The sequence below is a fragment of the Bradyrhizobium sp. UFLA05-125 genome, assembly GCF_059803515.1.
Map to the genome: position 1 here is coordinate 1 of NZ_JBANBJ010000017.1, position 115343 is coordinate 115343.

Sequence of the window (115343 nt, forward strand, 5' to 3'; positions counted from 1 at the left end):
GTCTTAGCCCTTAACGCAAGCAATCAGCGCTCCAGTTCCTCAATCCGAAATTGGCTTGCGAAGAGCCGGGCGTTCTTTGAAGTTGCGGGAACGGCGTCCGCACCATAGCGAACGGGATCTTCCGAGTTCGCAGCGCGACTGCGATAGCCTCTGAGCTATGGCGCCAAGCCTCACGTCTAAGACAGCCAAGTGGATCCCCGCTGAGGAGGCGCGCGTCAAGCCAGTCTTTAGATCGCCAGCCTCGCCAGCTACCTCGTGACCCAGCTCGACCAACATGTCGGCGATCATCAGTTTCATCTTCGACTAAAAGAACAGAAGCCGTGAGCCAACCTCGCTAGTCCTCCTAAACCCGTGTCCTTCGTCTTCCTTCCGGCTGTGGAACCAATGATGATCCCCCGCGTTCCAGTGCCAAGGTAAGGCAGCACCTATTTTGCAGTAGCGTAGGAGGATGCAATGGGTGAACGGCGGCACGTCAAACATACGAAGACATTCAACGAACGTCTCGCTGATGCAATTACGCAATTTCGAGAAGCAGCAGAACGACTTCCACCCGGCACTGAGCGCGAGCTTATGATGAACCGAGCGCAACGAGCTGAGAAAGCAGCGCAGATCAGCGAGTGGTTGAGCCAGCCAAAGCTAAGCCCGGCACCTTCGCCCCCAGGTCTCCTGAAAACCTCTTAGTCGTGCGATCTGCCCAAGTTGGCTCCCGCCCGGCGGTGGCTGAGAGACGCCTTACGCTCGCGCCTGCACAAACAGACAGTGGATAGAACGGAGGCGGCACATCTGGGACCGTTCCCTGGAACTTGCTTAGGGCTACCCTGACCTCTTCCTCGGGCGTCGGACGCATGACCCGCTTTCGTCAGAGAGTTAAAGCAGCTCAGTCGGAAGCTTCACCAAGCCTTTGTCGATCTGCTCAATCGTGTTGATGATGATCTCGCGGTGGTCTTGGAGTATCTTCAGAACCTTCTCGAAATCACGAAGTTGCTTGTGGGATTCTTTGGTGTCGTGCCCATCTCTCTCAAGCTGAGAAATAACCGCAAGCTGCGAAGCGGTGTATTCGCTGAATTAACCTATCCCCACCTTATCGGCTTCGGGATATGTACGGCATCACGAAGTGGCGACCTTGCACACCGGATGATCCCGGTGTGGAAGCGCTCACCCGCGCAGAACGTCGGGGCAATCCATGGCGAACCAAGGGCAGAGCACCAATCAGGGTCTAGAGCGATGAGTTTCTGGTGCGGGTTCGCCGCAGGTGTACTGATCGGCGGTGTTCTCGGCGCCATTGTCATGGCCGTCATCCAGATGGCGTTGCGGGGCAACCCTTACGACAACGGATGACAGATGCCCGGCATGCAGCGTGGGAAGTGGATCTGGAGTCGGCTGCGCGACACCGCCAGGGAGCGCGAGCTTGTTCAGGCGCAAGACCTGGAGCGCGAGCAGTGGGAGGCCCGCGATGCCGGATAGCGAGAAGTTGGTGCTCGCAATCTTTTTGGTGCTGGCGGTCGTGATTACGGTTGCGTTCGCCCCTCGATGCACAAAGGCCCGGCGTGAGCACCGCAGGGCCTTTGGTATTTTCGGTTCAACGCTCTTTTGGTACGACGACGTCAGCGCTAATCAGGCGGCGCGTTCCTTATCTGACTGTTGCTTGACGCCGGTCGCGGCTTCTTGCACCCGCTTTTCGTAATTGCCCACGAGCCGCTCAATACTATCGGCCCACATCCTCAGCACTGAGACGTGAAAGTGAATCATTGGGTTGAGGGCATTCATGCCGACTGCCGTCGCTGCGGCAATTCGCTTTTGTGGGTCGCCGGTGGCGGTCTTCTCTGTCATGCTGTTCGCTCCTTTCCTCCGGTGTTACTGGCCAAAAGCTAGTTGTCGGCTTTCGTACCTTGTGATTCTAAACACTCGGCCAACACTTGATCTGCCGCGCGTCTCGCAGCTCGTTCGTCGTGCAGTTCAGCCAGCCGTTTCAAGTAAGCGACTGCCGCTATTTGCAACAGATCGAAATCATGTCGGCCGTTACCACCAAGATTGGTGACATAGCGATAGAGGGCCGAACGCCTTATGTCGTTCTCGCTGACACCGCTGTGGAGCAGCAAGTAGTTGCGCCAAGCGAATGCACACGCACCTTCTATGGCCTGAGACGTCATGGGCACCTCTCAAACCCAGAGAAAGACTGACGACCCTTTTCGTTCCGCCAAGCTCTCAGATGTAACGTTGTTCCTTAGCTGCGCTGCAAGGTACGCCATGGGGCCCTCACCCTGCCTCTGATTTGAAGCACAGACCGGAAGACATTTGCTCGATCTAATTCTTGCCGCTCGTGCCCCTGAAATTTCTTCAATTGGGTCCCTGCGGAGAGCCCACAAAGGTGATAAGCTTTGATCCTACAATCGTAGTTTGTGGAAGGAGGGGCACATGCGACGCCGGGACCTTCTTACTGGGTTGTTGGCCACCACAGCGGCAAATGCCTTGCATGCGGCCGAACCAAATAAGATCCACCGCTTGGCGGTTTGCAGCCAGTTTGGAATGGACAGCTTCGCAACGACCTACTGGGCGCTTCTCTTCGATCGGCTGCCTCAGATGGGTTTCACGGAGGGCAAGAACCTGATCGTGGATCGATATGCCACCGAGGGTCGGCCCGAACGCAATGAAGAGATCGCGCGCAAGGTGGTGCGAGCAAAGCCCGACGTGATAGCGCTTGGGTTCGATCATCAGCTCATCTTGCAGGTCGCAAAAGAGACAACCACAATTCCCATAGTTGCAACTTTTGGCGATCCGGTCGCTGCTGGACTTGTAAAGAATATGGCAAGGCCAGAACATAACATCACCGGCATTTCCTTGGACGCCGGGATCGCGATGCAAGGAAAGCACCTTGAAATTCTTTTGCAGGCGGTCCCTTCTGCAACGCGCATTGCCTATCTCTCAAACCGCGCAGAATGGGACGGGGCTTGGGGACAGGCTGTCAAAGAAGCTGGCCATCGGTTGGGAGTTTCAATCATCGGCATATCGATGGAAACGTCGGCAGGAGAAACGGAGTACCGGCAAGCCTTCGAGACCATGGCACAGCAATCGGTTCAGGCACTCATGGCCAACGGGCTTCCTCCCAATTCCGAGCACCGCGAGCTGATACTCCAACTGGCAGTGAAATATCGCCTGCCATCCATCACTTGGTGGACGGACATTGCGGAAAGCGGACAAGTATGTTTGGCCTATGCGCCAGACTGGCCTTATATTTTCGGTCTATGGGTGGTTGAGATCGGCCAAGCTCTCAACGGCGTTGCGACAGCCGATATTCCTATTCAACAGCCGACCAAACTCACACTCGCGCTCAACCTGAAAACCGCCAAGGCGATTGGCCTCGATGTACCTGCGAGTTTGATACTTAGGGCCGACAAGGTGATCGAATGAGCTAGCTATTTGTGCGTTGCTGGAGTCTGGAACTGGTCGATTCTGTTGAAAAAGGCCTTTGTCGCGAGCATGCCCATTTTCTGAAGACTTCTGATGCCTTTGACGCAGCGGGACGTGGGGGATCGCGTCAACATAATCAGGATCGCTCGGTGATCTTCCTAGCTTTACTACGAAGGCTTTTCTTGCCGGAGCTCGCTTTAAGTTAATTTCAGCGATGTTTTTGTTTCGGCAGCGTTACTGCGACTTGCCAGCGTCAGCCCATGATGACAACCGCTGCGATGTACCCGAACAACGATACCCCCACGCGGCTCAGGCTGTATGTCGAACGGAACTTCCATGATGCTTGAAGAAGAGATCAAGCTTCACAGGTTCGCCGGTATCTCGCCAGAACAGTTTTTTACCCATGCTGCCCGCCACGGCGAGGCGATGGTGGCCACCGATTAGAATAAGATCATCCGTTGCTAGGGCGATGATCTCGCCGGTTTCATCAACGATGACTTTCATGCGCCGCCTCCAATGCAACGCGTCGGTAAGCGCAGCCGCGATGGCACGCAATCTGCCTAACTTCGTGCCGGGCCCCGGGTTCCAACCCATGAAGATCACAGCTTCCGTATTGAGCGCCCCATCTCGCGACGCTTTGTGTGCGAGTGGGTACAAAATTAAATGCGATATGCAGAATGGCAGATATCTTCGCACCGGGCCGTCCGCGTACCCGCCTTTCCTAGGTGGCCAAGAGGACCCGGACGACCGATTGCGGAAGGTCGTCCTTCCCGGAGTTTCGCGCATCAATGAGGCCGCCTACGCAGCTCGGCAACGTGGGCCACGACGTTCTCAAGCTCAAAAGGCCGGTCTGAAATTAGGACGGGCTTCTTAGTTGAAGGAGCTTTTGGCAGCGCGATGGACTAACGGGCCGCAGCTTGTGTAGATGATCTTGCCAGAGGCGCCGAAGCGAAAGTAAAGCCGGACCGGCTTGCCTTCATAGCTTTGATAGTCGATCTGAACCCCGTGGTCAGTCAGGGCCACATCGTCAAGGTTGAAGGCGGGTCCTCGCTTGCTTTCGAGCTTCGGTGCCCAGTAAGCCGCGATCGAATTTCGCCCCGTTAAGCTCACGTCCTCGCAGTCGCATTCCAAGACCGCTTGCTCGTCATACAGACTGAGCAGCGCATTGAGGTCTCCCCGTCGGCAGGCATCGAGCCAGTCTACGACAGCGGCCAAAGGATCGAAGTCGCCCCGTGAAATCGACATAAGGTTCCATCATAAGGCAGTCGCCGCTCCTGGAGCGCGACTTAGATGGATCATGATGAATGTGGCTTGAACGTCGTCCCGCAAATTTGGAGAGAGAACCGTAGCCACCCGGCGATGGACCGAGCGCTCGGGCGGCACGTCGTCACGGTTAGCGTTCGGGTGCACTGCCACTCAGCGCCCAAGGTGGGTTCGGAAACCCTCTGCGGGTATCCTGCTGCAACTGGCACCGGCTAAGAGCAATGAAGCGGCTGCCAGCGCGAACACAGGGAGCTTCTTCCAGGCCGGTTGCATGACTGCGGCTAGCTCGGTTACGATTGCAGCATATTACTCAGCAGTTGCTTCCGATCGATGTCGCCAAGCGCCGAAATCGGTTTCAGAACCGTTTTCCGTCTGCGCCCTCTTCAGTTGCCCGCGAGGACGGTCCTGTCACAAACCTGTGGCATGACCATTGCATAGTCAAAATCAACTGGGATTTCAGCGCCCAGTTAGAAAATACGGCGCTGCCGGGATCTGTATTTCCAGCCCGACAGCGCCTTTTTCAGGAAGTGTATTTTCGGAGCACCCATGCCATTGAACACCATTGAATTGATCGTTTCCGCTTATGTACGTTTGAAGAATCGCCGAGCATTGGAGGACATGCGTGAACTTCGGCGCCAGTTGCTCGGAGGCTTACAAGCCGCGTCCGGCATCAATCCGGGTCCGGCCCTGAAGCATGTTCAGGAGGACCTACGAGTAATCGAGCGAGGGCTAGAGCAGCTCCGAGTGCCACAAGTGACGATGCCGCAGGAGGAGTGGCGCTGAAGGTAGAAGACATCGTTTGAAATTCATCGGTGGTGAAGCAACAATGAGCCTCGCAAAGCCTTTCCATCGAAATTATCGAACGATCAAACCCGGCCCCAATTCCGGTTACAGCGGCCGAGCTTACATCCATGATCGCAACTACGCCAAAAATGCAGAGCACTACGTGCGCGCTCTAATTTTAATTCAGGATGATCTCAAATCGATTTTCGAGTATCTGGAGCCAAGCGATGAATGCCTGTCCGCGTTCTCATATCGAATGCACGCGTTGTTCATGCGCGCCTGTATTGAAGTAGAGGCCAATTTCAAAGCAATCCTAGAAGAGAACGTCTTCACGCAACCCGCAAATCGGTCACTGAATATGACCGACTACAGAAAGGTAGACGCTACGCACCACCTATCATCTTACGAGGTGATGCTACCTATCTGGAATGGCGCGCCCAAGATCTTCAAGCCGTTCGACCAATGGAGGTCGGCACGTGGATTGCCAAATCCAGGTGGGCTAGGTCTCCCTTGGTATCAAGCCTACAACGCAAGCAAACATAACCGACACGACGAGTTTAAGAAGGCAAATTTCGAAAATCTCGTAACAGCCGTCGCTGGGCTCCTCGTGCTTGTTTCATCCCAATTTTTGGACCAGGATTTTGGTGCTGGACCGGTCAGCATTGTGGCTGAGGGCCATGACTACCACGCGATGGAAGCGTCCACGGGCTCGTTGTTTAGGATCAAATATCCGAACGATTGGCCCGATGCAGAATGTTATGATTTCGATTGGACGGCTCTCGAAACTCAGGCGAACCGCTTCGATAAGATCAACTACGATGCGATCCCATCCTAGTAGCCGTGTCAGATAGGAACAGTTGGCGTGCTACGCGCTCGCAGCGTGGGCATCGAGCGTAGACAACTTTGGATCGTTGCCTGGTCGTTGGCGAAGGCCTATCTCCCTCTTCCCTGCGGCCGTCTTGTTATCCAACTCTACGATCTGGTTGCTAGAAATCGTCAGGCTGTACTGCCCTCGCAGCGATCCGAACGCTCCAAAGCGGCTGCTCTAGCCCCTTTCAATAATTTTAGACAACGCTTCACATGTGACCTCGCCAGGATCAGCTGTATGCGCAGCGCGAGCACATCATTCTGCGTTCTCAGAGTACAGCGGCTCGCCGTTATCGTCGACAATGACGAGGGGCTTCGTACTCGCTGGCAATGCGCGAAGCTTGTTGTAGTACTCGGCCAGTTCGTCCGGCGTCATCGCGGTCTCGGGCTTGGCCTTGATGGTTTGGTCGATGTTGCCATTGACTGCGACCTTGGCCTGCAGCGGGATCATGCGGCCGAGCAAGCTGGCGTAGGTCTCGGGGCGGTTGTCGGCGAGCCATGTGACATAACCCACCAGGTCGTGCGTCTTGGAGAGCTTGCTCTGTTCCGCGGCGAGCAAAATTGCCTCCATTAGCTCGCGTGTGACCTTATTTCTTGTGCCCTTCTGACGGCCCCCAAAACGTTGGCCCTTCTTAGGGATCTTTAAGCTGGTTATATGGCCGCGGGGCATCGTGTACCGCATTGCGGTAGCCTGATCCATTGCGACTGCCATGGCTCACTGGGCGCTACCGTGGCAGGCGCGGCACGAGCGAAGACACCCCTGCTGTGAGCTTGGCAGCAGCCACCTCCTTTACTCGAGCCCCTTCGCGAGCCTTCGCGGGACCACCGGAAAATCGTCAACGGGATGTCGGCTCAGGTCGCGAGTTAGGAGGCGCAGGCGCGCTCGCCCGTCTTTGCTGCGTGATCACCCCTTCGCCGTCCGCGCCGCGCTGAGGTCAGGGGTCCTCTCGAATGCCCCTGAAAAACGGATGGCGAACCTTGCCCTGAGCAGACTTGGCACGATACTCGACCTCCGCGAGAAGCTCGGGCTCAACCCAGATGCCCTTTCGAGCGATGCGCTTGGTGTAGGGCTGCGTCTTGCGGATCAGCGGCGTCAACCGCTGGCGCAGATCGGCGGCGGATGCCTTATCGAAGCCATGATCGACCTTGCCTGCATATATCAGGTCCTCGCCCTGGCGGCGGCCGACATAGATGCCGTCCCATTTGTTGCCGTCGAGAGCGAAGCCCGCGATCACCAACGTCTCCCTCTGCAAGCAGGTTTTTTTCACCCAGTTATTGCCTCGACCGGACGTGTAGGCGCTATCGCGAACTTTCGACACCACGCCTTCGAGCCCAACCTTGCAGGCGTGCTCGTACATCTCCTTGCCATCGACCTCGAAGCTGTCGCTGTATTGCACATCGGTGCCGTCGATTACCTTCCTCAGGTGCAACTTGCGCTCGGTCAGCGGCAGCTTCCGCAGATCGCGGCCATTGAGATACAGCAGATCGAACGCGACCAGGACGATCTTGGTCGATTTGCCCTTCAGCTCGGTTTGCAGCACGGAGAAGTCGGTGGTGCCATCCTTTGATGGCACGACGACCTCACCGTCGATGATCACTGAACCGGCGCCGATGTGCCATGCGTCGTGTGCGATCTTCTGGAAGCGTTTGGTCCAGTCGTTGCCGCGCCGGGTGTAGACCTTCACCGCCTCGTTGGCGATGTGCACTTGCACGCGGTAGCCGTCGAACTTGATCTCGTGTATCCAGCGAGCGCCGCTCGGGACCTTCTCGACGGCGGTTGCGAGCGCGGGTTCGATGAAGCCGGGAAACGGAGCCTTGATGCCGATGGCTGCCGGTCTTTTCCGCTGGAAGGCCACACCAAACCCCCTGCTATTAGGATCAGGCTTCGACGGCAGGCGCGGTGCGATGAAGCCGGAGGGTCGCCGCCGCTGGATCGTGATGCCGCAGGATAGAGCGGCAGGTGGCCGGTTCAATCTGCGAGAAAGTGCGGTCGCGTTAGCATTAGGCGGCAGGCGATAACCGGGCCGCGCGATGCGGCGAGTAGCCTAAGCGGCTTCCTCATCGGCGTCGGCTATGCCGCTAAGGTATTTGTCATAAGTCTGCTTGAGGTATTTCAGGGAACGGTCGGGATCGACGTTGGCTTGCAGATGTTCTTGTACGAACCGCATTCGCCCTTTGCCGTCGGTTAGTATCTCTGCCCACGTCTTGACCCAGACCTTCACCCGGCCGTCATCGGCATCTGAAACAAGTCCGCGCGGGCGGTCCTTCTGTCGCGTTTTCACTTGCGCGAAAGGATCAAGGTCATTGGAGACGACCCAAAAATTCCAGCTTGTCTTAACATGTCGGAACCGCTCGTCGTTCGCTACCGTGTAGGCGTACTTCTCGGTCTGGCTGATTTCGTCAGCCCCCACCTTAACGCTCGGGCGCTTCAATTCGACGACGAGATGTTCAAACTCATCCGCACGGCTTTGAGGCACGGAGCGGGAGAGCATCAAGTCCACGATCCCAACCTTGCCGTCAATCCGCTTAACAGGACCATCGATAACGACGTCGTCGCCCAACAGCTTTCGGTGCTTCCGCAAGACCTCTGTCAGCGACTGGTCATCGACCGTCAAGCTGAATTCCTCGCCAAACACCCACGTATTGTCTGCGATGATGCGATGAAGTTGACTTCTCTCCTTCAAATGCGATTTTGTCTCAGCGCTGAACAGCAACGCTTCGAGCCCGTGCAAGAACTTCAGTCTGTCAGCAACCATCTTGGATGCGCTAATAATGTTCGCGAGATCAGCCTCTTCCAACAGCTTTGCGAGTTCTTGGAGCTTTCGCTCGGGCAATTCGAGCACCTCGCGCAAGATCAACTGCAACTCGTCCGGACCTCTCTCAATTGCCTGCCTAAGCATGCGCAACTGAAAGGCCTTCGTCTGCTTCGGGGCTGTCGCAAACTCGGGCAGATGCTTGTTGACGTTCAAAGCAACGATCTCGAAAACCTGCCGCTCTGCGGTCTCAACAGCGGTTTTTGGCTCGTCGCGATAGGGATAGACGTTCTCCGCTTTCCATTCATCAATCTCCGACCGGGCAGCTTCGGCGCTGCGGTCGCGGAAGTAGTTCTTTATCTTCGTCGAAGCTTCCTCGTATGCCTTTTCGACCGCCGCGTTCATTTCCGCGAGGTCGAGCGTGCCTTTCATTAGGAGGTCCGAGATCAATGGCGACTTGATGTAGGCCGAGAACTGCGCACCGGGCGTGTGAAACGATGGCACTATCCGGTGCAGCGGAAACCCTTCATCACCACAGAGAAAGACGGATCGCTCCTGCGCTGCGATCCATTCGATCAATTCAAGCCTCGCGGGGTACGCCTTTCCATCATCGAAAACTGGCTCAAGGTCGAAAGTTTCTCGGCTACGAATTAATTCCGAAGGATCGAGCTTCTGATGGTCAACGTAAATGGCGACCGTAGGGTAGTCCGTCAGGTACAGAGCAAAAATCTCGGAAAGGGGCTGGACGGCCTGATCCGGCAACAGCGACCGAAAAGTTCGATCTAACTCGGTGATCCTTACCTCGACCCCTGTCGATAGCGTGGGCGCTACCTCAACGGGGCGGCTGACGCGGACATCTACGAGGTCGTCTCGGATGAGGGTAATTGTGTATTGCAGGAGCTTTCCGCCGTCGCGGAAGGTAACGATCCAATCGGCTACTCGTCCAAGGGCAAGTGCCTTGAAGCGGCCCTTTCCCTCTTTGCCGTGCAGAAAGCGCGCCTGTCCCTTAGACCGGGCAAGCCCCTTCCACGATCCGCCAAGTTTGCCGAACAGAGAGCCAGCTTCATTGTATGGGATGCCGTGTCCGTTGTCGCGGATCACCACCGCGGTCATCGCAATGTCGTTGCCTTCGACCTCGACATCGACACGGGTGGCGTCTGCGTCCACGGCGTTCCAGACAAGCTCAGCGACCGCCGCAATCGGGCGGCCGGTAGTAAGCTTTCTAATGTGGTCGCTATCAACCTGAACTTTGTAATGCGCGTCAGTTTCAGCCGCCATTGCCCGGTCCCCCCGACCAAGAGATTAGCATTGTCGTGTTGATCGGTAAACTTCATGCAGCGGCGGCCTTATCTTCTTTGTCGGCTCCTCGCATGACAATCCCGAGCGCGTCATCCGGCAACGGCCGTTGCAACGCCCTGGCCTCATCCCATGGCGCCCGCATCCAGACATCATCGTTCGTCAGAACTACGGGCATGGCCTTCGACTGGATCGGCTCGACGATCGCGTTCGGCGCGGTCGTCAATAAAAATCGTCTTCGCTCTCGTCAGCCTCCTCGACCTCCGCATCAAAGTCGTCGAACTCCTCCGCCAGGTCCTCTTCCACCGCAGCTTGTTGGATTTGTTGCCGCGCCCGCTCTAGCCGTAGCCGTGCGAGCAATGCATTGCGGTTCATATGGGATGAGCCGGACCTGTAGAACTCGATGTCGAGTGCTAGCATGGGCCCAAAATACGGATCAGCTGTAACATGAGCCTTCGATCCGCTGGAGTTTAGGTTCTTCAGGGCGCTTTCATAAGAATAGAGCCACATTGAACTCCGGAGGCCATCCGCCGTTAGGCTGCGGTCCCACAATGATTGGTCGATGCCCCCCTGAATGAGGCCAAGACGCTTGGCGTCGCTAATCAGGATGGCAATCGCACTGTCTTCCACATCAAACAGCTCCGAGATTGCCGCCGCCCGAATGGGCGCCTTTAGGCAGATACAAAGAAATAGGAGCCAGCAGATTTCGCCACGCTTCTGCAAACGTGTGAGCGTCGGAATTCGCGCTGCCACGAAAGCTCCGACGCGCTCAACACCGACATCTTTCCTATCAAGATCTCGAAAAATTAGGACTTCGAGCATGATAGAAAGAACAGTAGAGTTCTGCCGGTAGCTGGAGAGCAGATAATCTTCAATAAGCCGCCATTCTCCGCATTCCAAGAAAAGGCGACGGGCGTTCTGAATAGCGAATTTCTGGACGTTGGCTTCCGGGTGGGCCCGAACCGCCACCTCTATGCCGTAGAAATACTGAAGAAGGCTGCCTCTATCAGCATTGGAGCCCGGGAGAAGGCTTCTGACGTGTTCTTTCCATGCCGCCGGGAAGAAAGGCCCAGTTGGTGAAATGCTTGTCTTGTTGTTGTTCAACTCCAGCTCAAATTCGTTCACGCAACGACGGACAGCTGCGACAACGATCTCAGCCTCCTGCCGCGAGGTGCAGCCGAAGGTATAGTCGTCTACAAAGCGCATTCCCCCGCGTTGTTTTGCGCTCCAGTTTCGCTTGCCCTTGAGCGCAGTCTGCAGCGCTTGATCAACAGCGGTGCCAATAATTTCCGCCAGCAATCTGGATGTATCGGGACCGACAGGCAATCCGATAGTCTGCCCGTCCTGAGCGTTCCGCACGAGAAGATCGAGAAGATTCCCGTACATGGTCATGTCCTGCTTTTTCTTCTTAGCGAGGACTTTGCCATGAATCGCCCACGGAATAGTGTGCGTGTAAACCGAATGAAAGAAAGCCGTGATATCGGCCTCTGCCAGTAGCTCGTAGCCTGCGTTTAGGGTTACCCTCTGTGCATCCCGAGCGTCGAAGGCGGGCCTGATCAGCGCTCGTTCACCGGCCCAGTCAAATATTGCGGGCGCGATAGAAATCTTTGAACGCCGATTGAGCTTCCGGATACCGACATAATTCTCGGCTAGGACCTTTGACAAATAAAAGTACGAGATGGGATTGATGTATGCGTGTCTACGGTCCTCGCGGCCGAAGCGAGGAAAGTGAAAAACGGCACGCTCGCCCTTGAATAGATGAAAGTGCGGAGGCCCCTTTTTCTTCGACGGGATTGCGCTAAATGCCTTTAGAACCGCCTCGCGGCTAGCGCCGAATCGCTCGCTGTAGAAACAAGAAGGCATTTCCGGGGGGAAAAACCCATTTGAGAGAAGGCGGGCGTGTCGCGCCTTAGGCGTTTTAGCGCTCATGGCGATATGTCTGTATTCTCTTTCGTGGTGAGCGGTTGGCCGAATGCCAAGGATATCGACGAAAACTGATTCTTAGGATAACTTGCAATACAGGCGAGATACTACTTAAAAGATACTTTCATACAAGAGGCTGGGCTAACTGATCCAGGGTGACCGGCCGCTAGGTAGCTTATGTCGCACGGATTGCGGTAGGCGTACGGTGATTCCGGTTTGAATAGGGCGCCGCGAGAGACCTGCCGCGACGCCGCACCGAAATTGGCGAGGTACTTTGCCACTCCCTCGGACTTACCCAAAGGGGAAATCTCCTAATGACTGATGGCGTCAAGCAGCGTGCCCTAGCGTATGCTGAATATCTGTCCAAGCTGTCGCCTGAGGAACAGGCGCGCCTCAACGAGGAGGCGCGCAAACAGGGCGAGGACGAACACAAGGCATTTCAGAAGAAATTTCGAGCGGGGCAATGTTGGGTCTGCGGCGACGCGCTGACTGCGTTTGATTCGACCAAACCATGCTCCCATTGGCTTCTAAAACCCGATGGCTTCGGCAAAGAGCATTTCGACCTGATCACGCAGAAGTATGGGCTCATCAAGCTTGAACATTACTTGCGTTGGGTCGCGAACGAGGAGGCATTCGCGAAAAACATCAACGACCTCGCTGATGAGGGCAGTGGCAAGCTTGTCGAGCTCACGATCAAGTACAAAAACCTGCAATGGTCATTCTCTTGCAGCGCAAGCGATCTCAGCGGCCACGACGGTGGCGGCGAACACTCCAAACGACCCCATTGGCATTTTCAAATGTATGTCGATGACAAGCCGTTCATCCCGATACAACGATTTCCACGCGGCACTTTCCGAGCAGGACATTGGTCTCCTCGAATATATGCGTAAGAACCCGGGAAAGGTGCGGAAACGATTCGCGGGCGGTGCCGGGATGGGAGATGTGCTTCACGAATCCACGCTTGAGCAAGTCGTCACCATGGGTCGGTCTGCTGCCGCAGAAGACGAGGCCAACGCCGCGCCTATCGAACTCAACACCATCGTTATTGCGGAGCCCGGAAAAAGCATAAAGGGCGAGGACATTTATAATCTCATTCAGGCCGCGAAGGCTGAGAACGTCACCGTCACGAGCAAGCTTCGTGGCCTTCAAGGCGCGAACATTACCACAACGGTATCTCCGGGACCCGGAGTCGTCGCTCAGGCCGTTCGTTCCGGTGGTAGAAAGCGGAAGCGCCGGGACCCGCTGCTGGTTCGGCAGGATCGCCAATGGCGCGAGCGCCTAAAGCGGCCAACTGATCCGCCCGAATAGCCCTCGTCCATGGAGCCGATCCCGGGCGTTAGACGGACAAGCCAAGATTGGAAGGCTACTCCTGACACTCGGCGGATACTGACCCGCCGAGCCTTTGATCTCTCAATGTTTTTCGCGTCGATACTTCTCCCGCAAGGGGAGAAGGTGGCTCCAGCGCAGGGCTAGGCAACAGACACCATAAGGACCCAGCTGCTCACCAAAGCGCGCAGGTCTTGGGGCCCGTACGCTTGTGGATTGGCGTTCATTCTGCTCGTAGCGCTGCCCTTGCCTTTCCAAGAGGCCGAACGTTTGTCATGGGTTGAGCGTCGTGAAGGCAAGGCAGTGTCCCTACTGCGCAGCGTCCATCAGACGCGAGGCGATCGTTTGTAAGCACTGTGGGCGCGATCTTCCTTTGTCCCAACTTGCCGCCGACAATCCCTGCGATCCCAACACGTCCCAAGGCAAAGCTTGGGCGAGGGGCCTGGCAGATAGGGCGGCCCGCGACGCCTCCTTGAGATGGGTTGAGCCGAAAAGTCGAACGCTCATCGCCAACTTGGGGCACTTGGAGCGACAGTTGGGTTTGGGCGGCGTCGGCAAGCCACTGAGTAGCTGGTGGGCCTACGTGCGTTATTGGCTGCAAGGTGGCCTTCCAAAAGCCAAAGCAGTGGTCCTAAGCGCGCCACCGTTGGCCACGGCCCGCGAACTGGCGTTCTGGGAGCCGTACCGCCCCATTTGTACCGGACCGGGCGTTCGTCGCACCACCGGGCCGGAATGGGGGCTGGCGGGGCCTCTGGCGCAGGTGGTTTTGGCACCTGGGCTAGGCGCCTTTTGCGGCTTGGGGGGCGTGCTGGGCAGACCGGGTCCGGACGTCAGCACCCGGCAGGGCGCTTGATGACCGGGGAGCCGCACGGAAGCCGCTCGGGTGCGCGCGGCACCACAATATTTGCCGATAAACAGGGCATGGATTTCGGCGCGCCACGGGTATCGAGTTTGGCTTGTCGCAGCGCAGTTAGCCAACATATTTCGATTCGTTAGGCAGATTTTTCGAGTTGCAGGGGGGCCTAGACAACGTCGCCGTCGAGCGAGAACGTTCGGGGTAGCACCGGTAGCACTCCGGCCTCGCTACTATATTTTTCAAACCGTTTTGCCAGTCGTTCGTAGGTCCGCCAGCGCATCCACTTTGGCTTGGGCGGCACAATCCACTCGTCCGCCTCCAGTCCTGCGATGCGTTCGCAAAGCTTTTCTTTCATGTAATGCGCCCGAGCCGCTGGTGAGTAGTACTGTGACGTATATGCCACCTGTTTGCCCAATGACTTTCGTCCAACGAAAAACCTTGCGCCGGGCAGAGACCACAGTACGGAAACGTGCCGGCCTTGAGCGGGACAAATAAAATAAAGTTGCACTCCACCGAAATGACGCGGGCAGCCGACCAGCCGGATGCTCTGATCGATCCAGTTGGCATGAATCCGCATCGTGCCGTACGTCACATTGTCGGCCGAGGGACTTGTGAGGTCAGCTTCGATGCGTGCGGAGGCCAGCTCGTTGCCGTCTCCATCAAACCAACGAAAGCGTGACAGCTGAGTCACTTTTCCAGGTTGAATGAAGCCGTCGCGGCTCAATAAATTGATATTCAGCTGAAGCCCAAGCTCAAGTGGTATCCGTCGCATACGTTTCACCCATTCTGTTACTGAACTCGATGCGTTTTCATCTGCAAATGATCGATTCTGTCAGTTTGCCTGTTTAACGCTGGGCTGCTGGAAGCAGCGCCATCACCCCCACCACAATTGTCGGTCGGCCTCCCGAACCAGCAGCAGGCTAAGCCGCCGTACTGCTCGCCCCAAACCTCGGCTCGTTGCGGCGGGTGGCATGGGCAGGGCCACGCTCCGAGGCTCATGGCCGGGCCCCAAGGAGCACTTGCGGGCGTTGCTGGTGCGACGAACTGCCAGGGGTGCCCCTTGGGGCCATAGCCATGCGAAATCGCACAGGTACGCACCGTTGCAGGCTATGGCCTTTTTGGGTATTGCGCTGCCATCTGAGTGCTGGGTCCCCTCGGCACGACGCGGGGCGGGCCGCATAAATGGCGGCAGGTTGGCTTCCGCCGCAAACCGTCGGCACACCTCTGGCTGCGTCTGTCTGTAGGCCCGGCCTTGACGGCCTACAGACTGCGCTGCTGGGGTGCCCGCCCGGGTGCTGCGCAGTCCCGCAGTCTGTATATAGGGTTTCAGACTGCGCGCGGCCCTTGCGCAGTGTGCGCAGACGGTCTGCGTGCATACTGCGGGGACCGCGCATTTTGGACCTATAGGAGCTCATCGTCGGCCTGCACTGGTGCGCCCTTGAGGACCTCGTAGGCCTTAACCATCTTCTTGCCCTTGGTGCTGTGCTTCTCGACAATGCGGATAATTCCGGCCCTGATCAGTTGGTCTAATGCCCCCTTGCTCTGGTTCCTGGAGAGTTTGAACTCAACCTGCAACAACGCGTCGGCGCGACTAGATTTCGGGCCGTCGGTCGCTGCGGTGAAGGCTTCGCCATCGCCTCGACCCTGCTTCAGCCGGTCTAGAAACCGCGGAAGCCATTCCGCCGACAGTATGTCGTTGCTTGTTTTCCATGGCTCCAGAACAAAACGATAATCGTCGGTGTCGTCTTCCAGAGTGACGGGCAGTTTGATTGTCTTCTTGCGAAACCATTGCGAGCCCGAGTTGAGGGTGTAGGACTGCTTCGGATCACCGAGGCGGCAATAACGCATGTAGGTCGCCTGCTCGGCCTCGGGCAAAATGTCCTCGGCTTGCTTCTCCGTCATGTTTGCCATTATGATTACGACGCGCGCGGCGTCGGTCATGGCGCTAGTGCCACGCGCCGCGTTCTGATCGTCCACGGTCCCCCTAGACATCTTGTTGGTATGAGAAACCAACACCACACCACAGTTACCGCGCGTTGCGATGTCGTCGGCAGCGTTGTGAAGCTCCTGCATCTCGGCAGAATTCTCATCGAGACCAGTGTGCAAGCGGATGAGCGGATCCAAAATAACAAGATCAATACCTAGATCGATGATCTCCTCGCACAGTTCCTCGTGAAACGACGTTCGTTGAGCAACTTCATTCTTTGTGGTGCCCTTCGTGACCAAGGCGACGTTCTTTCCTTGGCAAATGAACAATCTGCCCTTCAGACGCTCCTTGATCTTCTCGATGTCTGCGGCCTTGTAACCGACCCTAGCAACCTCAATCGCCGCGATGCGCCGCCAAATCTCATCGAGCGGCTCCTCGCCGGATACGAATGCTATCTTCAGGTCCTGACGCATCGGGTGAAAGCCCGCGAAGTCTTCGCCCAACGAGAACGCGATCGCCGCCTGAAGCGTGAACTGGGTCTTCCCCGTGCCACCGGTCGCCGAGATGATGGTCACGGCCCCGCGCAGTGCGAAGCCCACCGCAACCCACGGCGTACCGGTCAGTTGCGAGTGCTTGAAGTCTAATGGCACCAATATGGGGGAACGCTTGGCCTTGACCTCCGCCTCGGCCTTCTGTTCGAGTTTGGATTTAGTGTTCACGAGTTCACCCCCGCATCCAGCATCCTGCGGTACAAATGCCACCACGTCGGGTCGTGCTTGTCGGCGAGGCGATATATGTTGTCGCCGCAATGTCCGGGGCCATCGATGCACCGATCCCAATTGCTGCCGCCCCAATCCGCGAACAGATCAAACCCAGCATCGCCCAGCTCGGCTCGGATTGAGGAGCCAACGGCAAACTGATACTTCTCATCGAACGGCAGGCGAGCGAGCGCGGCCCATATCTTGAGATGCGGTTTGCACCGCTCCCACTCTGGATCAGCCAGCTTGGCGAGAACCACGAGCTTCGCCATGCCGTTGAATTTCGTCGGTGGCCACCTGGTGATGGTGGCCCAGCGATCGTCGGTCTCCGCTGCGTCGTATTTGGTGCTCTTGCGCGACCAGGTATGCAGTATCGTAAGACCCTCCGCGCTGCCGCCGGTCGCGTGCCATATCGCCATTGTGACGGTGTTCCAGTCGTCCCATCCGAGATCTCGGTTCGGAACGGCCCGGCACGCCAGCGTGATCCTCTCGATACTGGGAAGGTCGTTGTCCTCCGGCAGCAGCGAAACACCGCCGCCGCTGTCTGCCCGCATCATCGCCGCCAGCACCGGATCCAAGATGCTCGCGACCTTCGGCTTGGCGGGCACACGCGTACGCGCGACACCAGACCTCTGCCGCACGTCATCTGACTTTGGCACTTTGTCGATCAGCCACGAAGGCGCGTCAGCTATTTCGACATTGTTGAGCCACCGATACTCGCCGCCGCGCGGATGTTTTGACGGCGGAGCAATCACCATGCCACCTTCGCCTCGAACGTCGATGCCGAGCGCGCGGGTGTTGCCGTCAATTACGATCTCGGACGCGCTATTCTTAATCCGCAGGCCCGGCGGCAATCGGAAGTAATAGTGAATAGATCCCGTGGGCGATTGCGCCATCAGGGTTTCTGACAGCCGTCCGTACCTCTCCTCTAAAGCGCGGAGGGCTGCGAAGCCGTCATACTTGTGGCCATCGACGGTGATAGTGTCGATATCGAGGACGAAGATACGATTTACCGATCCCGTCGGGATGCCGAGCGGATCGTCGGGGTACTTGCCCCAGAGTTTTTGAATCTCAGCCGGATCCTTGGTCATGCCCCAATTGCGACCGTTCGTTTTCTTGCCGGACCAACGACCTTGCTTGCTCCACTTGCCATTTTTCGACCGCTTGTACCGGGCCTCGAACACGAACAAGTCACACGCGGCGTAGGCCAGCCCGGCGTCGATGAGGCCGCCCTTCATAACTGACACCCCTCATCGTGAAGCCATTGCTGAAGCAACGAAACGGCCTCACACTTCGGGGAACCTGACGCGCGGATGTTTCCGTTCGGTGTGGTGTACAGTCCAAGTTCGGCCCCGCAGCCGGGGCACGGGTTCACCCAGCGACCATTTGCGTTTTTCGCAAAGCCGAGACGGAATGCCACAGACTGTAATTTTGCGTCCACCCGCGCCTTGCGCGACGACTCGGCATCCTGCGCCTTGCGACAAGCGTCCCATATGGCCTCGATGTCAGGCCCCTTCTTTTGGTGGCAAGTCACACCGCTTACCGCAGACGTATCCTTACCAGTCCGGCGTGGCGTGCCAGCGCTGACCGGAGTTTTCTTTTGGGACATGTCACTGGTCCTTCTTGGCTTCGCCGCGCACGGCAACATTGGCGTTGCGCGCGGCAATTCGCGCATTTTGCCAAGCGAGAAGATCGGCTTCGAGCCACGCGACCGCTCGGCCGGTGTCACTGAGCGGAATTGGTTTCGGAAATTCACCGGTTTTCATCAATTCGCTGATCTGCGTGCGACGGAGGCCGACAACCTCCGGAAGGTCGCGTGAGCGAAAGAGCCGGTTGAGCTGATGTGATCTGAGTCCGCCAGAGCCAACATCATCCGTTGGGTCCATTGGCCTAACGAGCGGCGAGGCCGGATCTAATTTGGTTTTCGTAGGCATGTTTTGCGCTCCGTTATTACCCAGCGGCACTTGCCGGTGGAGCATTAAGTTATGGGCGAGTGCAGCTGGGCCGCTACCGCCCTTAACTACTGGGTAGTTAAGGGCGGGCACCGGCGTGACCATGACAGCGGCAAAACCGATCATCCGTTGATCGAATGGAGCCCATTTGAGATCAGCAGGGGCTGCTTCGGACGCAGCTCTGATCCAGCGCACGCACGGCAAAACGTCAGTGTCGCCGAACCATCACAGAGACCAATACGTTCAAGCGCAACAGCGGCGAGGGTGACAGCACCGTCCTGTCGACCAAACGCGTGTGGGGGGTTCGTTGTCCGAGGCCCGGTGAACCGTGAACGCCATAGCGCCAGCGGAGCTGGCAACGGCTTTTGGTTCGCGAAGGGATCACAAGCTAAGACTTTGGGCGACGCTTCTTCATGCGACGGGTCGACCCGCGCTTACCCGCAATCTGTGCCGCGAGCAAAGAAGCGTCGAGCGGATCGGGGGCAACCTTGTCAACCGCCGGATCGCGTTTCATGGGTGCTCCACCAACCTTGCCCCCATTCTTCTGAAACCGACGAACTCGCAATGCATCCAATTCTAGTTGTGCCTCCGCCTCTGTTCGGTCATAGGCGGGCGTGAGGGGTCGGTGCGCTGGCCGTTTAAGTTCTCGTATCTGTAGCAGATCAGCCAGCTCTGCGCGCTGAGCAGCCGTTAATTCACTGTCCGCGCGCAGCAAGGCCAAGGCCGTTGTACACAAATCACTAGCTGGGAAATTGAACTGATAGCGATCCAATAGTTCGATCAAATAGTCGCGCTCCATTCGAGTAATTCGAGTTTCAGATCGCAGCAACTTTATCAATGGCTGCTTGTTCTTGCCCTTGGTTTTATCAATGGAAGCTAAGGCTCCGATCCAAGGGCGAGTGAACAGATCGTCGGGGAGCCACCACGCGATATCTTCGAACTCTTGGCTCGTGCCTTTACCCGCGTTTTCCTCCATTAACCTCTTAAGCTCGGGAGATATTGGTCGCTGTTTGGCTGAGCGGCCGTTGCCCAACTTTCTCCTTTTGTATTTTATCTTGCTCATGACGCACGCATGGGCGTGACGTTATCGTGAGCTCCGGGCGCCAACGTCGTTGTGCAATAGCGCGCCCAATCTGCCATCAGCTTTTGACGCTTTTGGAATAGGTCACCGCGTCGATAGGCGGCCTCCACCTTGTTGCCAATTACGTGGGCGAGCGCCATCTCGATGACGTGATTAGGGTAGCTGGTTCGCTCCGCCGCCCAATCCCGAAACGTAGACCGAAAGCCGTGGACCGTGATGTCGAGCCGACCCATACGCTTCACCACCTCAGCCATGGCCATGTTTGAGATCGGAACGCCCTTGCGGCCGCCGGGGAACACAAAATCCCCTTCACGCGGCAGCGTCTTGAGAATCTCAAGAGAACGGCCGGTCAGCGGCACGCGATGTTCTTTCTTGGCCTTCATTCGCCCGGCCGGGATGGTCCACAGCTTCGCGTCCAAATCGATCTCCGACCACCGAGTACCGATGATTTCACCAGTGCGGCTGGCATTGAGGATAGTGAACTCCAAGGCCCTCGCGGCGATGCCCTCGCGAGTTGCCAGCTGAGCCATAAAGCCGGGTACCTCAGCAAAGGACAGCGCCGCGTGATGCTCGACCTTGGCAATTGTGTTGCGGGCGGGCAGGGCATGGACCAAGTTGCCGTCCCACGTAGCTGGATTTTCTCCGGTCCGATAACCGCGTGTCTTCGCGAAATCGAGAACCGCTTCGATCCGGCCACGCACTCGGCTCGCTGTCTCGGTCTTGGAGTACCAGATCGGCTCGATTGCCTTTAGGACGAGCGCCTTGTCTATCGCCGCAACCGGGATGTTTCCCAGCGCCGGGTAAGCGTACATCTTCATCGTCGAGAGAAATTGCGCGGCGTGCTTGGCATTATTCCATTTGCGTGAGTGAAACTTGAAATATTGCTCCGAGCACTCCTGAAAGGTGACGTTCGCGGCCGCAGCTAGGGCGCGCTCCGTCGCCTGTCTGGCGCGCTCCTCATTGCGGGCATCAATTGGATCGATCCTATCCTTGAGCAGCTGCCGCGCTTTGCGGGCGCGCTCGCGGGCCTCGTCCAACGTGAAGTCATCGACTGGTCCCAGGCCCATCGCCCGCTCGCGTCCGCCGCGCTCATAGCGTAGCAGCCATGAGCGGGCACCGGTCGGCGTTACCTGCAGATAGAGGCCCTTCACCTCCCCATCTCGGTAGCGACCTGGCTCAGTCAGTTTGGCGATTTGCCTCGTTGTCAGTGCCATCGCAATCGCCCTTCTCCCCTAGCTGCCTAGCCCCCGGATTGACCCCCGGAACGGCTCTACCGGTGCTTACCGACCAATATCGGGTGAAAACGGGCAAGAACAAGTGGTGAAAATCCCTGCGATGCAAGGCTTTTCAAGCTCTAGCCACCGGGCCATTTTGGGCCTCTTTGGGGCTTACCAAACGCTGCAAAGGCGGCCACTCTCTCCGCCATTTCTACGCCACAGCTCTCCCTGTGTATCCGATTGTTCGCATCTACCGCAAGGCGACCGAAGAATTCCGCGATCTTGCGCTAATTCCTCGCGCAAGCTGTAGGTTTTTCGCCGTGGGTTCGGAGGATGGTTCTTTCCGCCACCACACAGTTTTCCTTTGTATCCGATTGTTCGAATCGACAGCGGAAACAACGAGTAGCGCGACTAAGGCTGTTGCGGCTAGTTCCGGAATCTTACCCTACTCACCACGCAAACCGTAGGTTCTGATCGTGGGTTCGGAGGACGGATTTCGCGAGGCAGAACACATGTCCGGCAAGCTCAAGCCCCGCTCGACTCGAAGGCGACGGCCGGTCACCCAACGCATTGATCCGTCATGGCGTTTTCAGAAACGGCGAGACCCTGTTCATTTTCGACGAGCCAGTTCTGCGGAGCTGAGGCACCCTCCCGGCCGGATTTGTTGAATAGCGGGAATCTAGAGATGCGTCGTCCCCCGTTCATTGCCGATCAGGCCCGGAATGCGCGCGGTCTCTTGGGCCGGCTCATCGCCTTCATCATGGCTCGTGAAACCTGGCGCGAGAATCTGCGCGTGATGGATAAGCTCGGTATCGAGCAGGGCGATCATGTGCTCGACGTCGGATGCGGTCATGGCCGCAGCCTGATGGAATTGGCCGCGCGGGCTCCTCGAGGACGCGTCGTCGGGGTGGACCCCTCTGAGCTGATGGTCGAGATCGCGGCGCAACGAAACCGCTCCCTTATCGAAGCCGCTCGCGTGGATGTCGTGCTTTCGGGTGTGGAATCGCTGCCGTTCCCCGATGACGTGTTCGATAAGGCGCAGTGCGTTCACGTGCTCTATTTCTGGAAAGATATCGAAATGTCGCTGCGCGAGATCGCGCGCGTACTGAAGCCGGGTGGCCGTCTGGGATTGCTGTTCCGGACAAACGCTGACCGCAAGGTCATCGCATCGTTCCCATCGGAAATTTATCGCTTTCCGGCGCTGACCGACGTAGCGGCAGCGCTCCAACGAGCCGGCATGAACGTCGATACTGCGTGGGATGACTCGAACGAACCTGCTCTAGTGTTGGCGACGAAGCGGCGCGTCTTGAACTGAAGCGGTCAGACGTCGGCAGTCGTGGACAGACGTTCGACCACATCGTCGATCTCGTCGGCTGTGGTGTGCCTGCCCAGGCTGAAGCGGATCGCTCCCATTCCGATTCTCTCGGGCACGCGCATGGCTGCGAGAACGGGCGAGAGCTCGATTTGGCCGGAATGGCACGCCGAACCCGTCGATGCCGCGACGTCGTGCAATTGGCTCAGGATATCCGCGCCTATCCTGCCGACGAACGACACGTTGAGGGTGTTGGGCAGGCGACGGGTGGGATGGCCGTTGAGTGCGACGCCTTCGCCGAAACTATCTTGCAGCGCCTGCCATAAACGATCGCGCAAGGCTTCAATGCGGTTCATCGGCGCGAGGTCTGCGGCCAGTGCACAGGCCGTCCCAAGCCCAACTGCGAGCAGGGCGCTCTCGGTTCCGGCGCGTCGGCCCGATTCATGACCGGCGCCGTGAATCAACGGTTCAAGCGTGAGTCCTCGCCTGACATACAGCGCGCCGATGCCCTTAGGGGCGTAGAGCTTGTGGCCGGCGATCGTCAGCATATCGACACCAAGCTCGTCCACCTTGGTCGGAATCTTTCCAACCGATTGAGCCGCATCGGTGTGGAAGCGGATTCCGTGCTCTCGCGCGATCACGCCGATTTCGGCTATCGGCTCGATCGTACCGACTTCGTTGTTGGCGTGCATGATGCTGATCAACAGCGTCTGCGGAGTAATGGCGCGGCGGACGTGCTCTGGATCGATCAAGCCTGTCCGGTCCACCGGAAGGTATGTGACCGAACCGCCGTGCTGTTCGAGAAACCGGCAGGGGGCAAGAACGGCAGGATGTTCGATTACCGAGGTGATGATGTGCGCCCCTTGGCGATTGAGCGCGAAGAACGTGCCTTTGATTGCGAGATTGTTCGCTTCGCTGCCACCGCTAGTAAACACAATCTCCTCGGGTGCAGCGCCGAGCAGTGAAGCCACTTGACTACGAGCTTGCTCCAGAGCGGCTTTTGCAGCCGCGCTCGCCCAATGGCCGCTGGAGGGGTTGCCGAAGGCGTCGCTCAGCAATGGCCGCATGGCTTCCGCCACGGCTGAATCAATCGGTGTGCTCGCATTGCAATCGAGGTAGATCGGCCGCATCGTCGCAGTCATGTACCTTGCTAGGTGTGATTAAGTTGGAGCCAGGGCAGTTGCTCATTGGCGAAAAAATGTTTGCTCGGTTGCAGCTCCGCCGCCCGATCGAAGGCGCCGACGTGATAATGCGTCTCCGTCGGGAAATGCACGGTAGCGCAAGTCAGCGTCGAGCCGCAGCGGGCGCAGAAGCCACGCGTGGTTCCTGGGCTTGATTTGAACGTGGTGATGGTGCCCTCGATCGTCGTGACAGCGTCGTTCTCGAACCCGACGAACACGCTGACGGGGGCGCCGGAATGGCGGCGGCAGCTTTCGCAGTGACACCAGAAGACTCCCTTCGGCCGACCTCGCGCCTCGAAGCGCACCGCCCCACAAAGGCAGCGTCCTGAAAAGGTCTCGTTCATTGTCGTGCTCCGGGCCGGCCTTCCATGGCGACGAACACTATCGCCCCCGAGAGGAAAGTGAGCGCGCCGATCGCTCCGATCGCCCAGGTCATGCCGAACAGGTCGGCGATGATGCCGGCCGACAGCGCCCCGATCGCGTAACCGAGATCGCGCCAGAAGCGGTAGACGCTGAGGGAACGTGCGCGCCAGCTTGGATGCGAAGCATCGGACACGGCGGCGATCAGGCTCGGGTACACCATGGCCGTGCCAAGTCCGAGCAAGAGGCTGCCGACCAGCCACCATTCGAAATGGCTTGTTGCGGCGGTCAGGAATAAACCCGCCGCCTGCACCCACATGCCGGCCACGATCAAGCCCTTGCGGCCCCAACGGTCGGAAAGAGGGCCCGTGGCTATCTGCAGGATGCCCCAGGTCGCGGGATAGACGGCCTTCAGTATGCCGATCCGGTCGACTTGGAGGCCAAACGAGGCGAAGAACAGGGGAAAGATTCCCCAGCTCATCCCATCATTGAGATTGTTGACGAGCCCGGCCTGCGACGCGGCGAACAGATTGCGGTCCGCGAACGACGTGAGGACGAAGATCTCCTGGAAGGTGAGCGGAGACGCTTGACGCGCGTGCGCCGCAGTCTCCAACCGGACGTGCTCCCGGGTGTCGTGTACAAGCAGAATCGACAGAGCGGCGCCGAAGACGGCGTAGGCTACGCCGAGGTAGATCGGTGCCGGCCGCAGTCCGTACTTCGAGGCAATATATCCGGTGAGGAAGGCGGTCACTCCAACCGCGAGATAGCCGGCGAACTCGTTCAAGCCGACCGCAAGCCCGCGCGACTTCGGGCCGACGAGATCGATTTTCATGATTACCGTCATCGACCAGGCAAGACCCTGGTTGATGCCGAGAAGGGCGTTTGCTGCGATGACCCATCCCCAACTCGGCGCCCACATGATCATGAACGGCACCGGCAGCCCGACGATCCAGCCGAGAATCAGAACGCGTTTGCGTCCCCAAGCGTCGGCGAGTTGGCCCGAGACCAAGTTGGCGCACGCCTTCACGACGCCGAAGCTGACGATGAACGAAACGACGAGGGTCGTCGAACTGATCTTGAACTCTTCGGAGCCGATCAGCGGCACGACCGTTCGCTCGATTCCGACCATTCCGCCGACGAACGCGTTGATCAGGACGAGCAAGGCAAACTGCGGCCAGTTCTCTTTCAGCCCCAGTCGGACGGATGGGACAGTCTGTGGTCCGGTTACAGCCTCGGTCATGAGATCAGGCCGCGGCCGCCGCCGTGCCTGAGTTTGCCGCCCTGATCTTCGCGGCTTCCGGTGGCGCCGGCGGAATCTCGGCGACCATGAACCGGACAAACTCGGCTTCGTTCTCGATCGTGAACGCCTGATTGTGCCGCTTCTCGAAGCCGATTGCGGACGATGGCTTGCCGCTCAGGCGGCGACCGCAGACCGAGCCCGCATAAGCGCCCGGCAGCACCTCGACGTAGTCTGGAAGCTCCTTCAGCCTACTCACGCTTCGGAACAGTTGCCTGGCGCCTTCCTCCGCGCTCACGGCAAGTTCGGTGCGGCCGAGATCGCCGACCATGAGCGTGTGTCCGGTGAAGACGAACCACGGTTCGTTGGCGCGCGTCCGGTCCGTCACAAGGACGCAGATGTGCTCGGGCGTGTGGCCGGGCGTGTGCAGCACGGTGGCGGAGACGTTGCCGAGCGGAAGTACATCGCCGTCGCGCACGCCTTTGTAGGGAAACGATACGCCAGCCTCCGTCGAGAGCACGTACTCGGCTCCCGCTGCGGCCGCGAGTGCCCGGCCCGCCGACAGGTGATCGGCATGGACGTGGGTGTCGATGACGTAGTGTATCCGCATGCTGGCATTGTCGGCGGCCTGCAGGTAGGGCTGAATATCGCCGACCGGATCGACGACCGCACCAGCGGCCTTGCCGCCGCAGCCGAAAAGGTAGGAGATACCGACTGGATCGCTATGCAAGAACTGGCGGAGAATCATGGACTTGCACTCCCTCGTGAGAAACGCTAGATACATTCAATCGATCTGCTGAATGATATATTGAAGGAGCGCCGTGTCAAGCGCGGGACCCAAACAGGCGATCTATGAAAACCTTGCCCAGGTGGCGCAGGCGCTCGGCCACGCTCACCGGCTTGAGCTTCTGGAGCACCTTGCGCAGGGGATACGCACGGTCGAGGAGCTGTCGGCTCGGGCACATCTGACGTTCGCCAATACGTCGCGGCACCTGCAGATCCTCAGGCGGGCGCGTCTCGTCGAGACCGAGCGTCGCGGCAAACACATCCTCTATCGTCTCGCCGGAGATGCCGAAGTGGTCACGCTGATCAAAGCGCTGGGGCGCGTCGGTGAACGGAATGTCGCCGAGATCGGTCGTGTTGTGACCGATTACTTCCAGGCACGTGATGCGCTTGAGCCCGTCTCGCGTGACGATCTGGTCGCGCGATTGCGGGACGACCTCGTTACGTTGCTCGACGTGCGGCCCGAGGATGAGTTCGCGCTTGGCCATCTACCGGGGGCGCTCAACATTCCACTGGCCGAACTGGAAAGACGTTTGGGCGAGTTGCCGAAAGGTCGTGAAGTGATCGCCTACTGTCGTGGGCCCTATTGCGTGCTTTCGTTCAAGGCCGTGGCGGCGCTGAGGGCCCGCGGTTATCGCATTCGCCGTCTTGAGGACGGTTACCCGGAGTGGAAGGCCGCAGGCCTGCCGACCGAATCCGCGGCTTGAGACAACTCGTCAGGTGCATCATGGATGATAAGCCTCATCGCGCGGAACCCGCGTGGCCGATCGTTGGCGTTAAGGATCACGCGGCGCCCTCGGTGTTCCGACCTGAATCCCTGTTGAGGGAGGCGCGCCGGCAGAGGCGGTTGCCGCTCGTCGCTGTGCCCGAAATCTGCGTGCTCGATCCGGACGGTGACGTCGTCCGCCACCTTAAGCGGACCGGCGCCGGCCGGATGCACGAAGGCTGGGCCTGCTACCACACCGAACTCCTTGCCTTCGATCTCGACGGCGTCGGCGAGGTCGGAATTGTCGGCTGCGCGGTCGGCGCCCCCTTCGCCGTCCTGGTCGCCGAGCAGCTGTTTGCGTCGGGCTGCCGGCTGCTGGTCAGCGTCACCTCGGCTGGCCAGATCAATGCCATAGGACCGACTCCCTATTTCGTGCTGATCGACCGCGCGCTGCGCGACGAGGGGACGAGTTATCACTACCTGCCTGGCTCGGCTTTCGCCGCGGCACCCGACGTGTCCCTTCTGGATCGCGTCGAGCGGGCGGGCCGTTCGCTGCCGGAGAAACTGCATCGCGGCTCGACCTGGACGACGGATGCTCCCTATCGCGAGACCGAAGCGGCGATCTCGCGAGCGCGCGATCTTGGGACTCTCGCCGTGGAGATGGAGGCCGCAGCGCTCTACGCTTTCGGCACGACGAGCGGCAACTCGATCGTCTGCTTCGCTCACGTCACGAACTCGATGGCGCAGACCGAAGGCGACTTCGAGAAGGGCGAGGCGGACGGCGCCAAGGCCACGCTCGCCGTCGTTGCCGCTGCGGCGCGGGGGTGGCGAAGTTCCGGGTCATGACCTGCCTTCGGTATGCGAAAGCTTGGCTACATCTCCATTTGACGCAATCATCAGTCTACGCTAATCATTAGTGATGACTAATGATCTGACGTCGGCCAGCCATGCCTAAAGACAGCGTTCAATTGGCCGCTCTCGGCGATCCCACTCGCAGACGAATTTTCGAACTGGTGGGCACGCGGCCTCGGACTGTCGTTGAGCTCACTCGAGAACTGACGGTCTCGCAGTCAGCCGTCTCCCAGCATCTGAAGGTGCTGCGCGAATCTCGTTTGGTTCGTGCCGAGCCAAAGGGAGCCAGCAACATTTATCACATCGATCCAGCGGGGCTCGGCCAGATGCGCGCCTGGCTTGACCGGTTCTGGAGCAGCACACTGGCGGCCTACAAAGTGGCCGTCGAAAAATCAGTGGAGGACCAGCAATGAATAAACGTGTATCGGCCGCGCCCATCAAACAATCTATCGTGGTCGAGGCGCCTATCGAGCGCGCGTTCAAGGTCTTCACTGAAGATTTCGGGAGCTTCAAGCCTCGCGAGCACAATCTGCTCTCCGTCCCCATCGCAGAGACTGTATTCGAACCCCGGGTTGGGGGACACGTTTATGATCGAGGTATCGATGGCAGCGAATGCCGCTGGGCGCGTGTGTTGGCTTTTGATCCGCCAGATCGCGTGGTTCTAAGCTGGGACATCAGCCCGCGCTGGCAAATCGAAACCGATCCCGACAAGACCAGTGAGTGGGAGGTGCGGTTCATCGCCGAGACGCCGAGCCGGACGCGATTGGAACTGGAGCACCGTCACCTCGAACGTCATGGCCAAGGTTGGGAAGGCGTGCGCGACGGCGTTGAGGGTGATCAGGGTTGGCCGCTCTATCTGAAGCGGTACGCCGAGCGTATTGCCCGCGAGGCATGATGCTCGCGTGTCCCATGCGACGTGATCGGAATTTGCGGAGTTCTGTATGGCAGCCTACTCGTTTAGCATTGTCGGAGTGCTCTTCCTTTGCCTCCTTTCAATTGGGCTGGCGGTCTATTCAGGATCGTCCAAAGGCAGGGCCGGGGCACTCTCCGGGCCCGTCCTGCCGTTGGATGACGACAACTTGCTGTACCGGATAGATCGCGTTCACATGAACACGGTGGAGGCGCTGACGCCTTTTGTGGTTCCGGCTGTATTAGCTATGATGGTGGGGGTAGGACCCGCCACGCTTGCAACCCTCGTTTGGATCTATATCGCAATTCGTCTAATCCACGTTGCGGTCTATTTACGCGGCGGCAACGCCGCCAAAGGCGGCAGCATCAGAACCATTCTCTATGTTTCAGGTGCGCTCGTTACCATCATTCTCATTGCCGTATCTATCGTGGCTGCCATCCGCTAGGATATCGACACTGGGCCGCCTGACCACGGCGTTAATTTCGGTTCTGGACCTAGGCGCCGGTTACTCGGAAGAGCGAACATGGGGAAGACGCTACGGGCCAGCGCTGTCATACTTGTTGCAGCGCTGATCGCCGGTCACGCCGGCGCGGCCGATATCAGTTATCTGGCGCCGCCCGGCCTCCCGGCTGCGGAATTTCCCGCACCGCAACGTCCCGTCGCGCCGATCGTCAGTCCCACCCGCGAAGTGCGCCGGGACTCTCTCGATGAAAGCGGTCAAATCGCCCGCATCCTTGAACTTAAGCCCGGTATGACAGTCGGTGATATCGGCGCCGGCAGCGGTTACCATACCCTTCGTCTCTCTCCACTCGTTGGCCCCACAGGCTCGGTGATCGCGGAAGATGTTACGCGCGACTATTTGGTCGAGCTTGGCGAGCACGTCGCGCAGCTGAAGCTGTCAAATGTGAAGTTGGCGCTGGGTGAACCACACGATCCGCGGCTGCCTGCCGCTTCGCTTGATGCGGCCATTCTGGTGCACATGTACCACGAGATCGCCCAGCCCTATGCCTTCCTCTACAATCTCGCACCTGCCCTGAAATCTGGCGCCAGGATCGGGATTGTCGACCTTGAGCGTCCGACGGAACGGCATGGCACGCCGATCGAACTGCTGCGCTGCGAACTCTCCGCGGTAGGCTATCGCGAGATCGTCACGCATCAACTCGCGGGCGACAGCGGATATCTGGCGGTGTTTTCACCGCCGCAAGATGCAAGCCGCAAGTCGCCTCATGAAATTGTTGCTTGCGCGGCTCACTGACCGCCAACTGCCGCTATGCGCCTTCTTACGCCGCACTACGTTGCCGAGCGAAATCGAGTTGGAGACGGCGTTGTTATCGATGAGCGACCATTGGTGGATAGGCTTTGTCGGAGGCAAATTGCGTTTTATGCGTAGCTCAAACGGTAGGTTTTGCTCTGGGAAACTCGAAAATGCTATAATTTCCAATGAGGATTGACTGACACTCTCTCCGCCACCCAGCCGAAGCCATTTCGTACTTCGACGGGGAGAAAGGCCGATAATCCGGCCGTTTCCCTGCATTTTTCTCGCCAGAGAAATCCCGTTGCCGATCTAATTAAGCATTCGATAGACCCGGAGAACCGAAGATTTCCGCCACCAACTGCGAGGTCAAGGCCTATTGGGTCACAGTGGACTTGTGTCATGACCGACAAAACCAATGATCTTTCCATTCTCGACTGTGACCACATGAGCCCACCGATTTTCGTATCGTTGGCCAGATTTTCGAGCGATGGCATCCGTGCGTCCGAACACGACAACATTGCTGCGCTCGGTGATGTACTCGGAAGGTTCAAAGGTTTTTATGTCCAATGAGTCTCCCAGGATTTGGAAAAACGCGCCGACCTGTTCAAGTCCCTTTCGTTCACCGGCCCAGGGCACGGGGCCGTAGTACTTCCAATCGACACCAGGGCTGAGGGCATTGAGAACAGATTGAATGTCGCCTCGCTGGAATGCGTTATAGACAGAACGTACAAGGTTGGTGTTGTCAGTCATCTTGGCCTCCCGTGATCGTGTTCTCGCCAGATGGAAAAATGCGATTCAATGTTACCGCGCAATTTGTGCACTCGGCGCATATCGAACCTACTGCTCAAGCTGTGATCGTTGTCTTCAGAGTAGGCCTAACGCGACGAGTGACGGTCATACGATGAAATCGCTCGTGTGCAGCAGCAACGGCTTCCCACTCAGCATTACGACAGCATCGTTGTTCGCATCGTACCCGGGCTGGTTGTCATTGATGATGACGTAAGTGCCGGCATCCGTTCCGCTTTTGATGGTGACTTCGGCGGCTCCATTCGCCTTCAGATTGGTCATCGTGAGAACGCTCGCGAGATCTGCGGCAAGACTACCAGTGCCAACCGACTTCACGATGCCGGTGCTCAGATCAATAACATTATGCCCGATCTGAAAGTTATCGACACCGGGAGTGAAATCGGTGATCGTATCGAACGCCGCAGCCTGCGAGTTTGCCAGGGTCTTGAATACGAACGTGTCGTTTCCGCTGCCACCCGTTAGCGTATCCGCTCCTAAGCCGCCGTCGATCACGTTGCTGGCCGCGTTTCCTATGAGCCTGTCATTTCCGGACCCGCCGGTCACGTTCTCCACGCCCGAGATCGAGCTGAAACCTGTTGCGATCGAGTTTGGCAGATTGACCGTCACGCTTGAGGTGGTTCCGGTGTAGCTCAGAGTGTCGGTACCGGCACCAAGATCCAAATTAGTCTCCTCGACGTTCGTAACTGTGCCACCCTCCAGTATCAAACCGGCTGCCGACACAGTGACGTGGATCGTCTCGTTAGCGGTCGTGCCCTTAATGTTAAGAGTGTCTTTTCCGCTGCCACCATCGATCGTGTCCGTACCGTCGCCAACTGCATAGATAAAATTGTCCTTGCCGTCACCACCAAAGAGCTGGTCGTTTCCGGGTCCGCCAATCAGCGTGTTACTGCCCGAACCACCAGTGAGCACGTCCTCCTCATTCGTGCCGGTGATCGTCGCCGCATTAGAGGTCAGAGATACGCCAGCGACATTGGTTACTGTCACCGAAATCGCCTGCGTGTCGAACCCTCCGTTGCCATCGGAGACTTGAACCGTCACATCGTACACGTTGTTGCCCCCGGCGTCGGTCGGATTCTCATAATTGGGAGCATTGACAAACGCGAGCGCGCCGGTTGTCTCGTTAATCGTGAATAGCGTATGGTCCGGGCCACCGGCGATCGAATAGCTTAGTGTTTGGCCAGCGTCCGGATCGGTTGCCGTCACCGTCATCACCGCCGTGGCGTTCTCCTCAATCGAAACCGCCGCCGTCGCGGTCGCCGCTGGCGTCCCCGCGCCATCCTGATAGCCTTGTTGGACCTCGGCTTGCGACAATGCGCGGTGATAGATTGCCACACCGTCAAGCTGACCGTCGAAATAAACTCCCTCCGCCCGCCCGATTGACAGCGGCGCGGCAACATCCGGAATGGCTATTGCTTCGTCTGCCGAGCCGACAAGTTGCCCATCGACATAAAACTGGTAAGACGATCCTGTCCTGGTGATATCGAACGAGTACCACTGTCCAAGGGTCGGCTCAAATGGTGCGGCAATAAAGAGGTACTCTCCAATGTCTGTGTTGACGTGGAAGCCAATGCTCCCGGTAAAGAATTCAACGAACCATTTATTCCGTGCACCAGCGCCTTCATCTTGCCCTATCGCAAGATCCCCGGCGGCATTGGGGGTGGAGTTAAAATTGGCCCAGAACTCGATTGTGAAGTCGCCGCTTCCCAAATTCCATTCGGATGAATCGGGCACGCTGACATAATCCGAGGATCCGTTGAACTGCAGGGCATTGCCGGTCTCTCCGGGCACGTAAGTGGCGCCAATAATCGTCCCGTCGTGACCGCCTTGCTGATCGTGCGCGATCGGACCGCTGGTCTCATCGAAGGAGTAGAAGGCAACCAACGCAGTGTCGCCCGATGTAATGCTTGGAGGCTGATTGGGAAGTGTCATGGACATTTCTCCATCGGCAAGGTCAAGCCAGCCATCACCGTTGAGCTCTCAGATGGCGGCTCCATAGGGCTGTGACGATCGAGCTAAGGCTGGGACGAGCGAGCTAATATGTTCTAGTAAAGCCGAGTGTTGTAATATCTTTCTCCTTCTCCTGCCGCGCAGCGGAGCGAAAGCAATACTTCCATGAAGTTAAATACGACGGCTCTCATCGCCGCCTGGAGAGGATGGCAACCGTGTTCAAATACTTATTCAGAAAGACGGAAGTTCAAGGGCCTGCCGATGGCACCAGCGCTGCCACTTTGAAGAAACGGAGAGTTCGGTACATCGCCGTTTAACGGACAGCAGATGGCAAGCAACGCTTGCCTTCGCCTATGCTCTCGGTTTTTGGGAAAGACAAAATTGGGCATATTGTCGCATGTAGCCACTGCAACAGGGGAATGTTCTCTAGTCAGAGGTGCTGAGGAGGTCAGCAACCCCTTCGTTGCCATGCAGGCCGCCATGCTTGCGTCCATGCGTCTCGCTCCAAACTGAGATTCAAAGAAGTAACCAAATGATGGCTGGCTTTCCCCGTCGCGACACATTGGGCGAAGCGGAATTTTTGTCGTGACCGAAGCAGCTAGTCATTCCAAAGAGCCCATCCTCAATCAGATGATGGCGGGCGATTTCGGCTCCAGGTTGCATTTCGCGTAACAGGAACGGCGTTGTCGGCATCATGTCAGGAGCAGACCAGCTTCCTCGCTAGGCCTTTGCACTAAACACCTAGCCAGTCACGAGGCACGTGGCCGCCCATCGGGTGGGTTCCAGTGTCGCGCGGCTAGGCGACTGCACGCGGAGAGGCCGAGAAATCCCGTCCCTCTCGCCTACCGAGAGCACCTGAGCCGCAGCGGTCGAGCAACTTTTTTTACAGATTCTCTCCCTCCGCCGGCATGAAGATGTAGGACATGCTCATTCCCGTGATGTGCAGCCTCACCCAGTTTGGTCGCGCCTTCCGCCATAGGGGGTCGATCCCTCCAGCCGCTGTTGGGCGTACCGCCAGATTTAACGCATGGGCGCGCCGGCGCTTGCTGGGCTATTCCGCAAGATGGGATCCGGAGCATACATGAAAAAACAAAGGTCCGGCGCGCACACCGGGCCTTTGTCGTTCAGGACTTGCCGTAGATCGACCTGCCGTTGGCGTCCTTGACGATCTCGCCCTTGCTCAGAGCCGCACCCACCCAACACCCCCCACACCGGGGTGCGCTGCGTTGACGCCTTCGCCCGGATGGACGGCTTCGACGACGCGCTCCACATGGGGCGGTTCTTTATAAAGCTTCACGGCACCGAGCCCTTCCGGGGCGTATTGATGCGCTGGTAGAGCGTCGTCAGTTTTTCCACCCCGGCACCCAAGCAACACCCACCCACACCAGGGGACCTTGTGCGATGGGCGTACGCTTCTCGGGACCGGCTGCGATGGGTGTACGGTCGGCGCCCCCGACGACTTTCTGTAGTTGCGTGTCGTCCAGCTCCGGCCTGAATGACGGTGTCACGTGTGCCTGTATCTTGGTCATGCTTCTCTCCTGTCTCGCGCCTTGCACGGCCTAAGTTTCTCGAGCGTCTTAGCTGGTCACATCGTCAAGGACCGTGACCTCCGTCGCCACTCGAGGGCGACGGTCACGGCAGCCAGCAGCAAAAAGACCGGCAGCGAGATTTGGTTCTTTTGTCTCTCGGACAGCGGAGGCCGCGGCGGTGATGCCGAGTGTCGGTTTAGCCACACACACGCAACCACCATGCCGATGAAGACGCACAGGATGCTGGTGCTGAGCGCGGTTGACTGATCTTGGATCCGCATACCGAAAAACAGATAAACCACTCGATTCCATATATTTTCCTGAAGGAAAGTAATCAGCCTGAGTTGAACGCGTCTTTCGGACGAGGAGCGCTTGGCAACCCGCCGCGGGTCTATCGGAGATGCGGCCGCAGCGGATTGCGCGTCAGTCTGTCGGCGGGCCGCTAGTTTGCCGAAACACGCGACGTCAACTCGCCCGCCCTCATTCCGCAGCTATCGAGTCCCGGCTGGTCGGAAGCGGGATGGCGGAACGGAAGACGTTGTCGGGGTCGTAAAACCGTTTGACCCTGGCCAGCCGTTCGGCGTTGGGGCCAAAGCTTCCTGCCGCACGGTCAGCGCCGTCTGGTCCAAGCAAATTCGGATACCCGCCTGGAAGCGCGATCGTGTCGAAAGCGTGCCGCGTGTCGCGAACCCACTGTTGATGCCGGCGCTCTTCCGATCTGTCCGCCCGATCGGGACACGAAGCGATAAATTCGATCATCACATGATCGCGGCGAAGGCCGAACGCCGTTGCTTCCACCGGTACGCGCAAAGCCGCGCCTCTGAACTCGTGACTCACGATCGCGCATCCGGACGAGACGGCCTTGGCCATGGACTCGACAAGAAGGTCGACGCTGACGCTGTCGAGCGCTGGTAGCGAGCACGTTTCCATGAAAACCCGCCGCCCGTTCACGATATGCGGGTCGAACACCGACAACGACGTCCCGTAGCGAACCGCATCCAGGGAGTTGACGAGCAGCGTTCCGAGTTCAAGCAGTGGTGCGATATGCTCATCGCCCTGGCCCTGCCTGCCACTCCATGTCGGCACCAGCATGATGACCGGCACGCCGTCAGGGCCGGCAACTGCACCGACCTGAACGGTCAACTCGTCGGGCATGGCGGAGACAGTGTCGGCAAAGCGCCGCAAGACCGTTCTGGCCTCCGAAAACGGATAGATCAGCATGCCGGACACGACGTTGGGCAGCTCGTGCAGACGAATGCGCATCATGGTTACGACGCCAAAATTTCCGCCGCCGCCGCGCAGTGCCCAGAACAAATCCTCGTCGCGGCCATGTTCGGCAGTAACGATGCGTCCATCCGCCAGGACAATTTCAGCGGCAAGCAGATTGTCGAGCGCCAGCCCAAATCGGCCGATCAGCGGGCCATAACCGCCGCCTAGGGTGAGCCCCGCCATACCGACAGGACTGCACGAGCCCGTCACGGCCGCTAGGCCGAGCGGATCGGTTACCGCGAGAACGTCCGAGGTGCGTGCGCCTCCCGCAACCTGAGCGATAGGCCCGACGGAGTTGACGGTCGCGCCGTTCATGCCGCTGACGTCAATGACCAGCCCTTCGCATAACGCGCGGCCGGCCCAATCATGGCCTCCGCCACGGACTGACAACGGGAGCTCGCAGTCGCGGGCGGTTAGAATTGCTGCCCGCACATCTTCGGGTGTCCGGCAGTGAGCCACCGCGCGTGGCATGCGGCCGTCCGGTTTGGCCCAGATCGCCGTTGCTGCGGCGTACGGCTGTTGGCCGGGCCTCGACAATCGGCCCGACATTTTTCCGGCCAGGCGATAAAGTTTGCTTTCGATCAGATCCTTCATTGCTCTTTCTCCTCGTGGCGGCGCGAACGCGCATGCGCCGTGCGCGGTGATTTGGAGAGAGCGGGGCAAATCGTCTTGAAGGAAGCTGCTCTTCGAGGGCCTGGCCAGCGACTGTTGAATTGCCTGGAGATTGGTTGCCTACGCTTTGGCGTTGGCGCGGAGGTGCTCCGTCGCCCGCACCATCACATCATGCAACCAGTCTTGCGAGGCGTCGCCTTCGTGGCGCTCATGCCAGAGCAGGCAGACTTCCAACCGGGTGGTGGGATAGGGAAGCTCGTGGATCGCAATCGGGATGTTGCGGGCGAAGGCATCGGCGAGCGGACGCGGAATGATTGCCGATATCCCTGGACCGTCCAGAAAGCCCGGAAGCGCGAGAAAGTGGGGCAGAGAGATGGCGATCCTCGGCGCCTGCTTCGAAGCGGACATTGCGCGTTCGAACGAGGCGCGGTCGAACATTTCGGATCGCCGTGCCAGCCCGCGTTCGGAGATGAAACCCTCGACAGCGCCCTCTTGTTCATCTGCGAATGAAACGACGATGATGGGAATCTTGGAAAGGATCTCGGTTGTGACCACGCCGAGTCGCTGCGACGTATGCGTGATGAGAACATCGTCGTAGTCGAATAGAAAATCGGATTTGAATCGTGCAGGCGTTCCCCGGAAGGTGCCGATGGCAGCGTCGATTCTGCCGAGATCGATCTGTTCCGCAAGGTCGATCCGGGTGACGGGCTTGATCGCGAGGTCGACGTAGGGAGCTTCCGTTCTCAGCACACTCAGCAGGCGCGACGCGAGGACCATCGTCGTAAAATCATTCGCTGCGATCGTGAATCTCCTGCTGGAGGTCGCGGGTTCGAACCGCGGCAACTCGATTGCAGCCTCGAGGGATTTGAGGGCCTCCCTGACCATCCCTGCCATAGCCAAGGCTCGCGCGGTGGGTTGCATTCCCGTAGTGGTTCGAATGAACAATTCGTCGTCGAGCATCTCCCTCAGGCGCGCCAGCGAGTGACTGACCGCCGATTGGCTGAGGTTAATCTTTTGGCTGGCTCGGAGGACACTGCGCTCCTCCATGACTGCGTCAAAGACGCGCAGCAGGTTGAGATCGAGCGTGTTGAACGAAGCGGTCATCTTGGATCCGAGTTTAGCGGCATCAATAGATCGCCGATCTCCAGCAGCAACGGTTCCTTATGGTCGATTTCCTTCGACATATTAGAGATCTAGGCCAAAATTTCGATCCCCTTCGGCTCAGCGCCTTTGGCCGGTATTGCCCGCCGTCGGAAGGGCAGCGGGCCAATCGAACTGCACAGCGCGCATTTTCATCCTGAAATCGTTTCACTTCCGCAGTGCCTCATTCCCATGAATATCGCGCCGCCGGCAGCGGTCGGAGCGAATGATGCTTGGCGGCCTCCTCCGAGGACAAGCGCCCGGTTCGGTCCATCTTCAGTGTGCTGACGCTTCGTGCCGCCGGTTGCCCACTCATCCGAAGGTTACCATCCATGATTGCAGATATTGGAGAAGTGTTCTCTGCGCAGAAAGACGGCTCTCCGCCGACGATATTGGCAAGTGGCTGCGCGCCCGGCGAAAGCGGTGTCTCCGTCGTGAGCTTGCGCTACAAGGGCGGCGCGCATTTCAGCGCCTGTCTGCGGCAGCATCTGATCGCCTTTGTTTCGAGGAGCCGGATTGCGTGCCGCCTTGCGGGTAGCGCGCTGTATCACAAGGCGCACGACGGATCGCTCGCGATCTGTCCAGCCGGACTTGATACCTGCGCCGACACCGTCCAGGACCTGGATGCGCTTCTTGTTGCGGTGCGGCCGGACAAGTTTGCGCTCGCGGCCGCCGAAGACGGAGCGGTTGAAGCCGAGTTGAGCAGTCGTCTCTGCGGCCACGACCAGACGCTTTTTGATCTGGCCGGCGTGCTGGCGCGCGAAAGCAAGGAAGGCTACCCGCGCGGGACACTGTTCTGGAACGAAATCGCGGGCCGATTCGTCGACATCCTTGCCGCACGTTACGCGATGCGGACCAGGGCGAAGCGGAACGCTCCGCTGACCGCCGACATGCTCAAGCGGTTGAAGGAGTTCGTCGTCGAGCATCTGAACGAACCGCTTGACGTCGCGACGCTTGCGAGAATGACGCACCGCAGCCAGTTTCATTTTTCCCGCGCCTTCACCCGGTCCGTCGGCGTCAGTCCACATCGCTACGTCGTTCATCTGCGATTGCAACGGGCGGTCGAGATGATTCGAGACGGAACATTTGGTCTCGCCCAAATTGCTGCCAAAACGGGTTTTGCGGACCAAAGCCATCTGACGCGCTGGGTTCGCCGCGTCCATGGCGTGTCACCCACGCAGATCATCGCTCGACGCTGAATCGGATCGCAGGAATCTTCAAGATCGGCCCCGATCATCATCCCAGATAGAGGCCACGCCAACCACCAGCGATCATGACCTGGCGCTGGTTTGGCGCATGACGTCACGCCCCAACAGGTCCTTTCGGTCTCGAAGAAGACCATGGAGAGATTCAATGGAAATGCATTCGCGAAAATCGCTCAACGAAATCCATGGCATCCGCGCTTTGCCGCGGCGCCGGCCGCGATGGCGCTCGCTCATGCGTCTCGGCATCGCACGTGTCCGGGCGGTCCTGAAAGGAATAACGAAGGCGATCGAGGCCGAACTAGCGGCTCGTCACGCCATCGCTGAACTCGTCAGCATGGATGATCACATGCTGCGCGATCTCGGATTAACCCGAGGCGAAATTGAAAACGTGATACGCCGGCCGCAAGGAAATGTCAGAGCGGATGATGTGCCGGTCCTCTCAAGCGATGCCGGTCGCCACCGACCGGCTTTGCCGCCGATCAGCTCTTTCGACCTTTCACCCGAAGCGCGGCCCGCAGCAACCTGCAGCGACTGTGCTCGTCGTGATCAGTTGGAACCTGAAGGGCTCGTCAACGCGGATCTACATGCAAAGGCCCGGTCGCTGGTCTGAACGCGCGCGATGTCGTGTTCGCAATACCTCCGACATGGAGAGATCAATACCATGGCATCCAGTGAAGAGAGTTTCGCCGCGCGCGTTCGTGCGAACCAGTGCTCCCTGACTTCCGAAATCGGTACGAAGTTCGACTACATCGTCTGCGGTGCCGGCACCTCCGGTTCGGTCGTCGCCGCAAGGCTCGCAGCAAATCCGAACGTGCGCGTGCTTTTGCTGGAAGCCGGCGGCAGCGAAGAGGCGGACGTGATTGCCGATCCGAACCGCTGGCCGATGACGCTTGGCAGCGAACTGGATTGGGGTTTTGTCGCCGAACCGAATCCACATTTGAACGGTCGCGCGATTCCTTACTCGATGGGTAAGGTCCTGGGTGGCGGTTCCAGCATCAATGTCTCGACATGGTCGCGCGGACATCAGGCCGATTGGGATTTCTACGCCGCCGAATCGGGCGATGCTTCGTGGGGTTATGAAGCCGTTCTCGACCTGTATCGGCATCGAATCGAGGCGTGGACCGGAAGCGCCGATCCGGACTATCGCGGCAAGGATGGAGCGGTGCACGTACAGCCCGCGGCCGCGCCTCATGCGTTTTCGTTCGCGTTGCTCGAAGGCGCCGGGTCAGCAGGCCTGCCGCGTTTTCCGAATGCGAACGGCCGAATGATGGAGTCGCCGGGCGGGTGTGCGTTTGTCGATGAGACGGTCTGCGAGGGAAGAAGGCGGTCGATCTTCCGCTCCTATCTGTATCCGCGGATGGCCGAGCCGAACATCACGGTTGTAACGGGCGCGTTGGTGGCGCGCATTCTGTTCGAGCGTCGCCGCGCCACCGGCGTCGAGTTCCGCTGCAAGGGAAGAATCCTGCGTGCCACGGCCGGTTGCGAAGTCATTCTCTGCCTTGGCGCGATCCAGACACCGAAGCTGCTGATGCAGTCCGGCATTGGCGACGAGGACGAGTTGCGCCGCGCCGGCGTGCCGCTGCTGCAGAAGCTGCCGGCGGTCGGCCGCAATCTTCATGACCACGTCGCGTTCGGATGCGTCTGGGAAAGTACAGATATCGAGCTCCCCCGCGTGCCCAGAAGTCAGACTGCATGTTTCTGGAAGACGAATGCAGCGCTCGACGCGCCCAATTTCTACAGCTATGCGCATCGCGGGCCAGACGTCACGCCCGAGAATGCGGCGTTGCTCAAGTTACCGGCTGACTCCTGGTCCCTGGTCGTCGGAATGCGTCCCAGGAGCCGTGGCGCCGTTCATCTGACCGGGCCGGATGCAGATGATCCCGTCAGAGTTGATGCGAATTACCTTGGCGATGTCCAGGATCTGAAGGATCTTGTGGACGGCCTGGATGTCGCACGTCAGATCGGAAACTCCGCCGCGCTGCGACCTTTTACGGTTCGGGAGATCACACCGGCCACCCGCAATCCCCGAGAGCTTGAACGCTTCTTCCGCAACGGGCTTGGCACCTTCTGGCATCAATGCGGGACCGCGAGAATGGGCCGCGATGCAATGTCGGTGGTGGATGGCCGATTGAAAGTTCACGGCATTGACGGGGTGCGGGTCGCGGATGCGTCCGTGCTCCCGCGCGTGACGACGGGCAATACCATGGCGCCTTGCGTTGTCATCGGCGAGCAGGCTGCTGCCTTCGTACACGTAACAAGTTCGTAACCGGGCGATGAGCGGCGCGAACCGCAGGAATTTTCAAGATTGCGTTTTGCGAAATTCCTAAGTCGGGACCAGCGGTGCCAAGGGGCGGCAGGTTCGAAATAAAGATGGACAAGGAAAAATGTGTCAATCGGCATCTTCAAATTCTCTCCCGGATCGCAACAAGCCGGCCGAATGGCTGCAAACGAGACCTGGCGAACGTTCCCTGATACGCGTGCCGGCGGCCGATACAAACGGTGCATACTCGCTCGTCGAGATTGTCTCGGACCCCGGCGACGGCACCCCGCTGCACGTCCATCAGAATGAGGACGAATACCTCGTTGTGCTGGAAGGAAGAGCGCGCTTCGCGCTCGGCGACAAGGTGTTCGATGCGGAAGCTGGAACGATGGTCACGCTTCCCAGGAACATTCCGCATGCCTGGGGCAACCGCTCGGATTTGCAGCTGCGGATCGCGGTGGTTTGTTATCCCGGCGGGGTCGAGGAAGCCCTCCGCATCATTGCCGGTGGCGGCTTGATCGACATTCCCGCGCTGGCCTCGAGGTTCGGTGTCATCGCCCTCGGTCCTGCGCCGTTCTGAGCAGTGACGTCTCCGTCACGCATGCAATCACAACATCGTTCAAGAAATCTCCTCATGATTGTACTCAACATCAACCAGCTAGTCGCGAATTGGATCAGGTCCACTACCGAACGATTGATTGCGGCCAACTCGAATTATCATGTGTTTCACGCCGCAAATTCGCCGCCCAATCGGCCGTCGGACCGACAAGGCAGCACGCGCTTCTGATGGCGAAAGCCATTTTACACTCACCCACAAATCCGGAGATATCGAGATGCTACTTTTCATCATTCTTGCTCTGTTGGTCATTCTGGCCAAATCGCTGATGCCGCTTGCTGCTGCTGATGCCGACGTCACGTTTGATGCGGCGGTCGCAATTGCTGGGCTGCTTAGCTACGTCGCGATGTTCGGCTACATTTTTTGGCCGCCGAAAACGAACGGCAAGAGTCTCGATCGTTCTCGGCGAGATGCTTCGGTCGCCGAAGGGCATTTCGAAATGCTCGATCATTTGCAGCAAGACATCGCCGTACGCCCCGCAGGACGCGCAGTCGCGGGATCGGGCCTGGTACGGAGGCTTGTTCGGGCGAAAGACGATCCGGCAAAGCAGCGTATCCGGGCGCAGCTCAGCGAGATCGATGATGAGCGGCTCCTTCGCCTTGGCCTCACATCCGAAGACATTGCCGCGCTCCGCGGCACGGCGAGCCCGCAGGTCGAGGCGACTATTGCCCAAGCACTCGATGCGCCGTCAGAAGACGGTTGCACCTACCAGCACTCGCCTTCGATCGCAGGTGTTTCGGATGCAACGGACCATGCGCTGCACCATGAGAGCGATACGTCGCGGCGTGAACGCGTATCCGACTGCTGAGTGCCCAATTTCGGTAGCAAGCCAGGCTCTGGGTTCAATGATCCCGGCAACAATTCAAGCCCGAGGTGTCAAGCAATGATCGATCTACATGAATTATCTACCTCGCACGGCTCGATCGTCGTGGAGGAGACCGGAGACGGTGACCTGCCGGTCCTGCTGATCCATGGAAATTCGCTTTCGCGCGAGGTCTTTCGCAAGCAGCTTGGCGGCGCGCTCTCCAGAAAGTATCGCCTTGTGGCATTCGATCTGCCCGGTCACGGGGAATCCGGCGACGCCCTCGACCCGTCCCGCACATATACTCGTCCGGGTCTGGCGAGTGCGGTGATAGAGATGCTCAGTCTGCTCGGAATTAGCGAAGTTGCGGTGGTCGGCTGGTCGCTGGGTGGTCACATCGCACTGGAAATGGCGTCGAAATATTTCGGCATCAAGGGATTGTTCATCAGTGGGGCTCCACCGGTAAGCCGGCACAACATGGCCGAAGGGTTTATTCCGACATCGCACATGAGGCTGGCAGGACAACTGCATCTTCGGCCGGAGGATATCCATAAGTTCGGCGAGGCGATCTTCGGTGCGCCGGTCCCCACCGAATTTCGTCGCGCAATCGCACGCGCCGACGGTCTGGCGCGTAAGACGATCTTTGAAGCGGCGCGTTCCGGTGTCGGGATCGATCAGCGCGTGCTGGTCGAAAATCTTGCCGTCCCGCTGGCCGTGGTGAACGGCTCCCAGGATCCATTCGTCAATCTCGATTATCTCGAGGTTCCGAAATATGCGAATCTGTGGGGAGGACGGTGCCATCGCCTGCCGGGATTGAGGCACGCGCCGTTCTGGGAAGCGCCGGACGTTTTTGACGAGCTTCTTGGAAGATTCATCGACGATATCGCTTCGCGATGAGTTGAGGCGATCGTCGACCGATCGCAGCCGGCATTCACAAGGCGTCAGCTCCGACACCAACCCATCGCAGCGACGACGCGCAGGGACCTGTTTGGACCGGGCGACAAGGCGCTCGTGCCCCGAATGATGGCGGTCTTTCCGGCCGACAACGACCAGCGCTATCGCTGAAACTCTTGAGAGGACTGGTACGATGAGTAATTCAAAATATCTCGCTGCGGTTAGCTTCATGTGGCTGTTGTCCGGCGTGCCCGGACACGGCGCGTCGGCCGCCGCCGAGCCGGCGCCGTCGCAGTACACCGATGTCGTCAACGCCCTGCAAACCACAAGGCCGGTCAGGCTGCTGACCGATTTTGGCCAATGCGTAAATGAGAGTGCGGGGCAACCCAGCATCTCCTTGCAGGGCGGACTGTCCATCAACGCGTTCGTCGTGTTGCCGGGCCGTGGACTGTTTTTTTCCGACGTGCATCAGACCCTGGACGAGGAGAATCAGCCGGTCACCGAATACATTCGCTACAATTTGACGACTGACGACCGGTTGAAGGTTTCGTTGACGCGCATCGTGAATTCGGCGATGGCGAAGCAGGACAGCTTGGTCTGTCAGATTCCGCTCGGTGCCCGGTTCGTTTGGTAACCGCGCTACTCAATGCGTTCGCAATAGCCGCTGCAGCGGCGATCGAGAAGGGCGCCGGCGTGCCGGGCTGCTTAGCTTCATCGGGATGTTTGGCTACATTTTTTAGCCGCAGAGAACGAGCGGCAAAGTCTCGATCGTTCTCGGCGAGGTGCTTCGGCTGCTGAGCAGCATCTCGAAATGACCGATCGTTTGCGGCAAGACATCGCGATACGCCCCGCAGGACGCGCAATCGCAGGATCGGGTCTGGTACGGAGGCTCGTTCGGGCGAAAGACGACCCGGCGAAGCAGCGTATCCGGACGCAGTTCAGTAAGATCGATGACGAACAGCTCCTTGGCCTTGGCCTTACATCCGAAGACATTGCCGCGCTGCGTGGTGCGGCGAGCCCGCCGGCCAACACGGCCCAAGGCATCGATGCGTCGTCAGAAGACGGTTGCGCTTACCAGATCTCGCCACCGATTGCAGGCGTTTTGGATTAGGCGGGACTATCAAAGGTATCGCTGACAAATACGTTCCATAGGCATAAACTTACAGGTGCGAGCTTGGTCGCGCATGACGCCTACACTGGCTCGTACCATTACTCGCGCGACGCGCGGAAGCTACGCGACGATCGACTGGATCAACTGACCGGCGGCGGAAATACTACGCAATTCCCGCAGGTCATCGCCGCCTATCGCAGGACGAAGGCGTAGAGCTGCAGGGCGTTGAAATCTGAGATAGCATCGACGCCGAGCGCGACCCCTTTCGCCGTCCAGCACGAATTGCCTCTGGCGGAGCTTGCGCGCGGCCTCCACGATCGACCGATAGTATCTGCCGCGCATGATCAGGCATGCTTCAGGATGCCAGTAACCCGCATCGTCTCCAGTGCATCCTCCCTATTTTGGTCACCTTTTGATCGCGATGTGAGCAGTCCAGATTGCGCGCAGCTAAGGTGTCAGTGATTTCAACAGCGAAGCGGATTGCAGGATGCGATGGAAAAGCGCTGCATTACTTGCCGTCGGATTGTTATTTGTCAGTTTTTGGCTGCAGGGCGGCGCTCGATGTCAAACCTCGCTGGCCCCGCCGCCCTTGGTGAGCGACCAAGGCTCGCCACCAGCGGCTAGGTGTCACTGGGGCGGTCTCAGTCTGTGCAGCAACCCTGCGACAGCCAAAGGTTCGTCGCCTCCGCCGGCAATGGCGCCAGAAGTCCCGATGGATCCGCCGCCCGTTATCCTTGCCTCGCCGCCATCGGCGACCGCCAAAGGTTCGCCGCCACGGGCCAGCAAAAACGTTTCTCCACCCATGGCGACCGACGACGCTCCAGCGCGAACAGCGACCGCCAAAGGTTCGCCACGATCCGCAGCCGCCAAGAACTCGCGACCGCCTCCCAATGACAAAGACGCGCCGGCACCGGCCATCGACAACATTTTGCCCACGCCGACCATCGACAATAATCGGCCCAGGTCGCGCATCGGCAAGCTGTCTCCGTCACAGGAGCCCGGTCCTGATGGCTTTACCGTAGGTGTCGACGATGGCGAGGAGACAGGCGAGCCGCTGCCCATTAAACCTCGCTCAAAACAGTCCAAGGCCAGGCAAAAGGCCGACGTTGCCGAGAGACCATCCGCGACACAGTCGCTGGACGATCAAGCAGAAATTGAGAAACTGAAGCCAAATCTCTCGATTTGCCGAGGCTGCTAAAGGGTAAGGTGCCTTCCGGCGTGCGCTATTGCGTCAGGTGCGCCGAGGAGATGGCCTTCTGAAACAGCGCGGTCAGCGCGTCGCTGATACTGCTGTCGCTCGACACCTCGTAGTAATAGCCGGAGGTCGCGCAGGCCTTCATCTGGGTCGCGATCGAGCTGCGCCAGGGCGCGATGTAGGTGGTGTACCAGGTGTTGTTGGTGATCGCGAGATACGTGGTGTAGAGGATCGCGATGTTGATGCCACGATTCTTGATCGTATCGCAGATCGTGGTGGTGAGCGGCTCCTGGCATCGGCCCGACGAAGCGATGACGGTCTCGGAGCAACTCGACGGGTAGTAGTAGTCGGCCACTCCGTCCGAGATGAAGAACAGCCACTTTTGCGGCGAGGATGCAGTACCGGTGCCGGGCGTCGGAATCGTGCTGTTCATCGAGGACAGAATGCCGTCGAAGTCGGTGCACATATCGTTGTTGTAGTTGGTGTAGGGAATGGTCATCAGGTCGACCGAAGAAACAGCCGTCTTGACTGACGAGAGGCTCGAGGTGAGCGATGAGATCGTCGTCAGGCCGATGGAACTGCAATCGCTTCCCATGGTGTAGACCGCCATGCGGTACTGGTTGCTGACGAGCTCGCTCGACGTCGCCGTATCCGTCAACGACTGCGTCGCGGTCCGCACCAGGTCGATCCGCATCGTGATGCCGAGCTTCTTCGCGATCGAATAGTAACTGCTGGTTTGCTTGGTCTTCTTGGAGCTTGAAGTATAGGTGTCATGGCAAGCGAAGGCGCAACTGTCGGAGGTTGCGGCCTGCAAGGCGGTCATATCAGCGGTGGTCGCTCCGAGCCCCTGTGACGGCGAGTTGTCGAGCAGCACGTAGAAGTCGATATAGCTGGGCAGCGAGGCCGCCGCTGACGAGCTCGCCGACACCGTCATGGTCTTGTAGCCCAGCAGCCCCATGAAATAATTCGAAACGGTCAGTGTTGCAGTGCCGGTAGCCGTCCGGGTGGTCACGGTGTCCGTCACGGTGATGGTCACTGAGCTCGTTGTCATGCCGTATGCGGACATCTGTGCGGTGTACGTGTTCAGTGCATCGCTCTGTGCCGCAGTTGCGGTGTTCGTGATCTCGCTCTTGGCGGTGGCGACCAGCACCGCGGTGTCGAGTGCCGCCATCAGCTTGGCTCGGGCCCGCGTTGCGAGGGAGTAATCGACCGCAGCGCCAACGGTGGCGAGGACGGGCAGTAGAGCAATGGCAAAGGTCACAACGATATTTCCGCCGCGATCGGAGCGGAAACGCGAGAGCAGGCGACCAAAACGCGTGGCAGCAAACGTCAACTTGGCGTCCCCTTAAGCGAAGAATTGAACGCTTCAACCTAGCGCCGAGATGCTTAGGGGGTGGTTGCTTAACGCGTGAGGAGACGTTTCCAGCGCGTTGCTGACCGTGTCGCGCACTCGCGGCAAAATCGTATCGAATCATCGACATGAAAAAGCGGGTGTCGATCAGTCTGTGGTACCGCGCAGATCGTGGCGGTCCTGAAGCGTCGCTCTCTCATCTGAGCGCGCAGATGCGACCTCTCATGCGGCGCCATGGCCGAAGCTTCCCTTAGGTGTCGACCGAGGATGGCCGATGGAGGCGACCGATGCCACCTTGTCGCCCAACGCGAACGGCAGAAAGCTTACCCTCTTGCGCTCAGCACTGCTCGGGCCGCCGTCACATACTCCCGCCAATTCCTTTCCGCGTAGCGCTCGGCCTGTCGAGCGCAGGTGACGTCGGGCGCGTGCGCGGCTGCGATCATCCTGGCGAAGCGTTCTTCGGCGACCGTCGTGTCCGCCGCATCGGTGGTCGAAGCGAAGGTGCTGCTTGCGGCCTGCGGTGCGGCGACGAGTCCCACCATTCCGGTCAGCAAAACACGGCGTGATGTCGTCTTCATTGCGTCATCCTCTCTGGTTCTGGTCGCGCGAGCGTGGCAGGCGAGTGTGTCGTTGCAATCACGACAGAGTAAAGGCCCTCGCCCGGACAGTCCACCAGTCGCGAATACGACCTGACGCCGCGAATGGTCGCGGTCCACCCGGCGAAGGCTTTGCGCAAAACGCCAAACTTCGGACGCTGCGATGGCGAACGCAACGTCGGGCATGGCCGCTCCAGCATCGATGCGCAATGCGGTGCTTGGCTGCGTCGCCTGCATGTGCGATCCGGACCGGCGCTCGCCGCCGAGAGCGACGCGGAGGATGAGGCAATGCCGCCCGTCCCCAACATCTATCTCGACCTCAGGACGACCCACGCGACCATTCCCGCGGGCTCGCTCGGCCTCGGTTTCGGCGACTCGTCGCTGTCGATCGCGCTCGAAGCCCTGGCCACGCTGAAGCGTAGTTCGTTTCCCCACGGCCCAGTCGATTGCGGTCAATCTGCCGCTCACCGACGACGTCAGTGATCGGGTGTTGCTTTATGCCGCGTGCAACTGACTTCCTGCGTGGTGGATTTTCGGTAAAGCAAACGCACCGTAATTGTTCGGATGACGATGCTGCGCGTTCTCTCGCGCCCACTGATGGACAAGGCTTTTTTCATGCGCGCGATCTTCGCGCGGCAGCTTTACCCGTCAACAGATCGTTAGCCTTCCTGCGAAATCGCCAACTGCGTTATCCTGCCGCAAGGGGGCATTGCGGCAGACTGGAACCGGTTTCGCCTGGGAGGTCGTGATGCCCCGCTTGACGCCGGAACGAACGTTCCTGGCCGGGAAGATTATCTTCAACTTTGGGCAATCGTCGCTCGATTGCGTGGTGCGCCGCATGTCGGAGGAGGGCGCCACGCTCCAACTCGAGACCGGCCTTGGCGTACCCGACCAATTCCAGTTGAAGCTTGCGGACGACGAGTTGCTGGCGTGCCGCGTGGTCTGGCGCTCCGACCGCGAGATCGGTGTCGCTCTCGGCAGGGCCAGTGGCGAGGCGAGGAGCGAGGAGGCGCCGGTCCGGCGCGGCGACGCCTTGATGCGCAGCCAGATGCTGGCGCTGCGCGCCGCGCTCGATCACGTGCCGACCGGCATCGTGCTGCTCGACCCGCAACTCAGGGCGCGCCTGATCAACCGGTCATTCCGCCAGATGTGGCGGCTGCCCCAAGAGGTCGCCGACAGCAATCCCTCGATACTCACACTGCTCTATCATGGGCGCGATACCGGGGCCTACGAAGTGCCGGACACGGAGCTCGATGCGCTCGTTGCAAGGCGTGTTCGCCAGATCGAGGCAGGAGACCCCACACCGGTCGATCTGCGCCGAACCAACGGCGATGTCATGCGCGTGCAGTGCACCCCTCTGCCCGACGGCGGGCGAATGCTGACCTACACGCCCGTTACCGATATCGTGCGCTCCTCCGACGAGCTCAAGCTGCTGCGAGACGCGCTGGAGAACGTCCAGGACGGCGTGCTTCTCCTCGACGCCGACCTGAACGCGAGCTTCATGAACCGGCGGATGCGGCGGTTCTGGGAGGTGAGCGATGAGGAAGCGGCAGTCCGGCCGGCCTACGCGTCACTGGTGCGGCGCGTGCATCGCGCCAGCGCGCCGGATCTTCCCCCAAGCGAGCTGGCAAAATTTCCAGCCAGGCGCGTCGAAGAGGTCAAGGCCGGCGATCACGTGCGCGACCTTCAGACGCCTGACGGCCGGCGGATCCGCGCCCATTGCACGACGATGTCGAATGGCGGCCGCATGCTGACCTATGTCGATATCACCGACCTCACGCAAAAGGCCAAGATGCTGGAGACGTTGGCCACAACCGATCCGTTGACCGGTCTCTTCAACCGCCGCCATTTCCTCGAAAGCCTCGATGCCGAATGGAGCCGCTTCCAGCGCTATTATCGCTCGGTGTCGGTGTTGATGCTCGACATCGATCACTTCAAGTCGGTCAACGACCGCTACGGCCATGCAGTCGGCGACGCCGCGATCAGGACGGTCGCTGCCGCGTGCCTCGATGGTAAGCGCAAGTCAGATATCGTCGGCCGTCTCGGCGGCGAGGAGTTCGCGGTTCTCCTGCCCGAAACCAGCCTGTCCCGCGCGAGAACGGTTGCCGAACGCATCCGCAAGCGCGTGATGAGCTCACATATCGCCGCCCACAAGATCCAGTTCGGCGTCACCGTGAGCATCGGCATCGCCGAGGCCAGCGTCAGCATGTCCGGCACCGATGCGTTGATGAGCGCGGCCGATCACGCGCTCTACCAGGCCAAGGCAGAGGGCCGCAATCGCTGCATTGCCTGGTCGCCGCCGCCGCCCGCAAGCAAGGCGGCGGAGTGATCGCGGGAACCGCTTCTACTCCGGCACCGGCACGTCGAACGTGTTCAGCGTGACCGAGACCATGCAATAGATGCCGACGAGATAGGACAGTTCGGCGGCGCCGTGCTCGCCGAACTCCTTCACTGCCGCGCGCCAGGTCAGCTCGGGCAGCACGCCGCCGCTCACCAGTGCGGACGCCATGTCGTAGGCGACGGCCTCCTGCTTGGTCAGGTCGACCGGCCGCTGGCCGGCGACGATGGTCCCGAGTTTCTCGTCGGACAGGCCGCGCTGCTCGGCGACCAGCACATGCGCATAGAGCTCATAACCGGAGCGGAAATGCGAGCCCGTGACGAGGATCGCGACCTCGCGCACCGGCGCCGGCAGCAGCGGATTCGCGGCGATTGCCTTGACCAGATCCCACACCGGCTTGCCGAAACGCGGCTCGCGGAGCCACGGATTCCACGGGCCGAGCAACGCGCCGTCCTCGCGCATATTCACAAAGCCCTTGAAATGGTCCCTGATGCCCGCTCGCATGTCGTCATAGAGTGGCTTCTGCTCGGCGGTCAGCTTCTTCGGATCGAGAATGGGAAGGCGCATGGCAGCTCTCCTCGTTGAGACGCGCCGAACCTTGCCCGCACGCTCGTAGGAGGCAAGTGACGTTAAAGTGACGCGTCGGCCATCCTGAGACGTCGCCAGGCGTTTGCTCCCGTATCGTCGCTTTATCTCGTAGAATCCCATATTTACGCTGTCCTGTCGGGGAAACGTCAGGTGTCTGTCGGGTCGCTGTCGTGTTCGCCATGGAGCCGCACAGCTAGTTTGCAGCCGTCAAATCGAGGACTGACATGATTGTGCAAAAGCTGAGGCTCCAACGAGGATGGTCGCAAGAGGAGCTGGCGCAGCTGAGTGGACTGAGCGTCCGCACCATCCAGCGCATCGAACGTGGCAATGCGGCCAGCATGGAGTCGTTGAAAGCCTTGGGCGCGGTCTTCGAGGTCGACTTTTCAACCCTGAAGGAGACAGACATGGATATGACAGCAGGCGAACAAACGATGAAGCCGGACGAAGTCCTGGCCTTCAACAGGGTCAGGAAGATCAAGGGCTTCTACCTGCACGTGACCCAGTATTGCATCGTCGTCGGCGTCCTCGCCGTCTTCAACATCATGACGTACCCACGCTATCTCTGGGTCCTCTGGGTCACCTTTGGCTGGGGTACCGCCGTGCTGATCCACGGCCTGCGCACCTTTGATAAGGTGCCTTTCCTGACCGGCGAGTGGGAGCGGCGTGAGGTCGAGCGCTATCTCGGTCGGAAACTTTGATGAGGCGCGCCGGACCGTATGGGGTGAGCCTCTTCCCCTCTTTTCGAACCGGGCTCTCCAGTCCGCCGACAAAGGCGGGTAGGTTCGATCAAGAGAGCGTTTTGGATGCGAAAGTTCGTCGTTTTTGCTCTTGCGAGCGCGATGTTCGCTGCAGGCTTGTACATCGCAGCTGTTGAGCTGTTCTTGCGCGAAGCGATCTACTATCGTCTTCTCTTCGTTGGCGGCTCCCTGGCCTTGCTGGGCGGTTATCTCCTTTGGACCGATTTTCTTGCGCCGTCGCTCAACATCCGGACCTGGGAGGACTGACGTCCGGCCCGGCCGCGTCCGGCATCACGCCAGCGGTTCGCCCAGCGTGTGCATCAGCCGATTGGCCCAGCCGAAGATCGCGGCCGACAGCACGAGGTCGATCTGTTCGAGCTCGCTGAGGCCTGCGTCAGCCAGTTTGAGAGCGTCATCCGTCGTTGCCTCGATCGGTGTCGTCGAGAGCTTTGTGGCGAAATCGAACAAGACCTGCTGTCGCGTCTCCAGCGCGGCGTCGCGCTCGTCGGCAAAGATCTCCTCGACGACATGGTTCTGCCCGGTGAGACTGATGAAGCGCGAGGCATGAACGGCAGCACAGTAGATGCAGCGGTTGACGATGGAGGCGCTGAGCGCGCCGAGCTCGCGCTCGGCGGACGACAGGCCGTCCTTGCCGTACATGATCATGTTGAACAGCGGCGAGCGGACCTCGAGTGATTCCGGATCATGCGCCAGCGTCAGCACGTAAGGTGACACGCCCTTGTTCGAAGGCGTGACCTTCATCGCCGCGAGCTGCTCCGTCGTTGCGGATGCGAGCTCGACCGGGGTGACATAAGGCGACCAGGTCGGGATCGTGGCGGTGAAGGTGTGAACGACCTCGCTCATCGGGCCTCGACCAGTTTGAGAAGTTTCAGGCCAGCAACGACCCGCAACTGATAGTTCACGAAAGCGGCGAGCTCAGACAGCCGCACGATGTCGGCTTCGCTGACACCGGCGGCCTTCATTGTCTCGATGTCCTGCCGCGTTGCCTTGCGCGGGGAGAGCGTCAGGAGGTCGGCGTGTCGTGCCATGGCGTCGTTCAGTGGATCGCCCGAGCAGCTGCCGGGCTCGGCGAGAGCGGCGACATCCAGATCATGCGAATGCGCGAGATAGGATTTGTAGTGCGCCGTCAGCGCGGCATCGCCGAGGTGCCGGCACATCCGCGCCGCGAGCGCTGCGCGCAGGCCGTGGCTCAGCCCGCCCGGCTCCCGCGGGACCAGCACCGCATCATGGGCGGCTTCGCTCAGGCGCAGGATCTCGGCGCGCGCATTCAGCGCCTGGCCAAGCCGCGACCCCTCTGGCACGCCGGCCATCGTCTCAATCAGCGTGGTCACGCGCCACCTCGTGAGTTTTGCGGGTTTGCGACATCCGCGACCGTGAAGCTGAGCGACTTGCCCATCTCCAGAAAGGCCGACAACTCGGCTTCGTAAGGCGCGGGATCAAGCCCGCGCGCGGCGAGCCATTGCGGATCGTAGTAAGTCTGGCGATAGCGCTCGCCGGAATCGCAGATCAGCGTGACCAGCGATCCCGTCTCGCCGGCGTTACGCATCTCGCTGGCAATGCGGCACAGCGCCAGGAAATTGGTTCCGGTCGAGCCGCCGACCGCACGGCGCAGCCGGCGGGTCAGCAAATTCATCGCCGCGATCGTCGCTGCGTCCGGGATCTTCATCATGCGATCAACCACACCCGGAACGAAGGAGGGCTCGCAACGCGGACGGCCGACGCCTTCGATCAGCGAGGGCCGCTCGCAGATTTGCGTACGATCCTGGTTGCGGAAACAGTCGAAAAAGGCGGAATGCTCGACGTCGGCGACGCAGAGCCGGGTCGGATATTGTCGGTAGCGCAAATAGCGCCCGATGGTTGCCGAGGTGCCGCCGGTACCGGCGCCCATCACGATCCAGTCCGGCACCGGGCGCGGCTCGCCCTTGAGCTGGGTGAAGATCGACTCGGCGATATTGTTGTTGCCGCGCCAATCTGTGGCGCGCTCGGCAAAGGTGAACTGATCCATGTAGTGGCCGTTCAGCCGCGCGGCGAGCGCGGCGGCCTCCGCATAGAGCGCGCGGCCATCGTCGATCAGATGGCAGTTGCCGCCATAATGCTCGATCGCGCCGATCTTCTCCGCCGAGGTCGTGCGCGGCATCACCGCATAAAAGGGTACGCCGATCATCTGCGCGAAATAGGCTTCCGAGACTGCCGTCGATCCCGATGACGCCTCGATCACCGACGTGCCTTCGCGGATATGACCGTTGCAGAGTGCGTAGAGGAACAGCGATCGTGCCAGCCGATGCTTCAGGCTGCCGGTCGGATGGGTCGATTCATCCTTCAGATAGATGTCGATGCCCGCGAGCGCCGGCACGATGAGGCGGATCAGATGCGTATCCGCCGAGCGGCACTGATCGGCTTCGATCGACGCCACGGCCTCGTCCACCCAGCCGCGCCTGTAGGCCGGTCCGGTCGGGTTTTGATGGCGGAAAGGGGCTGGCTCCATGACAAAAAGCTCTCATAATTCTTCTTGCACATCAAGAAATATCATTCATGCTATATCCGAATAATGCAAACGGCCTGCCAATGAACAACGAAATTATCGACATCCGGCTCTTGGAGGCCTTCGCGGCGGTGATGTCGGCAGGCAGCATCACCGGCGCTGCGCGGCTGCTCGGCCGTTCGCAGCCAGTCGTGACGCGGCAGATCCAGGACCTCGAGGCCGATGTCGGCTACCTCCTGTTCTCCCGCAACGGCCCGCGTATCAGTCCGACGCCGAAGGGCGTGCTGTTTCATGCCGAGGTCGAGCGGCTCCTGATGGGCCTGAAGCACATCCGCCAACGCGCCAATGCAATCGGCGCCGGCGCGCTTCCGGTGCTCAGCCTCGCCGCGATCCCGGCGCTGGCCGCGGGCTTCGTCCCGGCCGCGCTTGCCGCGCTGGAGCGCGAGCTGCTGCCGGCTCAGGTGCATGTCCAGGCGCTGTCGGCCGAGAATGTCGTGCAGTCGGTATTGTCGCAATCGGTGGATTTCGGGCTAGCCAGCCTGCCGGTCCAGCATCCCGGCCTCGACGTGCAATGGGTCTGCGAGGTGCCGTGCGTCGCGTGTCTGGCGATCGATCATCCGCTCGCGAAGAAGAAGGTGATCCGGCTGAAGGATCTCGGCGGCGGCCGTCTGCTGACGATGGCCAATCCCTACCGGCTGCGCCGCCGCGTGGACGAGGCGCTGGAGCGTGAGGCCGTGATGCCCGCGGAGGTCATCGACACCAATTCCTCGATGACCGCGATCGCGATGGCCAAGCAGTCGCTCGGCATCGCCATCGTCGAGCCGGTGCTGACGTCGAGCCTTCCGGTGGAAGGCGTCGTCACCCGGCGTCTCGATGTCTCCATTCCTTTCCTGTTTGCGGCACTCTCGCCAACCGGGCGCGAGCTGACGCCGACGGTCGCTTCCCTCAATGACGCGCTGCGCGCGGCGGTCGCGCTGATGCCCGGCGCGAAGCTGCACAGCGGCGCGGCCGCAAGCCTCGAGCTCGATGAGGTGGCCGACGAATTCGAGAAGGCCAATTCATGACGATGATGACGCCTAACGCAGCCGGCCTCGCGGCGCTCGAAGAGCGACTCAAGCAGGATCTGTCTTGGCTGGAACTGCCGGCCAAATCCTGGGTGCCGCGTCGCGCCGTGGACGGCGTGGCCGTCGTCGACGTCGTGATCGTCGGCGCCGGCATGGCGGGCCTCGTTGCATCGGCCATGTTGAAGCGGCTCGGCGTCGACAATCACCTCGTACTCGACCGTGCGCGCGCAGGTGAGGAGGGGCCATGGGTCACCTTCGCACGGATGCGCACGCTGCGCTCGCCGAAGGAATTGACCGGCCCCGCGATGGGGATGCCGGCGCTGACTTTCCGCGCGTTCTATGAAGCGCAATACGGCCGGGAGGCCTGGAAGGGGCTCGACCGCGCGCCGCGCACGATGTGGATGGACTATCTCGTCTGGTACCGCAAGGTGCTCAACCTGCCGGTCCGCAACGAGGTGACGGTCGAGCGTATCCACGGGCGTGCCGACGAGCTGTTCGAACTTGATGTCAGCGAGCGCAGCGCGCGGCAAAAAATCCTGGTGCGCCATGTCGTGCTGGCGACGGGACGCGACGGCCTCGGTGGCGCTTACGTGCCGCCGATGGCCGATGGCATCGACCGACGCTTTTGGGCGCATTCGTCTGATGCGATCGACTTCGAAATGCTGCGCGGCAAGCGCGTCGCCGTGGTCGGCGCGGGGGCATCCGCGATGGACAACGCGGCAGTCGCGCTGGAGAGTGGCGCTGCCCGGCTCGATCTCTTCATCCGGCGCGCCGACATCCCACGCATCAACAAGTTCACGGGCATCGGCAGCCAGGGCGTCGTGCATGGCTTTGCCGGCCTCACTGATGAGTGGAAATGGCGCTTCCTCGATCACACGCTGAAGGCGCAGACGCCGCCACCGCGCCAGAGCGTGCTGCGCGTCTCCGCCTACCCGCATGCGCATTTCCATCTCGCAAGCCCGATCGATGATCTCGTCGTTGAGAATGACCACCTTGTCGTGACGACCCCAAAGGGACGCTATGAGACCGACTTCATCATCTTCGGCACCGGCTTCAAGGTCGATCTCGCGCTGCGGTCCGAGCTCGGGGAGTTCGCGCCGCATATCCGCTTCTGGCGCGATCGTTTCCCGACGCCTGTAGGCATGGACAATGCCGAGCTCGAAGGCTCGCCCGATCTCGGCGACATCTTCCAGTTCCAGGAGAGGGTGGCCGGCGCCTGCCCGATGCTGTCGCGACTTTACGGCTTCAACTATCCGGCGACGCTGAGCCACGGCAAGCTCTCAGGCGATATCCCCGCGATCAGCGAAGGTGCCGATAGGCTGGCACGCGGTATCGTCCGCCGGCTCTTCGTCGAGGATCGCGAGATTCACTTCGCCAATCTCAAGGCGTTCGCCACGGCCGAGATCCTCGGCGACGAATGGACCGACGCCGACGCCATTCATCAACCCGCCGAGTAACCACAAACCGGACAGGCAAGCGCGAGATGCAGACGAACAGAAAAGCCATCGTGGCAGCGATCGCCGGCAATGCGATGGAATGGTACGATTTCACGGTGTTCGCGCTTATGACGCCGGTCATCAAGAACCTGTTCTTCCCGGTCGACCCGAAGGTACCGGGCAGCGAGATCAACGCACTGCTGCTCACCACCGCTCTGTTCGGCACCGGTTTCTTCATGCGGCCGGTCGGCGGCCTCGTGCTCGGCTATTTCGGCGACCGCAAGGGGCGGAAGGCGGCGATGACGCTCGGCATGGGTATCATGGCGCTCTCGGTCGCGCTGCTCGCAATGGCGCCGACCTATGCGACGGCCGGCATCGCCGCGCCGCTCATCGTACTGTTGGCGCGGCTGCTCCAGGGCTTTTCCGTCGGCGGCGAGTTCGGCACTTCGACGTCCTATCTGATCGAGGCGGCACCTGCCGGCCGCACCGGCTTCTACGGCTCGTGGCAGATCGCGGGTCAACTCATGGCGAATGTGCTGGGCGCAGTGCTCGGTGCCGTCTTGACGCTGACATTTACGCAGGAGCAGCTCGCGGCCGGCGCCTGGCGCATCCCGTTTTTCGTCGGCCTCGTGATCGTTCCGATCCTGCTCTACATGCGCGCCAAGGTCGTCGAGCCCGACGCATCCCAGCGCAACATGGCAACCGTCCACAAGGAGCGCTTCATCGCCGCGCTCAAACATCCCGGCCGCAACTTCCTGATCGGCATGGGCATGGTGGTCGCGAGCGCAGTCTCGTTCTACGTGACGTTCGGCTATACCGTGACCTACGCCAAGGAAGTGCTGAAGCTGCCGCTGATGCAGAGCTTTCTGGTGCAGATGATCGCGGCGATCGTCATGGTGGTCGTCGTCCCCATCGCCGGCGCCGTGTCCGACCGCTATCCGCGCAAGCCGCTGCTGCTCGCATCCCTCGCCGGCTATTTCGTCTCGCTCTATCCGCTCTATGCCTGGGTGATCGCCGAACCGTCGATCGCAAAGCTCCTGGTCGCGCAGGTCGTGATCGGCTTCTTCAGCGCGTTCTTCCTCGGCGTCTACTGCACCACGCTGGTCGAGTTGTTCCCGATCCGCGTCCGCTCGACCGCGCTCGCGATCGTCAACAATGTCGCGGTGCTGATCTTCGGCGGTTTCGCGCAGTTCTTCGTGACCTGGCTGATTGCGCTCACGGGCTCCCCGCTCGCGCCGATCTTCTACGTCATGATCGGCGTCGGCCTTGGCCTGATCTCGGTGATCGCGATGCGTCCCGAGGACGGTGAGCGCGACATGGCTGCGGCGGAGCGCGTCGCCGAACAGGTCTCGTAACGGCGCGCGCCGGTATATTTCACGAGATTGTATCATTGAGCAGGTGCCGCCTGTGGTATATGCCTGTGCGCAACGAGCACAGGCAGGTAAAACATGCAGGTGGCTGATTTCGTCGTCAGGCTTTCATCACGAAGCATCGCCCTGCTTGGCACGCTCATCCTGCTCACGTCGATCTATTCCGACACCGTAAGCGCACAGGGCACTGAGGCGATCTGGCCGACCGCTCAATGGCAGACCTCAACGCCGGAAGAGCAGGGCATGGATTCGGCCGCGCTGGCCAAACTGGTCGCGTCCGGCATCCCGCGCAGCTTCGACAGCCTGCTTGTGACACGCCACGGCCGCATCGTGCTCGATGCCTATTACGCGCCTTATACGGCTGATATGCCGCACGTGATCAACTCCTCTACCAAGGCGGTGGTCGCGACGCTGCTGGCGATGGCCTACAAGGATGGCCTGCTGGATCGTCTCGATCGTCCGATGCTGGATTTCTTTCTCGATCGCGACGTCGCCAATCTCGACGAGCGCAAGAAGGCCATCACGGTCCAGCAGTTGCTCAACATGACATCCGGCCTCGAGTGGGACGAGGGGTATGTCGGCGGCCGGGAGCAATCGCTTCGCGACATGGGCGCGAGCTCCAATTGGGTTCAATTCATCCTCGATCGCCCGATGGCGCATACGCCGGGCGAAGTGTTCTACTACAACAGCGGCGGTTCGCATCTGCTATCCGCGATCGTGGCCAGGATCACCGGCAAGAGCACCGCTGACTATGCGCAGGAGAAGCTGTTCGGGCTGCTCGGGATCGCCCAGCCGTTTTGGCGCCGTGATCCGCAGAAACTCCCGATCGGCGGCTTTGGCCTTTCGATGCGGCCGCGGGACATGGCGAAGATCGGCTATCTCTATCTGCGCAAGGGCGAGTGGGCGGGCAAGCAATTGCTGCCGGCGGATTTCCTCGATGCCGTCAATCATGCCACCATCGACATGAATGCGCGATTTGAGCCCGGGCTGCGCTACGCCAACCAGTTCTGGGCCATTCCCGACAAGCCTGTCTTCATGGCGGTCGGCTATCATTGTCAGGTGATCATGGTGCTGCCGGAGCGCGACATCGTCGCCGTGATGACGGCGACCAATTTCTGTCCATTCCGCAAGCTGGCCGACGAGATCTCTGCCGCCGTCAAATCCGAGTCTGCTTTGCCGGCCGATGCAATTGCGGCCGAACAGCTGGCAAAGCTGGTCGCGGACGTGTCGATGGAGAAGCCGACATCGGTCGGCGCCACGCCCGCAACCGCGTCTGCGATCTCGGGCAAGACCTATAAGTTTTCCGACAACGCCTCGGGCATCAAGACACTGACGCTGTTCCTGGCCGATGAGAACCCGCGCTATGTTGTGGAGACGAACGCGGGCGACCCCGCGCGGCGTCGCCTCGACGGGCCGATCGGTCTCGATGGCCTGTACCGCAAAAGTCCGCCAGGCATTTTCGGTGTTCGCGCCGCCAAGGGCACGTGGCAGAACGAGCGGACATTTGTCATCGACCTCCAATATGTCGGAGGCGGCGACGCCTGGACGTGGACGCTCACCTACGACGGCAACAAGATCGCGCTACGCGGCAAGGCGAGGGACGGCCGTGAGGAGTCGGCGGAAGGGGTCGCGGGCGGCTAGCGTCTCGGTCCGGATTGACGCGAGGACGATGGCCTGGGCCGCTCAAAACTCCAGTGGCGCGTTGTCGACGACCTCCTTCATCACGAAGAAGGTTCGGGTCTGGCGAACGCCGGGCAGCGCGATGAGCTGCTCGCCATGGATGCGGTTGAAATCCTCCATGTCGCCGACGCGGATCTTGAGGAAGTAATCGAAATCGCCGGCGACGAGGTGGCAGTCGAGCACGAATTTCAATTTCGCGACCGCCTGCTCAAAGATCGCAAAGCTCTCCGGCGTCGAGCGGTCGAGCACGACGCCGACCATCACCAGCGTGCCCTTGGCCACCATCTTCGGCGCGACCATGGCGCGCACCGAGGCGATAAAGCCGTCCTCGAACAGGCGCTGGGTGCGGCGATGGCAGGTGGCAGGGCTGATGGCGACAGTTTCGGCCAGCTCAGCATTACTGAGCCGGCCGTTATTTTGCAGCAATCGCAATATCTTAAGGTCGGTGCGATCGAGTCTCGATGGCATGAAAGAAATTTCCGCAGAATGTGGATCTGATGAAAGAAAATAGATCAAATAGCGAAGAATGTGCAACGATCGGTCGCATATTACGCCCCCTTTTGAGAGCACATTTCCTGCGGCTGATGCTAATCGTTCGCTCCAGCTCAACGCCAATCGGGATGACCTTACGATGCTGGAAAAATTCGCGCGCTATCCGCTGACCTTCGGGCCGACGCCAATCGAGAAGCTGGAGCGACTGTCCAAGCATCTCGGCGGCAATGTCGAGATCTATGCCAAGCGCGAGGATTGCAATTCCGGTCTTGCCTACGGCGGCAACAAGCTGCGCAAGCTCGAATACATCATTCCCGACGCGATCGCCTCGAATGCCGACACGCTGGTGTCGATCGGCGGCGTGCAGTCCAACCATACCCGCATGGTCGCTGCCGTCGCGGCCAAGATCGGCATGAAGTGCCGCCTGGTGCAGGAAGCCTGGGTGCCGCACGAGGACGCCGTCTACGACCGCGTCGGCAACATCCTGCTGTCGCGCGTGATGGGCGCCGACGTGCGCCTCGTCGAGGACGGTTTTGACATCGGCATCCGCAAGAGCTGGGAGCAGGCGCTCGAGGAAGTGAAGGCCGCGGGCGGCAAGCCCTACGCGATTCCGGCCGGCGCCTCCGTGCACAAATATGGCGGGCTCGGCTATGTCGGCTTCGCCGAAGAGGTGCGCAAGCAGGAGCAGGACCTCGGCTTCACGTTCGACTACATCATCGTCTGCACAGTCACCGGCTCGACCCATGCCGGCATGCTGGTTGGATTTGCCGCGGACGGCCGCGCGCGAAAAGTGATCGGTATCGATGCGTCCTTCACGCCAGCGCAGACCAAGGCGCAGGTGCTGTCGATTGCGCAGAACACCGCGAAACTCGTCGAGCTCGGCAAGGAGATCGTCGAAGACGACGTCGTGCTGGTCGAGGACTACGCCTATCCCACCTATGGCGTGCCGTCGGAAGAGACCAAGGAGGCCATCCGCCTCACCGCGCGTCTCGAAGGCATGATCACCGACCCCGTCTACGAGGGCAAGTCGATGCAAGGCCTGATCGATCTCACCAAGAAGGGCTATTTCGAGAAGGGCGCGAAGATTCTCTACGCCCACCTCGGCGGCGCGCCCGCACTCAACGGCTACGCTTACGCGTTCCGGAACGGCTAAGGCGGCCCCACCAAGACTGTCGTCCCGGGGCGCGACGAAGTCGCGAGCCCGGGACCCATAACCACAGGGTCGCGTTTGGCGAAGAACGACGTCGTGCGTGCCTCAAGATAGATCACGCGGTATGGATCCCGGATCTGCGCTCCGCTTCGCTACGCTTGTCCGGGATGACGACGTGGAGGGAGGCGCGCGCACGAGCCATTAGAGCGCACCCTACCGCATCCTGACCATTCGCAGCAGCTCCTCGCCGTAGTGCTCGAGCTTCTTGTCGCCGATGCCGGGCACGTTGCGCAGCTCGTCCAGCGTCGTCGGCCAGGCACGAACGATGCCGTCGATCGTTGCATCGTGCAGCACGACATAGGCGGGAACACCGCGCTCGCGCGCGACTTCGGAGCGCCAGGCGCGCAGGCGTGCCCGCAATTCGGGATCGACGTCGGCTTGTGGCGCGTTCGACGCCGGCGCAAGATCGCCGCGACGAGATTTTGTACGGCTGGCGCGAAGGCGCGTGCCAGGGGCTTCCTCGCGTAGCCAGACTTCCGTCTCGCCGCGCAAAACGCCGCGTGAGGACTCCGTCAGCTTCAGCGCGCCAAAAGCCTCGCTGTCGCTCTGCAAATGTCCCATCGCCACCAATTGCCTCAGCACCGTGCGCCACTGCTTCTCGTTGAGCTCGCGGCCGATGCCAAACACCGACAGCTTGTCGTGGCCGAACTGCGTGACCTTCTCGGTCAGGCGGCCCACCAGCACGTCGATCAGGTGCATGGCTCCGAACCGCTGCCCGGTGCGGTAGACGCAGGACAGGAGCTTCTGTGCCGGCACCTTGCCGTCGCGCATCTGCGGCGGCGTCAGGCAGTTGTCGCAATTGCCACAACTGTCTGCCGCGACGGTCTCGCCGAAATAGGCAAGCAGCCGCCTGCGCCGGCAATGCGCGGTCTCGGCAAGCCCGACCAGCGCGTCGAGCTTGCCGATCGACGCCCGCTTGAACTCATCGGATGCGCCGGACTCGTCGATCATGCGACGCTGCTGCACGATGTCGGAAAGGCCGTAGGCCATCCAGGCAGCGGATGGATTGCCGTCGCGGCCGGCGCGCCCGGTCTCCTGATAATAGGCCTCGATGCTCTTGGGCAGGTCGAGATGCGCGACGAAGCGCACGTCGGGCTTGTCGATGCCCATGCCGAAGGCGATGGTCGCGACGATGACGATGCCGTCCTCGTTCAGGAAGCGATCCTGGTTGCGCGAGCGCACACTGCCGTCGAGCCCGGCATGATAGGGCAGCGCCGGAATGCCCGCATCGCTCAGGGCGGCAGCCACCTCCTCGACCCGGTTGCGCGACAGGCAATAGACGATGCCGGCGTCACCGGCATGGCGCTCCCGGATGAACTCCTTCAGTTGTGCGACCGAGTTGCGCTTGTCGACGATCTCGTAACGGATGTTCGGCCGGTCGAAGCTGGAGACGAATTGCGGCGCGTCCGAAAGTTGCAGCCGTTCGACGATCTCCTTGCGCGTCAGCTCGTCCGCGGTGGCGGTGAGTGCGATCCGCGGCACGTCGGGAAAACGCTCGGCTATGATCGAGAGCGCAACATACTCGGGGCGAAAATCATGCCCCCATTGCGAGACGCAGTGCGCCTCGTCGATTGCAAACAGTGCGACCCTGGCCTGCGCCAGCATTGACAGGCAGCGCGGCGTGACCAGCCGTTCGGGTGCGACATAGAGCAGGTCGAGATCGCCCGCGATCAGGCGACGCTCGATCTCGGAAGCCTCTTGCGGCGTCAGCGAGGAGTTCAGCGCGGCAGCGTTGACGCCGGATTCGATCAGGCCCGCGACCTGGTCGCGCATCAGCGCGATCAAAGGCGACACCACGATGCCGCAGCCTTCGCGCAAGAGTGATGGCAACTGGTAGCACAGCGACTTGCCGCCGCCGGTCGGCATCAGCACCAGGCAATTGCCGCCCGTGGTCACATGCCTGACGATTTCGCCTTGCGCACCGCGGAAACCGGTCAGCCCGAACACCGAATGCAGCACCGACAACGCGTCGCGGCCATCGGCCGGCGCAGGTTGTGAAGCGGTGGAGGGGGCGGACATGGGCGTGTCGGACCGGGCCGTGTGAAGAGCTGAACGGCAGTCGCATGCCGGCACGGTTGTGGCAAGAGTGTTGAGGCTCATGCGCAGCTTGCTCTCCCTCTCCCCGTTCTTGCGGGGAGAGGGTCGGGTTGAGGGGCTCTAACCGCGAAGATGATGCCGGAGGCATGCGGAACTCCCCCTCACCCAAATTGCGCGTTTCACGCAAATTCGACCTCTCACCGCAAGTGGGGCGAGGTGAAGACTGCTACGCCCCGATCCGTCGCAGGGCTTCGGCGACCGTCACGATCGGAACGTCCCGCTCCTGTGCCGCCTTCAGCGCGTGGTGCAACAGTGACGGCGTGCAGCCATAAGGGCTCGGCTGGTCGACGACGTCGTGGCCGTAGAAGATCAGCCAGCCGCCGCTCGCGGCGGTCTCGTCGAAATAGCGATCGACGCCATCGGCATCGATGTCCTTGTCGATCAAGGGCGTGGAACGCAAGAACTGCAGGTCGATGACGTCGCGATTGACGCCGGGAAGGATGCCGCGTGCCGAGCGGAAGCTCTTGCTAAGCTGCGGCTTGCGCCAGATCGAGGCGAGACCATACGGATAGGCGAAATTCTCGAGCCTGATCGTCGGGTCGAGTGCGAGAAAATAGTTGCGGTTCTGCTCGATCTCGCGCGCCAGCGCGGCCTGGTCGAGATCTGCCGCGCGGCGATGCGAGAACGTGTGGCAGGCGATCTCATGGCCGCGATCATGGAGTTGCAGAATCGCGTCCTTGGACAATCCGAGCCAGTGACCGGACCATTGCCCGATCTGGCTGCCGGCCAGATAGAACGTAGCGCGGCCGCCATACTCCTCCAGCATGGGGGCGCCAAGGCTCGCGGCGCTGTCGGGAGCGTCATCGAAGGTGAAGCTGACCATCGGCGCATGTGTCGGCAGCCGATGCGGCTTCACGGCAAAATGCCGGGCCAGCCGATTGCTCACGCGTCCGTTGATTGCCGACCACACCGGAGTTGTTTCCCTTTGTTTCCAAGCGGGGCCGTAGCAATGAACCATCCGCCCTCGGCCCGACGCAAGCTTTACGATTGATTATGCCTAACGAGGAACCTGTTCGGTCCATTAGCGCAGAGACAGCGGCGTGGCTGCTTCTTCGACGAGAAAATCGAGCCAGTTCCTGAAAAGCACGGCCGCGGCGCTTCCCGCAGCGATGTCGCCACGCAAATTCAACGCCGGCAGCTCGCTCGCCATCGCCGGATGACGCTGATGCCTGGCGCGCTTTTCGAAGCGGAAAAGCTTCTCTTCGGTCGCCGCGTCAAAATAGCTCACGGGCACCGATGGATAGGCCTCGCGCTCGCGTGCGAGGAAGCGGCCGATATCACGCAGATATTCACGCTGCAGCGACAGCGCGTCATATTCAGGATGACCCTGGAAGAACACGAAACGGCTGGCATATTGCCTGACGAAAACGTCGACGCCGGCCTTCGCCGAGCGTGTCAACACCTGATAACCATGCCTGGCGAGGTCGGTTTCCGTGACCTCGTTAAGGCGTGAATGCGAGACCTTCAAGGGTGTGGGGGCGGCGCGAGTCAGCGGATCGCTGCCGACCGTCTCGCACTCGAAAATGCCATGGCATTTGGCGGCCAGCGGCCGCCGCGCGATGCGATCGAGATGCAGCACCGCTGCGTGCGCGGCAAGGCACGACCAGATCGCCGAGCGCGTATTGGTCCTCGCCCAGTCGATGATGTCGGTGAGATCGCGCCAGTATGGCTCCTGGTCGAGATCGGGGGCGACCGGCTCGGCGCCGGTCACGATCAGTCCGTCGAATCTTCGCCGCCTCAGATCGGAGAGGTCGGAATACTCGCTCTCGACGTGCCAGCGCGCTTCCGGCGAGCGCTTGACCGAGGGCAGCGAGAAGCATTGGAAGCGGATGCGGCGTGTGCCGGCAGCGGCCTGCAACAGCTTCATGAACTGTCGTTCAGTCGCTTTCAGTGCCGGATCCGGCATGTTGTTGATCAGCCCGATGGTGATCTCGCGACTGTCGACGCGCGCGTCGTCCAGCGCCGGCACCAGGGCCGGGCTCAAAATACCTTGATCCTTGTCGATCAAGATGGTCATCGGCGCTGCCGTCTACTCCGCAGCCTGAAGCCGTTCCGACGGGCAGGCCTTTGCGAGCGCCTGGTCGATGTCTTCGACGATATCGGCGATATGCTCGATACCGATCGAGAGGCGGATCGTCTCCGGCAGCACGCCGGCAGCACGCTGCTGCTCGGCCGACATCTGGCGGTGCGTGGTCGAGGCCGGATGGCAGGCGAGCGATTTTGCATCGCCGATGTTGACGAGCCGCGTGATCAGCTTCAGTGCGTCATAGAAGGCCTTGCCGGCTTCCATGCCGCCCTTGATGCCGAAAGTGAACAGGGACGAGCCGTTGCCCGCGAGATATTTTTGCACCAGCGCGTAGTATGGGCTGTCCGGAAAGCCGGCGTAATTGACCCAGGCCACGCGCGGATCAGCGCGCAAGAACTCGGCGACCTTGCGGGCATTCTCGACATGGCGCTCCATGCGCAGCGCCACAGTCTCGATACCCTGAAGCAACAGGAAGGCGTTGAAGGGCGACAGCACCGAGCCCATGGTGCGCTGATAAATGCTGCGCGCGCGCTCGATGAAGGCGGTCTTGCCGAAGCGCTCGGCATAGACGAGGCCGTGATAGGACGCGTCGGGCGTGTTGAAGGCCGGAAATCGTGCGGCGTGTTGCGTCCAGGAGAAACGTCCGGAATCGACGATCGCCCCGCCGAGCGTGGTGCCGTGGCCACCGAGAAATTTCGTCAGCGAATGCACGGAGATGTCGGCGCCGTAATCGAACGCCTTGAGCAAGATCGGCGTCGCCACCGTGTTGTCGACGATCAGCGGCACGCCATGGGCATGCGCGATTTTCGCCAGCGCCTCGATGTCACAGACATTTCCGGCGGGGTTGCCGATGGTCTCGGCGAACACCGCGCGCGTGTTCTCGTCGATCAACTTTGCGACCGCCTCGGGCTTGTCGCTCTCGGCGAAGCGGCCCGTGATGCCCTGGCGCGGCAGGATGTGGGAGAGCAGCGTGTGCGTGGTGCCGTAGAGCTGCGGCACGGAAACGATGTTGCCGCCATGATCGGCGACGTTGACGAAGGCGAAATGCAGTGCCGCTTGTCCGGTTGCGACCGCCAGCGCCCCGACGCCGCCTTCGAGGTCGCTGATGCGCTTCTCCAGCACCGCGGTGGTGGGATTCGCGATGCGGCTGTAGCGATAGCCTTCTGCTTCGAGATTGAAGAGAGCTGCGCCATGATCGGCGCTGTCGAACGCATAGGCCGCGGTCTGGTAGATCGGCACGGCGACCGCATGCGTGGTCGCTTCTGGTTCGTAGCCGGCGTGAATTGCGATCGTTTCGTTGCGCATCGTCCACCTCCGCGTCCGGCGGGTCGCAACTTGGATGTGCGTTATCCGCCGTGCTCGTGTTAGAGGCGGGTGGTAAAGCCGGCAATAATTCGTCTAGAGATCGACGAAGTAACCCTAACGATTGCTGCTCAATTAGCTAAAATTTGAGTCAATTTAGGCTCGACGCTCAGCTGCCCACAGCGCGGCGGATCTGTTCGCCGATCTGCGACAGCACAAGCTGCGCCTGCGGCAGGATCGCGCCCATGGCATGGAAATTGTGCACCATGCCTTCGTGGCAGACATGCTCTACGACAACGCCGGCAGCCAGTAGCTTGCGCGCATAGGCGTTGCCCTCGTCGCGCATCGGATCGAACTCGGCCGTGTGGATGATCGCCGGTGGCAAGCCCGTCAGCCGCGACGCGCGGAGCGGAGAGACGCGGGGATCGGCGGCGTCGATGCCGTCGGGCAGATAGTCGGCGAGATCGGCTTCGATCGTGGCGCGATCAATCAGGTGATTTTCGGTAAAGGCCTCGCGCGAGGGTGAGGTCTCCTCGAAATCAAGCACGGGGCAGATCAGGCATTGCGCGACGATGGAGAGGCCGGCGTTCTGCGTCGCCTCCTGGCACACGACGGCGGCAAGCGTAGCGCCGGCGGAATCGCCGCCGATCACCAGCCGCTCGGCGTCGATGCCGAGGAGAGAAGCATTCCGCGCCACCCATTCGGTCGCTGCGATCGCGTCGTCGATCGCGGCGGGGAATTTGTGTTCGGGCGCGAGCCGGTAGTCGACCGACACCAGGCGGCAACCCGTCACGTGCGCGATGCCGGCGGCGACGCGGTCATGGGTCTGGATACTGCCGGCGACGAGCCCGCCGCCGTGGAAGAACACGAAGCCCGGCGCTCGCGATGCGGCGTTCTCCGGCGCATAGAGACGGTAGGCCAGCTCGCCGTCGGGGCCGGGCAGCGTGCCGTCGGACGTCGCAACGCCGGGAGCCTCGGCGCGCGCAAATTGCATCAGTTTCGCCAGCGACTGCCGCCGCCCCTCGACGCTCGGACGGGCGCGCGCCGCGGGAGCTGCCGCGGCCATCATGGTCAACAAGCGCTTTGCGAGTGGATCGAGCGGCATGGGGCACCAGTTAACGACAAACTATAGCCGGATATTACTGCAAATCTGAATGCCTGCGCACGCTGGTTAACGGTAGTTTCGCGCAGGAAATCGTTTAGGAATTCGGCTAATAGTGACGCATATTGCGGCATGACGGTAAGGGGAGGCTGGCTAATGGCCGAGAGCACAAAACCCATCGAGTACTCGCCGAGCTGGACCTTCTTCGACGGCAAGTGGCACGAAGGCAACGTGCCGATCATGGGACCGCGTACGCATGGCGCCTGGCTCGGCTCGGTCGTGTTCGACGGCGCTCGCGCCTTCGAAGGCGTCGCGCCCGATCTCGATCGCCACGTCGCCCGCGCCAATCAATCCGCGATCAATTTTGGCCTCAAGCCGGTGGTCGACACCGAGACCTGGATGACGCTCGCGCGCGAAGGCATTGCGCGCTTCGCGCCGAAGGCCGAGCTCTACATTCGTCCGATGTATTGGGCGCAGAACGGCTCGGGTGGCGGCGTGCTGTTCGATCCAGACACGACCAATTGGTGCCTGTGCATCTACGAGGCGCCGATGCCAAAGCCGATCGGCAACGCGATCACGCTTTCGCCGTTCCGCAGGCCGACTGCGGAATGCGCGCCGGTCGAGGCGAAGGCGGCCTGCCTCTATCCGAACAATTCGCGCGCGCTCGCCGAGGCCGCCTCCCGCGGCTTCCAAAACGCGCTGATGCTCGACATGCTCGGCAATGTCGCGGAGTTCGGCAATTCCAACGTGTTCATGGCGAAAGACGGCGTGGTCTACACGCCCGCGCCAAACGGCACGTTTTTGAACGGCATCACGCGCCAGCGCGTGATCGGCCTCTTGCGTGCCGACGGTGCCACCGTGGTCGAAAAGACCTTGTGTTATGCCGATTTTCTCGCCGCCGACGAAATCTTCTCGAGCGGCAATTTCGCCAAGGTGGCTCCCGTCATTCGCATCGACGAGCGCGAGCTGCAGCCGGGCCCGTTCTACACCAAAGCGCGCAAGCTCTATTGGGACTTCGCGCACGCCGTGAAGCTCGCGGCGTAGGGCTGCTCACCCGCGTCTGCGAAAACGGCTGAACTGAAACGCCTGCGTCGAATTCCAGGGCGTGCGATGGACGTCGTGACGCGTCTCCAGCAGCGCGAAATCTGGCCCGAGCTCCGCGGCAAGACTGTTGCCGTCATAGCGCTGCACCGGCAGGCCGCTGCATTTCTCTGGACCGTCGAGTGCGAAGGTGCCGATGATGACGTGACCGCTCTCGCGCACCGCCGATCGCATGCGACCGATATACGCCGCCCGATCGGAAGGCCCAGTCAGGAAATGAAACGCCGCGCGGTCGTGCCAGACGTCGTACGAACGTGCGGGCTGCCATGTCGTGACGTCGGCAACGATCCAGTCGATATCAGCTGCGGCAAGTCCGATCCGCGCCTTTGCAGCGTCGAGCGCATGGGCGGAGACATCGAGCACCGCAATGGAGCGATAGCCGTCCTCCAACAGCACATCGGCCAGCCGCGATGTGCCGCCGCCGACATCGATGATGGCGGCGCCATGGCCTGGACTCGCGGCGCGGATCATTTGAAGCGAGATCGCCGGGCTCTCCTGGAACCAACTCACCTCGGTCTCGCCCTTGGTCGTGTAGACCATTTCCCAATGCGTGCTGCGCTCGGACATGGTGGCGGCTCCCGTGATCCCGAGAGCTTACCACGTCGGTCGTGCCATTGGCCGTGAAAAGCGCGAACTCGCCACACCCTCAGCTGTTATCGCCCGGCTTGACCGGGCACTCCGAGACGCCAATGAGGTACGGAAAAGCCGCGGCGTACTGGGCCGGGGCATGACAGCCGAAAGGATAGTTCTCGCATTAATCGCGAGGCTACGGCCCGTACAGCACGAGCTCCGTGTCCGTGAGGTCGGCCAGTTGCGGCCGGTGCGAGCCCTTGAAGTATTTGCGGCCGCGCCGCTCGGTATAGACGCCGGTGAGGCCGGGAATGGGGCCGTTGGAATCGACGATGACCGAGATCTTACCGAGCCGCAGCAACAGGCGGCCGATGCGGCCGGCGCAGGTGACGAATTCGGTGACGCTGCGGCAATAGATCAGTTGCATCGCAGGTGGCGCGATCCAGCCGCGGCGGATGCGCACTGGCTGCAGGATGAAGGGGAACACGCCCTTCGGCGTGCGGACCACGAGGCTCAGGCAGTTGTAGCGCGCATGGCGCGTCAAAAGCTCGGTCTCGGCTTCGCCGAGGCCCTCGATCTGCTTGGCGTGCGGTGCGATCACCTCGATCCTGGTCCAGCGCGGCACGCGCGACAGCACCGGCACCGAAAAGAACAGGCCGCGGCAATACGCCCTAAATCCCTGCGTCTCGATGATCGGCCAGGTCCACACCGCCGGGCTGATGTTGAGATAAGTCACGTCCTTGTGACGCTGCGCGATCTTGGTCAGCAGCGGTGCGTAGTTGCGGAACGCCGGCTCGACGTACCAGCTCGACAGGTTGCAATGGATGGCGGTGGTCTCGCCATCCTTGCGCGCCGTATAGATCAGAAGCAGCACCCCGACCGGCATGCCGTCATTGTCGAGCATGTAGCCGAAGCGCGGATAGCCCTCGGGCACCGGCCGGAACGCCTGCCGGCGTAGGCCCTGGATCCAGTAGTCGCGCGAGCGGCCGACGAAGCCGCGCGTCAGCAGGTCCGCGATGGCATCGACATCGGACTCTGTGATCTCGCGGCATCGGACCTTGGTATGGATCACGCTCGTCTTGCCCGTAGAAATGGTCGGCCTCGTCGCTTAGCGCCAGCCTTCGACATGGGCGTCAGTCGCCACGTGCGGCGACAGGCCCAGGATGTCCCGCACCTTGGCGGGCCAGGTGGAAAGATCGGTGCCGTGAGTGTGGAACATCGCGACGGCGAGGCGATCCATTCCGAAGGCGACGCAGCCCGTGTGGGCGGGCTCGCCACTGGCGTCCTGGATGCCCCAGGTCGTGCCGAAGTGCTCGCGATGATAGTTGAAGCTCATGCAGGCTGTCGGTTGCTCCTCCGAGCGCAGCGGAATGAGCAGCTCGAATTTGAGCTGTTGCTGCTTCTGGCTCACGGCCTTCATCTGGCCGACGCGGCCGAAGAAAGGGTCGCTGGCATAGTCGACGCGGAAGGTGAGGCCGAGATCGCGGGCGATCGCCTGCGCGCGCACCATCCAGCGCTCGCGGAAATCAGCGACGTCGTCAGGGCTGCCGATGCAGACATATTCGCGCATCCGGAACGATTGCAACCGGTCGAGATGACGCGACGGCTCGCGGCGGAAGCAGTCTGCGGCAACGTCGAAGCGCAAGCCACCCTTCGGCAGCTGTCCGCGGCTCGCTGCGATCGGATAGACGGGATAGCAGGCCGCCGGCGACAGCACGAGATCGGCGGGCGACAGCGACGTGGTCCAGTCGCCGCCGGCATCGAAGCGGCTCACCGCGGCATTGATCTCGCGCTCGGTGCCATGCAGGCCGCAGACGCAGCCGAGCAGGTTCGGGAAGCTCTTGAGGTAACCGGATTTTTCCAGCTGCGCCCGGCTCATGACAGGCGGAAATCGCATGACCTCGGTGCCGGTCTCACGGTGCCCTGTGATCAGCGCAGCCAGCTGCTCCACGACATCCTCATAGAGTGCCGTGCGGGCATAGACGCCGTCCGAACCCATGCGATGGAACAGCACATCGGTGAGATGATCGAGCGGATCAACAGCTTGCGGCGCGGCGTCGGGCGAGGTCGGGAGAACGGCAACGTTCATGGCCAAGACTTCCTGTTATCTGCAATTCTTCTTGTTGGTCGTGCAGGCGCGTCAGCTTCGAAGGGATGTTAGTCGCGAAGGCTCGCCGGCACGCCGCTCATCAAGGTCGAGGTCGCCGCGTTGGCGAGGATGCGGTCGTTGTTGATCATGATTGGCGCGGACAGAACGTCGCGTAAGTGGCGGCCCATGGTGAAGTCGCCGTCGTTGCGGTAGCCGGCAAGGCCGGTCGTGCGCATCGCGTGCATCACGGTTTCGACCGCAAGCTCGGAGGCTTGCACCTTGAGGAGCGTGATCGAGGACTGGAAGTCGAGCGAGCCGAGCGTGCGCTCGTCATGCTCATGATGGGCGAAGGTGTCGATATTGGAGGCGATCAGTGCGCGGAGCTTTGCCAGCGACATCTTCGCAGCAGTGAAATGGGCGGCTGCCGGTGGCATCTGCCCGCCGGAGGCGCGCGCCGCCTTGCGGACGAACGCCTGCGCGCGCGTCACGGCGGCAGCGGCAACGCCGGCCCAGGCCGACGACCAGCACAGATGCGCGAACGGCGTCATCGTCTGTGCGTGGATCTTGTCGTAGGATTCCGGGAAGACGCGGTCGGCGGGGCAGTCGACCCTCAGCTCGAAGCCGGTCGAACAGGTACCACGCATGCCGAGAGTTTCCCAGCCCAGCGTCCGCTTCAGCGAATAATCGTCCTTGGCGAGCGCTAGCAACACCTGGTCGGAGGCTGCCGCATCGCCCGCGCGGCGCGCGATGGTGACGAGGCCGTCGGCCTCGGCGCCGTAGGAGATCACGGTGGCGTCGCGCGTCAGCGCGATGATGTCGCCTTCATGATCGACCGCAGCCGCGCTCGCGCGGATGTTGCCGCCGTTCTGGCCTTCGGTGGTGGAAGAGGCGAGCAGCCACTGGTCGCGGCCGACCCGGCGCATCATGGTTTCCATCCAGGGAATGCCGTGGCCGTGCCGGATAACGCAGGCGACCTTGGTCGTATGCATCGCATAGATCATTGCGGTCGAAGCGCAAGCGCGCCCGAGCGTGTAGCAGATGTCGGTGACGTCGTAGATCGAAGCGCCAAAGCCGCCGAATTCGACGGGGATCGTCACGCCGAGCAGTTTCTGCTCGCGTGCCGCGTCGAATGCCTTGTGGGGAAAGCGGCCATCACGATCGACGCCCTCGGCTTCGCCGGCTGCCACCGTCGCCACGCGTGCGGTGCGCTCGACCAGCGAGGGACTGTGCTCGAGAAAGCTTGCCTGGGTGTCATCGATGGGTTGAAGGGCCGCTTCACGCACGTTCATGCTGGTTCGCCTCCGTTTAGTCGTTCGAGATCGGCACGGTTGCGCCTTGCCGATCATCCGACCATGTTTGCTTGGCCCGGAGGCTACGGATTTAATTCAAATTCGTCGACGAAATTGAAGGTAAACGAGGCCTAATTCGGAACGAGCAGTTAAGACCTGGTTTTTTGCGCCATCCGACTTTCCGAGATCGCGTTAATGATGAAAGAAAGCCACGAGTTTTAGTCAATCTGAGTCATCGTTTACTAAGAAACGCGAGTTAAGAGTCGCGCCCATTGCGGGACCGGCCCGTTGTGCCCATCGTAGACGGTAGTCTCGACCTTATCAGAGCATGGGATATTGCAGATGCAAGCGTTCGATACCGACGTGCGGGCTCGCATCATCAAGCTGGTGAAGGGCATCCTCGAACAGAACTCGCTCGCTGCGGACGTCACGCCAGGTGCGCGCCTCGTCGATATCGGCCTGACCTCGATGGACATGGTCAACCTGATGCTCGGCGTGGAAGCCGAATTCGACTTCACGATTCCGCAGTCCGAAATCACGCCAGAGAATTTCCAGTCGGTCGATACGCTGCATCGGATGGTGGCGAACCAGTTGCAGCCCGTGAAGGCGGCATAGCAAAAAAATGCTACTGCTTCCCCAAGGTCGTCCCGGCGAACGCCGGGACCACAGGAAGTGGTTTGGCGAAGACTCGTCGTTCGGTACTCTTATCATCCGCCATTGACAGATTCCGCGGTATGGGTCCCGGCCTTCGCCGGGACGACATTGAGCGTGTGGCGCTCGCTTGCGATCCACTCTCAAGGACGATCCGCCCCACCAACCCCCGTTCCAAATCCGTCTCAAAACTGGCATAGCTTAACCACGTTGCACATCGCGGACGGGGTGAAGCAGGCATGACGCAGGCGGTATTGGGCATCATCGGCGGATCCGGCATTTACGACCTGCCAGGGCTCGAGGGCGCGCACGAAGAGGTGATCAGGAGCCCCTGGGGCGAGCCGTCGGCGCCGGTCAGGCGCGGCACCATCGCCGGTCTGCCGATCGTGTTCCTGCCGCGGCATGACAAGGGTCACCGCCTGTCGCCCTCCGACATCAACTATCGCGCCAATATCGACGTCCTGAAGCGCGCCGGCGTTACCGATCTGGTGTCGCTCTCGGCCTGCGGTTCCTTCAAGGAGGAACTGCCGCCCGGCACCTTCGTGCTCGTCGATCAGTTCGTCGATCGCACCCACAAGCGCGAGAGCTCGTTCTTCGGCAAGGGCTGCGTCGCGCATGTGTCGATGGCGCATCCGGTCTCGCCGCGGCTGCGTATCCATCTCGCCGCCGCCGCCGAAGCCGAAGGCATCGCAATCGCACGCGGTGGTACCTATGTCTGCATGGAGGGACCGCAATTTTCGACGCTTGCGGAAAGCATGACCTACAAGACGCTGGGTTGTTCCGTAATCGGCATGACCAACATGCCCGAGGCCAAGCTCGCCCGCGAGGCGGAGATCTGCTACGCCACCGTCGCCATGGTGACGGACTTCGATTGCTGGCATCCGGATCACAGCGCCGTCACGGTGCAGGACATCATCCGCGTGCTGACGTCGAACGCTGACAAGGCCAAGGCGCTGGTGGCGCGGCTGGCGAAGGATTTTCCGCGCGAGCATGAGCCGTGCCCGATCGGCTCGGACCGCGCGCTGGACACCGCGCTCATCACCGCGCCCGAAGCGCGCGATCCGGAGCTTCTCAGCAAGCTCGATGCCGTGGCGGGGCGCGTGCTGCGCGCATAAGACGAAAGGCGGAACGCCATGAAGGTCGACGGCAAGCATTATCGCAGCATCTGGCGCGAGCGCGACGGCTGGTCGGTCGGAGCCATCGACCAGCGCCGGCTGCCGCACGAATTCGTCATCGCGCGCCTCACCACGAGCGCGGAAGCGGCTGACGCCATCCGCACCATGCTGGTGCGTGGTGCGCCGCTGATCGGCGCCACGGCCGCGTTCGGCATGGCCCTCGCCATGCGCGAGGACAGTTCCGATGCCGGCTTGAAGCGCGCCTACGAGACGTTGGTGGTGGCGCGCCCCACGGCCATCAATCTCAAATGGGCACTCGACGAGATGCGCGCGACGCTCGCGCCGATCGATCCCCTGGAGCGCGCCGAAGCGGCTTACGCGCGTGCCGACGAAATTCTGGAGCAGGACGTCGAGATCAACCGGGGCATTGCCCGCAATGGTCTGGAGCTGATCGAGGCGATCGCCGCGAAGAAGAAGTCGGGCGAGACCATCAACGTGCTGACCCACTGCAATGCCGGCTGGCTTGCCACCGTCGACTGGGGCACCGCGACAGCGCCGATCTATCTGGCGCATGATCGCGGCATCAGGATCCATGTCTGGGTCGACGAGACGCGACCGCGCAACCAGGGCGCCTCGCTGACCGCCTGGGAACTCGGGCATCACGGGGTGCCGCACACGGTGATCCCCGACAACACCGGCGGGCATTTGATGCAGCACGGCATGGTCGATCTCGCGATCGTCGGCACCGACCGCGTCGCGGCCAATGGCGACGTCTGCAACAAGATCGGAACTTACCTGAAGGCGCTCGCCGCGCACGACAACAACGTGCCGTTCTACGTCGCGCTGCCTTCGCCGACGATCGATTTTGCGGTCAATGACGGCATCCGCGACATCCCGATCGAGCAGCGCAGCGCCGTGGAGGTCACCGACATGACCGGCCGCACCGCCGACGGGCGGCTCGAGACGGTGCGGATCGTGCCCGAGGGCTCGCCGGTTGCCAACTACGCCTTCGATGTGACGCCGGCGCGGTTGGTAACAGGCTTGATCACGGAGCGTGGCGTGCTGAAGCCGGATCGCGTCGCACTTGCGGCTGCGTTTCCTGAGCGCATCGCCGCGGCGGCGGAGTAGTTCTATTCTCGTAGGGTGGGCAAAGGCGCATCGCGCCGTGCCCACCACTTTTCTCGATGTGATTAAAAGTGGTGGGCACGCTTCGCTTTGCCCACCCTACGGCCCGTCGATCCGGCTACCCGAGCTTCAGCCCCGTGGCTGCCTCGAGCTCCGCAATCGCCTGTGGGCCGCTCACGACCTTGATCGTCGTCATCCCCATCTCGCGCGCGGGCTTCAGGTTGACGCCGAGGTCGTCGAGATAGACGCAGGCGCCCGGATCGACCTTCAGCGCCTCGACCATCATCCGGTAGATCCGCGGATCCGGCTTGCGCAGGCCGATCTTGGCGGATTCGATGACGTGATCGAACAACGCCATCACCTCGGCGACATAGAGTGTGCGGCCGGTCATGCTGCCAATGGCATTGGCGGGGAGATTGTTGGTGATGCAGCCGGTCTTGAAATGCGCCTTGATCCGCTTCAACGCCTCGACCATCTCGGGCCGCAAATTGCCTTGCAACAGCGGCAGCACGTCGCGACCGCGCACTTCCGCGCCCAGCGCGAGCGATTCCGCTGCGAACAGCCGGTCAAAAGTTTCGACGTCGACCTCGGCGCGTTCGAACTTCGCCCAGGCGTTTTCCAGATGATTGGCGGCGTTGGTGCGCCGGATGATGTCGGCCGGCAGGCCACGCTCCTGTTCGAAGCGTGTGAAGGCCTCGAAGGGCGAGCTCGTCAACACACCGCCAAAGTCAAAAATCACAGCGCCGATCGTCACCGTCCTGCCCTCGTCGATATCAGGTGAAAACCGCTAGCACGCTGCCGCCACAACGGCCAGCACGAACGATCTCTCGGCAAGTGTCTCTTGGCTAATGGCGTCCCAGCGGCTACCACACTCGCCCATGAACAAGACGTCGATCCTGCTCGCAGCAGTGGCGCTGCTCTTCACCGCGCCCACCCACGCCATCGTCGGCGGCGGCACGCCGCAGTCCGAAGGCGTTGCGCGTTCCATCGTCACGATCGTCGGATCGCGCGGCAATTTCTGCACCGGAAGCTTGATCGCAGCGAGGCTGGTGCTCACCGCAGCACACTGCGTGCAGCCGGGCGCGGACTACAAGATCCTCGACTATGGCGCCGACGGCAAACCGCAATTGCAGAATGTGCGTGCGGTCGCGATCCATCCGAGCTTCAACATGCAGGCCATGCTGGCACATCGTGCGACCGCCGATGTGGCGTTGCTGCAACTCGAAATTCCACTCAAAGGAAAATCAACATCGCAGATCGGCGCGCCGCAAATTCCGATCGTGGTCGGCGGCCGCTTCACCATCGCAGGCGTCGGCGTCACCGTGCCCGGCGACGGCAAGAGCAGTGGCGTGACTCGCGTTGCGGGCCTCGTCGTGACAGGCCAGCCGGGTACGCTGCAAATGAGGCTCGTGGACCCCGTGACCAACGGCGTTCGCACCGGAATCGGCGCCTGCACCGGCGATTCCGGCGGTCCCGCGTTCGAGGACAAGCCCAACGGCCCCGTCGTCGTCGGCGTCATCAGCTGGTCGACGGGACCGAATGGCAGCGCGGGCTGCGGCGGTTTGACCGGCGTCACGCCGCTCACGCTCTATCGAGACTGGATTCTGCAGACAGCGCGGAGCTGGGGTGCGGCGCTGTGATTTGATTGCGATTTGATCTATGTCATTTTGAAGCGGAAGCGCGATGGGCAACCATGAACCCGTCGCGGAGGAAACGCGTCGCCTGATCAAGGGCGGCCTCAAAAAGGCAAAGAATCAACAATGAATGTCGCTGTCCGTAGTCAGCCCACCACACAGCAAGCCACTGAACATTTCGATGTCCTGATCGTCGGCGCCGGGATATCCGGTATCGGCAGCGCCTATCATCTGACGAAGCAACTTCCTGGTACGAGCTTCGTCGTATTGGAAACGAAAGACAGCTTTGGCGGCACCTGGATCACGCATCGCTATCCCGGCATCCGCTCCGACAGCGATCTCCACACCTTCGGCTACCGCTTCAAGCCCTGGGTGGGGCCGCCGATCGCGACTGCCGACGAGATCCTCGCCTACATGAACGACGTGATCGAGGAGAACGATCTCGGCAAGCACATTCGCTACAAGCACAAGATCAATTCGGCGCGCTGGTCGAGCGACATCAATCTCTGGACCATCGAGGCGGTGACGACCGACACCGGCGAGACAAGAACCTTCACCGCGAATTTCCTCTGGATGTGCCAGGGCTATTATCGCCATTCCGAAGGTTACACGCCGGAATGGAAGGGCATGGACAGGTTCAAGGGCCGCATCGTCCATCCGCAGACCCGGCCGGATGATCTCGATCTCACAGGCAAGAAGGTCGTGGTGATCGGTTCGGGTGCAACGGCCGCGACGCTGCTGCCGAACATTGCCGACAAATGCGCGCATGCCACCATGCTTCAGCGCTCGCCAACCTATTTCCGCATCGGCCGCAACGCCATCGAGATCGCCGAGGAGTTGCGCAGGCTCCAGGTGGATGAGGAATGGATCCACGAAATCGTGCGGCGGAAGATCCTGTTCGAGCAGGATGCATTCACAAAGCTCTGCGTGGCGAAGCCCGAGCAGGTGAAGAAGGAGCTGATTGGGCAGATCTCCGCGATCCTCGGTCCGGACTACGACGTGGAGACGCATTTCACGCCGACATATCGGCCGTGGCGGCAGCGCATCGCCTTCGTTCCCGATGCCGATCTGTTCAAGGGCATCGCCAGCGGTAAGGCCTCGGTGGTCACCGACGAGATCGAATGCTTCGTCGAGAACGGTATCCAGCTCAAATCCGGCAAGCTGCTCGAGGCCGACGTCATTGTGACCGCGACTGGCTTCAATCTGGCATCGCTCGGTGACATCGCCTTCGAGATCGACGGAAAACCGCTCGCCTTCGGCGACACCGTCACCTATCGCGGCATGATGTTCACGGGCGTGCCGAACATGGTCTGGGTGTTCGGCTATTTCCGTGCCAGCTGGACGCTGCGCGTCGATCTCGTAGCCGATTTCGTCTGCCGGCTTCTCGGCCATATGAAGGAGAAGGGCGCCAAGAGGCTCGAGGTCAAGCTGCGGCCCGAAGACCACAACATGCCGATCCTGCCCTGGATCGATCCGGAAAACTTCAACCCCGGCTACATGATGCGCAACATGGACTTGCTGCCGAAGCGCGGCGACAAGCCGGAATGGCAGCACAGCCAGGACTACTGGACCGAGAAGGACGAGATTCCGAAGACGGATCTGGATGACAAGGCGTTCGTGTACGGGTGAGGTATCCCGCGATAGCGCCACACGTTCCGATGTCGCCCCGCCGTGAGCGAGGATCCACTACCAGGGAGATGTTGTGCGGGGGACTCCTGCGGCAACCGGCCGCGGGCTGGCCTTCGCGGCCGGCATAGCGTGCGCGGGATGATAACCGCAACCTCGCGAAGCGTGGCGTGGTTGCAACAACCGCGCTTGAATCTGTTCGGGTTGTACGGGAATCGGCCGATTCCGTGGGGCACGTAGTTTCACGCAGGGACCCCATCGCCTAATTTCCCGTCGGCGCTGCTGGGAGCGCTGGGGATGTGGGGCGTTGGGGGTGGAGTTTCGGTCGCCATTGAGCAGGCGCGACGGGTCGTGGCACGTTGCCACAGCCCTTCGACCGATCGTCTGGGTCATTCTGGCCTTGAGTGGTGTTGTTGTGCCGGCTCCTGTCAGCGCTCAGCAATTCTTCAATGGATCACAGACCACGCCGAATGGCGCCGTCAACGGCGGCGGCGGCGTGTGGGATACGACCACGACCAACTGGACTAACGATCCCGGCACGGTGAGCTCCGTCTACGATCCATCCGCGCTGACCACGACGGTCTTCGGCGCTTCGGGCACCTCTACGCCAGCCACGGGCGGCACGGTGACGGTCACGTCCGCCGGCGTGCAGCTCACGGGCAGCGTCGTGTTCGATCTTACCGGCGACCTCTCGATCTACACCATCCAGGGCGGCGACCTCCGGCTCGCCGCAGGCGGAACGACAATCAGCGTCGCCGATCTTACCGGCTCGACCGATCCGTCGGCGGTGATCGCCTCGCGTATCGTCGGCAGCGGCGGTCTGAACGTCCAGGGGCCGGGCGTGCTCGCATTGACAGGAGCCAATACCTATACCGGCGGCACCTTCATCTGCTCCTGCGCAACGCTTCAGCTCGGGGACGCCACCAACACCGGCAGCATCGTCGGTGCGGTTACCAATGATGGCTTCTTCAACATCGTCAACGCCAACACCTCAGGCATCACCTCGATCCTGAATGACGGCGCGGCGACGACCACGTTCTTCAATGCGACCAGCGCCAGTTCGATTGCGATCACCAATCTCAACGGTGGCGAAACGTTCTTCGGCTCGTTTGGGGGAACCGATACCGCAACCGCTGCCAACGCGACCATCGTCAACGATGGCGGCGGCACGATCTTCCTTGCTCAGACCACCGCGGGCTCGGCGAAGATCACCAACCAGAACGGCGGTGGCACTCTCTTTCTCGAGCAGTCCTCGGCGGGCTCCGCCACCATCGTGAACGCGAATTTCGGAGCTACTGTCTTCGGCCAGCCGTCCGGAACCGATACGGCGACCGCCGGCAATGCCACGATTACCAACGAAGCAACTGGCCTGACCCGGTTCGGCGCCTTCTCCACCGCCGGTAACGCCACGATCATCACCAAGGATGGCGGCGAAACGGATTTTTACGACAACTCCACCGGCGGCAATGCGCGCTTCATCACCACCGGAACCGGCATCGTCGACTTTGGCGGCAGCATCGGTCCCAATGGCGATGGCCGCATCACCGCCGGCTCGATCGAGGGAAGCGGCAACTACTACATTGGCGGTGGCAACACACTCGTCGTCGGGGGGAACAATCTCTCGACCGAGGTGAGCGGCGTCATCGGCGACTACAATCCCTGCGGCTGCGGTCCGACCGGCTCCGGCAACCTGGAAAAGGTCGGCAGCGGAAAGCTGATCCTCTCGGGCACCAATACCTACACCGGCACCACCACCGTGAATGGCGGTGTACTGGAAATCGACGGCGTGAACTCCCAGTCGAGCCTGACCACCGTAAACACGGGCGGCGCGCTGTCCGGCTTCGGCATTGTCGGCAACACCATGATCGCCTCTGGTGGCATCTTTGCGCCCGGCGACGGCGTACCGGGCTCGAGCATGCTGGTTCAGGGCAACCTCGCCTTCCAGTCCGGCGCGCTCTACCTCGTGCAGATCGGGAGTGGCATCAGTTCGAGCCTTGCCAACGTGCTCGGCAATGTCACCTTGAACGGCACTGTCGGTGTCTCGCTATATCCGGGCAGCTCGGTGTTATCGCAATACGAGATCATGCAGTTTACGGGCACCGCCACCGGCAACTTTACCGGAGTCGCCGCGCCGGGTGGCCTCATCGGTACGACCAACGTGGTCGGCGGCATCGTCTATCTCAATTTCACGCTCGACTATGGAGCCAAGTACGGCCTCAACGTCAATCAGAAGAACGTCGCTACTACGCTGCAAAACTTCTTCAACGCCAATGGCGGCGTGCCGGCCGTCTTCGCGGGCCTCGGTCCCAATGGCCTGACCCAGGCTTCGGGTGAGCCGGCAACGGGTTCGCAGCAGGCCACGTTCAATGCGATGAGCTTGTTTCTCAACCTCCTGACCGATCCGTTCTCGGCTGGACGCAATGGTGGTGCACCAGGCGCGACGCCCTTTGCCGAAGAGCCTGGCGCGAGCGCCTACTCATCGAGCGGCAAGGCCACGGATAGGAGCGCGCGCGATGCGTTCGCTTTGATCTACCGCAAGGCGCCGCAGGCTGATTTCGAGCAGCGCTGGAATGCGTGGGCAGCGGGCTTTGGAGGTTCACAGGCCACGGATGGCAACGCTGCGCTCGGCTCCAGCAACACGACGAGCAACGTGTACGGCACGACAGTCGGCCTCGACTATCGCTTCTCGCCATCAACGCTCGCCGGCTTCGCGCTCGCCGGTGGCGCCACCGGCTTCAACGTCAACGGGCTCGGCTGGGGACATTCCGATCTGTTCCAGGCAGGTGCCTTCATTCGTCACACGTCGGGGCCTGCCTACGTCACGGCTGCGCTGGCCTATGGCTGGCAGGACGTCACCACCAATCGCATCGTCACGGCCGCGGGCTTCGATCAATTGCAAGCCCGGTTCAACGCCAACGCATTCTCGGGGCGCATCGAAGGCGGTTATCGTTACGTGACGCCCTGGATGGGCGTGACGCCCTATGCCGCGCTTCAGGCGACCAACTTCAATCTGCCGAACTACACCGAAGCCGCGGCCGTCGGCAGTAACGCCTTTGCGCTCATCTATGCTGCCAAGAGTGTTACCGATACCCGGACCGAGCTCGGCTTTCGTACCGACAAATCCTTTGCGGCCTATGGCGGCGTCGTCACGCTGCGCGGCCGTCTCGCCTGGGCGCATGATTTCAATTCGGACCGCACCATTGGTGCCGTGTTTCAGAGCCTGCCGGGCTCGGCCTTTGTCGTGAATGGTGCGGCACTCTCGCGTGACTCCGCGTTGACCACGGCCTCGGCCGAGATGAGCTGGCTGAACGGCTGGTCCGCGGCGGCAACCTTCGAAGGCGATCTCTCCAGCCTCACCCGGTCCTATGCCGGCAAGGGCGTCGTGCGTCACGCCTGGTAGGCAAATCGCCGCTTCTACTGTGTGGGCCTGCGCGGCGGACGAGGGGCCACCGGCGTGCCGGCCATCTTGTTGGCGGCATCGCTGATGTCGAGGAGGGTGCGGCGGCCGTCCTCGATGAAGCTCGCCGACTTCTTCTTCATGGTATCGGCGAGCTCGCGCAGCCCCTTCACCTTCTCGAACAGTTCGTCGGCCTTGCCGTCGGCGAAGCCGGGCACCACGTTCTCGATCTTGGTGACCGCATTGTCGAAGCTCGCGAAGCCCTTGTCGATCTTGCCCATCACGGCGTCGATCTCTTCGCCCTTGCCCTTGAGGTCGGCGGTATAATCTTCGAACGTGCGCAGGCCGTCCTTGATCGCGGCCGAGTTGCTCACGATCATGCGGTCGACATTGTGCAGGGTCTCGACGATCGATTCGGCGTCACTGAGATCGGCAGTCAGCACGGGAATGCCGTCTTCGTCCAGCGGCACGGGCGGCGCCGAGGGCGCGCCGCCGATCAGCGAGATCGCGGCGATGCCGGTCAGGCCCTGGAACTCGATGCCGGCCACGGTGTCCTTGCGGATCGGGGCCGCATTGTCGAGCAAGACGAGGGCGACGATCTTGCGGGGATTGTCGAGCTTGATCGAGACGATCTGGCCGGCCGGTACACCGTCGAAATTCACCGGGCCGCCCCGGCGCAGGCCGCTGGCCGAGCCACCTTCGAACACGACACGCAGCTGGCTGCGGCTCTGGGCCGCGTGGTATTTCTGCACGCCAAGCAGGCCGCCGAACGCGATGGCGATCGCCAGCAGCGTTACGGTTCCGATCATCAGATTGCTTCTGCGCGCCATAGTCCGTTCCGGCTCGCGCCCCGCCGCCAGAGAAAGCGGAGTCGCGCGCAGATTTTATGGGCAAAGCGCGGCCAGTGGAAGCCGATCAATGCGCGGCCGCGCGTCGGGCGGCGGCGTTGTTGAGGACGATCAGTGCGTCTACGGCGACACCGGTTCTGGCGTTGATCAGGAACGGGTTGACGTCGATCGAGGCGATCCGGTCGCCGGCGTCCGCGATCAGGTTGGAGAGGCCGACCAGGGCCTTCACGGCGGAGGCCTCATCCAGCTTCGGCTTGCCGCGATAGCCGCGCATTTTGACACCGGCCTTGGTGCGGCCAATCAACTGCCGTGCCTCGACCGCATTGAGCGGCGCGCCGGCCAAGGCGACGTCCTTCATCAGTTCGATGTCGACGCCGCCGGTGCCGAACAGCACTACTGGCCCCATCTCGGCGTCGAGCGAGGCGCCGACCACGAGCTCGAGATCGGCCTTGACCTGCTGTGCGATCAGGATGCCGTCGTGCCTGGGCTTGCCCTTAAGCTTCTTGACCCGCGCGGTGATGTCGTTGAACGCCTGCTTCACCTCGGTCGCGCTATTGAGGTTGAGAACCACGCCGCCGATGTCGGACTTGTGCAGGATTTCGGCGCTGACGACCTTGGCGACCACGGGGAAGCCGATCTGCCTGGCGATCTTCACGGCCTCGGCCGGCGTCTGCACGATTCCTTCCTTGGAGATGGGGATGCCGTAGGCCTTCAACAGCCTCTTCGATGCGACCTCGTCGAGCGCGGCGCCGTTCGCCGTCTTCAGCGTCTTCTCCAGCAAGGCCCGCGCCGCGGGCTTCGAGCTTGCGACGACATCAGGCACTTCCTTGGCGAGCCTTGCGTAGTCGAGCAGCGACTTGATCGCGGTCACGGCACGGTCGAGGCCCTGCATCACCGCGATAAGCGGTAGCGATTTCCGCAAGGCTTTTGTGAACTCGGTGAAGCCGATCGACATGGCGCTGATGTAGATCACCGGTTTTGCAGCTCGGCTCGCCATCTCGTTGACGATGCGCAAGTTGCGCTCGCGCAGCTCATGCGGCGCCTTCGGCAGCTCGGCATCGATGATGACGATGTCGATATCGGGATCGTCGATCATCAGCTTGATCGATCTCATGTAGACGGAGGGGTCGACCACCGCGGCAAAGCCGGCGTCGAGCGGATTGCCGACGATCGAGCCGGGACCCAGCATTTTTGCGAGGTCGCCGCTGACATGCGGGCTCAGCGGTGCAAAGTCGAGCCCCGCCGCGTAGAAGGCATCGATCAGGAGCCCGCGCTTGCCGCCCGAGAGCGTTACCGCCGCAAGCCGATTACCTTTCGGCACAACGGCGTGCGCGAAACATTCGGTGGTCTCGATCAGCTCGTCGAGACCGCGGACGCGGATCACGCCTTCGCGCGTTGCGATCGCGTCAAAGGTTTCGATCGATCCCGCAAGCGCGCCGGTATGTGCCATCGCCGCAGCCCGGCCGCCCTCGGAGGCACCGAGCTTCAGCGCGATGACCGGCTTGCTGGCTGCACGCGCCGCTTTGCAGGCGTCACGAAACGCCTTGGTGTTGCGTACGCCCTCGAGATAGACGACGATCACGCGGATGCTCGGATCCTCGGCGAAATAGCGCATGAGGTCCGGCGTCTCGAGTCCGGCCTCGTTGCCCGTTGTCACCATGTAGCCGACACCGACGCCGCGATCCTCCAGCGCCTGGCGGATCGCCATCACGATGGCCCCGGATTGTCCGGCGATCGCCACTGCGCCCTGTTCCATGGTGACGACGCGGTCGTCGATATTGGTGAAGAGGTTTTCGCCGGCGCTCAAGTTTCCGAGGCAGTTCGGTCCGGTGACGGCGAGGCCGGTCTCGCGGATCGCCTGCTGCAATTCGGTTGCGAGTTTCTGGCTCTCTTCATCCTGCAGCTCGCTGAAGCCCGAGGTGACGATGGTGGCCGAGCGTGCGCCAGCCGCGGCGGCATCGCGGATCACCTGCACGGCGAAGCGCGCCGGCACCAGCACCAGCACGTGATCGGGCTTTTCGGGGAGGCTTGAAAAATCCTTGTAGCAGGTCACGCCCCAGATCGTTTCGCGCTTCGCGTTGATTGGAAACAGCGAGCCTGCGAATCGGTACCTGATCAGGTTGTTCCAGATGCGCTCGGCATAGTTGCCGGGCTTGTCGGTGGCGCCGACCAGCACGATGTTGCGCGGATGCAGCATCGCGTGGATGCCCTTCACGACGTCGCTGGCATCCGGAGCTGGAGACCATGGCAGGGCGGTCGCAGCGGTTACCTTCGCTTCCATGGTTCCTCACCTTTTTCTTCTTGGCGTGCGTTCTTGTCGGCACGTCCGCTTTTGTAGGGTGAGTTCGCAAAGGTGGCAACCGCGCGCCCCGCATGCCGCCGCGCGGAATAGTCTTACTGCGTCACAAGACCCCCATGGTGAGGAGCGCGGAGCGCGTCTCCGGACAATGCTTTGCATCGCCGGGCGAACCGTGAAGGCCCGGATCTTACCCACGGCCATCCTTCGAGACGCGCGTTCCGCGCTCCTCAGGATGAGGAAAGAGTGCTTGTGACGCAGTAGAAATAGGGCGTGCTGCAATCAGTACTTCAGGAGGCCGAGCTTGTAGCCGTAGTGATAGGCGATCTGGAGTGCGAGATAGGGCGCGATGACGCGGCGGATCTCGGCCTGCGTCGGATCAATACCCAGCACACGCCGCCGCAGGATTCCCATCTCCTTCACGCCCACCGCGTAGGTGGCGGCGGTCTTCTGCGCATCGTGGATGCGGAAGCACGACAGAAAGCGCGGCAGGCGAACGAATTTGAAGCCCGCCGTCTGCGCGCGCAGGATGAAGTCCCAGTCCATCGCGTAATGGAAGCTTTCGTCGATCTGTCCCACCTTGTCCCACACCCGCTTGCGCCAGAACATGGTCTCCTGCGGGATATAGTCGGCATATTGCAATGTCTTGCCATGATAGGGCGGCAGCACGGCGCGGCCGACCTCAAGCCCGTCGCGATCGACGAATACACGATGCCCATAGACGATGTCGACGTTCGGATGGGCCGTGAAATAGCTGGCGACATAGGCGAGTGTGCCGGGCAGCAGCATATCGTCGCTATTGAGGTACGCCATGATCTCGCAATCGACGCCGGAGAAGCCGATATTGATGGCGTTGGATTGGCCCTTGTCGGGCTCGCTACGCCAGCTCAGGCTGTTGCCGCGCTTGCTCAGCAGCTCAGCCGTTCCGTCGATCGAGGCGCCATCCTGCACGTGATAGTGCAGGTTCGGATAGTTCTGGTTGAGGATGCTGTCGATGGTGGCGTCGAGATAGTGCACGTGATTGTAGCTCGGCGTCACCATCGCGATCCGGGGTGCGTTCGCCGGCATCGATGGCGCGGGCTGAAAGCTGTTCACGTTGAGCAGGCGCGGCGGATATTGCTCGAATGTCCACATCGGCGGTCGCCGCCAGAGGCTGCGCAGCGTCTCTCGCCTTTGTCCCGCAGCGATGAGATGCTGGTTTCTCTCCAGAAGCGCGATGCGACTTTCGATCTGATCGAGCTGTTGCAAGACCCTCTGCTTGAATTCGTCGTCCATCAATAAAGTTCCGCAACAGGAATACAGTATCAAAAATCGTCTGGCCAAGCCGTTCGCTACGAGCCGTTCTCTATACGTCTGCGGCCCGAGATGCCAGCTTAGTTCCCCAGTAAACGGGGTACCCGGAAGCTGCGCGACATGAGAAGCTCTCACCAGACCTCCCTGGGTCTTGAGGGTGAGGCGATACCGGCCAGCAACACGGCCAGGATGCCTGTCAGGAAGATGCCGTCGAACGTCCCGGCGCCGCCGATCGAGGCGACGGGAGCGCCCAGACCGCCGATCTTGTCGAGGTTGAGCAAATCGGCACCGATCAGGGTGCCCATCGAGCCGCCGATATAGGCGAGCGGCGCGGCATATTCGCGCGACAGCAGGAAGGCCAGGATCGCGGTGACTACGACCGGCGCGAAGACGGGAACGGCGATGCCGACACCCTGCACCGGTGTCGCCATCAGGTGGATGACGAAGGCGATCGCGATCACCGCGATCGCGGCCTTCAGCCAGAGCTGATAGCGCAGCACGAGATAGCTCGACATCAACGTCGGGATCACGGCACCGCCGACGTTCACCGCGAGCACCGTCCCCGGCCATTGTGTCACCAGCGGCACCACATAGCGCATGCCGAAGAAATCGACGATCTCGCCCGAGCGCACCGCCTTGCCGGGTAGTACCGTGATCGGGATGTTGAAATAGCTGCCGACCAGCGAGCCGAACAACAGCAGCAGCGCAACGCCTGGTCCGACGCCAAGCTTCATATAGGCATAGCGCAGGATGCGGAGCTGGATCAGGATGATCAACCCGGCGAACAGCAGCACCAGGATGGAAAACAGGCCGGGTGTGATCGGCAGGTATTGAACTTGTGAATGCATGGTCACACGGCTCGATCTGGCACAGTACGACCCTGCCAACATCCCACGGGATGGCCGTGATGACAAACCTAACTGCCGGTTCCAATCAGTGTCGCGTGCAGGATGTAGCGATCTGGGCCTGAGGTGAACGCGTCAAAGGGCCAGCAGGTCGAGAGCACGAGCTCGTAGCCCTGCGTGTTAGGATCGATGCCCGAGGCGTCGAAGCGCACGATGGCCGAGGAGTCGGCCTGGTAGTGGAAGCGCTTGCCGTCGCTGCGCGTGACCTCGATCTCGTCACCGATGGCAACGTCTCGCAAGAAACGGAAATGCGTATCGCGATGTGCCGCGTAGACGGCGACGCCGCGCTCACCGGCATCCGCGGTCTGTTCGACATGTCCGGGGCCGAAGGCGAGCGCCTGGCCGCTCGATCCTGCGAGCACGATGGCGCTGGCGCCGATCCGCTTCACCTCGATCCGTGCCACTGGCCAAGTGTCCGCCCATGACCACGGCTTCGTCGGCTGACCGCTTGCGATGCTCATGGTGAACGCGCGTTCCAGCAGCAGTTGCGCCAGCCATGCCTTGGCATGGATATAGGCGCCGTCGCCGAACAGGATGACGCCGACGAGGGCCAGGGTGAGAGGAGAGATCAGGCGGCGCATTGGTGTTCACTCTCTCGTCATTGCGAGCGAAGCGAAGCAATCCAGACTGCATCCGCGGCGGCAGTCTGGATTGCTTCGTCGCTTCGCTCCTCGCAATGACGGTATTGAGAAAAAAGCGCGCGCGGCTGTTTTGGGGCGGGTGACGGGCAGCCGCGCGCGCTGAAGAAGAGGAGGTGGCTGAGACCTCCTCTTTCACCCGGCGTCAGTGAGCAAGGGCTGACGCCGGTTGAACACGAACAGGACCAGGCTGAGCAGCAGCACGATCAGTCCTGCGATCATCTTCAACTCGGCCGAGGTTGCCGTCTTTGGCAGGCGAACAGTGTCGGCTGCCGCAGGCGTCGGGCGCCGCGCCGGCGGCTGGCCGCTTGCGTCCGCATGACGCTCCTTCAGTTGCACCGGTACTTGCTGCGGCCGTTCGCCGAACACCTTTTCGAAGTCCCAGCCGGCCGGCAGGTTGATCGGCAGCTCACTGAGCTTGAGCGGCTCGCCCTCGGGGCGGCTCGGCGTCTTGTCGACAGCGACGAGGCTGGTCAGCCGGGTGACGATCTGGTGCTCCAGCGCCAGCCGCAAGATGGCCTTGTCGGCATCCTCGGGACTCATCTGGCGCATCGTGCGCGCCACCTCGGCATCGCCAATCTTGCGATTGGCCCAGAGTTTCGAGAGGCCCTTGCCCTCGGCGGCATTTTGCAGCGGCAGCGTCACCGACCACGGCCGGTCACCGACGCGGCCCTTGATCTCGACCGAGCCCGAGAGCTTGTCGAGCTTGGCCGCGAGCACCAGCGGCTCGTCGCGATAGACGTCGGGAATGATCGCCGGCGTTATATCGGCCGAGGCTTCCGAAAACTTGGCGGAGAGGCCGGTTACGGCCGGATTTTCCAGCTTGGCGAACAGGCCGCGCATGCGCTCCTCGACTTGCTCGACCGAGCCAATATGCGTGAAGGCGCCGCGTCCGAGCTCGGAAGCGCGGGTCATCAGATAGGTGTTGGGCGCAGAGCCGATGCCGACCATGAAAACGCGCGAGCGGCCGCGCATCGCCGTGATCGTTTCGAACAATTGCTGCTCATTGCCGATCGCACCGTCCGTCAGGAACACGACCTGGCGCACCATGCTTGTGTCGCCGAGACTGTCGGTCAGCGCGGCGCGCATTGCCGGCACCATCTCGGTGCCGCCACGTGCCTGAAGCGCGTCCACGAAAGCTGTTGCCTGCCGCACATGCTCGGTGTCAGCGGGCACTGATGTCGTGAACAGCACGTCCATGGTGTCGTCGAAGCGGATGACGTTGAAGCGATCGCTCGGCTGGAGGCGCGAGAGCGCGTAGTTGAGGCTCGCCTTGGCCTGGATGATCGACGTGCCGCCCATCGAGCCGGAATTGTCGATCACGAACACGACTTCGCGCGGCAACGGTTTTTGCGTCGCTTGCTCGATCGACGGCGGGGTTACGAAGGCCAGCAGATAATCGGCGCTGCCGATATGTTCGCGGAACAGGCCGACCGACGGTGCCTTCTCGACCGCGGGCTTCCAGGTCAGCTCGAAATCGCGGTCCGCGGGCACGGTATCGTCGGCGAGACGAACGATCCGCGTTGCATTGTCGGGGCTTTCGATCTTGACGGCGTGGTGATGGCTCTTGACCTCGCCGAGCGCAAAGCCCCCCTGGAGACGAACCGTGATGCTAGTCGGATTGACCGGCGGATTCTTGGCGGGATCCAGCACGGGCGGCGAGATACGGTCACGATCCGGCACCGGATCGGTCCTGCTCGCGCCCCAGCCGGAGCCGTCGGGACGGAAATCGACGCTCTGCACGATCGGCGACGGATTGTAGCGCGGCCCGACCACGAGCGGCACGCGCAGCGAGTATTCGTTGCCGGACTGGTGCACCGGCTCCTGATATTCGATCTGCACCAGCACGGTTTCACCCGGGCCGATATTGGCGACCGAATTGGTGAAGATGTTTGGCCGCTCTTGTTCGGTGAGCGCGGCCTTCTGGCCGTCCCGGCGCGCCTGCTCGTAGATCACGCGCGCCTGCTGTCGCTCCTTGATGTCGCCGACGATGACGCGATCGCCAACCACCATCTTCAGCGTGTCGACAGCGCCGCTCGTGGCCATCGGATAGACATAGGTCGCCTCGACCCAGCTCTTGGTAGGATTCCTGAATACTTGCGTGACGCGGGCGCGCAGCGTCGGGCCGGAGACGGTGATGTCGACGTCGATGCCGAGGCGGACGGCCTCTGTGGTGGCGCCATCGTCCTTCAGAAACAGCGTCCCTGAACGGGCCTCGCCCGGCTGCAGCAGGCTTGCCTGCTCTGACGTGGCGGACCAGCTCGGCACAAAGCTCACGAGCAGGGCCACGAAAGCAATCAGGATCACCGCAACGCCCTGCGCCAGCAGAAACAGCCCCACATTGATCAGCTTTCGCAGCATGGGATGCTCGTCTCTGTCGGTCTCGTCATAAATGCTCATTTCACCTGCTCCCGAAGCACGTTTTGGCTGGCCTCTATTTCGGCCGCGGAGCGCTGATTTCGCGAGCAGAATGATCGGCAATGTTCGGCCGCCGGCCACCCGGGCCGGCCGCCGTGGAGACGGTCCTGTGCGGTTTTGTGCTGATTTGTCCGTCCTGCTAGAGTGTCCGTCTGGAGCAGGGAATACCGATGCAGACGCCGGACAAGCAGCTTACGGACGAGCAGAGCCACGAGGTTGCGGAGAAAATCCGCGAGGAGCTCGCCAAACGGCGTATCTCCCGGCAGGCGCTGGCCGAGCAGGCCAAGCTGAGCCTGTCGACGCTGGAGAAGGTGCTGGGCGGCCGGCGCCCGTTCACGCTGGCGACCACGGTGCGTCTGGAGCAGGCCTTGGGAGTCTCCTTGCGGAAAAATCACGTCGCACCGCCGGCGCCTGGCGCAGGCAACGATGTCGCGCCCGACAGTCTCGGCTCCTATTCGCACCGCGCGGTGACCTGGCTCGAGGACGTCTACATCACGCTGCGGCCGTCATTCGGCGACAAGGATGCGCTCTTTGCCTACCGCACCGAGATCGCCTGGGAGCCGAAAGTGTCGTCGCTGGTTTTCCGCGAGGGTGAGCGCACGGACGCCGCCTACGAGCATACCGGCGAGGTCGCCGTTCCCCATCAGTCCGGCTTCATCTATCTCGTCATCAACCGGCACGGGCAGCACCGGGTGATCACGGTGTCGCGGCCGACGGTGGCTGGCGAGATGTATGGCATCATCTCGACGCTGCGTGCCGGCCCGGGCTCGCAGCTGACGCCGATCGCGGCACCGATCGCCCTCGTCCCGGCGCGAAACGTCAACACGCCGACCTTGGGGCGGATCTCTCCCGACAACGTCAATTACGCGTTGTACCGTGACCATCTGCGCCGCACGGTGGACGAATCGTTCGCGCTTTTCCTTCCGGTCTAGCGGCTCTTTCGCCGGCGTTGCTTTTTATTGAATCCATTTGCCAGTGTCATTCATGCCCAGTCCGCAAGCCGCGCCCGACGCCGAGCGTCCGCTGTTCTCCGTCATCATTCCGCTTGAATTTCACCGCGGGCAATGGGAGCAGTCATGGCAGGGCTGGATGTCGCAGACCCTCGCGCGTCCGCTTTACGAGATCATCCTGGTCGTGCCGCCGGACTTCTCGCCGCGCGGGAATCTGTCCGCGCTTGCCGACGGTGAGGCGCGGCTCGAATTCTCCGACTCGGCTCATGACATCGGCCTCTGTGCGTTCGGCGCGGCGAAGGCGCGCGGCAGATATCTGTTCTTCACGGAATCGCACTGCTGGCCAGAGCCCAACGTGCTCGCGCTCTGTGTCCGCGCCTTCGAGGATCATCCCGAATGGTCGGGCTTTTCCTGCAAGTCGATTCCGGTCTGCCACAATCGCCTCTCCGAAGCGGAGGCCGCGATGTACCAGGCCGACATCGATTTCGGCATGAAGGTGCATCCATGGCGCAAGGTGCTGGACCAATGCTTCGTGACGCGGCGTGAGGCCTATGAGGAATGCGGCGGCCTGCGCGAGGAGCTCGGCCATTTCGCCGAATGGGTGCTCGCGGCCGCCTACCACGCGCGCGGCCACGTCATCGGGTATCTGGAAGAGGCGCGCTTCCATCATTACTATATCGGACGGCTGTCCGACTTGAAGACGTTCACGCTCGATTTCGTGCAAGGCGAGATCCGCTACCTCAGCGAAGGACGACTCGAGCCCGGCAGCGAGCTTCTGGAAATTCCCGTCGAATGGCGCAGCCAGGACAATTTCGATCCCGCGCTTGCGCGGAGCGCGCTTCGCGCCTTGGTGCTTGATCGCCATTCTTGGTCGGAACGACCTCGCGAGACATGGGACGGATTCCGGCGCTGGGTCAAGCCTGCGCTGTTTGGAGACCTCCTCGCGCGCGGCGCGGCGCGACTCGCAGCAGCCTCTGCCCGTTGCGTCCTGACCGTTCTGGCGCATGTCGGCTCGCGCGAGAGTGTCGCGCGCTGGATGAAGCACTACATTGCTGCCCTGATCGATTTTCAGCGTCTCGATTGCATCCAGCGCGTTCGCGAGGCTGGCGGCGCTCTCTTGCAGCGGTTGGGCGATCAGGTGCTTGCGCAGGCCGGCTTCAATGCCGGGGAGACCTGGCACGGCCGCGCCTTCCGCTGGAGCGAGCCCGAGGCCGCGGTCCGGATCGGCGGAAGCCCCGGCCGCAACGTCGTTCGTGTTGAATGCCTCAACATCCGCGAACCCCTCGATCGAATCGGGCTTCGCTTTTACCTCGACGGCGCACAAATCGCCGACCGATCGATCGCGATCCACGAGGGTGGCTTCGAGCTGCGCCTGGATCTGCCATCGTCCGACGAGGCCACGCTGGCATGGACTTGTCCGCGCTTTGCAGCCGCGGGCGATTCGCGCCGCCTCGGCCTGCCGGTGGTCGGGATCGAAGTCGCAGGCGACACGCAGCCGCGCGAGGTTTGATGCTCAGGCGGTCGCTCGCGTGGCCTTGTCGACTTCCGAAGCCGCCGAAAATTCCTTGCGCAGCGTTGGCTTGTGGATCTTGCCGGTGGCGTTGCGCGGCAGCGCGTCGACGAAGCGGACTTGGCGCGGACATTTGAAGCGCGCGAGATTGGCTGCGCAGTGCACGAAGATATCCGCTTCACTCAAGGTTTGTCCCGGCTTGAGCACAACGATGGCAAGGCCGACCTCGCCCCATTGCGCATCGGGAATGCCGATCACGGCGGCTTCCGCGATGACCGCAATCTGATGCAGGACGTTCTCGACCTCGGCCGGATAGACGTTCTCGCCGCCGGAGATGTACATGTCCTTCCAGCGATCCACGATGTAGTAGAAACCTTCCTCATCGATGCGCGTCGCATCGCCCGTATGCAGCCAGCCGTCCGTGAAGGAGGATTTGTTGGCTTCCGGCCGGTTCCAGTAGCCGGGCGTGATGTTCGGTCCCTTCACCCAGAGCTCGCCAAGCTCGCCGACAGCGGCATCGCTGCCGTCGGGCCGCACGATCCGCACCTCCGTATGCAGCACCGGCTTGCCGGCGGAACCTGCTTTCCGCGCTGCATCCTCGCGGTCAAGCACCAGCACGGCCGGCGAGGTCTCGGTCATGCCGTAGCCCTGCTGAAGCGCGACACCGCGCGACTCCCAGACCTTCAAGAGAGGCACCGGCATCGGCGCGCCGCCGACGCCGCAGGTCGCGAGCCGGCTCAGATCCGTGGTGGCGAAGGCCGGATGCTGCGCCATGAACTGGTAGATCGCGGGCACGCCGAAGAACACGTTGATGCCTTGCGTGGGGTCGCCCAGCAATTGCAGCGCGAGGGCGGGATCGAAGGTGCGCATGATCAGCACGGTGCCGCCGGCATGCAGCGCCGGGTTGGTGTAGCAGTTGAGCCCGCCGGTGTGGAACAGCGGCAGCACGGTGAGCAGCACCGTAGACGGCCCGATGCCGGCAGGGCCCCCGAGATTGACGCAATTCCAGAACGTCATGCCGTGGGTGATGGTCGCGCCCTTGGGGTGACCCGTGGTGCCCGAGGTGTACATGATGGTCGAGATGTCATCGAGCGTGACTTGATCGATCCGGTCGAGCGGCGTTGCCGCCGCGATGCCGGCTTCGTACGAGCCTCCAGGGCCAAGCAGTAGCGTCGTGCCGCCGCCGCAGAGGTTTGTCACCGCAAGCGCGGTCTCGGCGAGATCGCCGTCATGGACCATCACCTTCGGCGCGCAATCGCCGACGATGAACTGCAATTCGGGAACGGTGAGGCGGGTATTCAGCGGCACGAAGACCGCGCCGAGCCGGAAGCAGGCGAATTGGACCTCCAACGTGTCGGTCGTGTTTTGCGCCAGCACCGTCACGCGATCGCCGCGCGAGACCTTGAGGCTGTCGCGCAGATGCGTGGCGAGGCGCGAGATGCGTGCGTCGAATTGCGCGTAGCTGAAGCGGCGCTCGCTGGCGAAATCGACGACCGCGATCTTGTCAGGCGCGCGGCGGCTGTGATGGGCGATCCAGTCGTAATGGCGAACGGTCAAGTGTCCCTCCATTTGCGGTCTTGCGCCGTCTGCCTCTCATTGCCGTGCAACATGCCAGGCCGGCCCCGAGGGGCTGGCCTGAGTTTTGAGCAAGTTTCTTTTTGGTTCGGAGTTGGTCCGCGAGGGGCTAAACTGTCTTGCGTTGAGTTGCTGGCGCATGGCCGGACCGAAGTCGGGTGCCCCCGGCCAGCCACTCGACGCAAGTGGGCGGGTGGTGTTCCGGCCATGGTGGCAACAAGAATCGCCGCCAGCGAAAGCGATCACGCGATGACGAGCCCGTTCTATACCGCCGAGCACGACGCCTTCCGCGCCGTGATGCGTCGTTTCGTCGAAAAGGAGATCGAGCCTCACGCCCATGAGTGGGACGAGGCCGGCGAATTCCCGCGCGCGTTGTATCGCAAGGCCGCCGAGATCGGCCTCTTGGGGCTTGGGTTCCCCGAGGAATTTGGCGGCGTCCCCGCCGACCAGTTCATGAGGATCGTGGCGAGCCAGGAGCTGGCGCGCGCCGGTGCAGGCGGCATCAGTGCGTCGCTGATGAGCCATACCATCGGCTCGCCGCCGATCGCGCGCGCCGCGCGGCCCGAGATCAAGGCCAGAGTGCTGCCGCAGATTCTCGCCGGCGAAAAGATCTCCGCGCTCGCGATCACCGAGCCGAGCGGCGGCTCGGACGTTGCGAACCTGCGCACCAAGGCGCGTCGTGATGGCGATCACTACGTCGTGAGCGGCGAGAAGACGTTCATCACCTCAGGCATGCGCGCCGACTATCTGACCGTCGCCGTCCGCACGGGCGGTGATGGCGCCGGCGGCGTCAGCCTTTTGCTGATCGAGGGCGACACACCCGGCCTGTCGCGTACGAAACTGAAGAAGATGGGCTGGTGGGCCTCCGACACCGCGATGCTGCATTTCGACGAGTGCCGCGTGCCGGCCGAGAACCTGATCGGCGAGGAGGGGCAGGGCTTCAAATTCATCATGCAGAACTTCAACAGCGAGCGCATGGGCATGGCGGCCGGCTGCACGGCCTTCGCCCGCGTCTGCCTCGATGAGACGATCGCCTATGCGAAGGAACGTAAGACCTTCGGCAAGCCGCTCGCCCAGCACCAGGTGATCCGCCACAAGATCGTCGACATGGCGCAGAAGATCGCCGCCTCCCAGGCGATGCTCGAAATGCTGGCCTGGCGGCTGGAGCAGGGCGAGAGCCCGGTGGCCGAAATCTGCATGATGAAGAACCAGGCCACGCAGACCATGGCGTTCTGCGCCTCGGAGGCCGTGCAGATTTTTGGCGGCGCCGGCTTCATGCGCGGCATCAAGGCCGAGCGCATCTACCGAGAGGTCAAGGTCAACGCCATCGGCGGCGGCACAGAGGAGATCATGAAGGATCTGGCATCGCGGCAGGAATTGTGACGGCGAAGCCGTCATTCCGGGGCGCGCGCAGCGCGAGCCCGGAATCTGGAGATTGAGTCTGACAATGTCGAGATTCCGGGTCCGACGCTGCGCGTCGCCCCGGAATGACGAGGAAAAGAAATGCTATTCACCGCCGACCACGACGACACCCGCCGCTCCCTGCAGAAATTCATCGCCAACGAGATCAACCCTCACGTCGATGAATGGGAGAAGGCCGACATCTTTCCGGCGCACGAGTTGTTCAAGAAGATGGGCCACCTCGGATTCCTCGGGCTGAACAAGCCGGTCGAGTTCGGCGGCTCGGGCCTCGATTACTCCTACGCGCTGATGATGGCGGAGGAGCTAGGGGCGATCACCTGTGGCGGGGTGCCGATGGCGATCGGCGTGCAGACTGATATGGCGACGCCGGCGCTGGCCCGATTCGGCTCTGACGAGATGCGGCGCGAGTTCCTGGCGCCCTCGATCGCGGGCGATTACGTCGCCTGCATCGGCGTCTCCGAGCCCGGCGCTGGCTCCGACGTCGCCTCGATCAAGACCAATGCGCGCCCCGACGGCGACGACTACGTCATCAACGGCGGCAAGATGTGGATCACCAACGGCACGCAGGCCGACTGGATCTGCTTGCTCGCCAACACCAGCGATGGACCCTTTCACCGCAACAAGTCGCTGATCTGCGTCCCCATGAAGAGCAAGGGCGTCACGGTGGCCCGCAAGCTCGACAAGATGGGCATGCGCTCCTCAGACACTGCCCAGATCTTCTTCGACGATGTCCGCGTGCCCAGGCGCAACCGGATCGGCGAGGAGGGCAAGGGCTTTACCTACCAGATGATCCAGTTCCAGGAGGAGCGCCTGTGGGGCGCGGCCGCCTGCCTGAAGGCGCACGAATACATCATCAACGAGACGATCGAATATACCCGCACCCGCAGGGCCTTCGGCCAAAGCATCCTCGACAACCAGGTCGTGCACTTCAAGCTCGCGGAGATGCAGACCGAGGTCGAGCTATTGCGCGCCCTGGTCTATCGTGCCGGCGAGGCGCTGGTTGCAGGAGAGGACGTGACGAAGCTCGCGACCATGGCCAAGCTCAAGGCCGGCCGCTTGGGACGTGAGCTCACCGATGCCTGCTTGCAATACTGGGGCGGCATGGGTTTTACCAACGAGACGCCGGTCAGCCGTGCCTATCGCGACAGCCGCCTGACCTCGATCGGCGGCGGCGCCGATGAGGTGATGCTGATGGTCCTGTGCAAGATGATGGGCACGCTGCCCGGCAGCAAGGGAACCGCCTGATGATCACCCTCTATCACTGCGACGCCGCGCGCTCCTTCCGCCCGCTCTGGATGCTGGAGGAAATGGGGCTGCCGTATGAGCTGAAGATGCTGCCATTCCCGCCGCGCGTCTTCGCCAAGGAGTACCTCGCGATCAATCCGCTCGGAACGATCCCCTATCTGATCGACGGCGAGACGCGGATGACGGAGTCTTCCGGCATCTGCCACTATCTCGGCACCCGATACGGGCCGACGCCGCTGATGGTCGACGCCAATGATCCCGATTTCGGCGCCTTCCTGAACTGGATGTATTTCAGCGACGCGACGTTAACCTTCCCGCAGACGCTGGTGCTCCGTTACGCCCAGCTCGAGCCGGAAGAGCGGCGTAATCCGCAGGTCGCCAGCGACTACGCAAAATGGTTCCTTGGGCGCCTGCGCGCGGTCGAGGCAGCGACCGCAAATGCTGAAGCCTTGTGCGCCGGCCGCTTCACCGCCGCCGACATCGTGATCGGCTATGCCCTGCGGCTTGCAGAAAGCATCGGGCTTTCTCGGGATTTCGGGCCACATGTCACAGCCTATTGGGCCCGCCTGCAACAGCGCGAGGGTTTCAAGCGGGCGGTGGTGGCGGAACGTAAGGCTGGAATCGAGCAGAACGTCGCGCCAAGGCTGAGAGCTTGAAGGGGAACCGTCATTCCGGGGCGCCCGAAGGGCGAGCCCGGAATCTCTAGATTCCGGGTTCGATGCTTTGCATCGCCCTGGAATGACGATGATTTGTGACAGCGCTATCCCGCCGTGACACCACGCAAAATTCCGCTAAGGTGGCCCCGTCCGCGGCGGCCGAAGAGCCGCGCGAGGAGGACCGCCGATGGAAGATAAAGGTCGCGAATCCGACCATCTGATGCTGATTACGCCGGAGCGCGTGTTCTACGCCGGGCTACTCGGCCGGCCGCGCCGGCGCACCGCAGGCTGCTGCCACGTCTATGTCGCGGTGAAGGGCAGCCTGCATCTGACCATCGACGACGTCCACACCACTGACGTCCTGGTCGTGACCCTGCCGAACCAGCGCCACACCATCGCGAGCGACTACCGCACCGTCATCAGCGTCACGCTCGAGCCCGAGAGCATGCCGGACGGCGTGATCGAGGCACTGAGCCAGCGCCTAACTGGACCGGACAAGGCCGACTACGCGCGAAAAATCCTCGCCGCCTACGCGTTCCTACGCCAGCGCCGCTATGGCGACGTCACCACCGCCGAATTCGACGAGATGTGCTTTGGCAAGGCGCTGCCGCGCCGCATGCTCGACCTGCGCGTGATGCGGGCGATCGCGCGCATCGAGCGTTTCTCCGGGGAGCCGGTGACGGCGGAAGCTTGCGCAGCGGAAGCTGGCCTCTCGGCTTCGCGGTTCCTGCACCTGTTCAAGGAGGAGACCGGCATCTCCTTCCGCTCCTTCCGCGCCTGGAAGCGCGCGCGGTATCTCCTTCATTTCGCCAACCAGGACCTCAACCTCGCTCATCTCGCGCAGGACATCGGCTATCCCGACAGCACACATTTCAGCCATTCGATCCGCCGCTTTTATGGCCTGAAGCCGCGCGCCATCTTCGTCGGCTCGCGCGATCTCGCCATCTATCGCAGCGGCGAGACGGTGAAGCTTGCGGAAGCAAGCTAGCCACGAATTGTAGGGTGGGTTAGCCGAAGGCGTAACCCACCGCTTCTGCATCCGCGGGACGCGCCTTGGTGGGTTACGCTTCGCTAACCCACCCTACGCAGCGACGTTTCCTGCCCTAGCTTCTCCGCGCAAGAAGCCATCCTCGCCAGGTCACATGATCGCAGCGTTGCATCCTCAACCTGCGAGATACCCAAGGCATGAGCGACAAGGCCGTCATCACCTGCGCGCTGAACGGCGTGCTCACCGACCCCAGGCAGCACAATGTGCCGGTGACGCCCGAAGAGATGGCGCGCGAGGCCAGGGCTGCGTTCGACGCCGGCGCCAGCATCATGCACATCCATCTGCGCCAGCAGGCGCCGAACAAGGGGCACCTGCCGTCCTGGGAGGTCGGCGTCTCGCGCGAAATCCAGCAGGCGATCCGCGAGGCTTGCCCTGGCGTGATCATCAATCACACCTCGGGCGTATCCGGGCCGAACTACGGCGGCGCGCTCGATTGCATCCGCGAGACCAAGCCGGAGATCGCCGCCTGCAACGCCGGCTCGCTGAACTATCTCAAGGTGAAGGCCGATCATAGCTGGGCCTGGCCGCCGATGATGTTCGACAACGCGGTCGAAAAAGTGAAGGACTATCTTGACGTCATGAACGCAGTCGCCACCATCCCCGAGTTCGAATGTTTTGACGTCGGCATCGTCCGCTGTGTCGGCATGTATACCGAAGTCGGCATGTACAAGGGACCGCTCGAATATAATTTCGTCATGGGCGTAGCCTCCGGCATGCCCGCTGATCCCGAGCTGCTGCCGATCCTGCTCAAGCTGAAGCGTCCCGAGGCGCATTGGCAGGTCACGGCAATCGGCCGTGAGGAAATCTGGCCGCTGCACCAGCGCTGCGCCGATCTCGGTGGGCATCTGCGAACCGGTCTCGAGGACACCTTCTATCTCGCCGACGGCAAGAAGGTGACGTCGAACGGCCAGTTGATCGAAGCGGTGGCCGCCTGCGCGCGGCGTGCCGGCCGCGAGATCGCGAGTCCGGCCGAGGCGCGGAAGATATTTGGGACGAATCGCTGAACGTCGTTCCGGGACGCGCGAAGCGCGAACGCCAATTCGCAATTGCGAATTGTGGAACCTCGAGATTCCGGGTTCGATGCTACGCATCGCCCCGGAATGACGGAGCAAGTTGTGGCACTCATCGAAAACACCATCTCCTCCGGCAGCGCCGCCTACCACGCCAATCGTGACGGCATGCTGGCGCTGATCGATCGCATGCGTGCGCTGGAGGAGCGCTCGCGTGCGGCGTCCGCCGCCGCGAAGGACCGCTTCCACAAACGCGGCCAGCTCCTGCCGCGCGAGCGCGTCGCGCTGGTGCTCGATCCCGGCGCGCCCTTCATCGAGCTCTCGACGCTTGCCGGCTATATGTTCGACGTTCCCGATGTCAACAAGAGCGTGCCGGGCGGTGGCGTCATCGCAGGCATCGGCTTCGTCTCGGGCATTCGCTGCATGGTCAGCGCCAGCGACGCCGGCATCGATGCCGGCGCGCTGCAGCCTTATGGCCTCGACAAGACGCTGCGCGTGCAGGAGCTCGCGCTGGAGAACAAGCTGCCTTACGTGCAGCTCGTCGAAAGCGCCGGCGCCAATCTCTTGCGCTACCGCGTCGAGGATTTCGTCCGTGGCGGCAACATCTTTCGTAACCTCGCGCGGCTGTCGGCGGCGGGCCTTCCCGTCGTGACCGTGACGCATGGCTCCTCAACGGCCGGGGGGGCCTATCAGACGGGTCTGTCCGACTACATCGTCATGGTGCGTGGCCGAACCCGCGCCTTCCTCGCGGGACCACCGTTGCTCAAGGCCGCAACCGGCGAGATCGCGACCGAGGAAGAGCTCGGCGGCGCCGAGATGCACACGCAGATCTCCGGCCTTGGCGACTACCTTGCGGAAGATGATCGCGATGCCCTGCGCATCGCACGTGAGATTATGGCGGCGCTGGAATGGGAACGGCCGGTCAGGGTAGCCAGGCAATACAAGCCGCCGCGCTACGATCAGGACGAGCTGCTCGGCATCATGCCGATGGATCACAAGCGTCCCGTCGACATGAAGCAGATCATCGCGCGCATCGTCGACGATTCCGACTTCACCGAGATGGCGTCGAACTATGGCCCCGCCACCGTCTGCGGCCATGGCCGCATCGAGGGCCAGGCGATTGGCATCATTACCAACAACGGCCCGCTCGATCCAGCCGGCGCCAACAAGGCGACCCACTTCATCCAGGCCTGCTGCCAGACCTGCACGCCGCTGCTGTATCTGAACAACACCACTGGCTACATGGTCGGCAAATCCTACGAAGAAGCCGGCATGATCAAGCACGGATCGAAAATGATCCAGGCGGTGACGTCGGCGACCGTGCCGCAGATCACCATCTATTGCGGCGCCTCCTTTGGCGCCGGCAATTACGGCATGTGCGGCCGGGGCTTCCATCCGCGCTTCTGCTTCTCCTGGCCCAATGCCAAGACCGCCGTGATGGGCGGCGAGCAGGCGGCCGAGACCATGGCGATCGTGACGGAGGCTGCCGCCGCACGGCGCGGCAAGCCGATCGAGCGGGAGAAGCTGGAGGCCATGAAGGCGCAGATCATCGGCGTGTTCGATGGCCAGATGGATGTGTTCTCGACCAGCGCGCGGGTTCTCGATGACGGCGTCATCGATCCGCGCGATACTCGCGCTGTTCTCTCGGAAGTGCTCGCGATCTGCCGTGAGGGCGACGCTCGTACGCCGCAGCGCATGCAATTTTCGGTGGTCCGTCCATGAGGAACGGATCAGTCCAGCACCGGCCGTTCTTCAAGGTCCTGATCGCCAATCGCGGCGAGATCGCGCTCCGGTTGATGCGGAGCGCGCGGCGGCTTGGCCTTGGCGTGGTCGCAGTCTATTCGGATGCGGATCGCGATGCCTTGCATGTGCGGCAGGCTGACCAGGCCGTGCGGATCGGCGAAGCGCTGCCCGCGCAATCCTATCTCAACATCCCTGCGATCATCACCGCGGCAAAGGCAAGCGGCGCGGATGCCGTGCATCCCGGCTATGGCTTCCTCGCCGAGAACGAGGCGTTCGCGCAGGCCTGCAAGGATGCGGGCCTCGTCTTCATCGGCCCGTCGCCGCTGGCAATCGAGGCGATGGGTAACAAGGCCGGCGCCAAGGAGATCATGAAGAAGGCCGGCGTACCTATCGTGCCCGGTTATCAAGGTACCGACCAGAGTGACGAGGTGATGCTCGCGGAAGCCGCGAAGATCGGCTTCCCCGTGATGATCAAGGCAGTCGCCGGGGGCGGCGGCCGCGGCATGCGGCTCGTGACCGAGGTCGCATCCTTCCCCGACGCGCTACGCAGCGCGCGCTCCGAGGCGAAGGCCGCGTTTGGCGATCCCACGGTCATCCTCGAACGTGCCATCCAGAATCCGCGGCACATCGAGATCCAGGTCTTCGGCGACGCTCATGGCAACGCCATCCATCTCGGTGAGCGCGATTGCTCCGTGCAGCGGCGGCACCAGAAGCTGATCGAGGAGGCGCCGTCGCCGGCAGTGACGCCGCAGCTGCGTGCGAGGATGGGTGAGGTTGCCGTCGCAGCCGTGAAGGCGCTGCGCTACGAGGGCGCCGGCACGCTGGAGTTCCTGCTCGACGAAAGCGGCGCGTTCTACTTCATGGAGATGAACACGCGCCTCCAGGTCGAGCATCCCGTGACCGAAGCGATCACCGGCCTGGACCTCGTTGAACTGCAACTGCGCGTCGCGCGTGGCGAACCGCTGCCGGTCAAGCAGCAGGACGTTAAATTCGACGGTCACGCCATCGAGGTGCGGCTGTGCTCGGAGGACGCCGCGCACGAGTTCATGCCACAGTCCGGCCGCATGGCGCGTTGGCAGGTGCCGGAAGGCATCCGTGTCGAGCACGCGCTGCAATCGGGCACGGAGATCCCGCCGTTCTACGATTCCATGATCGCCAAGGTCATCAGCCATGGCGCAACGCGCGAGGAGGCGCGAAGTCGCCTGCTCTGCGGGCTGGAGCAGCTCATCGCCTTCGGCGTCACCACCAACCAGGCGTTCCTGATGTCGTGCCTGCGACATCCCGGCTTTGCCAGGGGCGGGGCGACGACGGCTTTCATCGGCACGCATCGCGACGAACTGCTAGCGCCACGCAAGAACGGCGCGTTCGACGCGGCGCTCGCGGGCCTGCTGCTTTACGTCACCAACCCGCGCGCCCCGGCATGGCGTAGCGGGCGAAGCTTGGCGGCGACGTTTCCGCTGCCGGCGAAGATCGAGATGGACGGTCACACGCATGAGCTCGAAGTCGGGCGCGAGCGCGATGGCGGCTACATCGTCTCCATCGATGGGCGGGAGCATAGGTTCGAGGTCGATGAGCTGGACGCGCAGACGATTCGTTTCCACCATGAAGGCCTCATGGACACCGTAAAGTTTCTGCGCGATGGCGATCGGCTGTACCTCCAGCACCGCGGCCTCCCGCTCGTGGTAACCGATCTCACCCTTGCCCCGCCGAAGGCCGCCGCAGCCAACGGCGGCGACGGCAAGGTCCGCGCCGCCATGAACGGCCGCGTCGTCGCCGTGCTGGTCAAGCCCGGTGATCCCATCACCGTCGGCGAGCCGGTGATGACGCTGGAGGCGATGAAGATGGAGCACGTCCACAAGGCCGGTATCGATGGCGTGGTCACGGCAATCGATGTTGTGGAAGGCGAGCAGGTGACGACGGGGAAGATCGTGGTGGAGATTGAGCCGCAAACACCGCAATCGTAGGGTGGTTTAGCCGTAGGCGTAACCCACCTCTTTGGTTTCCGCGACGACAGAAGCGGTGGGTTACGCTTCGCTAACCCACCCTACAATTCTATTGCCCCCGCCCCGTCCCCTCATTGAGCAAACACGCCACCTTGTGCCGGTCGCCAGCCTCCACCAGCGCGGGCCGTTCCGTCTTGCATCGCTCCATCGCAAAACGGCAACGGGTGTGGAACGCGCATCCCGACGGCGGATTGACCGGGCTCGGCACGTCGCCATCAACGAGCGGTGCCAGTCGCTTCGCATGCGGGTTGGCGATCGGGACCGAGGCGAGCAGGGCCTGCGTATAGGGATGGCGCGGATTCCTGAACAGCTCATCCTTGTCCGCGATCTCGACGATGCGTCCGAGATACATCACCGCGACACGGTGGCTGATATGGGCGACCACAGCCAGATCATGCGCGATGAAGAGATAGGAGAAGCCGTGCTGTCGTTGCAGGTCGATCAGCAGGTTGATCACCTGGGCCTGGATCGAGACATCGAGTGCCGAGACGGGTTCATCGCAGACGATCAGCCGCGGCTGAAGCGCGAGCGCCCGCGCGATGCAGATGCGCTGGCGCTGGCCGCCGGAGAACTGGTGCGGGAAATTGCGCATCTGGTCGGGCCGCAGGCCCACGTGCTCGAACAGTTTTGCGACCTGTGTCTCCAGCGCCTTGCCGCTGGCGAGGCCATGCACCGCGAGCGGCTCGCCGACGATGTCGCCCGCGGTCATGCGCGGGTTGAGCGAGGCGAAGGGATCCTGGAACACGATCTGCATCGAACGGCGATGCGGTCGCAGCTCGGTCTTGGAGAGATGCGTGATGTCCTCGCCGTCGAGGCGGATCTGGCCTGAGGTCGGCTCGACCAGCCGCAGCACGCTGCGTGCGACCGTCGACTTGCCGCAGCCCGATTCTCCGACGAGACCGAGCGTCTCGCCCGTTTGAAGCGAGAAGCTGACGCCGTCAACCGCATGCACGGTGCCGACTTGCCGCCGCAGCACGCCGGCGCGCACCGGATAGTGCTTGATCAGGTCGGTGACATCGAGCACCGCCTCGCTCATGCCACCTCCTCCGCGACGTCGGCCGCGCGCCAGCAGGCGGCGAGATGGCCGCCGCCCCAATCCTGAAGCGGCGGATATTCGGCCTCGCAGCGCTTGATGGCGAGCTTGCAACGCGGCGCGAAGGCGCAGCCCTTTGGAAGCCGCACCAGCGACGGCACGGTGCCGGGAATTTCGTTTAGCCGCGCCTGCGCCGCGACGCCGGAAGCCGGTACCGCCGGGATCGAAGCCATCAGTCCGCGCGTATAGGGATGCTTTGGCGCGGCGAACAGTGCCTCGACGCTCGCTTCCTCGACCTTCTTGCCCGCATACATCACGATCACGCGCTGCGCGGTCTGCGCGACGACACCGAGATCATGCGTAATCAGCACGAGGCCGGTGCCGAGCTGCTTCTGAAGGTCGAGGATCAGCGCCAAAATCTGCGCCTGGATGGTGACGTCGAGGGCGGTGGTCGGCTCGTCCGCGATCAGCAGCGCCGGCCGGCACGCTAGAGCCATCGCGATCATCGCGCGCTGGCGCATGCCGCCTGAAAGCTGATGCGGATATTCCTTTGCGCGCCGCGCCGGTTCCGGGATGCGCACCAGCCGGAGCATCTCGACCGCGATGTTGTGGGCTTCCCTGGTCGAGATCTTCCTGTGCAGCCGCACCGCCTCCGTGATCTGGTCGCCGATCCGCATCACGGGATTGAGCGAGGTCATCGGCTCCTGGAAGATCATGGAAATGCGGTTGCCCCGGATCGCGCGCATTTTCGCGTCATCCAGCGCGAGCAGGTCGGTGCCCTCGAGCGTCACTGAGCCGCCGACGATGCGTCCGGGTGGATCCGGCACCAGCCGCATAAGGGAGAGGGCGGTGACGCTCTTGCCGCAGCCGGACTCGCCGACGATCGCCAGCGTCTCGCCGCGCCGCACGCGGAATGAGACGTCGTCGACCGCCTTGAAGAGCCCCGAATTGGTGAAGAACACCGTTTTCAGGTTCTTGACATCGAGCACGAGGTCGGAGGCGTCGCTCATCAGCCGCGCTGCCTCGGGTCGAGGATGTCGCGCAGTGCGTCGCCGAACAAATTGGTGCCGAACACGGCGAGGCTAATGGCAATGCCCGGGAAGATGACGAGCCACGGTGCGGTGCGGACATATTCGGCGGCGGATTCCGACAGCATGCGGCCCCAGGACGGGTAGGGCTCGGGAATACCGAGGCCAAGGAACGAGAGCGAAGCTTCGGTGAGGATGGTCGAGCCGAGTTGCGCAGTGGCGAGCACGATCAGGGGCGCCAGCGTGTTCGGCAGCACGTGGCGCAGCGCGATCCGCACCTCGCTCATCCCGATCGACTTGGCGGCTTCCACGAACGGCTGCTCGCGCAAGGCCAGCGTATTGGCGCGGATCACGCGCGCCACCGTCGGAATCAGCGGAATAGCGATCGCGATGATGACGTTTGGCAGCGACGGCCCGAGCGCCGCGGTCATCACCAGCGCCAGCACCAGCAGCGGCAGCGCTTGGAGAATGTCGGAGGCGCGCTGGAACACGAGATCGACCCAGCCCGAGAGGTAGCCCGAGGTCAGGCCGACGATGACGCCGATTGACGCGCCAAGCGTGGTCGAGCCGAGCCCGACTGCAAGCGAGATCCGCGCGCCGTGGATGATGCGGCTGAAGACGTCGCGGCCAAAGGAATCCGTGCCCATCCAGTGCAGCGCGCTTGGGCGCGCCAGCGCATGCGCGGCATCCACGGTGAGGGGATCGAAGCGGGCGAGGACGTTGGCGAAGATCGCGGTGAGCACGAACAGCGTCATGATGATCAGTCCGGCCGCGCCCAGCACATGCCGCTGCGCCAGGAACAGCACGCGCCGCCAGCCTTCGGTCGCGCCGGCGCCGGCGCGCTTCAGTTCGAGATCATAATCGATCGCGGCCAAGCAGGTCTCCTAATCCGTATACCGGATGCGCGGGTCGAACACGGCGTAGAGCATGTCGACGGTGAAGTTCGCGAACACCACGACGATAGCGATGAACATCACGAGGTTCTGCACGATCGGATAATCGCGCCAGCGGATGGCCTCGACCAGGAAGCGCGCGACACCAGGGATGTTGAATACGGTCTCGGTGACGATGAGGCCGCCGATCAGGAATGCCGCCTCGATGCCGATCACGGTGATCACCGGCAAAATCGCGTTCTTCAGCGCATGCTGATAGTTCACCGCGGCGTCGGAGGCGCCCTTGGCGCGTGCGGTGCGGATATAGTCCTGCCGCAGCACCTCCAGCATCGAGGAGCGCGTGATGCGCATGGTGAGCGCGGCGCTGCGGAAGCCGACGGCGGCAGCCGGCACCGCATAGGTCGCAAACGCCTCCAGCCAGGTCTGAGGATTGGGATTGAAGATCGGCATCTGGCCGAACATCGCGACCGACGCGGTGAGGATCAAAAGCCCGAGCCAGAACGAGGGCAGCGACAGCCCGCTGAGACTGACGACACGCAATGCATAATCGAGCTTTGTTCCCTGCTTCACCGCGCTGATGACGCCCAAGGGAATGCCGATCGAGGCGGAGAACAGCAATGCGAGCCCGGCAAGCCGTGCGGTGATCGGAATCCGCGGCAAGATCTCCTGGAGCGCCGGCTTCTCCGAGACATAGGAGTAGCCAAAATCGCCGCGCAGAAAACCGCCGATCCAGTGCAGATACTGCATCACCAGCGGCTGGTCGATGCCGAGCTCCTTTTCCAGATTGGCCTTGTCGGCGGGATCGACGTAACCGGCGGCGGCAAAGAGGATGTCGACGATGTTGCCGGGCACGATGCGCAGCAGGAAGAAGATGACGACCGAGATCCCAAAGAGGGTCACGAGCATCAGAAACAGGCGGCGCACCAGATAGGCAAACATCCCAACGCCTCCTGCCCAGCCTTCAGCTGCCTGTCCGCCCCGTTACTTGTCCAGCCACAAATCCTCGTACCGATAGCCATTATAGGAGGAGTTCGTCATGATCGTTACGCCCTTGACGTAGGGCTGCCAGCAGGTGCCCATGCGGCTATGGAAGATGATCGGGCGGGCGACATCCTCCTGCAGCCTCTTGTCGATCTCCCAGACCAGCTTCCTGCGCTTGCCAATGTCGGTCTCCTGCGACTGCACGTCGAACAGCTTTTCGATGTCCTTGTTGCAGTAGTTGGTGTAGTTGCGCTCCGAGCCGCAGGAATAATTCTCGTAGAAGGACTGGTCGGGATCGTCGACCGCGTTACCCGTGAGGTTGAGACCGATCATATAGTCCTTGCGCGCAACCTTCGGGAACCAGTTCGCCGTCTCCACGACGTCGAGCTCGCCGTCGATGTAAATGCTCTTGAGCTGATCGATCAGGATCACCGCGGGGTCGCGATAAACCGGGATGTTGCGCGTAGAGACTTTCACCGCGAGATGCTTGTCGGGACCGTAACCCGCCTTCTGCATCAGCTTCTTCGCCTCCTCGCGATTGGCGTTCACGTCAGGGCCGTAGCCGGGAATGGTCTCCAGCATCTCCTTGGGCATGCCCCACAGGCCGTTCGGCGGCGGCAGCATGGTGCCGCCGATATCGCCCTGGCCCTCGAACATGATCGAGATGAACGCCTTGCGATTCAGCGCCAGTGCCATGGCGCGGCGGATGTCGACATTGTCGAACGGCGGCGCCGACGAATTGACGATGATGTTGGTCGAGACGTTGGTCGGCGCGACCTCGCAGATCGCCTTCGGCGCCTGCGCCTTGACGTCCTTCACCAGCGGGATCGTCACCTCGGTCGGGAAGGTCATGTCGAACTTGCCGGCGACGAAAGCGAGGATTGCGGTCGAGCGGTTCGGGATGATGGTGAACTCGATGCCGTCGAGATAGGGCCTTCCCTTCTTCCAGTAGTCGGGATTGCGGGTTAGCTTGATCGACTCGTTGGCCTTGAACTCGACGAACTTGAACGGCCCGGTGCCGATCGGATGCGTGCGCATCTCGGCGGGCGAGACGTGGCAAGGGTAAACCGGCGTATAGCCCGAGGCGAGCAGCGCCAGCAGCGAGGGCTGCGGCCGCTTCAAGTTGAACGAGACCTCGAAATCGCCATTGGTCGTGACGTCATTGACTTCGTTGTACCAGGCCTTGCGCGGGTTCTGCCGGAACTTTTGCTGCGACTTGCCCATCAGCATGTCGAAGGTGCATTTGACGTCGGCGGAAGTGAACGGCTTGCCGTCGTGCCATTTCACGCCCTGGCGCAGCTTGAAGGTCAGCGTCTTGTTGTCGCCGCCCCAGGCCCAGCTCTCCGCGAGCTCCGGGACGATGTCATCCATGCTGTTCTGTGGCTCGTCCTGCTTGTAGATGACGAGATTGTTGAAGACGGGCATGAAGGGAATGTTGACCGAATAGGTCGCGCCTTCGTGGATCGAAGCATTTGCGGGGCTGTCGCGATGATACATCCGCAAGATGCCGCCCTGCTTGCCCTCGTCGGCGAACGCGGTGGTTGAGACCGTCAACACCGCTAGCGCCGCCATCGCGGCGAGCGCCCTCACGCTCCGCATGCTTCTCTCCCTCGAGCCTCGAGGCCTTGTGCAGCCTGTTTGATCGCGACGATAGCCATGCGCGCGAGGGCAGGCAACGGCCAAGGCCTATTGCGGCCTCGGCAATTCGGATGACGTAGAGCCGCACGTTCCTCTCTCACAATGTGAGAGAAGCTGATGTCGCCCTTTCAGTTGGAACCAGATCGAGTTTAGCGTTGCGCCTGCGCGCGGGACGGCAGCAGCGCCAGGACGATCGAGGGCAGCGGAAAGAACAGGGCGCCCAGGACGAACCAGACACCCCGCGAACGTCCCTTCTCCGCCGCAAATTTCGCAGTGCAGCGCCCGCACAGGATGAAGATGGCAAGAAGGCCGGCAACGAAAAGAAACGCGGCGAGCATGGAGGCTCCTCTCAACGCCTGTTGAGCATACAGGACCGCGGTCGCGAGGACGACGGGCGACACCATCCCGGCGAAATCAAAATCCAGAGAGGCGACGGACTACACCTGCAGCGTGTCGCCGCCCTTCAAATGCAGCATCTCGCGTGCCTCGTCGGAGCTGGCGACTTCGAGGCCTAAGCCCTCGATGATCTTGCAGGCGAGGCGCACCTGCTCGGCGTTGGAGGAGGCCATGCGGCCGGGCGCAGCCCAGAGCGAGTCTTCCAGGCCGACGCGGATGTTGCCGCCCATGGCGGCGGCCATCGCCGCGATCGGAAGCTGATGCCGTCCGGCGCCCAGCACCGACCAGATGAACTTGTCGCCGAACAGCCGCTCCGCGGTGCGCTTCATATGCAGCACGTCCTCGGGATGCGGGCCGATCCCGCCCTGCAGGCCGAACACGGTTTGCACGAACAGCGGCGGCTTCACGAGACCCAGATCGAGGAAATACTGGAGATTATAGAGGTGCGCGGTGTCGTAGCATTCGAACTCGAAGCGGGTTCCGGTCTCGGACAGCGTCTTCAGAACGAACTCGATGTCCTGGAAGGTGTTGCGGAACACGATGTCCTTGTTCTCGACATGCTTGCGTTCCCAATCATGCTTGAAGGTCTTGAAGCGGTTGAGCATGCCGAAGAAGCCGAAATTCATAGAGCCCATGTTCAGCGAAGCCACTTCCGGCTTGTACACCGCGGCGGGCCGCACGCGTTCGTCCACCGTCATGGTCGGCGAGCCACCGGTGGTGAGGTTGATCACGGCGTTGGAACGCTGCTTGATGATCTTGAGGAACGGCGCAAAGGCCTCCGGCGATTGATCCGGCTGGCCGGTCTCGGGGTTGCGCGCGTGCAGATGCACGATCGCCGCACCCGCTTCCGCGGCTTCCACCGCCGCATCCGCGATCTCTTGCGGCGTCACCGGCAGGGCAGGAGACATCGACGGCGTGTGGATCGCGCCGGTGACGGCGCAGGTGATGATGACTTTGCGGGCCGATACTTTGCTAACCATGGGTTTGCAACTCCGAGGCGGCTGTGATCTACCGTCACGCTTAGCATCAAGACACGATCGGAGCCATCATGGATCTCGACATCAAGGGGTTGCGCGTATTGGTGACCGCGGGGGCGGCCGGCATAGGGCTTGCAATCGCTCGCCGCTTCCTTGCCGAGGGCGCAAAGGTGCACGTCTGCGATGTCGACGAGATGGCGCTTGCCGCGCTTGCGAACGGCGATCCCGCCATTACGCGCTCGCAGTGCGATGTCTCCGACCGGGGCGCCGTGAAGACGATGTTCGATGAGACGGTCCGCGCGCTCGGCGGCCTGGATGTGCTCGTCAACAATGCCGGCATCGCCGGCCCGACGGCGAAGGTCGAGGAGATGAACCCGGAGGACTGGGACCGCTGCGTCGAGGTCTGCCTTACCGGCCAGTTCAACTGCACGCGACTCGCGGTGCCGCTGCTCCGCGAGAGCAGGAACGCCTCGATCGTCAACATCTCGTCCGCCGCCGGCAAGGTCGGCTTCGCCATGCGCACCCCTTACGCGGCGGCGAAGTGGGGCGTCATCGGCCTGACCAAGTCGCTGGCGATCGAGCTCGGCCCCGACAAGATCCGCGTCAACGCCATTTTGCCCGGTCTCGTCGCCGGCGATCGCCAGCGCCGCGTGCTGGAAGCGAAGGCGCAGCAGCGCGGCATCTCCTACGCCGAGATGGAGCGCATCGCGTTCTCCTATACCTCGATCAAGGACTACGTGACGCCCGACCAGATCGCCGACCAGATCCTGTTCATGGCAAGCCCGCGCGGCCGCACCATTTCCGGCCAGGCTATCTCGATATGCGGTGATACGCAGATGCTGGGGTGAGATGGCATCAACAAATTCAGTCGTCGTCCCGGATCAGCGCTCGCTACGCTCGCTTGTCCGGGCGACACCGAGTTTGTGGTTGCCCCTCATACAATCCGCGACGTCTTGTTACCCCAATAGCGATCCCGCAGCAGGCGCTTGTACAGTTTTCCGGTCGGCAGGCGCGGCAATTCCTTTTCGAAGTCGACCGAGCGTGGCACCTTTTGTCGCGACAGCGATTTGGCGCAAAACGTGATCAGCTCTTCGGCGAGCGCCGGCCCCGGCACCACGCCCGGCATCGGTTGCACCACGGCCTTCACCTCTTCGCCGAGATCGGCGTTGGGCACGCCGAACACCGCGGCGTCCGCGACATTCGGATGGGTGATCAGCAGATTCTCGCATTCCTGCGGATAGATGTTCACCCCGCCCGAGATGATCATGAAGGTGGCGCGGTCGGTGAGATAGAGGAAGCGGTCCGCGTCGACATAGCCAACGTCGCCGACCGTGCTCATGCTGCCATCGGCCGAGCGCGCTTCCTTTGTCTTCTCGGGATCGTTGAAATATTGAAACGCCGAGGCCGTCTTGAACCACACCGTGCCCGCGGTGCCGGTCGGGCACTCCTTCATGTTCTCGTCGAGAATATGCAGATCGCCGAAGAGCACCTTGCCGACGGTGCCGCGATGGGCGAGCCACTCCTCGGTGTTGCAGGCGGTGAAGCCGAGCCCCTCGGTCGCGCCGTAATATTCGTGGATGATCGGGCCCCACCATTTGATGATGTCCTCCTTCACCAGCGCCGGGCAGGGCGCCGCGGCATGGATCGCAATCTCGAGCGAGGACAGGTCATAGCGGTTTCGCACCTCCGCCGGCAGCTTCAACAGGCGCGAGAACATCGTTGGCACGAGCTGGGTGTGGGTGATGCCCCATTTCTCGACCAGCTCGAGGTAACGCTCGGGATCAAAGCTCTCCATGATGATCACGGTGCCGCCCATGCGGATCGTCAGATTGACCGCGGCCTGCGGCGCCGAATGATAGAGCGGCGCCGGCGACAGATAGACCATACCCTCGCGGTAGTGCCAAAGTTTCGTGAGGAAATCGAATAGCGGCATATTCTGCCGCGGCGGCTCCTCCGGAAGCGGCCGCAAGATGCCCTTCGGCCGTCCCGTCGTGCCCGACGAATAGAGCATCGCCGTGCCCAGCCATTCGTCGGCGATCGGCGTCTTCGGCAAGCTTGCCGTCGCCTGCTCAAGCCCGACGATACGGTCGCTCTCACCCGGGCCATCGGCGACGACGCAGAGCTCGATCTTTGGACATTCCTTCAGCGCCTCGCGCGCGATGTCGAGCTTGGCCACCGAGGTGATCAGGATACGCGACTGGCTGTTGGTGAGAATGTAGGCGAGCTCGCTCGGCGTGAGAAACGAGTTGACGCAAGTAAAGTAAAGTCCCGACCGCTCGCCCGCGCTGCAAGCTTCGAGATAGCGCGAATTGTTCTCCATGAAGATCGAATAGTGATCGAGCCGCTTCAAGCCGTGCTTGCGAAACAGATGCGCCAGCCGGTTGCTGCGCACATCGAGCTCGCGATAGGTGACGGTCTCGCCCGTGCCGGCCATGATGAAGGCGGGCTGCAGCGGGCGCAGACGGGCATGCGTACCTGTGTACATCGATCCTCCGAGGTTGCGTTAAGCGGCGAGAAGCAGGATTTCGCGCACCTGTGCGGGGCCGTCGATCCGCCGTGGGTTGCGCGGCACCCAGAGCGTACGCATCGCCTGCTCGGCGATGCCGGCGAAATGCTCGGGCGACACGCGCATCTCAGCGAGGCTGCGTGGCATGCCCAGCGAGCGGATGAAGGCATCCAGCACGTCGGCGGCATTCTGGCCCGGGAAGCCCATCGCCGCCGCGACGATCATCTGGCGATCGGCATTTTCACACTCGTTCCAGCGCATCACTGCCGGCAGCATGATGCAGGAGGTGTAGCCATGCGGCACGTCGAAGGCCGCGCCCAGCACGTAACCGATGCCGTGGCTCGCGCCCATGGGAACGCCGGCGGCGAGCGCGCCCATCGACAGCCAGGTGCCGAGCTGCGCGTCCATCCGCGCGTCGAGATCTCTGGGGTTGGCCTTCACCCGCGGCAGCGCATCGGCGAGCATCGCAAGCCCCTTCACGGATTGCGCGTCGGCATAAGGGTGCGTCTCGCGCGAGCAGATCGCCTCGACGCAATGGTCGACGGCACGGATGCCGGTCGAGAGGAACAGCCATTCCGGCGTATGCACGGTGATGGCGGGATCGAGGATCGTTGCGCGCGGCACCATCAGCGGATGGCGGAGCATCTGCTTCACATGGGTGCTGCGGTCGGTGACCCCCGCGATGGCGCTGAACTCGCCGCCGGCGATCGTGGTGGGCACGCTGACCTGCCGCACCGATGGTGCGTTCATCTCGGGTGCGACGCCCTTGTGGACGCGGATGCGTTCGATGCCATCGGTGCTGTCGATGTCGTTGGCAAGGCAGAGCTGTACCGCCTTGGCGCCGTCGGTGATCGAGCCGCCGCCGACGGTGACGATCAAGTCAGCCTTCACCTCTCGCGCCGCGTTGGCGGCCGCGATCACCGCCTCGCGCGGCGTATGCGCCGGCATGGCGTCGAACAGGCCGGCACAACGCGCGCCCAGTGCCTGCTTGATTTTCTGGATTTCGTCGGTCTGCCGGTTGAGCGTGCCGGACACCATCAGGAAGGCACGATCCGCCTTCAGCCGATCCATCTGCGCCAGAATGGCGCACGCGGCCGGATGGCCGAACACGACCTCCTCGATCGCGCCGAAAACGACACGCCCTTGATGCACGCCTGTCCTCCCGGACAATTCGTCTTGTTTTTGTTCGACTAATCTAGCCGAGCTGCCGGCGCCCGTCATGCGCGAAGACGCTGTCTCTCTCTTCCCCTCTCCCTGCTCTTCGCGGGGAGAGGGGAGGGTGAGGGGTGTTTCCACATTCACAATGGCAGTTTGGCTCGCGGAGGCTCCCCCTCACCCGATCGCATCTTGCGATGCGATCGGCCTCTCCCGCAGGCGGGGAGAGGCGAAGCAACCGCCTCGCATTCACGAGCCCGGCGAATAAGACTATTCGCATTCAGCTACCTAATCGCCGGTTGCACAACCGACTATCTCCGCGCAACCCGCCATCCGGTTAGGCGTTCCGCCTCAGATTGCGCCGTCTTCCGTCTTGAAGAGTTCATCATTGAAACCCATCTTGTGCCGCCTGCGGGTAAGGGACTACCCTGTTTGCCGCAGCCACGAAGGAAGGGGCAAGACATGAGCAAGCCGAACCCGAGGCAGCATCTAGTCCGACGGCAATCCGCGCTGCATCCCTTCCTCGCAGTTCTGGCGCTGATGGTTACCGGCCTCCTCGTCGGCTGTGACAGGCCTGCCTCGCAGGCGGCAGCTCCGCCGGCGCCTTCCGTCACCGTCGCCCAGCCGGTCAAGCGCACGGTCACTGATTGGGATGAATACACCGGCCGCTTCGATGCGGTCGAAGAGGTGCAGGTGCGTCCGCGCGTCGGTGGCTACGTCAATTCGGTCGAATTCCAGGACGGTGCCATCGTGCACCAGGGCGATCTGCTCTACGTCATCGACCCGCGCCCGTTCGAGGCGGTGGCTGAACAGGCGGACGGTCAGCTCGCGGACGCGCGCGCAAAAGTCGAGCTGGCCAAGCGCGAGCTCGACCGCGGCCTCAATCTGGTCCAGACCAGCGCGGTCTCCGAGCAGGTCGTCGATCAGCGCCGCCAGGCCCTCCAGGCCGCGCACGCCGCCGAGACGCAGGCGGAAGGCTCGCTCAAGGCCGCCAAGCTCAATATCGAATTCACCCATGTGGTGGCGCCGATCACCGGCCGCGTCAGCCGCCATCTCGTCAGCCCCGGCAATCTGGTGCAAGGCAGTGACGCCGGCTCCTCGACGCTGCTCACCTCGATCGTGACGCTGGATCCCATCTACGTCTATTTCGACATGGATGAGACGAGCTTCATCAAATACAGCAAGCTGTGGTTCGAAGGAAAGCGCCCGAGCTCGCGTGATACGCCGAACCCGGTGCAGGTGACGCTCGCCGGCGAGACCAAGCCGTCGCATGACGGCACCATCAATTTCCTCG

Annotated in this window: 106 protein-coding genes and 1 pseudogene (1 of these 107 running past the window's edge); 50 read left to right on the forward strand and 57 right to left on the reverse strand. The window is 61.8% G+C overall.

Translation table 11 applies throughout. The annotated features are described in order from the left end of the window. The first annotated feature begins 945 nt into the window (after positions 1-945). Positions 946-1338, forward strand: a complete 393-nt coding sequence (locus SO156_RS17315) for a hypothetical protein (RefSeq protein ID WP_498535633.1) — start codon at positions 946-948, stop codon at positions 1336-1338. Between the two features lie 276 nt (positions 1339-1614). On the opposite strand, the gene SO156_RS17320 is transcribed toward SO156_RS17315, so the two are convergent. Next, positions 1615-1830, reverse strand: a complete 216-nt coding sequence (locus SO156_RS17320) for a hypothetical protein (RefSeq protein ID WP_498535634.1) — start codon at positions 1828-1830, stop codon at positions 1615-1617. 38 nt (positions 1831-1868) lie between these two features. After that, positions 1869-2150, reverse strand: a complete 282-nt coding sequence (locus SO156_RS17325) for a hypothetical protein (RefSeq protein ID WP_498535635.1) — start codon at positions 2148-2150, stop codon at positions 1869-1871. 265 nt (positions 2151-2415) lie between these two features. On the opposite strand from SO156_RS17325, the gene SO156_RS17330 reads away from it, so the two are divergent. Then, positions 2416-3408 carry an ABC transporter substrate-binding protein gene (locus SO156_RS17330; protein WP_498535636.1) on the forward strand — a complete coding sequence of 331 codons (993 nt, stop codon included), beginning with the start codon at positions 2416-2418 and terminating at the stop codon, positions 3406-3408. A 309-nt stretch (positions 3409-3717) separates the two neighbouring features. Here SO156_RS17330 and SO156_RS17335 read toward each other — a convergent pair whose 3' ends face one another. Beyond that, positions 3718-3912 (reverse strand): hypothetical protein, encoded by a 195-nt coding sequence (locus SO156_RS17335; RefSeq protein WP_498535637.1) that lies wholly within the window; start codon positions 3910-3912, stop codon positions 3718-3720. 366 nt (positions 3913-4278) lie between these two features. Beyond that, the gene (locus SO156_RS17340; protein ID WP_498535638.1) at positions 4279-4653 is read right to left on the reverse strand and encodes a YybH family protein; all 375 of its coding nucleotides are present in this window, start codon (positions 4651-4653) and stop codon (positions 4279-4281) included. Between the two features lie 564 nt (positions 4654-5217). Here SO156_RS17340 and SO156_RS17345 point away from each other — a divergent pair. Together SO156_RS17345 and SO156_RS17350 are read left to right on the forward strand one after the other, a co-directional pair. Then, positions 5218-5454: a hypothetical protein gene (locus SO156_RS17345; protein ID WP_498535639.1), complete on the forward strand. Its 237-nt coding sequence runs from the start codon at positions 5218-5220 to the stop codon at positions 5452-5454. A 16-nt stretch (positions 5455-5470) separates the two neighbouring features. Beyond that, positions 5471-6289, forward strand: coding sequence for a hypothetical protein (locus tag SO156_RS17350; protein ID WP_498535640.1), 819 nt, complete (start codon positions 5471-5473; stop codon positions 6287-6289). Positions 6290-6577: 288 nt separating this feature from the next. Here the strand turns inward: SO156_RS17350 and SO156_RS17355 are convergent, their stop codons facing one another. From SO156_RS17355 to SO156_RS17375, 5 genes and pseudogenes are all read right to left on the reverse strand, one after another. Beyond that, complete coding sequence (locus tag SO156_RS17355; protein ID WP_498535641.1) at positions 6578-6880, reverse strand: hypothetical protein; 303 nt, start codon at positions 6878-6880, stop codon at positions 6578-6580. 376 nt (positions 6881-7256) lie between these two features. Then, positions 7257-8177: a non-homologous end-joining DNA ligase gene (gene ligD, locus SO156_RS17360; protein ID WP_498535642.1), complete on the reverse strand. Its 921-nt coding sequence runs from the start codon at positions 8175-8177 to the stop codon at positions 7257-7259. Between the two features lie 189 nt (positions 8178-8366). Next, entirely contained in the window at positions 8367-10352 is a 1986-nt protein-coding gene (locus SO156_RS17365) for an ATP-binding protein (RefSeq protein WP_498535643.1), read from the reverse strand. A 52-nt stretch (positions 10353-10404) separates the two neighbouring features. Continuing rightward, positions 10405-10596: pseudogene (locus tag SO156_RS17370) on the reverse strand (SOS response-associated peptidase); the annotation flags it as partial. Then, the gene (locus SO156_RS17375; protein WP_498535644.1) at positions 10593-12299 is read right to left on the reverse strand and encodes an RNA-directed DNA polymerase; all 1707 of its coding nucleotides are present in this window, start codon (positions 12297-12299) and stop codon (positions 10593-10595) included. The gene SO156_RS17375 and the pseudogene SO156_RS17370, both read right to left, overlap by 4 nt. A 308-nt stretch (positions 12300-12607) precedes the next feature. Between SO156_RS17375 and SO156_RS17380 the strand changes: the two genes are divergently transcribed. The 3 genes from SO156_RS17380 to SO156_RS17390 all read left to right on the forward strand — a co-directional run bounded on the left by SO156_RS17380 (position 12608) and on the right by SO156_RS17390 (position 14472). Then, positions 12608-13183, forward strand: coding sequence for a hypothetical protein (locus tag SO156_RS17380; RefSeq protein ID WP_498535645.1), 576 nt, complete (start codon positions 12608-12610; stop codon positions 13181-13183). A 43-nt stretch (positions 13184-13226) separates the two neighbouring features. Then, complete coding sequence (locus SO156_RS17385; protein ID WP_498535646.1) at positions 13227-13601, forward strand: hypothetical protein; 375 nt, start codon at positions 13227-13229, stop codon at positions 13599-13601. A 307-nt stretch (positions 13602-13908) separates the two neighbouring features. Further along, positions 13909-14472 carry a zinc ribbon domain-containing protein gene (locus SO156_RS17390; protein ID WP_498535647.1) on the forward strand — a complete coding sequence of 188 codons (564 nt, stop codon included), beginning with the start codon at positions 13909-13911 and terminating at the stop codon, positions 14470-14472. 169 nt (positions 14473-14641) lie between these two features. Here SO156_RS17390 and SO156_RS17395 read toward each other — a convergent pair whose 3' ends face one another. The 6 genes from SO156_RS17395 to SO156_RS17420 form a co-directional block, all read right to left on the reverse strand. Beyond that, the gene (locus SO156_RS17395) at positions 14642-15247 is read right to left on the reverse strand and encodes a hypothetical protein (RefSeq protein ID WP_498535648.1); all 606 of its coding nucleotides are present in this window, start codon (positions 15245-15247) and stop codon (positions 14642-14644) included. Between the two features lie 629 nt (positions 15248-15876). Then, positions 15877-17121 (reverse strand): AAA family ATPase, encoded by a 1245-nt coding sequence (locus SO156_RS17400; protein ID WP_498535649.1) that lies wholly within the window; start codon positions 17119-17121, stop codon positions 15877-15879. Continuing rightward, positions 17118-18398 carry a bifunctional DNA primase/polymerase gene (locus SO156_RS17405; RefSeq protein WP_498535650.1) on the reverse strand — a complete coding sequence of 427 codons (1281 nt, stop codon included), beginning with the start codon at positions 18396-18398 and terminating at the stop codon, positions 17118-17120. The genes SO156_RS17400 and SO156_RS17405 overlap by 4 nt, the downstream gene beginning before the upstream one ends. A gap of 372 nt (positions 18399-18770) precedes the next feature. Further along, positions 18771-19238: a helix-turn-helix transcriptional regulator gene (locus tag SO156_RS17410; protein ID WP_498535651.1), complete on the reverse strand. Its 468-nt coding sequence runs from the start codon at positions 19236-19238 to the stop codon at positions 18771-18773. Positions 19239-19500: 262 nt separating this feature from the next. Beyond that, positions 19501-20175, reverse strand: a complete 675-nt coding sequence (locus SO156_RS17415; RefSeq protein ID WP_498535652.1) for a hypothetical protein — start codon at positions 20173-20175, stop codon at positions 19501-19503. Continuing rightward, positions 20172-21407, reverse strand: a complete 1236-nt coding sequence (locus SO156_RS17420) for a tyrosine-type recombinase/integrase (protein ID WP_498535653.1) — start codon at positions 21405-21407, stop codon at positions 20172-20174. The genes SO156_RS17415 and SO156_RS17420 overlap by 4 nt, the downstream gene beginning before the upstream one ends. Positions 21408-22095: 688 nt before the next feature. Here SO156_RS17420 and SO156_RS17425 point away from each other — a divergent pair. Beyond that, positions 22096-22725 carry a class I SAM-dependent methyltransferase gene (locus tag SO156_RS17425; RefSeq protein ID WP_498535654.1) on the forward strand — a complete coding sequence of 210 codons (630 nt, stop codon included), beginning with the start codon at positions 22096-22098 and terminating at the stop codon, positions 22723-22725. A 5-nt stretch (positions 22726-22730) separates the two neighbouring features. Here the strand turns inward: SO156_RS17425 and SO156_RS17430 are convergent, their stop codons facing one another. From SO156_RS17430 to SO156_RS17445, 4 genes are read right to left on the reverse strand one after another with little or no spacing between them, the layout of a single operon-like run. Then, positions 22731-23864: a cysteine desulfurase family protein gene (locus SO156_RS17430; protein WP_498535655.1), complete on the reverse strand. Its 1134-nt coding sequence runs from the start codon at positions 23862-23864 to the stop codon at positions 22731-22733. An 8-nt stretch (positions 23865-23872) separates the two neighbouring features. After that, complete coding sequence (locus SO156_RS17435; RefSeq protein WP_458146097.1) at positions 23873-24247, reverse strand: GFA family protein; 375 nt, start codon at positions 24245-24247, stop codon at positions 23873-23875. Continuing rightward, positions 24244-25503: an MFS transporter gene (locus tag SO156_RS17440; RefSeq protein ID WP_458146096.1), complete on the reverse strand. Its 1260-nt coding sequence runs from the start codon at positions 25501-25503 to the stop codon at positions 24244-24246. The genes SO156_RS17435 and SO156_RS17440 overlap by 4 nt, the downstream gene beginning before the upstream one ends. Before the next feature lie 4 nt (positions 25504-25507). Further along, positions 25508-26248 (reverse strand): MBL fold metallo-hydrolase, encoded by a 741-nt coding sequence (locus SO156_RS17445; protein ID WP_498535656.1) that lies wholly within the window; start codon positions 26246-26248, stop codon positions 25508-25510. Between the two features lie 73 nt (positions 26249-26321). Here SO156_RS17445 and SO156_RS17450 point away from each other — a divergent pair, with 73 nt between their 5' ends. The 6 genes from SO156_RS17450 to SO156_RS17475 all read left to right on the forward strand — a co-directional run bounded on the left by SO156_RS17450 (position 26322) and on the right by SO156_RS17475 (position 30006). After that, on the forward strand, positions 26322-26990 hold the full coding sequence (locus SO156_RS17450) for an ArsR/SmtB family transcription factor (RefSeq protein WP_498535657.1): 669 nt from the start codon (positions 26322-26324) through the stop codon (positions 26988-26990). A gap of 140 nt (positions 26991-27130) precedes the next feature. After that, positions 27131-27835 carry a nucleoside phosphorylase gene (locus tag SO156_RS17455; RefSeq protein ID WP_458146093.1) on the forward strand — a complete coding sequence of 235 codons (705 nt, stop codon included), beginning with the start codon at positions 27131-27133 and terminating at the stop codon, positions 27833-27835. Between the two features lie 101 nt (positions 27836-27936). Further along, entirely contained in the window at positions 27937-28254 is a 318-nt protein-coding gene (locus SO156_RS17460) for an ArsR/SmtB family transcription factor (protein WP_458146092.1), read from the forward strand. After that, on the forward strand, positions 28251-28736 hold the full coding sequence (locus tag SO156_RS17465) for an SRPBCC family protein (RefSeq protein ID WP_458146091.1): 486 nt from the start codon (positions 28251-28253) through the stop codon (positions 28734-28736). The genes SO156_RS17460 and SO156_RS17465 overlap by 4 nt, the downstream gene beginning before the upstream one ends. 46 nt (positions 28737-28782) lie before the next feature. After that, positions 28783-29196 (forward strand): MAPEG family protein, encoded by a 414-nt coding sequence (locus SO156_RS17470; RefSeq protein ID WP_458146090.1) that lies wholly within the window; start codon positions 28783-28785, stop codon positions 29194-29196. A 78-nt stretch (positions 29197-29274) separates the two neighbouring features. Continuing rightward, positions 29275-30006: a class I SAM-dependent methyltransferase gene (locus SO156_RS17475; protein WP_458146089.1), complete on the forward strand. Its 732-nt coding sequence runs from the start codon at positions 29275-29277 to the stop codon at positions 30004-30006. 381 nt (positions 30007-30387) lie between these two features. Here the strand turns inward: SO156_RS17475 and SO156_RS17480 are convergent, their stop codons facing one another. From SO156_RS17480 to SO156_RS17500, 5 genes are all read right to left on the reverse strand, one after another. Continuing rightward, positions 30388-30756 carry a nuclear transport factor 2 family protein gene (locus tag SO156_RS17480; RefSeq protein ID WP_498535658.1) on the reverse strand — a complete coding sequence of 123 codons (369 nt, stop codon included), beginning with the start codon at positions 30754-30756 and terminating at the stop codon, positions 30388-30390. A 144-nt stretch (positions 30757-30900) separates the two neighbouring features. Then, on the reverse strand, positions 30901-32742 hold the full coding sequence (locus SO156_RS17485) for a LamG-like jellyroll fold domain-containing protein (RefSeq protein ID WP_498535659.1): 1842 nt from the start codon (positions 32740-32742) through the stop codon (positions 30901-30903). A 1361-nt stretch (positions 32743-34103) separates the two neighbouring features. Further along, positions 34104-34289 carry a hypothetical protein gene (locus SO156_RS17490; RefSeq protein WP_458146086.1) on the reverse strand — a complete coding sequence of 62 codons (186 nt, stop codon included), beginning with the start codon at positions 34287-34289 and terminating at the stop codon, positions 34104-34106. A 480-nt stretch (positions 34290-34769) separates the two neighbouring features. Continuing rightward, positions 34770-36152, reverse strand: a complete 1383-nt coding sequence (locus tag SO156_RS17495; RefSeq protein WP_498535660.1) for an FAD-binding oxidoreductase — start codon at positions 36150-36152, stop codon at positions 34770-34772. A 138-nt stretch (positions 36153-36290) separates the two neighbouring features. Beyond that, positions 36291-37274 carry a LysR family transcriptional regulator gene (locus SO156_RS17500; protein ID WP_458146084.1) on the reverse strand — a complete coding sequence of 328 codons (984 nt, stop codon included), beginning with the start codon at positions 37272-37274 and terminating at the stop codon, positions 36291-36293. 269 nt (positions 37275-37543) lie between these two features. On the opposite strand from SO156_RS17500, the gene SO156_RS17505 reads away from it, so the two are divergent. The 9 genes from SO156_RS17505 to SO156_RS17545 all read left to right on the forward strand — a co-directional run bounded on the left by SO156_RS17505 (position 37544) and on the right by SO156_RS17545 (position 45396). Further along, a complete protein-coding gene (locus SO156_RS17505; protein ID WP_498535661.1) occupies positions 37544-38509 on the forward strand; it encodes a helix-turn-helix domain-containing protein in 966 nt (321 codons plus the stop codon). A 154-nt stretch (positions 38510-38663) separates the two neighbouring features. Then, positions 38664-39125 carry a DUF1127 domain-containing protein gene (locus SO156_RS17510; RefSeq protein WP_498535662.1) on the forward strand — a complete coding sequence of 154 codons (462 nt, stop codon included), beginning with the start codon at positions 38664-38666 and terminating at the stop codon, positions 39123-39125. Between the two features lie 51 nt (positions 39126-39176). After that, complete coding sequence (locus SO156_RS17515; protein ID WP_498535663.1) at positions 39177-40781, forward strand: GMC family oxidoreductase; 1605 nt, start codon at positions 39177-39179, stop codon at positions 40779-40781. A gap of 211 nt (positions 40782-40992) precedes the next feature. Next, positions 40993-41355 (forward strand): cupin domain-containing protein, encoded by a 363-nt coding sequence (locus SO156_RS17520; protein WP_498535664.1) that lies wholly within the window; start codon positions 40993-40995, stop codon positions 41353-41355. A gap of 139 nt (positions 41356-41494) precedes the next feature. After that, positions 41495-42199, forward strand: coding sequence for a hypothetical protein (locus SO156_RS17525; RefSeq protein ID WP_498535665.1), 705 nt, complete (start codon positions 41495-41497; stop codon positions 42197-42199). After that, on the forward strand, positions 42200-43090 hold the full coding sequence (locus tag SO156_RS17530; RefSeq protein ID WP_498535666.1) for an alpha/beta fold hydrolase: 891 nt from the start codon (positions 42200-42202) through the stop codon (positions 43088-43090). A gap of 226 nt (positions 43091-43316) precedes the next feature. After that, a complete protein-coding gene (locus tag SO156_RS17535; protein ID WP_498535667.1) occupies positions 43317-43721 on the forward strand; it encodes a VirK family protein in 405 nt (134 codons plus the stop codon). A gap of 177 nt (positions 43722-43898) precedes the next feature. Continuing rightward, a complete protein-coding gene (locus tag SO156_RS17540; protein WP_498535668.1) occupies positions 43899-44198 on the forward strand; it encodes a hypothetical protein in 300 nt (99 codons plus the stop codon). A gap of 712 nt (positions 44199-44910) precedes the next feature. Next, positions 44911-45396, forward strand: a complete 486-nt coding sequence (locus SO156_RS17545; protein WP_458146075.1) for a hypothetical protein — start codon at positions 44911-44913, stop codon at positions 45394-45396. A gap of 25 nt (positions 45397-45421) precedes the next feature. On the opposite strand, the gene SO156_RS17550 is transcribed toward SO156_RS17545, so the two are convergent. Further along, positions 45422-46726, reverse strand: coding sequence for a TadE/TadG family type IV pilus assembly protein (locus SO156_RS17550; RefSeq protein WP_498535669.1), 1305 nt, complete (start codon positions 46724-46726; stop codon positions 45422-45424). Between the two features lie 341 nt (positions 46727-47067). Continuing rightward, positions 47068-47322, reverse strand: a complete 255-nt coding sequence (locus tag SO156_RS17555) for a hypothetical protein (RefSeq protein WP_458146073.1) — start codon at positions 47320-47322, stop codon at positions 47068-47070. A gap of 123 nt (positions 47323-47445) precedes the next feature. Between SO156_RS17555 and SO156_RS17560 the strand changes: the two genes are divergently transcribed. Together SO156_RS17560 and SO156_RS17565 are read left to right on the forward strand one after the other, a co-directional pair. Next, positions 47446-47823 carry a hypothetical protein gene (locus SO156_RS17560; protein WP_498535670.1) on the forward strand — a complete coding sequence of 126 codons (378 nt, stop codon included), beginning with the start codon at positions 47446-47448 and terminating at the stop codon, positions 47821-47823. Positions 47824-48088: 265 nt separating this feature from the next. Beyond that, positions 48089-49669 (forward strand): sensor domain-containing diguanylate cyclase, encoded by a 1581-nt coding sequence (locus SO156_RS17565; protein WP_458146071.1) that lies wholly within the window; start codon positions 48089-48091, stop codon positions 49667-49669. 15 nt (positions 49670-49684) lie between these two features. Here SO156_RS17565 and SO156_RS17570 read toward each other — a convergent pair whose 3' ends face one another. Next, complete coding sequence (locus SO156_RS17570) at positions 49685-50245, reverse strand: carboxymuconolactone decarboxylase family protein (RefSeq protein ID WP_458146070.1); 561 nt, start codon at positions 50243-50245, stop codon at positions 49685-49687. A 245-nt stretch (positions 50246-50490) separates the two neighbouring features. Between SO156_RS17570 and SO156_RS17575 the strand changes: the two genes are divergently transcribed. Beyond that, a complete protein-coding gene (locus SO156_RS17575) occupies positions 50491-50964 on the forward strand; it encodes a 2TM domain-containing protein (protein WP_498535671.1) in 474 nt (157 codons plus the stop codon). 105 nt (positions 50965-51069) lie between these two features. Next, complete coding sequence (locus tag SO156_RS17580; RefSeq protein WP_458146068.1) at positions 51070-51270, forward strand: hypothetical protein; 201 nt, start codon at positions 51070-51072, stop codon at positions 51268-51270. A 24-nt stretch (positions 51271-51294) separates the two neighbouring features. On the opposite strand, the gene SO156_RS17585 is transcribed toward SO156_RS17580, so the two are convergent. The 3 genes from SO156_RS17585 to SO156_RS17595 are packed head-to-tail and all read right to left on the reverse strand — an operon-like array spanning position 51295 to position 53509. Continuing rightward, positions 51295-51867 (reverse strand): peroxidase-related enzyme, encoded by a 573-nt coding sequence (locus tag SO156_RS17585; protein WP_458146067.1) that lies wholly within the window; start codon positions 51865-51867, stop codon positions 51295-51297. Next, positions 51864-52334, reverse strand: coding sequence for a CMD domain-containing protein (locus SO156_RS17590; RefSeq protein ID WP_458146109.1), 471 nt, complete (start codon positions 52332-52334; stop codon positions 51864-51866). The genes SO156_RS17585 and SO156_RS17590 overlap by 4 nt, the downstream gene beginning before the upstream one ends. A 17-nt stretch (positions 52335-52351) precedes the next feature. After that, a complete protein-coding gene (locus tag SO156_RS17595) occupies positions 52352-53509 on the reverse strand; it encodes a PLP-dependent cysteine synthase family protein (RefSeq protein WP_458146066.1) in 1158 nt (385 codons plus the stop codon). Positions 53510-53589: 80 nt separating this feature from the next. Here SO156_RS17595 and SO156_RS17600 point away from each other — a divergent pair, with 80 nt between their 5' ends. The 4 genes from SO156_RS17600 to SO156_RS17615 all read left to right on the forward strand — a co-directional run bounded on the left by SO156_RS17600 (position 53590) and on the right by SO156_RS17615 (position 59017). Next, the gene (locus tag SO156_RS17600; RefSeq protein WP_458146065.1) at positions 53590-54570 is read left to right on the forward strand and encodes a LysR family transcriptional regulator; all 981 of its coding nucleotides are present in this window, start codon (positions 53590-53592) and stop codon (positions 54568-54570) included. Then, complete coding sequence (locus tag SO156_RS17605) at positions 54567-56027, forward strand: NAD(P)-binding domain-containing protein (protein ID WP_498535672.1); 1461 nt, start codon at positions 54567-54569, stop codon at positions 56025-56027. The genes SO156_RS17600 and SO156_RS17605 overlap by 4 nt, the downstream gene beginning before the upstream one ends. Positions 56028-56053: 26 nt before the next feature. Continuing rightward, positions 56054-57361 (forward strand): citrate-proton symporter, encoded by a 1308-nt coding sequence (locus SO156_RS17610; RefSeq protein ID WP_498535673.1) that lies wholly within the window; start codon positions 56054-56056, stop codon positions 57359-57361. A gap of 93 nt (positions 57362-57454) precedes the next feature. Next, the gene (locus SO156_RS17615) at positions 57455-59017 is read left to right on the forward strand and encodes a serine hydrolase domain-containing protein (protein WP_498535674.1); all 1563 of its coding nucleotides are present in this window, start codon (positions 57455-57457) and stop codon (positions 59015-59017) included. 42 nt (positions 59018-59059) lie between these two features. Here SO156_RS17615 and SO156_RS17620 read toward each other — a convergent pair whose 3' ends face one another. Further along, positions 59060-59524 carry an Lrp/AsnC family transcriptional regulator gene (locus SO156_RS17620; RefSeq protein ID WP_458146061.1) on the reverse strand — a complete coding sequence of 155 codons (465 nt, stop codon included), beginning with the start codon at positions 59522-59524 and terminating at the stop codon, positions 59060-59062. A gap of 163 nt (positions 59525-59687) precedes the next feature. On the opposite strand from SO156_RS17620, the gene SO156_RS17625 reads away from it, so the two are divergent. After that, on the forward strand, positions 59688-60701 hold the full coding sequence (locus tag SO156_RS17625) for a 1-aminocyclopropane-1-carboxylate deaminase (RefSeq protein WP_498535675.1): 1014 nt from the start codon (positions 59688-59690) through the stop codon (positions 60699-60701). Positions 60702-60911: 210 nt separating this feature from the next. Here SO156_RS17625 and recQ read toward each other — a convergent pair whose 3' ends face one another. From recQ to SO156_RS17650, 5 genes are all read right to left on the reverse strand, one after another. Further along, complete coding sequence (recQ, locus tag SO156_RS17630; RefSeq protein WP_498535676.1) at positions 60912-62777, reverse strand: DNA helicase RecQ; 1866 nt, start codon at positions 62775-62777, stop codon at positions 60912-60914. 244 nt (positions 62778-63021) lie between these two features. After that, the gene (locus SO156_RS17635) at positions 63022-63765 is read right to left on the reverse strand and encodes a polysaccharide deacetylase family protein (RefSeq protein ID WP_458146058.1); all 744 of its coding nucleotides are present in this window, start codon (positions 63763-63765) and stop codon (positions 63022-63024) included. Positions 63766-63876: 111 nt separating this feature from the next. Further along, positions 63877-64872: a homoserine O-succinyltransferase MetA gene (gene metA / locus SO156_RS17640; RefSeq protein WP_498535677.1), complete on the reverse strand. Its 996-nt coding sequence runs from the start codon at positions 64870-64872 to the stop codon at positions 63877-63879. A gap of 12 nt (positions 64873-64884) precedes the next feature. Beyond that, entirely contained in the window at positions 64885-66186 is a 1302-nt protein-coding gene (locus tag SO156_RS17645) for an O-acetylhomoserine aminocarboxypropyltransferase/cysteine synthase family protein (RefSeq protein WP_498535678.1), read from the reverse strand. A 166-nt stretch (positions 66187-66352) separates the two neighbouring features. Beyond that, positions 66353-67288 carry an alpha/beta hydrolase gene (locus SO156_RS17650; protein ID WP_498535679.1) on the reverse strand — a complete coding sequence of 312 codons (936 nt, stop codon included), beginning with the start codon at positions 67286-67288 and terminating at the stop codon, positions 66353-66355. A gap of 153 nt (positions 67289-67441) precedes the next feature. On the opposite strand from SO156_RS17650, the gene SO156_RS17655 reads away from it, so the two are divergent. Next, positions 67442-68329, forward strand: coding sequence for a branched-chain amino acid aminotransferase (locus tag SO156_RS17655; RefSeq protein ID WP_458146054.1), 888 nt, complete (start codon positions 67442-67444; stop codon positions 68327-68329). 6 nt (positions 68330-68335) lie between these two features. Here the strand turns inward: SO156_RS17655 and SO156_RS17660 are convergent, their stop codons facing one another. The 4 genes from SO156_RS17660 to SO156_RS17675 form a co-directional block, all read right to left on the reverse strand. Further along, positions 68336-68953 carry a class I SAM-dependent methyltransferase gene (locus SO156_RS17660; RefSeq protein WP_498535680.1) on the reverse strand — a complete coding sequence of 206 codons (618 nt, stop codon included), beginning with the start codon at positions 68951-68953 and terminating at the stop codon, positions 68336-68338. 199 nt (positions 68954-69152) lie between these two features. After that, positions 69153-70028, reverse strand: coding sequence for an acyl-CoA acyltransferase (locus tag SO156_RS17665; protein WP_458146052.1), 876 nt, complete (start codon positions 70026-70028; stop codon positions 69153-69155). Between the two features lie 36 nt (positions 70029-70064). Next, positions 70065-71045 carry an amino acid--[acyl-carrier-protein] ligase gene (locus SO156_RS17670; protein ID WP_498535681.1) on the reverse strand — a complete coding sequence of 327 codons (981 nt, stop codon included), beginning with the start codon at positions 71043-71045 and terminating at the stop codon, positions 70065-70067. A 68-nt stretch (positions 71046-71113) separates the two neighbouring features. Beyond that, positions 71114-72334: an acyl-CoA dehydrogenase family protein gene (locus SO156_RS17675; protein WP_498535682.1), complete on the reverse strand. Its 1221-nt coding sequence runs from the start codon at positions 72332-72334 to the stop codon at positions 71114-71116. Positions 72335-72676: 342 nt separating this feature from the next. Here SO156_RS17675 and SO156_RS17680 point away from each other — a divergent pair, with 342 nt between their 5' ends. The 3 genes from SO156_RS17680 to mtnA all read left to right on the forward strand — a co-directional run bounded on the left by SO156_RS17680 (position 72677) and on the right by mtnA (position 75228). Further along, complete coding sequence (locus SO156_RS17680) at positions 72677-72949, forward strand: phosphopantetheine-binding protein (protein WP_498535683.1); 273 nt, start codon at positions 72677-72679, stop codon at positions 72947-72949. A gap of 275 nt (positions 72950-73224) precedes the next feature. After that, a complete protein-coding gene (locus tag SO156_RS17685; protein WP_458146048.1) occupies positions 73225-74100 on the forward strand; it encodes an S-methyl-5'-thioadenosine phosphorylase in 876 nt (291 codons plus the stop codon). An 18-nt stretch (positions 74101-74118) separates the two neighbouring features. Then, the gene (gene mtnA / locus SO156_RS17690; protein ID WP_498535684.1) at positions 74119-75228 is read left to right on the forward strand and encodes an S-methyl-5-thioribose-1-phosphate isomerase; all 1110 of its coding nucleotides are present in this window, start codon (positions 74119-74121) and stop codon (positions 75226-75228) included. A 115-nt stretch (positions 75229-75343) separates the two neighbouring features. Here mtnA and SO156_RS17695 read toward each other — a convergent pair whose 3' ends face one another. After that, positions 75344-75979 carry an HAD-IA family hydrolase gene (locus SO156_RS17695; RefSeq protein WP_498535685.1) on the reverse strand — a complete coding sequence of 212 codons (636 nt, stop codon included), beginning with the start codon at positions 75977-75979 and terminating at the stop codon, positions 75344-75346. A gap of 124 nt (positions 75980-76103) precedes the next feature. On the opposite strand from SO156_RS17695, the gene SO156_RS17700 reads away from it, so the two are divergent. From SO156_RS17700 to SO156_RS17710, 3 genes are all read left to right on the forward strand, one after another. Then, positions 76104-76865, forward strand: coding sequence for a S1 family peptidase (locus tag SO156_RS17700; RefSeq protein WP_458146045.1), 762 nt, complete (start codon positions 76104-76106; stop codon positions 76863-76865). Positions 76866-76985: 120 nt separating this feature from the next. After that, the gene (locus tag SO156_RS17705) at positions 76986-78488 is read left to right on the forward strand and encodes a flavin-containing monooxygenase (RefSeq protein WP_498535686.1); all 1503 of its coding nucleotides are present in this window, start codon (positions 76986-76988) and stop codon (positions 78486-78488) included. A gap of 328 nt (positions 78489-78816) precedes the next feature. Then, entirely contained in the window at positions 78817-81885 is a 3069-nt protein-coding gene (locus SO156_RS17710) for an autotransporter outer membrane beta-barrel domain-containing protein (RefSeq protein WP_498535687.1), read from the forward strand. A gap of 14 nt (positions 81886-81899) precedes the next feature. Here SO156_RS17710 and SO156_RS17715 read toward each other — a convergent pair whose 3' ends face one another. The 6 genes from SO156_RS17715 to SO156_RS17740 form a co-directional block, all read right to left on the reverse strand. Beyond that, positions 81900-82712, reverse strand: coding sequence for an MlaD family protein (locus SO156_RS17715; RefSeq protein WP_458146042.1), 813 nt, complete (start codon positions 82710-82712; stop codon positions 81900-81902). 85 nt (positions 82713-82797) lie between these two features. Then, positions 82798-85011 (reverse strand): acetate--CoA ligase family protein, encoded by a 2214-nt coding sequence (locus SO156_RS17720; RefSeq protein WP_498535688.1) that lies wholly within the window; start codon positions 85009-85011, stop codon positions 82798-82800. 297 nt (positions 85012-85308) lie between these two features. Beyond that, positions 85309-86301, reverse strand: a complete 993-nt coding sequence (locus SO156_RS17725) for a glycosyltransferase family 2 protein (RefSeq protein WP_498535689.1) — start codon at positions 86299-86301, stop codon at positions 85309-85311. A 149-nt stretch (positions 86302-86450) separates the two neighbouring features. Beyond that, positions 86451-87167: a DUF1614 domain-containing protein gene (locus SO156_RS17730; protein WP_498535690.1), complete on the reverse strand. Its 717-nt coding sequence runs from the start codon at positions 87165-87167 to the stop codon at positions 86451-86453. Between the two features lie 68 nt (positions 87168-87235). Next, positions 87236-87805, reverse strand: coding sequence for a class GN sortase (locus tag SO156_RS17735; protein WP_498535691.1), 570 nt, complete (start codon positions 87803-87805; stop codon positions 87236-87238). 192 nt (positions 87806-87997) lie between these two features. Beyond that, positions 87998-90262 (reverse strand): marine proteobacterial sortase target protein, encoded by a 2265-nt coding sequence (locus tag SO156_RS17740; RefSeq protein WP_498535692.1) that lies wholly within the window; start codon positions 90260-90262, stop codon positions 87998-88000. A 188-nt stretch (positions 90263-90450) separates the two neighbouring features. Here SO156_RS17740 and SO156_RS17745 point away from each other — a divergent pair, with 188 nt between their 5' ends. Both SO156_RS17745 and SO156_RS17750 read left to right on the forward strand, forming a co-directional pair. Further along, positions 90451-91212 (forward strand): helix-turn-helix domain-containing protein, encoded by a 762-nt coding sequence (locus tag SO156_RS17745; RefSeq protein WP_458146036.1) that lies wholly within the window; start codon positions 90451-90453, stop codon positions 91210-91212. A gap of 52 nt (positions 91213-91264) precedes the next feature. Next, a complete protein-coding gene (locus SO156_RS17750) occupies positions 91265-92740 on the forward strand; it encodes a glycosyltransferase family 2 protein (protein WP_498535693.1) in 1476 nt (491 codons plus the stop codon). 3 nt (positions 92741-92743) lie between these two features. Here SO156_RS17750 and SO156_RS17755 read toward each other — a convergent pair whose 3' ends face one another. After that, the gene (locus SO156_RS17755; RefSeq protein WP_498535694.1) at positions 92744-94297 is read right to left on the reverse strand and encodes an acyl-CoA synthetase; all 1554 of its coding nucleotides are present in this window, start codon (positions 94295-94297) and stop codon (positions 92744-92746) included. 267 nt (positions 94298-94564) lie between these two features. Here SO156_RS17755 and SO156_RS17760 point away from each other — a divergent pair, with 267 nt between their 5' ends. The 7 genes from SO156_RS17760 to SO156_RS17790 all read left to right on the forward strand — a co-directional run bounded on the left by SO156_RS17760 (position 94565) and on the right by SO156_RS17790 (position 103403). Then, positions 94565-95698, forward strand: a complete 1134-nt coding sequence (locus tag SO156_RS17760; protein ID WP_498535726.1) for an acyl-CoA dehydrogenase family protein — start codon at positions 94565-94567, stop codon at positions 95696-95698. Positions 95699-95818: 120 nt separating this feature from the next. After that, a complete protein-coding gene (locus tag SO156_RS17765; RefSeq protein ID WP_498535695.1) occupies positions 95819-96982 on the forward strand; it encodes an acyl-CoA dehydrogenase family protein in 1164 nt (387 codons plus the stop codon). Next, positions 96982-97638: a glutathione S-transferase family protein gene (locus SO156_RS17770; RefSeq protein WP_498535696.1), complete on the forward strand. Its 657-nt coding sequence runs from the start codon at positions 96982-96984 to the stop codon at positions 97636-97638. Before SO156_RS17765 ends, SO156_RS17770 begins: the two co-directional genes overlap by 1 nt. A 187-nt stretch (positions 97639-97825) precedes the next feature. After that, positions 97826-98626 carry a helix-turn-helix transcriptional regulator gene (locus SO156_RS17775; protein ID WP_498535697.1) on the forward strand — a complete coding sequence of 267 codons (801 nt, stop codon included), beginning with the start codon at positions 97826-97828 and terminating at the stop codon, positions 98624-98626. Positions 98627-98823: 197 nt separating this feature from the next. Next, on the forward strand, positions 98824-99690 hold the full coding sequence (locus SO156_RS17780; protein WP_458146030.1) for a beta-keto acid cleavage family enzyme: 867 nt from the start codon (positions 98824-98826) through the stop codon (positions 99688-99690). Positions 99691-99801: 111 nt separating this feature from the next. Beyond that, complete coding sequence (locus SO156_RS17785; RefSeq protein WP_498535698.1) at positions 99802-101418, forward strand: acyl-CoA carboxylase subunit beta; 1617 nt, start codon at positions 99802-99804, stop codon at positions 101416-101418. Then, positions 101415-103403: an acetyl/propionyl/methylcrotonyl-CoA carboxylase subunit alpha gene (locus SO156_RS17790; protein WP_498535699.1), complete on the forward strand. Its 1989-nt coding sequence runs from the start codon at positions 101415-101417 to the stop codon at positions 103401-103403. Before SO156_RS17785 ends, SO156_RS17790 begins: the two co-directional genes overlap by 4 nt. 88 nt (positions 103404-103491) lie before the next feature. Here SO156_RS17790 and SO156_RS17795 read toward each other — a convergent pair whose 3' ends face one another. The 7 genes from SO156_RS17795 to kce form a co-directional block, all read right to left on the reverse strand. Next, positions 103492-104478 carry an ABC transporter ATP-binding protein gene (locus SO156_RS17795; RefSeq protein ID WP_498535700.1) on the reverse strand — a complete coding sequence of 329 codons (987 nt, stop codon included), beginning with the start codon at positions 104476-104478 and terminating at the stop codon, positions 103492-103494. Then, positions 104475-105485: an ABC transporter ATP-binding protein gene (locus SO156_RS17800; protein ID WP_498535701.1), complete on the reverse strand. Its 1011-nt coding sequence runs from the start codon at positions 105483-105485 to the stop codon at positions 104475-104477. The genes SO156_RS17795 and SO156_RS17800 overlap by 4 nt, the downstream gene beginning before the upstream one ends. Next, complete coding sequence (locus tag SO156_RS17805) at positions 105485-106378, reverse strand: ABC transporter permease (protein ID WP_498535702.1); 894 nt, start codon at positions 106376-106378, stop codon at positions 105485-105487. The genes SO156_RS17800 and SO156_RS17805 overlap by 1 nt, the downstream gene beginning before the upstream one ends. Before the next feature lie 9 nt (positions 106379-106387). Next, on the reverse strand, positions 106388-107335 hold the full coding sequence (locus SO156_RS17810) for an ABC transporter permease (RefSeq protein WP_498535703.1): 948 nt from the start codon (positions 107333-107335) through the stop codon (positions 106388-106390). Between the two features lie 42 nt (positions 107336-107377). Further along, positions 107378-108976: an ABC transporter substrate-binding protein gene (locus SO156_RS17815; RefSeq protein ID WP_498535704.1), complete on the reverse strand. Its 1599-nt coding sequence runs from the start codon at positions 108974-108976 to the stop codon at positions 107378-107380. Positions 108977-109164: 188 nt separating this feature from the next. After that, positions 109165-109419, reverse strand: a complete 255-nt coding sequence (locus SO156_RS17820; protein ID WP_498535705.1) for a hypothetical protein — start codon at positions 109417-109419, stop codon at positions 109165-109167. Between the two features lie 33 nt (positions 109420-109452). Then, positions 109453-110391 (reverse strand): 3,5-dioxohexanoate:acetyl-CoA acetone transferase, encoded by a 939-nt coding sequence (kce, locus tag SO156_RS17825; protein ID WP_498535706.1) that lies wholly within the window; start codon positions 110389-110391, stop codon positions 109453-109455. 68 nt (positions 110392-110459) lie between these two features. Between kce and SO156_RS17830 the strand changes: the two genes are divergently transcribed. Beyond that, positions 110460-111236: an SDR family oxidoreductase gene (locus tag SO156_RS17830; RefSeq protein WP_498535707.1), complete on the forward strand. Its 777-nt coding sequence runs from the start codon at positions 110460-110462 to the stop codon at positions 111234-111236. Between the two features lie 86 nt (positions 111237-111322). Here the strand turns inward: SO156_RS17830 and SO156_RS17835 are convergent, their stop codons facing one another. Then, positions 111323-112873 carry an AMP-binding protein gene (locus SO156_RS17835; protein ID WP_458146019.1) on the reverse strand — a complete coding sequence of 517 codons (1551 nt, stop codon included), beginning with the start codon at positions 112871-112873 and terminating at the stop codon, positions 111323-111325. 18 nt (positions 112874-112891) lie between these two features. Beyond that, the gene (locus SO156_RS17840; protein WP_498535708.1) at positions 112892-114046 is read right to left on the reverse strand and encodes an iron-containing alcohol dehydrogenase; all 1155 of its coding nucleotides are present in this window, start codon (positions 114044-114046) and stop codon (positions 112892-112894) included. A 465-nt stretch (positions 114047-114511) separates the two neighbouring features. Here SO156_RS17840 and SO156_RS17845 point away from each other — a divergent pair, with 465 nt between their 5' ends. Continuing rightward, positions 114512-115343 carry the 5' portion of an efflux RND transporter periplasmic adaptor subunit gene (locus tag SO156_RS17845; RefSeq protein ID WP_498535709.1) on the forward strand. 368 nt of this gene lie beyond the right edge of the window, so only the first 832 of its 1200 coding nucleotides appear in the window; the start codon lies at positions 114512-114514; its stop codon lies beyond the right edge, outside the window.

What these genes read in the sequence shown, in the direction of transcription:
- SO156_RS17320 (WP_498535634.1), bottom strand. Translation starts at nt 1,830, where the DNA reads ATGACAGAGAAGACCGCCACCGGCGACCCACAAAAGCGAATTGCCGCA.
- SO156_RS17325 (WP_498535635.1), bottom strand. Translation starts at nt 2,150, where the DNA reads ATGACGTCTCAGGCCATAGAAGGTGCGTGTGCATTCGCTTGGCGCAAC.
- SO156_RS17330 (WP_498535636.1), top strand. Translation starts at nt 2,416, where the DNA reads ATGCGACGCCGGGACCTTCTTACTGGGTTGTTGGCCACCACAGCGGCA.
- SO156_RS17335 (WP_498535637.1), bottom strand. Translation starts at nt 3,912, where the DNA reads ATGAAAGTCATCGTTGATGAAACCGGCGAGATCATCGCCCTAGCAACG.
- SO156_RS17340 (WP_498535638.1), bottom strand. Translation starts at nt 4,653, where the DNA reads ATGTCGATTTCACGGGGCGACTTCGATCCTTTGGCCGCTGTCGTAGAC.
- SO156_RS17345 (WP_498535639.1), top strand. Translation starts at nt 5,218, where the DNA reads ATGCCATTGAACACCATTGAATTGATCGTTTCCGCTTATGTACGTTTG.
- SO156_RS17365 (WP_498535643.1), bottom strand. Translation starts at nt 10,352, where the DNA reads ATGGCGGCTGAAACTGACGCGCATTACAAAGTTCAGGTTGATAGCGAC.
- SO156_RS17375 (WP_498535644.1), bottom strand. Translation starts at nt 12,299, where the DNA reads ATGAGCGCTAAAACGCCTAAGGCGCGACACGCCCGCCTTCTCTCAAAT.
- SO156_RS17380 (WP_498535645.1), top strand. Translation starts at nt 12,608, where the DNA reads ATGACTGATGGCGTCAAGCAGCGTGCCCTAGCGTATGCTGAATATCTG.
- SO156_RS17385 (WP_498535646.1), top strand. Translation starts at nt 13,227, where the DNA reads ATGGGAGATGTGCTTCACGAATCCACGCTTGAGCAAGTCGTCACCATG.
- SO156_RS17395 (WP_498535648.1), bottom strand. Translation starts at nt 15,247, where the DNA reads ATGCGACGGATACCACTTGAGCTTGGGCTTCAGCTGAATATCAATTTA.
- SO156_RS17405 (WP_498535650.1), bottom strand. Translation starts at nt 18,398, where the DNA reads ATGAAGGGCGGCCTCATCGACGCCGGGCTGGCCTACGCCGCGTGTGAC.
- SO156_RS17410 (WP_498535651.1), bottom strand. Translation starts at nt 19,238, where the DNA reads ATGATCGGTTTTGCCGCTGTCATGGTCACGCCGGTGCCCGCCCTTAAC.
- SO156_RS17415 (WP_498535652.1), bottom strand. Translation starts at nt 20,175, where the DNA reads ATGAGCAAGATAAAATACAAAAGGAGAAAGTTGGGCAACGGCCGCTCA.
- SO156_RS17420 (WP_498535653.1), bottom strand. Translation starts at nt 21,407, where the DNA reads ATGGCACTGACAACGAGGCAAATCGCCAAACTGACTGAGCCAGGTCGC.
- SO156_RS17425 (WP_498535654.1), top strand. Translation starts at nt 22,096, where the DNA reads ATGCGTCGTCCCCCGTTCATTGCCGATCAGGCCCGGAATGCGCGCGGT.
- SO156_RS17430 (WP_498535655.1), bottom strand. Translation starts at nt 23,864, where the DNA reads ATGACTGCGACGATGCGGCCGATCTACCTCGATTGCAATGCGAGCACA.
- SO156_RS17435 (WP_458146097.1), bottom strand. Translation starts at nt 24,247, where the DNA reads ATGAACGAGACCTTTTCAGGACGCTGCCTTTGTGGGGCGGTGCGCTTC.
- SO156_RS17440 (WP_458146096.1), bottom strand. Translation starts at nt 25,503, where the DNA reads ATGACCGAGGCTGTAACCGGACCACAGACTGTCCCATCCGTCCGACTG.
- SO156_RS17445 (WP_498535656.1), bottom strand. Translation starts at nt 26,248, where the DNA reads ATGATTCTCCGCCAGTTCTTGCATAGCGATCCAGTCGGTATCTCCTAC.
- SO156_RS17460 (WP_458146092.1), top strand. Translation starts at nt 27,937, where the DNA reads ATGCCTAAAGACAGCGTTCAATTGGCCGCTCTCGGCGATCCCACTCGC.
- SO156_RS17465 (WP_458146091.1), top strand. Translation starts at nt 28,251, where the DNA reads ATGAATAAACGTGTATCGGCCGCGCCCATCAAACAATCTATCGTGGTC.
- SO156_RS17470 (WP_458146090.1), top strand. Translation starts at nt 28,783, where the DNA reads ATGGCAGCCTACTCGTTTAGCATTGTCGGAGTGCTCTTCCTTTGCCTC.
- SO156_RS17475 (WP_458146089.1), top strand. Translation starts at nt 29,275, where the DNA reads ATGGGGAAGACGCTACGGGCCAGCGCTGTCATACTTGTTGCAGCGCTG.
- SO156_RS17480 (WP_498535658.1), bottom strand. Translation starts at nt 30,756, where the DNA reads ATGACTGACAACACCAACCTTGTACGTTCTGTCTATAACGCATTCCAG.
- SO156_RS17485 (WP_498535659.1), bottom strand. Translation starts at nt 32,742, where the DNA reads ATGACACTTCCCAATCAGCCTCCAAGCATTACATCGGGCGACACTGCG.
- SO156_RS17490 (WP_458146086.1), bottom strand. Translation starts at nt 34,289, where the DNA reads ATGACCAAGATACAGGCACACGTGACACCGTCATTCAGGCCGGAGCTG.
- SO156_RS17495 (WP_498535660.1), bottom strand. Translation starts at nt 36,152, where the DNA reads ATGAAGGATCTGATCGAAAGCAAACTTTATCGCCTGGCCGGAAAAATG.
- SO156_RS17500 (WP_458146084.1), bottom strand. Translation starts at nt 37,274, where the DNA reads ATGACCGCTTCGTTCAACACGCTCGATCTCAACCTGCTGCGCGTCTTT.
- SO156_RS17510 (WP_498535662.1), top strand. Translation starts at nt 38,664, where the DNA reads ATGGAAATGCATTCGCGAAAATCGCTCAACGAAATCCATGGCATCCGC.
- SO156_RS17515 (WP_498535663.1), top strand. Translation starts at nt 39,177, where the DNA reads ATGGCATCCAGTGAAGAGAGTTTCGCCGCGCGCGTTCGTGCGAACCAG.
- SO156_RS17525 (WP_498535665.1), top strand. Translation starts at nt 41,495, where the DNA reads ATGTGTTTCACGCCGCAAATTCGCCGCCCAATCGGCCGTCGGACCGAC.
- SO156_RS17535 (WP_498535667.1), top strand. Translation starts at nt 43,317, where the DNA reads ATGTGGCTGTTGTCCGGCGTGCCCGGACACGGCGCGTCGGCCGCCGCC.
- SO156_RS17540 (WP_498535668.1), top strand. Translation starts at nt 43,899, where the DNA reads ATGACCGATCGTTTGCGGCAAGACATCGCGATACGCCCCGCAGGACGC.
- SO156_RS17545 (WP_458146075.1), top strand. Translation starts at nt 44,911, where the DNA reads ATGGATCCGCCGCCCGTTATCCTTGCCTCGCCGCCATCGGCGACCGCC.
- SO156_RS17555 (WP_458146073.1), bottom strand. Translation starts at nt 47,322, where the DNA reads ATGAAGACGACATCACGCCGTGTTTTGCTGACCGGAATGGTGGGACTC.
- SO156_RS17560 (WP_498535670.1), top strand. Translation starts at nt 47,446, where the DNA reads ATGGTCGCGGTCCACCCGGCGAAGGCTTTGCGCAAAACGCCAAACTTC.
- SO156_RS17565 (WP_458146071.1), top strand. Translation starts at nt 48,089, where the DNA reads ATGCCCCGCTTGACGCCGGAACGAACGTTCCTGGCCGGGAAGATTATC.
- SO156_RS17570 (WP_458146070.1), bottom strand. Translation starts at nt 50,245, where the DNA reads ATGCGCCTTCCCATTCTCGATCCGAAGAAGCTGACCGCCGAGCAGAAG.
- SO156_RS17575 (WP_498535671.1), top strand. Translation starts at nt 50,491, where the DNA reads ATGATTGTGCAAAAGCTGAGGCTCCAACGAGGATGGTCGCAAGAGGAG.
- SO156_RS17580 (WP_458146068.1), top strand. Translation starts at nt 51,070, where the DNA reads ATGCGAAAGTTCGTCGTTTTTGCTCTTGCGAGCGCGATGTTCGCTGCA.
- SO156_RS17585 (WP_458146067.1), bottom strand. Translation starts at nt 51,867, where the DNA reads ATGAGCGAGGTCGTTCACACCTTCACCGCCACGATCCCGACCTGGTCG.
- SO156_RS17590 (WP_458146109.1), bottom strand. Translation starts at nt 52,334, where the DNA reads ATGGCCGGCGTGCCAGAGGGGTCGCGGCTTGGCCAGGCGCTGAATGCG.
- SO156_RS17595 (WP_458146066.1), bottom strand. Translation starts at nt 53,509, where the DNA reads ATGGAGCCAGCCCCTTTCCGCCATCAAAACCCGACCGGACCGGCCTAC.
- SO156_RS17600 (WP_458146065.1), top strand. Translation starts at nt 53,590, where the DNA reads ATGAACAACGAAATTATCGACATCCGGCTCTTGGAGGCCTTCGCGGCG.
- SO156_RS17605 (WP_498535672.1), top strand. Translation starts at nt 54,567, where the DNA reads ATGACGATGATGACGCCTAACGCAGCCGGCCTCGCGGCGCTCGAAGAG.
- SO156_RS17610 (WP_498535673.1), top strand. Translation starts at nt 56,054, where the DNA reads ATGCAGACGAACAGAAAAGCCATCGTGGCAGCGATCGCCGGCAATGCG.
- SO156_RS17615 (WP_498535674.1), top strand. Translation starts at nt 57,455, where the DNA reads ATGCAGGTGGCTGATTTCGTCGTCAGGCTTTCATCACGAAGCATCGCC.
- SO156_RS17620 (WP_458146061.1), bottom strand. Translation starts at nt 59,524, where the DNA reads ATGCCATCGAGACTCGATCGCACCGACCTTAAGATATTGCGATTGCTG.
- SO156_RS17625 (WP_498535675.1), top strand. Translation starts at nt 59,688, where the DNA reads ATGCTGGAAAAATTCGCGCGCTATCCGCTGACCTTCGGGCCGACGCCA.
- recQ (WP_498535676.1), bottom strand. Translation starts at nt 62,777, where the DNA reads ATGTCCGCCCCCTCCACCGCTTCACAACCTGCGCCGGCCGATGGCCGC.
- metA (WP_498535677.1), bottom strand. Translation starts at nt 64,872, where the DNA reads ATGACCATCTTGATCGACAAGGATCAAGGTATTTTGAGCCCGGCCCTG.
- SO156_RS17645 (WP_498535678.1), bottom strand. Translation starts at nt 66,186, where the DNA reads ATGCGCAACGAAACGATCGCAATTCACGCCGGCTACGAACCAGAAGCG.
- SO156_RS17650 (WP_498535679.1), bottom strand. Translation starts at nt 67,288, where the DNA reads ATGCCGCTCGATCCACTCGCAAAGCGCTTGTTGACCATGATGGCCGCG.
- SO156_RS17655 (WP_458146054.1), top strand. Translation starts at nt 67,442, where the DNA reads ATGGCCGAGAGCACAAAACCCATCGAGTACTCGCCGAGCTGGACCTTC.
- SO156_RS17660 (WP_498535680.1), bottom strand. Translation starts at nt 68,953, where the DNA reads ATGTCCGAGCGCAGCACGCATTGGGAAATGGTCTACACGACCAAGGGC.
- SO156_RS17670 (WP_498535681.1), bottom strand. Translation starts at nt 71,045, where the DNA reads ATGAACGTTGCCGTTCTCCCGACCTCGCCCGACGCCGCGCCGCAAGCT.
- SO156_RS17675 (WP_498535682.1), bottom strand. Translation starts at nt 72,334, where the DNA reads ATGAACGTGCGTGAAGCGGCCCTTCAACCCATCGATGACACCCAGGCA.
- SO156_RS17680 (WP_498535683.1), top strand. Translation starts at nt 72,677, where the DNA reads ATGCAAGCGTTCGATACCGACGTGCGGGCTCGCATCATCAAGCTGGTG.
- SO156_RS17685 (WP_458146048.1), top strand. Translation starts at nt 73,225, where the DNA reads ATGACGCAGGCGGTATTGGGCATCATCGGCGGATCCGGCATTTACGAC.
- mtnA (WP_498535684.1), top strand. Translation starts at nt 74,119, where the DNA reads ATGAAGGTCGACGGCAAGCATTATCGCAGCATCTGGCGCGAGCGCGAC.
- SO156_RS17700 (WP_458146045.1), top strand. Translation starts at nt 76,104, where the DNA reads ATGAACAAGACGTCGATCCTGCTCGCAGCAGTGGCGCTGCTCTTCACC.
- SO156_RS17705 (WP_498535686.1), top strand. Translation starts at nt 76,986, where the DNA reads ATGAATGTCGCTGTCCGTAGTCAGCCCACCACACAGCAAGCCACTGAA.
- SO156_RS17715 (WP_458146042.1), bottom strand. Translation starts at nt 82,712, where the DNA reads ATGGCGCGCAGAAGCAATCTGATGATCGGAACCGTAACGCTGCTGGCG.
- SO156_RS17720 (WP_498535688.1), bottom strand. Translation starts at nt 85,011, where the DNA reads ATGGAAGCGAAGGTAACCGCTGCGACCGCCCTGCCATGGTCTCCAGCT.
- SO156_RS17725 (WP_498535689.1), bottom strand. Translation starts at nt 86,301, where the DNA reads ATGGACGACGAATTCAAGCAGAGGGTCTTGCAACAGCTCGATCAGATC.
- SO156_RS17730 (WP_498535690.1), bottom strand. Translation starts at nt 87,167, where the DNA reads ATGCATTCACAAGTTCAATACCTGCCGATCACACCCGGCCTGTTTTCC.
- SO156_RS17735 (WP_498535691.1), bottom strand. Translation starts at nt 87,805, where the DNA reads ATGCGCCGCCTGATCTCTCCTCTCACCCTGGCCCTCGTCGGCGTCATC.
- SO156_RS17740 (WP_498535692.1), bottom strand. Translation starts at nt 90,262, where the DNA reads ATGAGCATTTATGACGAGACCGACAGAGACGAGCATCCCATGCTGCGA.
- SO156_RS17745 (WP_458146036.1), top strand. Translation starts at nt 90,451, where the DNA reads ATGCAGACGCCGGACAAGCAGCTTACGGACGAGCAGAGCCACGAGGTT.
- SO156_RS17750 (WP_498535693.1), top strand. Translation starts at nt 91,265, where the DNA reads ATGCCCAGTCCGCAAGCCGCGCCCGACGCCGAGCGTCCGCTGTTCTCC.
- SO156_RS17760 (WP_498535726.1), top strand. Translation starts at nt 94,565, where the DNA reads ATGACGAGCCCGTTCTATACCGCCGAGCACGACGCCTTCCGCGCCGTG.
- SO156_RS17765 (WP_498535695.1), top strand. Translation starts at nt 95,819, where the DNA reads ATGCTATTCACCGCCGACCACGACGACACCCGCCGCTCCCTGCAGAAA.
- SO156_RS17770 (WP_498535696.1), top strand. Translation starts at nt 96,982, where the DNA reads ATGATCACCCTCTATCACTGCGACGCCGCGCGCTCCTTCCGCCCGCTC.
- SO156_RS17775 (WP_498535697.1), top strand. Translation starts at nt 97,826, where the DNA reads ATGGAAGATAAAGGTCGCGAATCCGACCATCTGATGCTGATTACGCCG.
- SO156_RS17780 (WP_458146030.1), top strand. Translation starts at nt 98,824, where the DNA reads ATGAGCGACAAGGCCGTCATCACCTGCGCGCTGAACGGCGTGCTCACC.
- SO156_RS17790 (WP_498535699.1), top strand. Translation starts at nt 101,415, where the DNA reads ATGAGGAACGGATCAGTCCAGCACCGGCCGTTCTTCAAGGTCCTGATC.
- SO156_RS17795 (WP_498535700.1), bottom strand. Translation starts at nt 104,478, where the DNA reads ATGAGCGAGGCGGTGCTCGATGTCACCGACCTGATCAAGCACTATCCG.
- SO156_RS17800 (WP_498535701.1), bottom strand. Translation starts at nt 105,485, where the DNA reads ATGAGCGACGCCTCCGACCTCGTGCTCGATGTCAAGAACCTGAAAACG.
- SO156_RS17810 (WP_498535703.1), bottom strand. Translation starts at nt 107,335, where the DNA reads ATGTTTGCCTATCTGGTGCGCCGCCTGTTTCTGATGCTCGTGACCCTC.
- SO156_RS17815 (WP_498535704.1), bottom strand. Translation starts at nt 108,976, where the DNA reads ATGCGGAGCGTGAGGGCGCTCGCCGCGATGGCGGCGCTAGCGGTGTTG.
- SO156_RS17820 (WP_498535705.1), bottom strand. Translation starts at nt 109,419, where the DNA reads ATGGTGTCGCCCGTCGTCCTCGCGACCGCGGTCCTGTATGCTCAACAG.
- kce (WP_498535706.1), bottom strand. Translation starts at nt 110,391, where the DNA reads ATGGTTAGCAAAGTATCGGCCCGCAAAGTCATCATCACCTGCGCCGTC.
- SO156_RS17830 (WP_498535707.1), top strand. Translation starts at nt 110,460, where the DNA reads ATGGATCTCGACATCAAGGGGTTGCGCGTATTGGTGACCGCGGGGGCG.
- SO156_RS17835 (WP_458146019.1), bottom strand. Translation starts at nt 112,873, where the DNA reads ATGTACACAGGTACGCATGCCCGTCTGCGCCCGCTGCAGCCCGCCTTC.